Here is a 112203-nt window from a genome sequence, read left to right on the forward strand (position 1 = left end):
CTTGACCACTGAATGACCCGAAAACCATAATCAAAGGTGGGTCAGTTCTCGATGGAAAACCTGGGTCACTTCTGGGTGGAAATCAACATGTAGGTAGCTTTGAAAGCTACCTGTCTGCCCCTTACGCCGGGGAGGCGCTCCATCGCCCTGCGGGCAATTGCGCGGATGATATTCATCATCCTTGCGGCCGGCCATGCTGGCCCGGCCAGAAAAATAATATTTTAAAAAAAACTAATATTTTTCTATTCGAGAAATGTCTATTACTCAAAATGCGAGCTTACGTTTCTCCTTCGCCGCGCTACCGCGCGGGTTCGGGAACGAGCCCAATCCTCTTCCCTTCCTTCCCGAACGGGGCCCGGGGCGGAGCCCCGCTTATAAGTTTGGCCTACGCTCAGAACACGCGGGGCAAAGCGTCGATAGCGGGTTTCAGCATGGTCAGCGGCGTCCTGCTTCCGTAGCGTCTGTCCTCTTCTCCGGCCAGCGCGTGACCGAGCAGGTGGTGCCGTGTCACCTCCGGCAACCCTTGCTCGTATCGCAACTCGTTGGTTACGTAATGCCGGAATGAATGGAAGTTCTTGTCTTGTGCCGCCTGACCCAACTGCTTCTCCAAGGTCTTGCTCCAATGGTAGGCAATGCTGGCGCCCAGGCCAGCGCGTTTTGACTTGCGCTTCAATTCTGGGAATACAGGCCCATTCGCCAGGGCTTGGACGTGGGCGAGAAAGCCCATTTCGATGAGGTGTTCGTGGATTGGGACCTTGCGCCGTGACTGCTTGTTCTTGATCCGGCGAAGTCTATTGTTCTTGATGCTAAACGCCCACACCCCCTCTTCCTGAATGATCTCGTCACACAGAAGGCCTGCAATCTCCTCGCGGCGGGCGCCGGAATAAGCGGCAATAAGCGGGATCCAGAACAGGCCGTCGCGAACAATAATCTCCCCTGGCTTGGTTCGGCTGCTGGTGCTGGCGCTGCCGCGCCAGATTGCCCCATTGAAGATGGCGACAACGTCGTCCCGCGCGAATGGTGGGACTTTCTCCTGTTCGTCCTCTTCGTCAGTCTCCCGCAAGTCGCTGATGTCCAGCAAGGGGTCGAGAGCGATCCCTTCAGACCTCGCCTGCTTCAGCATCTGCCCGATGAAGCCGAGGTTCCTGTTCACTGTCGCCGGAGCAAGTCCGACCTCCGCCTCACGCGCGGAGGCTGCGGCGATAATCTCCGACAGTGGCATGTTCTTCTCTTTCGAGCTTTTGCGATATGTTGGCGGCAGTTGCGCCATGGTATCGCAAAAGCGAGCAAGGTCCGCCTGCCGCAGTCTGCGGATATCGCTGACCGCAGTTGCCTCGACAAGCAGAGCTGCCGTGTTTCTGATCTGATAGGCGGTCGTATCGGTTGCCTTGCCCCGCGCTTCCTTCTTTGAGGCCAACCGATCGGCGACAGCAGAAATCGCCGGGTCGTAGTCCGGCTCCTCCTCCGGCAGTGATTCACTGATCTGAGAGGCAGTCGGAGGCGCGCTGACAGTTTTCCCTGTGAGGGATTCGGCAAGATCGAGCGCCTCTGTCAGCTTGGGATCAGTTCGACGGCTGGCACTGAGATAGGCTGCCGCGCGTCCGCGGAGGTAGATCTGCCGCGAGTCCAGAAACTGATGGACGTTCAGCCCTGGGAGGCCTGCAAGCTCTGCAGCGGCGCGTCTGATCTTCGTCTCTACAGCCTCGCTCAGAGCTTCGCCTGCGGCTTGCTGGAGGTAGCTGTCAATCTTCGGCAGGTCCTGCGCCGGAACACCGTCAGCAACGATCTCCGCGCGTTCTACTTCGCCAAGATCGGCGCTGACCCCGTCTCGGGCGAGAAGTCGCAAGGCATGCCCCAGCGCACGATCTTCGGCTGCATTGGTTCGGGCATAGCCCGTCTCGCGGCTATCCGACTGCGCCCGATTGCGCCGGTCGATGCGCTCAAGCTCCTCCCGAACCACACGCTCAAGCCATTTCCTCGCGGCCTCCCGCGTCAATCCGTCCAGCGCCATCGCCTCGAAAACCTGATCACTTTCGAACGTCACGATGCCGCCAAGGCGTCGCGCTGTCCACGGGCAAGCCGTGCCGAGACTGATCTGAAGGTGAATTCCGTCGCATGGCACCCTGGCCGGAATTCTGCGTCGCCACGTGTAGATTGCGCCGCGTCGAAAGACGAAGTTGACGATGCCCACCTTTAAGCCCCCTTACGGTTGGGCGCAGCACCATTGATGGGCAATCATGGAGGACATGAGTCCCTTTGACTGCCTCGCGGCCTCTTCAGGTAAAGCTTTCAAGAACTTGGATGATGTTGGCTGGGGCGGTAGGATTCGAACCTACGGTACACGGTACCAAAAACCGATGCCTTACCACTTGGCCACGCCCCAACTGTGGGAGGGTGAATAGCCAAGCCTGCGCGGGGGTGCAAGCCGAAAAATACCAAAACTTGTCAGTATTCCAAACGGGCATTATGCCGCGCGGATGGAACAAGTTGACCTTCTCATCTTGGGCGCCGGAGCGGCGGGATTGTTCTGCGCAGGCTCGGCCCTTCGCCAAGGACGGCGCGTCCTGGTGCTGGATCATGCCGGAAATCCGGGCGAAAAGATCCGCATCTCGGGCGGCGGGCGGTGCAACTTCACCAATCTCGCCACCGCGCCGGACAGGTTCTTGTCCCGAAACCCGCGATTCTCTGCAAGCGCGCTGTCCCGCTATGGCGCCCGGGACTTCGTGCGGCTTGTCGACCAGGCCGGCATTTCCTGGCATGAAAAGACGCAAGGGCAGCTGTTCTGTGACGGAAAGGCGACGCAGATCACGAGGATGCTGCTGGACCGGATGCAAGGCGCCGAGCTGCGGATGCAAACCGCCCTGCATACCGTCAGCCACGACGGCATTGGCTTCATGGTCGAGACATCTGCAGGCACCGTCCGCGCCGCGCAACTGGTCGTGGCGACCGGCGGCAAATCCATCCCGAAGATCGGAGCCACGGGGTTCGCCTATGACATTGCCGCGCAATTCGGACTGCGCATGGTCGAGACCCGCGCGGCTCTTGTTCCACTGACCTTTGCCGAACAGGAACTGGCGCTTTGCCGCCCCCTGGCAGGCGTTTCGGTCGAGGCCGAGATTCGTCACGGCGGCGGCGGTTTCCGGGATGCGCTGCTGTTTACGCATCGCGGGCTCAGCGGGCCGGTGATCCTGCAGATTTCAAGCTTCTGGACGCCGGGCGAGACGCTGCGGGTCAACCTGGCCCCCGACCACGACATTGCGTCAGAATTGAAGGCAGGTCGCGGCCAGGCAGGGCGGGTCAGCGTCGCCTCGGCCCTCGGCCGCTTCCTTCCCGCCCGTCTGGCTGCCGCGATCTGCGAGGAAACGGGTCTGACGCAGGCGCGGCTGGCCGACCAGCCGAACAAGCGGCTGGAGGCGATCGGCGCGCGCGTCAACGGATGGCAGGTTCGCCCGGTAGGGACCGAAGGCTATCGCACGGCGGAAGTGACGCTTGGCGGCATCGACACGCGCGACCTGGACGCCCGCACCATGCAGGCACGCAAGATGCCGGGGCTGTTCTTCATCGGCGAATGTGTCGACGTCACGGGCTGGCTGGGCGGCTATAACTTCCAATGGGCATGGGCGTCCGCGGATGCGGCAGGACGCGCCTAGCCCATCACCGGGTCGGCCTTGGCCAGCCTGTCGAACGTCATCAACGATTCGACAAGGGCGGGCATCCGGTCCAGCGGGATCATGTTCGGCCCGTCCGAGGGCGCGCAATCGGGGTCCTCATGCGTTTCGATGAAGACGCCCGCCACACCCAGCGCCACGGCCGCGCGGGCCATCACGGGCGCGAACTCTCGCTGCCCGCCTGACGAGCCCCCCTGCCCGCCCGGCTGCTGCACGGAATGCGTCGCATCCATGATGACCGGATAGCCGGTGCGCGCCATGATCGGCAAGGACCGCATGTCAGCCACCAGCGTGTTGTAGCCGAAGCTGACGCCGCGTTCGGTCAGCAGGATGTTGTCGTTCCCGGTCGAGGCGACCTTGTCGGCGACATTCGCCATGTCCCAGGGGGCCAGGAACTGCCCCTTCTTGATATTGACCACCGCGCCGGTTTTCCCCGCGGCCAGCAACAGATCCGTCTGGCGCGACAGAAAGGCGGGGATCTGGATCACGTCCACCGCCTGCGCCGCAAGAACCGCTTGCCCGGCATCGTGAACGTCGGTCAGGACCGGGCAGCCAAGCCGGTCGCGCACCGTGGACAGGATGGTCAACCCTTCCTCGATCCCCACGCCGCGCCGTCCCTTCAGCGAAGTCCGGTTGGCCTTGTCGTAGCTGGCCTTGAAGACATAGCTTGCCCCGGCCTTCGCGCAGGCCTCGGCCATCCGCTCTCCGATCATCAGGGCATGGTCCAGGGTTTCAAGCTGGCAGGGACCGGCAATCACCGTCAGGGGCAGATCGTTGCCGCAGGAAAGGTTGCGGATGCGGATGTGCTTGGGCGGGGTCATGTGGATACCTGTTCGCGAAGGATCGAGGCTGTCAGCGACAGCATCAGATAGATACCCGAAAAGATCAGAAAGGCCACCAGCGTATTCTGGAATGCCTTGGGATAGGTCGCCTCGTCCGGCGGCACGGGCGCGACGGACAGCGACAGATAGCGGACCTGCTTGTTGGCCTCGATCCGTGCGGCTTCCATCTGCGCGGCGGCGGTGGCCAGCAGCTCCTGCCGGGTCAGAAGGTCGCTTTCCGCAATTCTCAGTTCGCCCGAGATGAGCGCAAGGGAATTGCGCCCGTCATTGCTTTCGGTCAGTTGCGTCCGCGTTTCCGCGATCATCTCCTCCAGCCGAGTGATGTCGCCCCGGACGGCGGTGACGCGACTTTCCAGCGGCTGCGGGTTCGACAGCAACTGTCCCAGTTCAAGGCGCTTCGTGGCCAGTTGCGTTTCAAGGGCCGAGATCTGGTTCATGATCACCGTGCCCTCGGCCGCCGGATCCAGGACGCCCAGCGTTTGCTGCAGTTCCTGCACCCGGCGCTGCGCCGCCAGCACCTTGGCCTCGGCATCCTCGTAGATCTGGATCGCGCCTTCCATCTGATCCTCGCGCAGGCGAGAGGTCATCTGGTCCACCTGTTCTTCCGCATAGGCGATCAGCGCCAGCGAAAAGTCGTGGCTTTGCTGGGGATCGGGGGCGATCACCTCCATGTCGATCATCCCCTCGGTCGGGTCGTAGCCGATCTTGACCGATTTCCGGTAAAGCTCGAACGTCTCCTCGTTCGTGGCATCTGCGGAAAGCCGCTTGACGGGATCGATGGCGGGGTTCTGGTAAGCCCCCCTGAAGCCCTTGTCCGCGTCCAGCCGCAGCATGGCATCGCGCGAGGTCAGGTAGCTTTGTACCGCCACCGAATCCGTGTTCGTGCCCATCAGCCCACCGGTCACGGCATCGCCCAGGCCGCCGGCCATGCCGCCCTGGCTTTGGGCGGACTGGATGCGGAACTGCGACACGGTCGCGTACAAGGGCGTGGCAAGCCGGAAGTAGTACCAGCCCGCCAGCGCGGTCGGAATGATCACGAACGCCAGCAACCGCAGCGTCAGCATGACCATCCGCCGCCGCCGGCGCAGCGCGATGTCGCGCTGGATGCGGTATATCTCGGCCGCGCGCTTTTCCTCGGTCAGCACCTCTCGCGAAGGCAGTTCGCTCCGGACGGGACCGACATCGGTGCCGGGCTTCACGGCGGGCGCCGCGGGACCCTTTCGCGGCATCACCACGGGCGTGTTTGCCGCAGGCTTGGCCTGCGCGCGAGTGCCTTCGCTGGACAGGATCTGCCCCAGGGCCGCGCGGTGCGACGGATCGATGCCACGCTGCCGCAAGCGCAGCACGGCCTCCTCGTCAGAGCCGACCTCGATCTGGTGCAGGGTCGCGATCCGGCGCGCGATCCGCAACTGGCGCTCTGACAGGTTCTCCTTGCGGATCAGGTCCAGTTGCGCGTCCAGTTCATCCTCGCTTGCGGGTTCGGGCACGTTGGTCGGCGGAACATGCCCCAGCCCGTCGTCGACGGGGTCGGTGCGCATGAAACGGGCACGCTCGTCCTCTGGCAAGGCGCCCGCCCCCCCGGCCTTCTTGCGGACCGAAATCCGGATGTTGGCGTCCGAGAACGGGCGTTCGGCCGCGTCGCCCGCTTGCGGCTGGGCTTGCGGGCGAACCGATTCGGCTGCCGAGGCGTGATAGCGGCGGGCCTTAGGCGGTGTAGTCATAATACTGTTTCGCCTCAGCAAGGGATTCGAATGAATAAAGCCGACCGTCGCGCAGGATGGCGGCCGACCGGCAGAATTTCTCGATGGTGGCGGGTTGGTGGGACACGATCACGACGGTCGCGGTTTTCAGCCGGTCATAAAGGACCGCGCCAGCCTTGCGGTTGAATTCGGCATCCGTCGTCTGCGGCATGCCTTCGTCGATCAGGTAGATGTCGAATTCAAGCGCGAGCAGCAGGGAAAAGGTAAATCGCTGCCTCATCCCGGCCGAATAGGTCCCGACGGGCATGTCGAAATATTCGTCGATATCCGTCAGCCAGCGCGTGAATGCGGAAACATAATCCGGATCCAGCCCGTAGATCCGGGCGATATAGCGCGCGTTCTCGTTGGCGGAATGCTTGCTGACGACGCCCCCCATGAAGCCCAGGGGAAAGGAAATGCGGCAGGTCCGGCGGATCGTGCCCTCATCGGGCTTTTCCAGCCCGCACATCATGTTGACCAGCGTGGTCTTGCCGGTCCCGTTCGGCGCAAGGATGCCCAGCGAATTGCCGAGTTCGACCCGGAAGGATGCCTGATCCAGGATCACCTTGCGCCGCGTTCCCGTCCAGAAGGACTTCGAGACATTGTCGAATTCCAGCATCGGTCATCCCTGCCGCCGCGCAGCTTCGCAATTCCGGACAGCCCGGCGCGGGCGACACTAGTATTGGGCGAGCGATGTGTCCAGTTTTCACCCTCCGTGATGCCCGAAGGCCCGCTTCTTGTCACCCCTACAAACACGCCGCATTTTCACTATCTGTTCCCCATGCCATCGCTTGAACACTCCATCACCGCCTGCCGCTTGTGCGCGCCGCGTTTCGCCGACACCGCCACGGCCCACGAGCCCCGGCCGGTCGTCTGGTTCAGGCCGGGCGCGCGCATCCTTGTTGTCGGGCAGGCGCCCGGAATGCGCGTGCATCGCAGCGGACGCCCTTTCACGGACAGGTCGGGCGACCGGCTGCGCGACTGGATGGGCGTGGACCAGTCGATCTTCTACGATCGCGACCGCATTGCCATCGTGCCGATGGCTTTCTGCTTTCCGGGCTATGACCTGCGCGGGTCCGACCTGCCGCCGCCGTCCCTCTGCGCGCAGACCTGGCGCCATCAGGTGTTGCAGCAGTTGCAGCCCCGGCTGACGCTTCTGGTGGGCGGATACGCCATCCGGTGGCACCTGGGGCAGCGGGACGTGACCGCCACGGTCGCGTCGTGGCGCGACCATGCGCCGGCGGTCTTCCCCCTGCCCCATCCGTCCTGGCGCAACACCGGCTGGCTGCGCCGCAACCCGTGGTTCGAGACAGACCTTCTGCCCGCCCTGCGGGGCGCCGTCCGCGCCGAGCTGACGCGCAACGACTGAACTTTCGTCGGGCGGCGCAAGCCATCGGTTGACAGGGTGACACTGGTCGGGCCATGCCGTTTCCATGACGACCGACATCCTGATCGCCCGCGCCGCCCGCAAGTTGCCCATCGCCGAGATCGCCGCCAGGCTGGGCCTGAGCGACAGCGACATCCTGCGGTATGGCCATGACAAGGCGAAGATTTCGCATCATGCCCTTGCCGGGCTGGCGGATCGGCCGCGCGGCCGCCTGGTGCTGGTGACGGCCATCAACCCCACCCCTGCGGGAGAGGGAAAGACGACAACGACCGTCGGCCTGGGCGACGCGCTGAACCGCATCGGCAAGCGCGCGACCGTCTGCATCCGCGAGGCGAGCCTTGGGCCGAACTTCGGCATGAAGGGCGGCGCGGCGGGCGGCGGCCATGCCCAGATCGTGCCGATGGAGGAGATGAACCTTCATTTCACCGGCGACTTCCACGCGATCACGGCCGCCCACAACCTGCTGGCCGCGATGATCGACAACCACATCTACTGGGGCAACGACCTGGACATCGACACGCGCCGGATCACCTGGCGCCGCGTGATGGACATGAACGACCGTGCCCTGCGCGACATCGTCGTGGGACTTGGCGGCGTGTCGAACGGGTTTTCCCGGCAGACAGGCTTTGACATCACCGTGGCGTCAGAGGTGATGGCGATCCTCTGCCTGGCCCGCGACCTGGACGACCTGCACGCGCGACTTGGGCGGATCGTCATCGGCTATACCCGCGACCGCCGTCCTGTGACCGCCCGCGACCTGAAGGCGGACGGGGCGATGACCGTCCTGCTGCGCGACGCGCTGCAGCCGAACCTGGTCCAGACGCTGGAAAACAACCCGGCCCTTGTCCATGGCGGTCCCTTCGCCAACATCGCGCATGGCTGCAACAGCGTCATCGCCACGGACACGGCCTTGCGCCTGTCCGACTATGTCGTGACCGAGGCAGGCTTCGGCGCCGACCTGGGGGCCGAGAAGTTCCTGGACATCAAGTGCCGCCTGGCCGGGCTTTCGCCCGATGCCGTCGTGCTGGTTGCGACCGTCCGGGCGCTGAAGATGAACGGCGGCGTCCCCAAGGAAGACCTCGCGTCCGAGAATGTCGCCGCCGTGGTCCGAGGCTGCGCCAACCTGGGCCGCCATATCGAGAACCTGCGCGGCTTCGGGCTGCCGCTGGTGGTCGCGGTCAACCATTTCGCCGGCGACACGCCGGCCGAGATCCGGGCGCTTCAGGACTACTGCGCCCATCACGGTGCCAAGGCCATCCTGTGCCAGCACTGGGCCAAGGGCGGCGCCGGAGCCGAGGATCTGGCCCGGCAGGTGGTGGCCCTGGTCGAGGGGGGCGAAGCGGATTTTCACACCCTCTATCCCGACTCCATGTCGCTGTGGCAGAAGATCGAGACGATCTGCACCCGCATCCACCGCGCCGCCCATGTCGAGGCCCTGCCCGGCGTGCGCGCCCAACTGGACCTGTGGGAGGAAGAGGGTCACGGCCACCTGCCCGTCTGCATCGCCAAGACGCAGTATTCGTTTTCGACCGATCCCGCGTTGCGCGGTGCACCCGAAGGCCATGTCATTCCGGTCCGAGAGGTCCGGCTGAACGCCGGTGCGGGCTTCGTTGTGGCGATCTGCGGCGAGATCATGACGATGCCCGGACTGCCGCGCCATCCTGCCGCCGAAGTCATCGGCCTCAACGACCTGGGCCAGATCGAGGGGCTGTTCTAGGCCGCGATCGGCAGGTTCGGCTGCGAGCCATGCCAGCGGCGGTAAATGGCCATGTGCAGCGCAACAAGCGCGGCCAGCGTCGGCCGCAAGGCGCTGTTGTCCTGATCGGCGGTCCCGAAGCCGATGCGCGCCGGGAATGATCCGTCGGGCCGCTGGCTGGAAATGATATCGGCCAGCATCGGGGCAACATCGTGATCCGGATCGATGAGGCAGAGGCAGTAGCACATCTGGGCCAACGGCATCAGCCGACCCTTCCGCTCGGCCCAGTTGGCAAAGCGCAGGCAGTTCGAGAAGGCATCGCCATAGGTGCGGGCGCTGGCAAAGCGCGGCCGCTCCATGCCGAAGCAATAGCACAGGGCCAGGACGCTGGCATAGGTATCAATGGCCTGATCAGTCAGCCGCTCCTCGGGAATCGGTGTGCGCAGCATCTCCTCGGCCTCGGCCAGCAGCGCCGCCTCCAACGGCCGGACCAAGGAAGCCCGGTCGGCGGGGAACATCGATGCGCCCGAGAGCGCCGGTGTCGGATCGACATCCGTGAGGCCCTTGAACAGCCTGGCGCTGCGCCAATCGGCCGAGCCGCTGCCCCGGCTGAAACCGGCCTTGGGATTCGGGATAATGCGAGATTTAAATCTATTCGAAATAAATTGTTGCAGGGGAACGGGCGTTCCCCGCAGGCCGGAGCATATATATGCAGCGACCGCGATTTCAGTTACATCATCGGCGAAATTGTCGCCGAGATCCGCAGCAACCGGCAATTGATCAATCCGGCTGCGCAGCCATTGCTGGCTGCGTGCGCCGATCAGCGTCAATAGCTGCCTATAGGCCGGATCATGAGTCACAGGCTTGCTCCTCCCGAATGGCGTTAAGAGATTAGAAACCTTGAATGAGGATTTGGCAATAATTTCGACATAACGACCAAAAAGAAGATGCTGAAAACTTTCATATAGACCTAGTGTTTTGAATCTGACGCTTGTTACCTGTTCCCGCAGATGCCATCGAGTGCGTCGAGCGCGCGTCGTTCACGGGTGAGGATGTCGTCGGCTGACTTGGTCCAAACAAAGGGCTTCGGCCGGATGTTGTGCTGCGCCAGGTAGTCGTAGATTGCGTCCTCCAAGTCGCTCACGCTGGTATAACTGCCTCTGCGAATACGCTTTGCAGTGATCTCTGCGAAGAAGCGCTCGACAAGGTTGAGCCAGGAGGCACTGGTTGGTGTGAAATGCAGCTTGAACCGCGGATGTTTCTCCAGCCAGGCCTGCACCTCGGGCGTCTTGTGGGTCGCGTAGTTGTCGAGCACGAGATGGATGTCACGTGGTTTGCGGACGACGCGGTCGATGCGGCGCAGGAAGGTCAGAAATTCCCGTGCCCGATGACGCGGCATGCAATCACCGATGACCAGACCGGATTTGACATCAAGCGCGGCGAACAGGGTGGTCGTGCCGTGGCGCTTGTAATCGTGGGTCATCGTGGCGGCGCGCCCCTTCTTGAGCGGCAAGCCAGGCTGGGTCCGATCCAAGGCCTGGATCTGTGATTTTTCATCAACACACAGCACGACAGCGCGGTCCGGCGGGTTCAGATACAGGCCGACGATCTCGGTGACTTTCTCCTCAAAAAGGGGGTCGTTCGACACCTTGAACCCGCGCGAGACATGCGGCTTCAATCCCGCCTCCGCCCAGATGCGTCCCACGCTCGAAGGAGAGATCCCCACCGCTTCGGCCATCATCGAGCGGCTCCAGTGGGTGGCGTTGGGAGGAGCCTCCTGCACGGTCTTCGCGATCACCATCAGCCGTGTCTCCCGGGGCAGCGGAGGCACCCGCGAAGGCCGGGTCTTGTCGCGCAGCAGCCCTGCCACACCCTCGTCGAGATAGCGGGATTGCCAACGCCAGACAGTGGGCTTCGAAATCCTTGCACGCCGCATGATCTCGTTGGTGCCGTAGCCATCGTCGGTAGCCAGAATGATCTCGGCCCGCCAGACCACCTTGCGTGGCGTGTTTCGGTCAGTGAGCACGGTTTCAAGCCGCGCTCGATCGGCAGGGCCAAGGTAAAGGCTGATGTCGTCTCGTCTCATCCGCCGAACATGCCAGACGCGACTACAAGAAGGAATCTTCCGTTAGGTGGTGAACACTAGGCAAATGAAAATGCTGTTTATAATGCGCAGGAACCGATGGTAGGCACGGTGCCATGGGACGGTGAAACGACTAACCAGGAATGTCTGGAAAGGTTCCTGTCTTTCCAGCGCCATGAAGCATCTCGCAGACCCTTGGTTTCGTCAAGATAGAGGGCCGCACGCCAGGCGACGTCAGGGGCATGGCCCCCTCTCGGCAGTTGCCGTCCAGGCGTGCCAGCGAACGGCTGAGGTTCCGATCGCACCACCCGATCATGCAATGGCAACAAGGGGTGTCGTCAGCGTGCCCCGGGTTCGGCAGCAAGTCGCGGCAGCGCCTGCAAGCCTTTCACGCTGATGGCAAGGGTTGCCGGGCGGCCGCCGTTCGCTCCGGCGGCCGCGCAGCCTGGAAGGCTTATCCCGCCAAGGCGCTTTCCACCGGCTGCACTGCAGCCTCGCGACGGTTGCGCAGTTCCTCGGCCACCAGGAAGGCCAGTTCCAGCGACTGGCTGGCGTTCAGGCGAGGGTCGCAGGCGGTGTGATAGCGGTCCGACAAATCCTCGTCAGTGACGGCGCGGACGCCGCCGGTGCATTCGGTCACGTCCTTGCCGGTCATCTCGAAATGCACGCCGCCGGGGATCGTGCCCTCGGCCTTGTGGACGGCGAAGAACTCGCGCACCTCGCGCAGGATCGAATCGAAGGCCCGCGTCTTGTACCCGGTCGAGGACTTGATGATGTTGCCGTGCATCGGGTCGCAGGACCAGACGACATTGGCGCCCTCGGCCTGGACCGTCTGGATCAGGCGCGGCAGGTGGTCGCCGACCTTGCCCGCGCCGAAGCGCGCGATCAGCGTCAGCCGGCCCGGCTCGTTCTCCGGGTTCAGCTTGGCCATCAGCACCTTTAGGTCCTCCGAGGAGGTGGTCGGGCCGCATTTCAGGCCGATGGGGTTCTGCACACCCCGGCAGAACTCCACATGCGCGCCGTCGATCTGGCGGGTGCGGTCGCCGATCCAGATCATGTGGCCCGATCCCGCGACCGGCAGGCCGGTGGTCGAATCGACGCGGGCCAGCGCTTCCTCGTATTCCAGCAGCAGCGCCTCGTGGCTGGTGTAGAAATCGACCTTCGACAACTGGTGCGCCGTGTCCGAGTTCACGCCCGCCGCCTGCATGAAGGCCATGGCGTCGCTGATGCGGTTCGCGATGTCACGATATTTCGCGGCCTCGGGACCGCCCACGAAATCGGCGATCCAGCTTTGGACGCGGTGCATGTCGGCAAAGCCGCCGGTCGAGAAGGCCCGGAGCAGATTCAGCGAGGCCGCAGCCTGCGTATAGGCCGCCAGCATCCGCTGGGGATCGGGAATCCGCGCATCGGCCGTGAAGTCGAAGCCGTTGATGATGTCGCCGCGATAGCTTGGCAGCTCGACCCCGTTGATCACCTCGGTTGGCGCGCTGCGGGGCTTGGCGAACTGGCCCGCCATGCGACCGACCTTGATGACGGGCATCTGGGCGCCCCAGGTCAGCACCACCGCCATCTGCAGCAGCAGCTTGAAGGTGTCGCGGATGTTGTCGGCGCTGAATTCGGCAAAGCTCTCGGCGCAGTCGCCGCCTTGCAGCAGGAAGGCGCGGCCTGCCGCGGCCTGCGCCAGTTCCGCCTTGAGGCGACGCGCCTCGCCCGCAAAGACCAGCGGCGGATATCGGCGCAACTGCGCCTCTACCGCCTGCAGCGCGGCAGGGTCCGTATAGTCCGGCATCTGGACGCGGGGATAGGCGCGCCAGCCGGCCTTGTCCCAAGACGGGGTGGCGGTCTTGCGGTTCTCCTGCGTCATGGCACGCACTCCTTGGAAAATGATCGTGACGGTATAAACGGGAATGGGGCAAAGGGGAAGGTGGCGCCTCGGCGCAGCGGACCCCTTGCGGCAACGGAAAATCCCTGCTGATGTCGTTCGACCACGCGCGAAGACAACCCCCATGCCATCCGACAAACCCCGCCGTTTCACGTTCCTGCTTCTGGACCGTTTCACCATGCTGCCCTTCACCGCCGCGATCGAGCCGCTGCGGCTGGCCAACCGTTCCGCAGGCGAGCAGCTTTACAGCTGGCGGCTGGTCGGGCCGGGCCAGGACCACGCCACCTGCTCGAACGGGGCAAGGGTCGCCCTGGATGCCTCGCTGGACGCCGAGGCGCCGGCCGAACGCGATGACGTCGTGATCGTCTGCGGCGGCACCGACATCGCGCGGGCCACGACAAGGCCCGTGCTGAACTGGCTGCGCAAGCAGGCGCGCAGCGGTGCCACCATGGGCGCGGTCTGCACCGGCGCCTGGGTTCTGGCCGAGGCGGGCCTGCTGGACGGGCGCAAGGCCACGATCCACTGGGAAAACCACGACGGCTTTGCCGAGGCCTTTCCCCAGGTCGACCTGTATCGGTCGATCTTCGTCAATGACGGCAACCGCCTGACGGCGGCGGGGGGCACGTCCTCGATCGACCTGATGCTGCACCTGATCGCCGAGGCGCATGGCGACGCCCTGGCAACCGAGGTCGCCGACCAGATGCTGCACACCGCGATCCGGACGGACCAGGATCGCCAGCGCCTGTCGATCCCGACCCGCATCGGCGTCCGCCACCCCCGGCTGGCCGCCGTGATCGCGCGCATGGAAGGCAATCTCGAAGATCCGATCAGTCCGGCCCAGCTCGCCGCCGATGCGGGCATGTCCACGCGGCAGCTGGAACGGCTGTTCCGGCGCTATCTGAACCGCAGCCCCAAGCGCTATTATATGGAAACGCGCCTGGCGCGCGCGCGCAACCTGCTGATGCAGACCGAGATGTCGATCATCGAGGTCGCCTTGGCATCGGGCTTTTCCAGCCCCTCGCACTTTTCCAAATGCTACCGGGCGCTTTACGGCAGCACGCCCTATCGGGAGCGCGGGACAGGCGCCGTCACGGCATGAAAAAACCCCGGTGCGGATCGCACCGGGGTCCATGACGCCAGACCGATCAGCTTGGAACGGTCGACTGGTTGGGGTCCAGCCCGATATGGGTGCCCAGGGCCGCCATATCCGCCAGCAGCTTGGCAGCGGCGGTCACGACATCGTCGCCCACCGTGTCCCGCTTGGCTTCCGCGTTGCGGCGCTTGCGATGCGCGTCGGCCATCATCTCGTTGAAGAGGCCTTGGGTCATCTCCTCGCGGGCGTGGCCGCGTTCCGCCAGAAGGCTGACGGAGTCGGGCCCGATCTCGACAAAGCCGCCGGTCACGGCAAAGTCCTTCTGCGACCCGTCGGCACCGATCAGCGTGACCAGCCCCGGCCGCAGCGTGACGATGGTGGGCGCGTGGCCGGGCATGGCGGTCAGGTCGCCGTCCGTGCCCGGCAGGCGCACCTCGCGCACGGGAACGGAGACAAGGCTCCGTTCCGGCGACACGAGGTCGAACTGCATGGTATCGGCCATCTCGCCCCCTTACGCGGCTTCTGCCGCGAGACGCTGGGCTTTCGCCTTCACCTCTTCGATGTCGCCGACCATGTAGAAGGCGGCCTCGGGCAGGTGGTCGTATTCACCGGCCACCACGGCCTTGAAGGACGCGATGGTCTTTTCCAGCGGCACCTGGACGCCGTCGGAGCCGGTGAAGACCTTGGCCACGTCGAAGGGCTGCGACAGGAAGCGCTGGATCTTCCGGGCGCGGGCCACGGTCAGCTTGTCCTCCTCGGACAGTTCGTCCATGCCCAGGATCGCGATGATGTCCTGCAGCGACTTGTATTTCTGCAGGATGCCCTGGACGTCGCGGGCCACCTTGTAGTGCTCCTCGCCCACGACGGCGGGGTCGAGGATGCGGCTGTTCGAGTCCAGCGGGTCCACGGCCGGGTAGATGCCGAGTTCCGAGATCGCGCGCGACAGCACGGTCGTGGCGTCCAGGTGGGCGAAGGTCGTGGCGGGCGCCGGGTCGGTCAGGTCATCGGCCGGAACGTAGACGGCCTGGATCGAGGTGATCGAGCCGTTCTTGGTCGAGGTGATGCGTTCCTGCATCGCGCCCATGTCGGTCGCCAGCGTCGGCTGGTAGCCCACGGCGGACGGGATGCGGCCCAGTAGCGCGGACACTTCCGAACCCGCCTGCGTGAAGCGGAAGATGTTGTCCACGAAGAACAAAACGTCGGTGCCGGTGGCATCGCGGAACTGCTCGGCCACGGTCAGGCCGGTCAGGGCGACGCGCATCCGGGCTCCCGGAGGCTCGTTCATCTGGCCGTAAACCAGGGCCACTTGGCTTTCGGACAGGTTGTCCGGCTTGATGACGCCCGATTCCACCATCTCGTGATAGAGGTCGTTGCCCTCGCGGGTCCGTTCGCCGACGCCCGCGAACACGGAATAGCCCGAGTGCACCTTGGCGATGTTGTTGATCAGTTCCATGATCAGAACGGTCTTGCCCACGCCAGCACCGCCGAACAGGCCGATCTTGCCGCCCTTGGAATAGGGGGCCAGCAGGTCGATGACCTTGATGCCCGTGACCAGGATCTCGGAACTGGTCGCCTGCTGCGCGAATTCCGGGGCGGGCTGGTGGATCGCGCGACGCTCGGTCGCGGTGATCGGGGCGCCTTCGTCAACGGGCTCGCCCACGACGTTCAGGATGCGGCCCAGGGTGACGTCGCCGACCGGAACGGTGATCGGGCCGCCGGTGTCGGTCACGCGCTCGCCGCGGACCAGACCTTCGGTCGAGTCCATGGCGATGGTGCGGACGGTGTTCTCGCCCAGGTGCTGGGCCACTTCCAGGACCAGCTTCTTGCCGTTGTTGGTGGTTTCCAGCGCGTTCAGGATCGCGGGCAGGTGATTGTCGAACTGCACGTCAACGACGGCGCCGATCACCTGCGTGATTTTACCAGTGGCCTCTGCCATGTGATTACCCCTACGTGTCAGAGCGCCTCGGCGCCCGAGATGATTTCGATGAGTTCCTTGGTGATCGCGGCCTGACGCGAGCGGTTGTACTCGGTCGTCAGACGGTCGATCATGTCGCCCGCGTTGCGCGTGGCGTTATCCATGGCCGTCATCCGCGCCCCCTGTTCGGAGGCCGCATTTTCCAGAAGCGCCGCAAAGATCTGCGTCGCGACCGAACGCGGCAGCAGGTCGGCCAGGATGGCCTCCTCGCCGGGTTCGTAATCGTAAAGCGCCGAAGCCCCGCCGGTCGATCCGCCTTCGGGCATTTCGGCCGGGATGATCTGGCGCGCGGTCGGAACCTGGCTGATCACCGACTCGAAGCGGTTGTAGAAGATCGTCGCCACGTCGAAGTCACCGGCCTCGAAGCGGTCCAGCACGTCGTCGGCAATGGCGCGGGCGTTGTCGTAACCCACGCGCTTGACCTCGGACATATCGACATGGCTGACGAACAGGCTGCCATAGTCGCGCTTGAGCTGCTCGCGGCCCTTCTTGCCGACGGTCAGGATCGCGACCTCTTTGCCCTCGCCGCGCAGCCGGTCGGCATGTTGCCGGGCCAGCTTGACGATGGTGCTGTTGAAGCCGCCGGCCAGACCGCGTTCCGAGGTCATGACGACCAGCAGATGCTTGCGGTCGGCGCCCGTCCCGGCCAGCAGGCGCGGCGCCGATGCCGAACCGGCCGCGTTCGCGGTCAGCCCGGCCATCACCGCGGCCATGCGGTCGGCATAGGGACGCGCGGCTTCCGCCGCGTCCTGCGCACGGCGCAGCTTCGCGGCGGCGACCATCTGCATCGCCTTGGTGATCTTCCGCGTGTTCTTGACGCTTCCGATCCGGTTCTTGAGATCCTTGAGACTGGGCATCTATTCCCCCTCTCAGGCGCGGGTCTTGTTGTATGCGTCCAGAGCCGCCTTGATCGCTTCTTCCAGATCGCCCGAGACCTTGCGGTCGTTGCGGGTCATGTCGTCCAGCAGGTCGGACTTCTGGTTGCGCAGGAACTGGATCAGCCCGTCTTCCCAAGCCACGACCTCGCGCACCGGCACGTTGTCGATATAGCCCTTGGTACCGGCATAGATGACGATCACGATTTCGGCGTTCGTCAGCGGGCGATACTGCGGCTGCTTCATCAGTTCCGTCAGGCGCGAGCCGCGGTTCAGCAGGCGCTGCGTCGCGGCGTCGAGGTCCGAGCCGAACTGCGCGAAGGCCGCCATCTCGCGATACTGGGCCAGTTCCAGCTTGACCGGACCGGCGACCGATTTCATCGCCTTGGTCTGGGCGGCGGACCCCACGCGGGACACGGAAAGACCCGTGTTCACGGCCGGACGGATGCCTTGGAAGAACAGTTCGGTTTCCAGGAAGATCTGGCCGTCGGTGATCGAGATCACGTTGGTCGGGATATAGGCCGACACGTCGCCCGCCTGCGTCTCGATGATCGGCAGGGCGGTCAGCGAACCTGCGCCATTGGCCTCGTTCAGCTTGGCCGAACGCTCCAGCAGGCGCGAGTGCAGATAGAACACGTCGCCCGGATAGGCTTCGCGCCCGGGCGGACGGCGCAGCAGCAGCGACATCTGGCGGTAGGCCACGGCCTGCTTGGACAGGTCGTCATAGATGATCAGCGCGTCCATGCCGTTGTCGCGGAAATATTCGCCGATCGCGGTGCCCGAATAGGGCGCCAGGAACTGCATCGGCGCGGGGTCCGAGGCAGTCGCGGCCACGATGGTCGTATAGGCCATGGCGCCGGTTTCTTCCAGCTTCTTGACCAGCTGGGCAACGGTCGAACGCTTCTGGCCCACGGCGACATAGACGCAGTGCAGCGTCTTCATGCCGTCGTCCTCGCGGCCGTTGTAGTTCAGCTGGTTCAGGATCGTGTCCAGCGCGATGGCGGTCTTGCCGGTCTGGCGGTCGCCGATGATCAGCTCGCGCTGGCCACGGCCGACCGGGATCATGGCGTCGACGGCCTTCAGGCCGGTCGCCATCGGCTCGTGCACCGACTTGCGCGGCATGATGCCAGGGGCCTTGACGTCGGCGATCCGACGCTCGGTCGCCTCGATCGGGCCCTTGCCGTCGATCGGGTTGCCCAGCGCGTCCACCACGCGGCCCAGCAGGCCCTTGCCGACCGGCACGTCCACGATCGAGCGGGTGCGCTTGACAGTATCGCCTTCCTTGATGTGGCGGTCGTCGCCGAAGATCACGATGCCGACGTTGTCGGTCTCGAGGTTCAGCACCATGCCCCGGACGCCGCCCGGGAATTCCACCATCTCGCCGGCCTGCACCTTGTCGAGGCCGTAGACGCGGGCGATGCCGTCACCGACGGACAGCACCTGGCCCACTTCGGCCACTTCGGCGTCCTGCCCGAAATTCCTGATCTGATCCTTGAGGATGGCCGAAATCTCGGCTGCCTGGATTCCCATTATCCGACCTCTTTCATAGCATTCTGGAGGGAAGCGAGCTTCGAGCGGATCGAACTGTCGATCATCTGCGAACCCAGCTTGACAATCATGCCGCCGATAAGAGCCTCATCGACGCGAGTGTTCAGTTTGACGGTCTTGCCCGATTTCCGGGCCAGCGTGTCGCGCAGGCGCTGCTGCTGGTCGTCGGTCAGCGCGACGGCGCTTGTCACGTCGGCCGTCACCTCGCCGCGTTCCTCGGCGATCAGCGCCTGAAGCTGGCGCACCAGCTGCGGCAGCACGAACAGGCGGCGGTTCCTGGCCATCAGTTGCAGCGTGTTCGCCAGCACCTGCGAGAAGCCCATGCGCTGGGACAGCGCGGCGATGGCGCGGGCCTGGTCGTCGCGGGTGTAGATCGGCGCGCTGATGAGATCGCGCAGGTCGGCACTGTCCTCCAGCGCGGCGCGGAGATCGTCGGCCTGCTGCGCCAGCGCATCCAGCCCCCCGTCATCCTTCACGATATCGAAGACGGCCTGTGCATAGCGCCCGGCGATGCTCTGGGACATGGAAACAGAGTTGGCCACGGTCATCCTTTACGGTTTGCGCAAACCCCGCTGGCGGGCCGGGCTTCTGTCCGGTCTGTCGCGGGGTGCGGGTCGCGTTCGCGCGGCTTATGGAGGGCCGCCCTGAAATCTGCGGCGTCTCTAGCAGGTGAAAACAACTCGGGCAACCTGCTAGAATACGGAAATGAGAAGGATTGCGACCTTTGGACCGCGGCAGGTTGCCCCATTGCCGGAACGGGCTTCGCCAAGGCGTCCTGGCCAGGTTTCAACCGGCGCGACGCAGGGCAAAACAACCCGGCATGAGGGTCATCCATGGGGACGACGCCTCATGCCGGGCATTACTGGCAACACGATACACAGGACGGGCAATTCCGCTAGGCGTCGTCAGGCTCGGCAAAGCGGAGGAACTTGTCACAGCAGGCTACTCAGTACGATACCCATATAGGACGAATTGCTGCGGTGCGGCAGTTCACCTTATGGACAGATTCAGGGCGATTCGCCTGACAAGAGCCGCGGGATTCTTGCGCATCGTGCAAGTTTTGTTCCAGATGCGGACGCGCCGGCCGGGGTCCCACCACGCCGTCCAGGATCTGCAGCGGGCTTGGAACATGCACCCTCAGATCCGGCCCGATGGGTGCGCGGACCTGCTTGGAAAGCTCGATCAGGACCACCCCTGCGATCAGCACCCGGCTGATCCGCATCCCGGTGCGTTCCCACATCTGCGCGCTGCCAAGCCAGAACCGCCGGTCCGACGGGGGAATATAGACCGCAGACCCGTGCCATTCCGGCACGAAGCCCGCCCGGCGCGCCTGCGTCTCGATCTGGCCCGTGGTGTAGCTGCGCCCGAGGCCGAAGGGCGTGCGGTCCGAGGCCGCCCACAACCCCGCGCGGTTGGGGACCATGACCACCATCCGCCCCCCGGGCCCAAGCACCCGCCACGCCTCGGCCAGCAGGGCCGCCGGGTCGTCGCTGGTTTCCAGGCCATGCAGGATCACCAGCCGGTCCACGCTGCCGGTTTCCAGCGGCCAGGCCGTCTCGTCGCACAGGACGCTGTGGTTGGGCATCCCGGCGGGCCAGGCCATCACGCCCTGCGGGCCGGGCATCAGCGCCGTGACGCGTCGCGCGGTCGCCAGGTAGGGCCGCAGCATGGGGGCGGCAAAGCCGAATCCCGCGACGTTCATCCCGGTGCACGCCCCGGGCTGCCACCGTGTCACCAGCCGGTCGCGCAGGATGCGCTGCACGACGCGGCCAAGCGCCCGCTGGTAATAGAAGCTGCGGAGATCCGCGATATCGTGGTGCATTGCGCCCCGGCCCGGCTTTTGACAGGCTCGACCTCATCACAGGAAAGGGACTTTGCCAATGCCGCTGGAACTGGTCACGCTGCGCTGCCTGAAGGACAACTATGCCTATCTGCTGCATGGCGACGAGGGCACGGTGCTGATCGACGCCCCCGACGCCGCGCCGATCCTGAGGGAACTGGAGGCCCGCGACTGGTCCCTTGCCGCGATCCTGCTGACCCATCACCACGCCGATCACACCGACGGCGTGGCCGAGATCGTCCGGGAAACCGGCGCCATGGTGATCGGGGCGGCAGCCGACGCCCACCGCCTGCCCCCGCTGGATCTGCGCGTCAGCCCCGGCGAGCCCCTGGAAGTGCTGGGAGAGCCGGTCGAGATCATCGACGTGTCCGGCCACACCGTCGGCCATGTGGCGTTCCACTTCCCCCGGTCCGGAATGGCCTTCACGGCGGACAGCCTCATGGCGCTGGGGTGCGGGCGCCTGTTCGAGGGAACGGCCGCCATGATGTGGGACAGCCTGTCGCGGCTGAACGCCCTGCCCGGAGACACGCTGATCTGCTCGGGCCACGACTACTGCGCAGGCAACGGCGCCTTCGCCCTGTCGGTGGACCCCGACAACCCCGCCCTGCATCGGCGGCTCAAGGCTGTCCAGGAGGCAAGAGAGCCCTGCGCGCCCGCGACGCTGGCCATGGAACACGAGACGAATCCCTTTCTGCGCGTGGACGCGCTTCGTGCCTCGCTTGGCATGGAGACAGCCCCTGACGCCGAGGTTTTCGCAAGGCTTCGGCAGATGAAGGACAGCTTCTGACGGGCAAGTGAAAACCGCCATACCCGGCAGCGTGCTTGAATTTCGCACGGACGCGCATCACATCTGCCTCAACCGTGGGAAAAACGTGGCATCCTTGTGAAAAAGCACTTGATGCCGACCGAATTCCACCAAATCTTAACTGTATCGTGACAGTCTGGGCCGGTGGGCACAACATATGCCCATACCGCCAGCCGACTGACAGGAGAAGACCGTGCCAAGTTTCTCGACCTCTCTGGAACAGGCCATTCACCAGGCGCTTGCGCTGGCGAACGAACATCGACACGAGCTTGCCACGCTCGAACACCTGCTGCTGGCCCTGACCGAGGAACCGGACGCGGTCAAGGTGATGCGGGCCTGCAATGTCGATCTGGACGAACTTCGCAAGCTGCTGATCGATTTTATCGAGGACGACCTGTCCACCCTCATCACGGATGTGGAAGGCTCGGAAGCCGTGCCGACCGCGGCGTTCCAGCGGGTGATTCAACGTGCCGCCATCCACGTCCAAAGCTCGGGCCGGCAGGAAGTGACGGGCGCCAACGTGCTTGTCGCGATCTTTGCCGAACGCGAATCCAACGCGGCCTTCTTCCTGCAGGAAATGGACATGACCCGTTACGACGCGGTCAACTTCATCGCGCATGGCGTGGCGAAGAACCCGTCCTTCAACGAGAACCGCAAGGTCGTGGGTTCCGACGAGCCCGAGCAGAAGCAGGCCGAGCCCGCGCAGGAAGCCAAGGACGAAACCGCGCTTGGCAAATACTGCGTGGACCTGAACGCCAAATCCAAGAAGGGCGACGTTGACCCGCTGATCGGCCGCGAGGCCGAGGTGGAACGCGCCATCCAGGTCCTCTGCCGCCGCCGCAAGAACAATCCGCTTCTGGTGGGCGATCCCGGCGTGGGCAAGACTGCCATCGCCGAAGGCCTTGCGCTGAAGATCACGCGCCGGGAAACCCCGGACGTGCTGGCGGGCGCCACGATCTTCTCGCTCGACATGGGCGCGCTGCTGGCGGGCACCCGCTATCGCGGCGACTTCGAGGAACGCCTGAAGGCCGTCGTGAAGGAGCTTGAGAACCATCCCGACGCGATCCTGTTCATCGACGAGATCCATACGGTGATCGGCGCGGGCGCGACCTCGGGCGGGGCGATGGATGCGTCGAACCTGCTGAAGCCCGCGCTGTCGGGCGGCAAGCTGCGCTGCATGGGATCGACCACCTACAAGGAGTTCCGGCAGCACTTCGAGAAGGACCGCGCGCTGAGCCGCCGATTCCAGAAGATCGACGTGAACGAGCCTTCGGTGGCCGACACCATCAAGATCCTGATGGGCCTCAAGCCGTCCTTCGAGAAGCACCACGACCTGCGCTATACCAACGAGGCGATCAAGTCGGCGGTGGAGCTGGCCAGTCGCTACATCAACGACCGCAAGCTGCCCGACAGCGCCATCGACGTGATCGACGAGGCGGGCGCGGCGCAGCACCTGGTCAGCGAAAGCAAGCGCCGCAAGACCATCAGCCCCAAGGAGATTGAGGCTGTGGTGGCCAAGATCGCCCGCATCCCGCCGAAGAACGTCAGCAAGGACGATGCCGAGGTTCTGCGCGACCTGGAAGCGACCCTGAAGCGTGTGGTCTTCGGGCAGGACGCGGCGATCACCGCGCTGTCCTCGGCCATCAAGCTGGCACGGGCCGGTCTGCGCGAACCCGAGAAGCCCATCGGCAACTACCTGTTCGCCGGGCCGACCGGGGTGGGCAAGACCGAGGTCGCCAAGCAGCTTGCCTCCAGTCTGGGGGTCGAACTGATCCGCTTCGACATGTCGGAATACATGGAGAAGCACGCGGTCAGCCGCCTGATCGGCGCGCCTCCGGGCTATGTGGGCTTTGATCAGGGCGGGATGCTGACCGACGGCGTGGACCAGCACCCGCATTGCGTGCTGCTGCTGGACGAGATCGAGAAGGCGCACCCGGATGTCTACAACATCCTGTTGCAGGTGATGGACCACGGCAAGCTGACCGACCACAACGGCCGGCAGGTGGATTTCCGCAACGTGATCCTGATCATGACCTCGAACGCGGGCGCGTCCGACATGCAGAAGGCCGCGATCGGCTTTGGCCGCGACAAGCGCGAGGGCGAGGATACCGCCGCCATCGAGCGGACCTTCACGCCCGAGTTCCGCAACCGCCTGGACGCGATCATCAGCTTTGCGGCGCTGTCGCGCGACGTGGTGGTCCACGTGGTCGAGAAGTTCGTGCTGCAACTGGAAGCGCAGCTCATGGACCGCAATGTCCATATCGAACTGACCCCGGAAGCCGCCGACTGGCTGGCCGAAAAGGGCTACGACGACAAGATGGGCGCCCGTCCCCTGGGCCGCGTGATCCAGGAGAATATCAAGAAGCCGCTGGCCGAGGAACTGCTGTTCGGCCGGCTGACCAAGGGCGGCGTGGTCCGCGTGAAGATCGAGGACGACAAGCCCGTCTTCGACATCACCGGCCCCGACGCCCCCCGCATCGGCAAGTCCAAGACGCCGCTGCTGACGGCGGACTGATCGCCGCACCTGACCTTGGAAACCCCGCCCGACCTTGTCGTGGCGGGGTTTTCCTTTTCGCGCGGCGCGGCGTGCCGATGGCACAGCGTTCCCGGCCCCCTCGATGGGGGTGGGAACGCTTCCCTGCTCAGCCGGGGCGGACCAGCCGGGCCGGGATCAGGCCGCGCAAGGCGTTGCCCATGAACAAATCCCCCGCCTCCAGATCGGCGGGCAGAAGCCGCGCTTCCTGGGCTTGGCCAGCTTCGATCAGCGACCGGCGCAGCACACCCGGCAGCAGTCCGCATTCCAGCGGCGGCGTCAGAAGCCGATCCCCCCGCCGCAGGAACAGGCTGGTGATGGTGCCCTCGCAAACCTCGCCGCGTTCGTTCAGCAGGATCGCCTCGTTCACGCCGTCCGGAAACGTGGTGCGAGCGCGGTCATAGACCGGGCGGTGCGACGTCTTGATCCTCAGCCAGGGGTCCGTGCTGTCCAGTCGCAGGGCTGAAATCATCACTTGCCAAAAGGGCGGGTTCGGCGGCAGCGGCTGATGCGAAACCCCGACTGCCCCCGCCGCATTGACCGCCAGCCGCCCGCGCAGGACCTGGCCCTTCGGCAATCCGTCCAAGGCAGCTTGCAGGGCCGCACGGTCCAGCGGAAAGCCCACCGCGGCGCAGCCTCGCTCCAGCCGCTCACGATGCAGCGGCCACAAGGCGATCCGCCCGTCGGCTTCGGCCCGCATCGTCTCGAAAACGGTCAGGCCTTCGGGGGCAGGTCCAAGAATGCGGCCTTGCACAATGCTTCCTCCCATTCCGATCCGGCGCGGCTGTCATGGGTAATACCGCCGCCGACATTCAGCCGAAGGCGGTCCGGCGCCTCCAGCACGGGTGTTCTGATCGCCACCGAAAAGCGCATCGGCCCGGCCGGATCGATCCAGCCGATCGCCCCGCAGTAAACCCCGCGCGGCGCTTGTTCCAGTTCCGCGATGATCTGCATCGCGCGGATCTTGGGCGCCCCGGTGATCGAGCCGCAGGGAAACAGCGCGGCCAAGATCGCCGCCAGCGCTACCCCTGGCCTCAACTGGCCCGTCACCGTCGAGACCATCTGGTGCAGCGTGGCATAGGTTTCGACATGGAACAGCAGCGGGACGCCGACGCTGCCCGGCAGGCAGATGCGCGACAGATCGTTGCGCAGCAGATCGACGATCATCAGGTTCTCGGCCCGGTCCTTTTCCGAGGCCGCCAAGGCCGCCGCATGTCCGGCATCCTCGGACGCATCCCTGCCGCGCGGCGCGGTGCCCTTCATCGGGCGCGTCTCGATGCGGCCCGCTGCATCCACGGCAAAGAACAGCTCGGGGCTGCGCGACAGGACGACCAGCCCGCCGAGATCGACAAACGCGCCCTCGCCCACCGGCTGCCGCGCCGCCAGCGCGGCATAGACGGCCAGCGGATCGCCCGAAACCTCGGCCTCCATCGGGAAGGTCAGGTTGACCTGATAGCAATCGCCCGCCGCGATGTAGTCGCGCACCGCCGCGATGGCTGCGTCATAGCGCACCCGCGACCACAAGGGCCGGGGACGGCCGATGACGGCATCCGCCGCATCGGGCAAAGCTGGGGCAGGACGGGGCTTGTCGAAGACGCCCATCAGGATCAGCGGGTGCCTGCGGGCGCGGGGCATGGACGGTGCAAGCTTCGTGGTCAGCGCATCGCCCAGTTCATAGGACAGGTAGCCCGCGATCCAGTGCCCCTGCGCCCGCGCGGCCTCGATGGCCGCAAGGGCCGGGCCTATGCCGGCGGCGGTGTCGGCGCGGATCACGGTGCGCGGAGCCGTGAACAGCGTGCCGCCGGGCAGCGGTCCCTGGTCGAACCGGACCTGACCGCTCACTTGGCGGCCTTGGCCTTGGCTGCCAGATCGCGCGCGACGGCGAAGGCGCCCTTGATGCGGTCGGCGTCGGTCTTCCAGTCGTTCGCCACGAAGATCTTGTTGTCGGTGATCTTCGCCTGCGCCCGATGCTCGTTCAGGAAATCGACAAGGCCGGCGGGGTTCGGGAACTTGTCCATGTGGAACTGGACCGTCGCGCCCTTCGGTCCGGCATCCAGGCGCGAGATGTTGGCCCGCTTGGCCATCGCCTTGATGCGGATGACCAGCAACAGGGTGTTCACCTCTCGCGGAAGCGCCCCGAAGCGGTCGATCAGTTCGGCGGCGAAGCCCTCAAGCTCGACCTTGGTGGTCAGGCCAGACAGGCGGCGATACAGGCCCAGCCGCACGTCCAGGTCGGGGATGTAGCTTTCCGGGATCGTGACCGGCACGCCCAAGTTCAGTTGCGGGGCCCATTCGTCCTCGGGCGTGCCCTCGATCTCGCCCGACTTCAGCTTGGCGATGGTTTCCTCCAGCATCTGCTGGTAAAGTTCGAAGCCGACCTCCTTGATATGACCCGACTGCTCCTCGCCCAGCAGGTTGCCCGCGCCGCGCAGGTCCAGGTCTTGGGACGCAAGGTTGAAGCCCGCGCCAAGCCCGTCGATGGACCCCAGGAACTTCAGCCGCCGCATGGCCTGCGGGGTCAGCGGCTGGCGCGGTTTCGTCGTCAGATAGCAATAGGCGCGCGTCTTGGACCGGCCCACCCGGCCCCGGATCTGGTAAAGCTGAGCCAGCCCGAACATGTCGGCGCGCCAGACGATCATGGTGTTGGCAGTCGGGATGTCGAGGCCAGACTCCACGATGGTCGTGGCCAGCAGCACGTCGTGGCTGCCGTCGTAGAAGGCGTTCATGCGCCCGTCCAGATCCCCCGCCGCAAGCTGGCCGTGGGCAACCAGATAGTTGATCTCCGGCATGTTTTCTTGAAGCCAGTGCTCGACCTCGGGCAGATCGGCCAGCCGCGGGACGACGAAGAAGCTTTGGCCGCCGCGATACTTCTCGCGCAGCAGGGCTTCCCGGATCGTCACGCTGTCGAATTCCGACACATAGGTGCGGATCGACAGGCGGTCCACCGGGGGCGTGCCGATCACCGACAGGTCGCGCACGCCGGTCAGCGACAGTTGCAGCGTGCGCGGGATCGGCGTCGCGGTCAGCGTCAGGACATGGATGTCGCTGCGCAGTTCCTTGAGCCGTTCCTTGTGGGCCACGCCGAAGTGCTGTTCCTCGTCGATGATCAGCAGGCCGAGGTTCTTGAAGCGCACCCCCTTGGCCAGCACCGCATGGGTGCCGACGACCACATCAACGGTGCCGTCCGACAGGCCTTCGCGCGTCTTGGCCGCGTCCTTGGCGCTGACGAAGCGCGACAACGGGCGCACGTTGATCGCCGTGCCCCGGAAGCGTTCGGCGAAGGTCTTGAAGTGCTGGCGCGCCAGCAGCGTGGTGGGCGCCACGACCGCGACCTGCATCCCCTGTGACGCGGCGATGAAGGCCGCGCGCATGGCGACCTCGGTCTTGCCGAAGCCCACGTCGCCGACGATCAGGCGGTCCATGGGGCGGCCCGCCCCCAGATCCTCCAGCACGTCGTCGATGGCGGAAAGCTGGTCCTCGGTCTCGCTGTAGGGGAAGCGGGCAGAGAAGGCCTGCCAATCGTGATCCTCGGGTTCCAAGACAGGGGCGGGGCGCAGCAGGCGTTCGGCGGCGACGCGCATCAGCTTGTCGGCGATCAGCTTGATGCGTTCCTTGAGGCGCGCCTTCCGCGCCTGCCAGGCACCGCCGCCAAGTCGGTCCAGCAGCCCTTCCTCGTGGCTATAGCGGGACAGCAGCTCGATGTTCTCGACCGGCAGATAAAGGCGATCCCCGCCCGCGTATTCCAGCGCCACGCAGTCGTGGGGCACGCCCATGGCCTTGATCGTCTCAAGCCCCGTATAGCGGCCGATGCCGTGTTCGACATGGACCACCAGATCGCCCGGCGTCAGGCTGGTCGTGTCGCGCAGGAAGTTGTCGGCCTTGCGCCGCTTCTTGGCGCCCCGGATCAGCCGGTCGCCCAGAACGTCCTGTTCGGAAATCACGGCCAGCTTGCCCAGCGCCTGCCCGTCGGCCACGAAGCCTTCGTCCAGCGGCCAGACGGCAAGGCCCACCGTGCCGGGCTTGTCGGACAGGTCGCGGATGTCGCCGATGGGCTTGGCGCCTGCCAGTCCCTCATCCGCCAGAAGCCCCGAGAGACGTTCCCGCGCCCCGTCCGAGAAGGAGGCGACAATGACCCGGTGGTCCTTGGAAAGAACCTTCACATGATCGGCCAAGGCCTTGAACAGGTTTATGCTTTCAGCCTGCCGCTCCGGCGCGAAGTTGCGCCCCACGCGCCCGCCCGCATCCAGCACCCCCGGCCCCGGTGGCTGCGGCAGCACCGACAGGCGCAGCACCCGGTGCGCAGCAAGCCATGTGGCCCACTCGGCCTCGGTCGGGAACATCGCGTCGGGCGGCACGGGTTTGTAGACCGTGTCGCTGCGGCCCTTGGCGGCCATCGCCGCCTTTCGCGCGCCGAACTGTTCGTCGATCATGCCGCGCCGGGCAAGGGTCACCTGCCCCACATGGTCGTCCAGCACGACCGCCGCGCCCGGCAGATAGTCGAACAGGCTTTCCATCCTGTCGTGGAACCAGGGCAGCCAATGCTCCATTCCTGCCGTCTTGCGGCCCGCGCTGACGCTTTCATACAGCGGGTCGTTGGTGCCGCCGCCGTATTCTGTGCGATAGTTCTGGCGGAACCGCGTGATCGCGTCTTCGTCCAGGATCACCTCGGACATGGGCGCGAGTTCGATGCGCGACAGCTTCTCGGTGGTACGCTGCGTTTCGGCGTCGAAGCGGCGGGCTCCGTCCAGCACGTCGCCGAACAGGTCCAGCCGGACGGGACCGGATTCGCCTGGCGGGAAGATGTCGATGATGCCGCCCCTCACGGCATAGTCGCCGGGTTCCGTCACGGTGGGCGATTGCGTGAAGCCCATGCGGACCAGGAAGTCGCGCAATGCGGCCTCGTCGATGCGGTCGCCCACGCGGGCCACGAAGCTGGCGCCCGCGACCAGATCGCGCGCGGGCACCCGCTGAAGCACGGCGTTCAGCGTGGTCAGCAGCACGAAGGGTCCCTTGACCGCCCCCTGCGCCAGACCCGCCAGCGTCGCCATCCGCGCCGCTTGGATGTCGGGCGAAGGCGAGACGCGGTCATAGGGCGTCGTGTCCCAGGCCGGAAAGTCCAGCACGGGCAGGTTCGGCGCCAGGAACGCCAGGGCCGCGCGCATGGCGGCCATGCGGCGGTCGTCGCGGGCGATGTGGATGACGGGGGAACCGCGCCCGGCTTCGCGCGCGATCAGCGCGGCGTCATAGCCTTCGGGCGCGCCGGAAAGGATCAGGTGTTCGGCCATGGGGCTGAGGTAAAGCGCCGCGCGGCGGAGTCAAGCTTAGAAGCCATAGGGATGGACCACCGACCACAGCGCCCCCAGCATCGCCGTCACCGCGACCGCGACCATTGACAGGACCGTCACCAGCCGCCGGTGGACGACCATGCGGCGCACGGCCTCGGCCGCGGCATCCGGGACGGGCGTGGCGCCGCGCTCGGCGGCCTCCAGCAAGGGTGCGAGGCGGCGGGCCAGGGCGATCCGCAGCCAGAACAGGATCGCCAGCGGCAGCAGCAGCAGGAACGCCGCGAGGGCCAGTTCCAGACCATAGCCGAAGCCCATGATCGCCAGCGAGGTCAGCACGAAGCCGGTCACCGCCAGGACGCACGCCCCCTCGCGCCGGCCAAGGTGCCAACGGGGCAGGACCAGCGACAGCCAGTCCAGCAGGTGCAGGACCAGCGGGGATTCCCCCTCGTTCGCCTGGATGGCCGTGCGAGCGCGGCTGACGATCTCGGCAGGGACGCCGATCACGCTGCGCCCGGTCAGCGACCAGGTGCCGAGCACCACCAGCCAATACCAGACCGTGCCAAAGGACCGGCTGTCCAGAAGGCCGATCAGGCTGTCGAATTGCGGCACGCGGGCTTCCTTGTCCTTGGGCGCCCGCGACCTTAGAACGGGTCAGGCCGAAGGAAAAGCCATCCGCTTGCCAGGAGTTTGCCATGCCCACGCCGATCATCGCCCCCTTCCCCGCCTCGCGCCTGCGCCGGCTGCGCCGTACCCCCGCGATCCGCGCCATGGTGTCGGAATGCGACGTGACGCCTGCCAACCTGATCTGGCCGATCTTCGTGACCGAGGTGGCCGGGGCCGAGGGCGAGATATCCTCGATGCCCGGCGTGGAGCGGCTGACGCTGGACGGGGTCAAACGGGCGGCGGAACGGGCGGCGCGGCTGAACATTCCGGCGATCTGCATCTTTCCCCATTCAGACCAGGACCTGAAGACGGAAACCTGCGAACGGGCCTGGGACCCCGACAACATCGGCAACCGCGCCATCCGCGCCGTCAAGGAAACCGTGCCGGATCTGGCCGTGATGACCGACATCGCGCTGGACCCCTATAACGCCAACGGACATGACGGCATCGTCGTGAACGGAGAGATCCTGAACGACGAAACGGTCGCGGCCCTGGTCCGCATGGCGCTGGTGCAGGCGGAAAGCGGCGCCGACATCCTGGGTCCCAGCGACATGATGGACGGACGCATCGGCGCGCTGCGGGGCGCGCTGGAGCAGGCGGGCCACAAGCATGTGGCGATCCTGTCCTATGCCGCCAAGTTCGCCTCCAGCTTCTATGGCCCGTTCCGGGACGCGGTCGGCGCCTCGGGGCGACTGGTGGGGGACAAGAAGACCTACCAGGTCAACCCCGCGAACCGGGGCGAGGCGATCCGCTGCGTGGCCCGCGACTTGGCCGAGGGCGCGGACATGGTGATGGTCAAGCCCGGCCTGCCCTATCTGGACATCTGCCGCGCCGTGAAGGACCAGTTCGGCGCGCCCACCTTCGCCTATCAGGTCAGCGGCGAATACGCGATGCTGGAAGGCGCGATCCGCAACGGCTGGCTGTCGCGGGACGCGATGTTCGAAAGCCTTTTGTGCTTCCGCCGGGCGGGCTGCGACGGCATCCTGACCTATTTCGCCCCCCTGGTTGCCGAGGCGATCGCCGCCCGGGCCTGACGCTCAGGCGGTCTGCCGCGCGCCCCGCGCGGGACGGGTGACAGGTCGCCGGAAATCTTCTAGCATCCGCCGCAAAAGGCCGGATCATCCGGCGCGACAAGGCGGGACACGTGATGAGCAGAGATTTCCAGGCCAAGGTTGGCCGTCGCATGGTGCTGAAGGGCGCGGCCGGCACCGCCGCGCTGGCTCTGGCGGGGTGCAGCAATGCGGTCGGCACCAATGCAGGCGCGCAACTGGACGCGCGCGTGGACGCGACGCACCAGTATCTGATCCAGAACTATCCGTCCGCGCAGGCCTTGGTGCAGAACGCCAAGGGCGTCCTCTACATGCCCCTGATGACCGAGGCCGCGCTTGGCATCGGCGGAGCCTATGGCCAGGGCGCGCTGCGGATCGGCGGGGCGACGGTGGACTATTATTCCGCCACCCGCGCCACGGTGGGCTTCCAGGCGGGCGCGCAGCAATATGCCCATGTGCTGATCTTCCAGACGGATGCGGCGCTGGCCTCGTTCCGGGCATCGCCCGGCTGGCTGGCGGGGGCCAACGCCTTCTACGCGATCCCGCAGGGGGGCATGGCGCTTGGCGCGGACACGATCACGGCGCAACTGCCGGTCGTGGCAATGATCTTCGGTCAGGCCGGGCTGATGGCCGGCGCCTCGATCGAGGGCACGAAATACACCCGCATCATCCCGTCCGAGATCCCGCAACTGGGCTTCGGCGGCATGGGCCTGCCGCAGATGGGCCGCTGAACCCCTAGCCCGAGGTCAGGTGACGCAGCCCATGCGTGACATCGGCGCGCACGGCCAGCCGCAGGGCGGGTTCGTCCCCCGCCCGCAGCGCGGCCAGGATCATGCGGTGGTGGCGCGGCGGCTCGTTCCGCTTCACCCGGCCATAGAGCGCACGCATGGTCGGCCCCAGTTGAAGCCAGATCGTTTCCAGCATCGCCAGCATCGCCGGGGCCTGCGCGCGCAAGTAAAGCATCCGGTGAAACTCAAGATTGCAGCGGATATAGCCCACCGCATCGTGGTTCTCGACCGCATCTGCAATCCGCGCGTTCATCTGCGCCAACCGGTCGATCAGCGCGAAATGCGCGCGTGGCAGGGCGCGGGCGGCCAGTTCCGGCTCGATCAGGGCGCGCAGCGCCGCCAGTTCCTCGATCCGGTCGTCCGACAGCGCGGGCGTGGTCACGCGGCCCGAGGCCGACAGGGTCAGCGCGCCTTCGGCCACCAGGCGGCGCACGGCCTCTCGCGCGGGGGTCATCGACAGGTGGTATTCGCGGGCGATGCCGCGCAGGGTCAGCGGCTTGCCGGGCGGCAGCTCGCCCAGCATGATCCGGCTGCGCAGGTTGCGATACAGCTTTTCATGGGCGGACGGATCGGTGGCTCGGGCGGGGGCGTTCATGGCCTGCATGTGATCACAAACCGCGCCTTCGTCAATCCCCCGCAGGGTCGCGGAACTGCCACGCCATCAGGTCCGACCCGTGCCGCCGCAGCCAGTCGCGTTGGGGCGCATAGTCGGGCATCAGCCCCGCGACGGCCGCCCAGAAACGCGGCGAATGATCCATGTGGCGCAGATGCGCGACCTCGTGGGCTGCGACATAGTCCAGCACCGCGGGCGGCGCCATCGCCAACCGCCAGGAAAACATCAGCCGTCCGTCGGATGTGCAACTGCCCCAGCGCGACCGCGTGTCGCGCAGCACGATCGCCCTGTAGCTGCGACCAAGCGCCCCCGCATGACGGTCGCAGGCCATCCGCAGCTGCTGCATGGCCAGATGCTTCAGATAGGCCTGCACCACCGGACCTGCGGGCCGGCCTGCGGGCACCAGCAGGGCGCCGCCCGCGGCCCCGGCCACGCGAATGGCGGCGGGGGTCAGCACCATCGCCTGGCCCGCGATCGGCACCGCGGCCCCGTGCCGGACGATGCTGGGCGCGGGCCGCCGTTCGGACGCCTGCAGCAGCCAGCGGGACTTCGCCTCGGCAAAGGCGGCGCCATCGGACAGCGCCACATGCGCGGGCAGCGTCAGCACCACCGGCCCCCCGTCGCGCGGCACCCGCAGCGTCATGCGCCGCGCCCTGGCCGAGCGCCGCCAGGTGATCCGCATCCCATTGCCGATGGTAAATGCCTCGGCCATCCGCCTGCCCTTGCCTTGCCCTGCGCTTGCTGCCAGAAAAGCCTTTGACACCCTCCGGCACCTGTGGCAGGGGGTCCACCGATTTCCTAAACGCGGCGGAAGGAGAATGCCATGCCCAAAGAGGAATGGGGCACGAAACGCCTGTGCCCGCACTGCGCGACGCGGTTCTATGACCTGCGCGCCAACCCGATGACCTGCCCCGCCTGCGGGAACACGTTCACGCTTGAAAGCCTGACCGACAGTCGCGGCAAGACGCTGGTCACCGAAAAGACCGCCGTCCGCGACGACGACGACCTGGTCGACGACGACGAGGATCTGGGCGACGATGCCGGCGATCTGGACGACGATCTGCTGGAGGAAGACGATGACGACGGCGACGTGTCGCTGGACGACATCGCCGACGTCGCCGACAACGACGAGGAATGACGCAAAGGCCGGTCGCAGGACCGGCCTTTTTCTTTTGCGGAACGGCTTCGCCCCGGTTTCAGGCCGCGTCCGGGGTTCTTCGTCCCCGATGGCGTGGGACGCCTAGTTGAAGGTATGCACCCTCAGCTTCAGGCTGCCGTCGTCCTGCTTTTCAAAGACATGGGTCGCCACCCCGCCCCACGGCTGTTCGGCGCCGCTGGCATCCTTGCCCGTGGCGGACCACTTGGCCGTGCCGACCAGCATGTCGTCATCGCCATGCGCTTCTATCAGTTCCAGCTTGTGACCCGTCACGCCCATGTCGAAAAGGCCGCCGAAGAACTTCTCGACCCCGTCCGGCCCCTTGATGACGTCATGCGTGGCGGGCAGAAAGATTGCATCCTGCCCGTAGAATGCGGCAACGGCCTTTGCATCACCCGCGTTGAAGGCTGCGTCCCACGCCGAATATGCGGCCTGGACGTCGTCTGCGGGATCGGCACCGGCACCAGTGGCTGCAGAAAGGCAAACACACAGCACCGCAGACATCAAGGTCAAAGACCTGACCATGACTCCCTCCTGCGTTTACGGGACGCGACACCCCGCGCCCCTGCAAATCATACACTTTTTCCGCAGTTTTGTAGAGAGCGCGAACCGGTCGCCGGATCGTGCCAGGCATGGATCGATGCCGCCGATGCACCGGAAGGGATGGCCGTGCCCGCAGAGGTCAGGCAGCCATGGACGGCTTGAAAACCGGCGCGCAGAACGGTGCCCCGCCTGCGCTGCCGGGTGTCAAAAGTCTCGATCAGCCCAGACGATAGTTCGGGCTCTCTCTTGTGATCTGGACGTCGTGGACGTGACTGCCACCACCAAATACCTACCGCCTTTCAGATACTTAGAAAACAACCGCATCAGTGCACATCAGCTGATTCGCGAAAAATCTCAGCTTTTGAACCAAAAAGCAGGCAAAAGTAACGCCGCACAAACGCGTAGTTCACCTCACCAGACAACGCCAAGATTGCCCAGCCGCCTCTGTTTTGTGCCCGAGCATCATGATTAAGATCTCTCGCTCTTCACTCGTGAGGCCTCGCTTGCCCCGCCGAGTGCTCATGGAGAGTAGGTCAAGGTATGGGGAAGGGAGAGCCGCTCGGTTGCTGGAGGTTCTCTTCGCAGTCTGCTTTTTCATGATGGGCCTTGTTGTTGGTTGCCCACGGAAAAAGGTATCGAGTGCCCGATTTGGGAAAACAAAGTTTGAATCGCTGTGTAGTTATGGAAGAGCGATTACCCGGTACAGCCGACAAACAATGTAAATATTTGAAACATATAGTGAAATTTACTAACATCACGGCCGACAGGTCGCCGACATTGGAAGTCACCTTCAGAGCCGCTTTTTGTGACTGCGCTGGATGCGCAGCAATGACCGCCAGTCTGAGTGGTGACGTTAAGTCCAGCTTTCATGCCTGTAGGTACAACAGCCCGGCCATTTAGTAGCGCGCGTCGGAACAGTCATTGCCCGATGCACACCATGCATCAGTAACGTTAGAAGACTATCTTTTTTTGCATCAGCAAAATCACTGATGCGTTGTCCAGTTCAGGGTATGTTCTGACCAGTTGTCACTTTGTTCTACCTAAAAGCGCCGAGGCGTTTTCTGCCTCGGCGCTTAAAATATCATTAAAATTTTATAGGTTATCCAAGTCTGTAGTTCGGGCTTTCCCGCGTGATCTGGACGTCGTGGACGTGGCTTTCCTTCAGCCCCGCGCCCGTGATGCGCACGAACTGGCAGTTCTTGCGCATTTCTTCGACGGTGGCGCAGCCGGTATAGCCCATGGCGGCGCGCAGCCCCCCCACAAGCTGATGGATCACCGTGCCGGCGGGGCCCTTGTAGGGCACCTGGCCCTCGATCCCCTCGGGCACCAGCTTGTCGGTCGCGGCGTCCTTCTGGAAGTAGCGGTCGGCCGACCCGCGCGCCATGGCGCCAAGCGAACCCATGCCGCGATAGGACTTGAACGACCGGCCCTGGTACAGGATCACCTCGCCCGGGGATTCGTCCGTGCCGGCGATGGCGCTGCCGACCATCGCGCAGCTTGCGCCCGCCGCGATGGCCTTGGCGAAATCGCCCGAGGACTTGATGCCCCCGTCCGCGATGATCGGCACGTCGCCCGCAGCCCCTGCCGCGTCCATGATCGCCGTCAGCTGCGGCACGCCCACGCCCGCCACGATCCGCGTGGTGCAGATCGAGCCCGGCCCGATGCCCACCTTCACCGCGTCAGCGCCCGCGTCGATCAGCGCGCGCGTGGCCTCGGCCGTGGCGACGTTGCCCGCCACCACCTGCACCTGGTTCGAGAACAGCTTGACCCGCTCCACCGCCTTGGCGACGCCCGCGGAATGGCCGTGCGCGGTGTCGATCACCACCATGTCCACGCCCGCCTCGATCAGCGCCTGGCTGCGCTCGAACCCCTCGTCGCCCACGGTGGACGCGGCGGCGACCCGCAGCCGGCCCAGGTCGTCCTTGCAGGCCAGCGGGTTCAGGACCGACTTCTCGGTGTCCTTCAGGGTCAGAAGGCCGGTCAGCTTGCCCTGGCCGTCGGTGATCAGCAGCTTCTCGATCCGGCGGGCCTTCATCAGGCTGATCGCCTCGGCCCGGTCGGCGGGCTCGCGCAGGATCGCCAGGTTCTCGGACGACATCATGGCCCTGACCGGCGTGCCATCGTCGCTGGCAAAGCGCATGTCGCGGTTGGTCACGATGCCGACCACGCGGCCATCCTCGTCCACGACGGGAAAGCCGGTGACGTTGTAGCGATCCTGGAAGGCCTTGGCGTCGGCCAGGGTCTGGTCGGGGCGCAGGGTGATGGGATTGTAGACGATCCCCGATTCGAACCGCTTGACGCGGCGGACCTCGTCGGCCTGCTGTTCGGCCGTCAGGTTGCGGTGGATCACGCCCATGCCGCCCGCCTGCGCCAGGGCGATGGCCATGCGGCTTTCCGTCACCGTGTCCATGGCGGATGACAGAAGCGGGATGTTCATCGCGATGTTTCGGGTCACGCGAGTCCTGACATCGGCGGTCGAGGGCATGACCGTGGATGCGGCGGGAACCAGAAGAACGTCGTCGAAGGTCAGAGCCTCACGAATCTGCATAGGGGGTGTCCTTGCGGCAATTTCGTTTGGCAGTTTCCCCTTTCACGCGTTGACGGCTTTGTCCAGTGGAAAGCCCGCGATTTCTTCGCCGCCACGGAAGGGCCGCGGATGGGCCGCCGGGATGGGATCACAACTGAAAGTTGCCGCAATGTCACTGGCCCCGCGCCCGAGGGCTCCGGACGCCGCGTCATATTGCGCCGCGAATTGATTCGTAGGACATCCGGCGTAAAGCTGATTTCAGCAGTCAATTGACTGCGAAGGGAGGAACTTATGAAAAAAATCCTGACCGGCGGCGCCGCATTGCTGATCTCGGCCTCGCCACTCGTCGCGGGGGGGATCGAACGTGCGCCGCAGTCCCTGTCGGTGCTGTTCGAGGAAGGAAACTACGCCGAGTTGAGCTTTGGCGGCGTCGACCCGACGGTCGAGGGAACGGATATCGCGGGCTTCGACACCGGCGACGTGGCGCAGGGCTATGGCTTCGTGGGGCTGGCCTACAAGCACCAGTTCACCGACAACCTGTCGGCTGCCGTCATCATGGAACAGCCGTTCGGCGCGGACATCCGCTATCCGCTGGCGCCCGCCGGATCGCCGGTCCTGGGCGGCACGCGGGTCGAGGTGAACTCGACCACCCTGACGGCCCTGGCGCGCTACAGGTTCGAGAACAACTTCTCGATCCATGGCGGCATCCGCGCGTCGAACGCGGATGGCGGTGTGACGCTGGATGGCGGCGGGTACCTGACGACCGCAGGCTACAACCTGGACATCGACGACGAATGGGGCGTCGGCTATGTCATCGGCGCGGCCTACGAGATCCCGGAAATCGCCGGCCGCGTCTCGCTGACCTACAACTCGCCGATCGAACATGACTTCAACATGACCGAATCCGGCGGCCCGCTGCCGATCGCGTTCAATGGCGACTATACCGTCAAGACGCCGCGCAGCTGGACCCTGGAAGGCCAGACCGGCATCGCGCCCGACACGCTTCTGTTCGGCTCGATCCGCTGGGTGAAGTGGTCCGAATTCGTGGTGGACAACTTCCTGTTCCCCATCGCCACCCCCGGCGGAGAGATCCCGCTGGTCGAGGTCGAGGATACCACCACCTACACCATCGGCCTGGGCCGCAAGTTCACAGAAAACTGGTCCGGCTCGGTCTCGTTCCTTTACGAGCCAAGCGAAGGCGAGACGGCCTCGCCGCTGGCGCCGACCAATGGCCGCAAGGCCGTCACGCTTGCCGCCATCTACACGATGGACAACATCAAGATCACCTCGGGCATCAGCTATGCCAAGCTGAGCGACGCCGACTTGGGGATCGGGGTCAGCGGCAACAAGACCACCGTTGCCACCATGGACGACGGCCACGCCTGGGGCGTCGGCGTCCGCGTGGGCTACAGCTTCTGAACCTGCCGCCATTCGAAACGGCAAGGCTCCGCCCCAAGGCGGGGCCTTTGCTTTCCGTGACCTGCGCATTACCTATGCCCGCGAAACGATGGGGCATCCGATGATCTATGGCAGCGGCAGCGAATGGTTGGGGACAGGCGCAAGGCGCGTCGTCCTGTTCGGGATGTCGGGCCTTGGCAAGACCTATCTGGCCAACATGCTGCGCGACGCGGGCGACTGGTTCCACTACTCGGTCGATTACCGGATCGGCACCCGCTACATGGGCGAATTCATCGCCGACAACTTCAAGCGCGAGGCGATGAAGGTTCCCTTCCTGCGCCAGTTGCTGCTGTCCGACAGCATCTATGTCGCCAGCAACATCACCTTCGACAACCTGGCGCCGCTTTCCACCTATCTGGGCAAGCCCGGCAGCCCGTCGCGCGGGGGCCTGCCCTTCGACGAATACTGCCTGCGCCAGAACCAGCACCGCCGGGCCGAGATCGCGTCCCTGCTGGACACGCGCCACTTCATGGATCGCGCCCGCGACATCTATGCCATCCCGCATTTCGTCTGCGACAGCGGCGGGTCCATCTGCGAGGTCGTGGACCCCGAAGACCCTGCCGACCCGGTGCTGTCCGCGCTTGAACGCGACCTGCTGATGGTGTGGATCAAGGGGTCGGACGCGCACACCGCCGAACTGGTGCGCCGCTTCGACAAGGCGCCGAAGCCCATGTATTACCAGCCCCAGTTCCTGGAAAAGGCCTGGATCGCCTATCGTGTCGAAAAGGGCCTGGAAGGGGACGAGGTCAACCCCGACGACTTCATCCGCTGGACCTATGCGCGCGCGCTGGCGCACCGCCAGCCGCGTTATCAGGCGATGGCGCGGCGCGGCGTCACCGTCCTGGCCGAAGAGGTCGCCGAAGTCCGCAGTCCGGCGGATTTCAACGCCCTGATCGCCCGCGCCATCGACCGCAAGGAATAAGCCATGCCCATCACGCTCAACGAGAACCTGCCCGCCTATCGCATCCTGTCGGACGAGGGCGTGATGGTCATGTCTCCGGGCCGGGCCGCGACGCAGGACATCCGGCCGTTGCGCATCGGGCTGCTGAACCTGATGCCCAAGAAGATCCAGACGGAAAACCAGTTCGCCCGGCTGATCGGCGCCACGCCCCTGCAGATCGACTTCCAACTGATCCGCATGTCCGACCACGAAAGCCGCAACACGGCCGCCGACCACATGGAAAGCTTCTATCGCCCCTTCCGCGAGGTCGAGGCGACGGGCGAGAAGTTCGACGGCCTCGTCATCACCGGCGCCCCGGTCGAATTGCTGCCCTTCGAGGAGGTGACCTACTGGGACGAACTGACCCGCGTCTTCGACTGGACGCAAAGCCATGTCCATTCGACCTTCGGCGTCTGCTGGGGCGGCATGGCGATGGCCTGGCATTTCCACCGGCTGGAAAAGCACCCGCTGGACCACAAGGCCTTCGGCTGCTTCCGCCACCACAACCACGCCCCCGCCTCGCCCTATCTGCGCGGGTTTTCCGACGACGTCCTGGTTCCGGTCAGCCGCTGGACGGAAATCCGCCAATCCGACGTGGACGCCCGCCCTGCCCTGCGCACGCTGCTGGCCAGCGATCAGTGCGGCCCCTGCCTGCTTGAAGATGCGGGGCATCGCGCGCTGTATATCTTCAACCACCTGGAATACGACAGCACGACGCTGAAGGAAGAATACGACCGCGACGTGGCCGCCGGAAAGCCGATCAACGTGCCCGCCAACTACTATCCCGACGACGATCCGTCGCGGGCGCCGTCGAACCGCTGGCGCAGCCATGCGCATCTGCTCTACGGTAACTGGATCAACGAGATCTACCAGACGACGGAATACGACCTGTCCCGCATCGGCGAAGGATAAGCTCATGGCGAAGACCCCGGACCTGCCCCTGGTCGGCAAGATCACCGAGGCGCTGAAGGCCGCCCCGTCCGAGATCCGCAAGGCGCTGAAGGGGGCGGGAAAGAACGACATCCTGGATCCGGGCTATCCCTACCGGCAGGAAATCGACTCGAAGACCTATGACGCGAAGATGGACCAGTTGCAGCTGCAACTGGTGCGTCTGATGCGCGACGTCGTCGCCACCAGGAAGCGCCTGGTCGTCCTGTTCGAGGGGCGCGATGCCGCCGGCAAGGGCAGCACCATCGAACGGCTGCGCGAGAACCTGAACCCGCGTTCCGCCAATATCGTGGCCCTTCCGACCCCCTCCAGCCGCGAGGCAAGCCAGTGGTATTTCCAGCGCTATGTGGACTGGCTTCCCGCCGCCGGGGAAATCGCGCTGTTCGACCGAAGCTGGTACAACCGCGGCGTGGTGGAACGCGTGTTCGGCTTTTCCACCGAACAGCAGCGCAACGCCTTCTTCCGCCAGTTGCCCAGCTTCGAACAGACCCTGGTCGATGACGGCATCATCCTGGTCAAGCTGTGGCTGAACGTCGGCCGGGCCGAGCAGATGCGCCGTTTCCTCGACCGGGAAAGCGACCCGCTGAAGCAGTGGAAGCTGTCCTCGATCGACGTTGACGGGCTGGCCAAGTGGGACGACTACACGGTGGCGATCCGCGACACGCTGAACCTGTCCCATTCGCCCATCGCCCCCTGGACCGTGATCCGGTCCGACGACAAGCGCCGCGCGCGGATTGCCGCGATCCAGACCGTGCTGAACGCGGTGGATTACGCGGGCAAGGACAGCGACGCCATCGGCAGTCCCGATCCCGCGATCACCGGCGGGCCGGAACTGCTGGACCGATAGGAGAGCGTCATGGAGCTGAAGAACAGCCGCGCCATCGTGACCGGAGGCGCATCGGGCCTGGGGGCGGCGACGGCGGCCTGGTTCCGCAAGCAGGGCGCGGCGGTCGTGGTCCTGGATCGAGAGCCGGGCGACGACCCGGATCATGTGCAGGCGGACGTGACATCGGCCGACAGCGCGGCGGCGGCGGTCGACCGTGCGGCGCGGATCATGGGCGGCATCGACATCTGCGTGAACTGCGCGGGCGTGGTGATCGGCGAAAAGACCGTGGGGCGGAACGGGCCGCACGACCTCGACGCCTTTCGCCGCGTGGTCGAGGTGAACCTGATCGGCAGCTTCAACGTGCTGCGGCTGGCGACGGTGGAAATGGCGAAGAACGGGCGGACGGAAAACGGCGTGATCGTCAACACGGCCTCGATCGCCGCCTTCGACGGGCAGAAGGGCCAGGCGGCCTATGCGGCATCGAAGGCCGGGATCGCGGGCATGACCCTGCCGCTCGCGCGCGATCTGGCGGGGCTGAACATCCGCGTCTGCGCCATCGCGCCCGGCATCTTCGCCACGCCGATGCTGCGCGGGTTGCCGCAGGATGTGCAGGACGGTCTGGCCGCCGACATCCCCTTCCCGTCCCGTCTGGGCGACCCGGGGGAATTCGCCCGCCTGGCCGCCCATATTGTCGAGAATGCCTATCTGAACGGCGAGGTGATCCGCCTGGACGGCGCGTTGCGGATGCGCTGATCAACGGTCCTTGACTGGCGCGCGATGCCCTTGCGCGGCGGTTTTCACGCCGCTAGCGTTCGGGACGAACCGCCCAACAGGAAGGCCCGATTTCATGCGCTTGCTGACCACCTCTGCCCTTGGCACCGCCCTCGCCTCTGCCATCGCCCTGCCTGCGCTTGCGGCGGACGGGGAGCTGACCGTCTTCGACTGGGCGGGGTTCGAGGAACCGTCGATCTTCCAGGGCTATATCGACAAGCACGGCGACAGCCCGACCTATGCCTTTTATGGTGACGACGACGAGGCCTTCCAGAAGATCGCCTCGGGCTTCAAGGCCGACGTGGCGCACCCGTGCAGCCAGATGGTCAGCAAATACCGCGACGCGGGCCTGATCGAGCCCTGGGACACGTCGAAGATCCCGAACTTCGACAAGATCGACCCCCAGTTCCTGGCCTCCGAGGTCTTCAAGGACGACGAGGGCGTCTGGTACATCCCGACCGACTGGGGCGCGACCGCCATCGCCTACAACCCCGAGACGGTCCCGGCCGAGGACGTGGCGACCCTGCAGGTCTTCACCGAACCGAAATACCAGGGCCGCACCTCGCTGCCGGATTCGTCGGACGATGTCTGGGCCTTGGCCTATCTGGCGACGGGTGTCACCGACTGGACCGACGTGACGGACGAGCAGTTCCAGGCCGCCGCCGACTGGCTGCGCAAGGCCCACGCGAACGTAGCGGCCTATTGGGCGGACCCGTCCGAGCAGGCGCAGTTGATGGCCTCGGGCGCGGTGGACATCGCCTGGTCGTGGAACGACGGCGTGGTTTACCTGCGGAACGACAACTATCCGGTGGCCTTCCAGCGCGCGCCGAAGGAAGGGTCGTCCACCTTCTTCTGCGGCTACATCAACCTGAAGGACGGGCCGGGCAACGAGGAGAAGGCCTATGACTTCATCAACGCCTGGCTGGAACCCTCGGCGGGCAAGGCGCTGCTGGACACGATCGGCTATGGCCACACCTCGACCGAGGCGATGGCGACCATTGCCGAGGAGCCTGCGGTGAAGGAGGGCCTGAGCGAGGTCGACGCCCCGATCCTGGCCCAGACCCCGAACGACCCGGCGCAGCGCGAAAAGCAGTTGGCCGAGTTCGAGAAGATCAAGGCCGGGTTCTGAAAGACGGGGGCCAGCCCCCGCACCCCCGGGATATTTAAGCCAAAGTGAAAGGGCGGGGCTTAAGCGGCCTCGTCCTTTTTGCGTGGCGTGTAGTTCAGGATGGGGGCCAGCCAGCGTTCGACCTCGGACAGGTCCATGCCCTTGCGGGCGGCGTAATCGCGGGCCTGGTCCTCCTCGATCTTCGCCACGCCGAAGTAGTAGCTGTCCGGGTGGCCGATATAGAGGCCCGACACCGATGACCCCGGCCACATCGCCATGCTTTCGGTCAGGCGCACGCCGGTGGCGGCTTCTGCGTCCAGCAGCCGGAACAGGGTCAGCTTTTCGGTATGGTCCGGCTGCGCGGGATAACCGGGCGCGGGCCGGATGCCCTTGTAGGGTTCGCCGATCAGATCCTGCGGGCCGAAGGTTTCGTCGGCGGCGTAGCCCCACAAGTCTTTGCGGACGCGTTCGTGCAGCATCTCGGCCATGGCCTCTGCGATGCGGTCGGCAAGGGCCTTGACCATGATCGCGGCGTAATCGTCATTCGCGCGTTCATAGCGGGCAGCGATTTCGGATTCCTCGGGGCCTGCGGTGACGACGAAGCCGCCGACATAGTCGGGCTGGCCTTCGGGCGCGACGAAGTCGGACAGCGCGACGTTCGGTCGGTCGCCGCGTTTCGTCACCTGCTGGCGCAGGGTGTGCAGGGTCGCCAAGGGTTCGGTGCGGTCTTCGCTTGTGAACAGGCGGATGTCGTCGCCCACGGCATTGGCGGGCCAGAAGCCCACCACGGCGCGGGGGTTGAACCACTTGCCGTCGATGATGCGGGCCAGCATCTCCTGCGCCTCATGGAACAGCGCGCGGGCGGCCTCCCCCTGCTTCTCGTCTTCGAGGATGCGGGGATAGACGCCCTTCAGCTCCCATGTCTGGAAAAACGGCGTCCAGTCGATGTAGCGGGCGATTTCCGCCAGATCCCAGTCGTCGATGATGCGGGTGCCGGTGAACTGCGGGGCTGTTGCCTGGAAGTCGGACCAGTCCACCTTCAAGGCATTGGCCCGCGCCGCTGCCAGCGGCAGGCGCTGCTTGGCGGCCTCGGCGCGTTCGTGGCGTTCGGCCACGTCCAGGTATTCCGCACGGATGCCGTCCACGTAATCCGCCTGCTGCGTCGGCGACAGCAGCGACGACACCACGCCAACCGCGCGGCTGGCATCGGTGACATAGACCGCCGGCCCCTTGTGATAGCGCGGGGCGATCTTGACCGCCGTGTGGATCTTGGACGTCGTGGCCCCGCCGATCAGCAGGGGCACATGGAAGCCCTCGCGCTCCATCTCGGACGCCACATGCACCATCTCGTCCAGGCTGGGGGTGATAAGGCCGGATAGCCCGATTACATCGACGTTCTGTTCGCGCGCGACCTCCAGGATCTTCTGCGCGGGCACCATCACGCCCAGGTCGATGACTTCGTAGTTGTTGCAGGCCAGAACGACGCCGACGATGTTCTTGCCGATGTCGTGGACATCGCCCTTGACCGTCGCCATCAGGATCTTGCCCGCCGCCTGCCGTTCGCCCCCGCCATTGGCGGCCTTCTCGGCCTCCATGTGGGGCAGCAGCACCGCCACGGCCTGCTTCATCACGCGGGCGGACTTTACCACCTGCGGCAGGAACATCTTGCCCGCGCCGAACAGGTCGCCCACCACGTTCATGCCGGCCATCAGCGGGCCTTCGATGACATGCAGCGGGCGTTCGGCGGCAAGCCGCGCTTCCTCCGTATCGGCCTCGATGAATTCGGTGATGCCGTTCACCAGCGCATGTTCCAGCCGCTTCTCGACCGTCCATTCGCGCCAGGACAGATCCTTCTCGCGCGCCTTGGCGCCGCCCTCGCCCTTGAAGCGCTCGGCGATCTCCAGCAGCCGCTCGGTCGCGTCGTCCCTGCGGTTCAGGACCACGTCCTCGCAGGCCTCGCGCAGATCGGCATCGATCTGGTCATAAACCGCCAACTGCCCCGCATTGACGATGCCCATGTCCATGCCCGCCTGGATGGCGTGGTACAGGAACACGGCGTGCATCGCCTCGCGCACGGGTTCGTTGCCGCGGAAGCTGAAGGACAGGTTCGACACCCCGCCCGAGACATGGGCGTGGGGCAGGTTCGCCCGGATCCAGCGCGTGGCCTCGATGAAGTCCACGCCGTAGTTGTTGTGCTCCTCGATCCCGGTCGCCACGGCGAAAATGTTGGGGTCGAAGATGATGTCCTCGGGCGGGAAGCCCACCTCGTCCACGAGGATGCGATAGGCGCGGGTGCAGATCTCGATCTTGCGGGCGCAGGTGTCGGCCTGGCCCTGTTCGTCGAAGGCCATGACCACGACCGCCGCGCCATAGGCGAGGCACAGGCGGGCCTGATGGCGGAACTGCTCCTCGCCCTCCTTCATGCTGATCGAGTTGACGACCGGCTTGCCCTGCACGCATTGCAGGCCCGCCTCGATCACCTCCCATTTGGAACTGTCGATCATCACCGGGACGCGGGCGATGTCGGGTTCGGCCGCCAACAGGTTCAGGAACTCGACCATCGCCGCGCGCGAGTCGATAAGCCCCTCGTCCATGTTGATGTCGATGATCTGCGCGCCGTTTTCCACCTGATCGCGCGCGACCTCCAGCGCGGTGGCGTAGTCGCGGTTGGTGATCAGCTTGCGGAAACGGGCGGACCCGGTGACGTTCGTGCGTTCGCCGATGTTCACAAAGGGAATGTCGGGCGTCAGCGTGAAGGGTTCCAGGCCCGACAGGCGCAGGTGGCGTTCAAGCATATTCGGGCACCTTTCGGGGGCTGTATTGCGCCACAGCCTCGGCAATGGCGCGGATATGGTCGGGCGTGGTGCCGCAGCAGCCGCCGACGACGTTCACCAGCCCCTCGCGGGCGAACTCGGCAACCTGGACAGCTGTGTCGTTAGGGCCTTCGTCATACTGCCCGAAGGCATTGGGCAGCCCAGCGTTTGGATAGGCGCAGATGTTCGTTTCCGCCACGCCTGACAGTTCCGCTAGGTGCGGGCGCATGGCCGACGCGCCAAGCGCGCAGTTCAGCCCCACCGACCAGGGCCGGGCATGACGCACCGAATACCAGAAGGCCGTCGGCGTCTGCCCCGACAGCGTGCGCCCCGAGGCATCGGTGATCGTCCCCGAGATCATCAGCGGCAGCGCCTGCCCATGCGCCTCCATCGCCTGGATGCAGGCGAAGATCGCGGCCTTGGCGTTCAGGGTGTCGAAGATCGTCTCGATCAGCAGGATGTCGGCGCCGCCTTCGATAAGGCCCTGCGCCTGTTGCAGGTAAGCCACCCGCAGGTCGTCAAAGGTGACTGCCCGGTAGCCGGGGTTGTTCACGTCCGGGCTGATGGATGCGGTGCGGTTCGTCGGCCCGATGGCGCCCGCGACGAAACGCGGCCGCCCGTCCTGCGCGGTGGCGCAGTCCAGCGCGCGGCGCACGATGCGCGCACCTTCCACGTTCAGGTCGTGGACGGCACCCTGCATCCCATAATCGGCCTGCGCGATGGTGGTGGCCGAAAAAGTGTTGGTTTCCACGATATCCGCGCCCGCCATGGCATAACGGTAGTGGATCTCCTCCACCGCCTCGGGCTGCGTCAGCACCAGCAGGTCGTTGTTGCCCTGCTGCGGATGGTCGGAATGATGGCGGCAGACGTGACCGGACCCGTGGCCGGTATAGTCGTCCTCGGCCAACCCAAGCTGCTGGATCTGCGTGCCCATGGCCCCGTCGAGGATCAGGATTCGCTCGGCCGCAGCAGCGTCAAGCGCCGCGAATGCAGGGGATCGGGAAAGTCTGCCGGTCATTGTTCCACCTTCGCCAGGAAGACGCAGCTATACCCGCGCCCCGCCGCGTCGGCAAATTCATAATCCTACAGATAATTATGAAGGACAGGCATGTTTGCCTTGGTTCAAATATCCCGGGGGTGCGGGGGCTGGCCCCCGCCTCACTCCGCGCTGTCGCGGGCATAGACATCCTCATAGCGGATGATGTCGTCCTCGCCCAGGTAACTGCCGGTCTGAACCTCGATCAGGACCATCGGCACCTTGCCGGGATTCTCCATCCGGTGAACCGCGCCAAGCGGCACATAGATGGACTGGTTTTCCGTCACCAGCGTCACCTTGTCATCCACCGTCACCTTCGCGGTGCCGCTGACCACGATCCAGTGTTCGGACCGATGGACATGGCTTTGCAGCGACAGGGCCGCGCCCGGCTTCACGACGATGCGCTTGACCTGGAAACGGTCGGCAAGCGCCAGCGTCTCGAACCAGCCCCAGGGGCGGTGGTCGCGGGGAAAGGCGGTGGCCTGCTTGCAGCCCTTGTTCTTCAGCGCGGTCACGGCATGGCGCACATCCTGCGCGCGGCTCTTGTCCGCCACCAGAACCGCGTCCGCCGTCGCCACGACCATCACGTCCGTCAGACCGATCCCCACCACCTGCAGGTCGTCGCTATCGGACCGCAGCAGCACGTCGTGACAGTCAATGGCGGTCGAGTTGCCGTCCACCACCACGCCGTCGTCCGTCGGCGCCTCGAGCAGCGCCTCGCGCCAGACGGCGTCCCAGCCGCCCAGGTCCGACCAGCGTTCCGAGAAACGCACCACGGTCAGGTTGTCGGCCTTTTCCATCACGGCATAGTCGATGGACTGGTCGGGCAGGCTGTCCCACGGGCCTTTCGCCAGCCGCAGGAAGCCGATGTCGTCCTTGGCCTCGTCCAAAGCCGCGAGGACGGGCGAAAGGTATTCGGGGGCATGGGCGCGGAACGCGTCGATCATCACGCTGGCCTTGAACAGGAAGATGCCCGCGTTCCACAGGAAATTGCCCTGCGCCAGCATCTGCGCCGCCGTGGCTGCCTCAGGCTTTTCGACAAAGCGCGCAAGCGGCTGCGGACCGTCGCCCTGCCCCGCCAGTTCCAGATAGCCATAGCCGGTTTCCGGCCGGTCGGGGGTGATGCCGAAGGTGACGATCCGGCCCTGGGTCGCGGGCTCGGTTCCCTGCCGCACGGCGCGGGCAAAGGCGGCCTCGTCGGGGATCACATGGTCCGAAGGGGCGACCAGCAGCAGCCCCTCGGGGTCTTTCGCGGCCACCATCAGGGCCGCGACCAGGATCGCGGGCGCGGTGTTGCGGCCCGAAGGCTCGATCACGATGGCGCCGGGGCGAATGCCGATCTGGTCCAGCTGCTCGGCCACGATGAAGCGGAAATCGGCATTGGTCATCACCACCGGATCGGCGAAGTCCGGGCCCGACAGCCTGCGGGCCGAGGCCTGGAACAGCGTCTGGTCCCCCACCAGGGGCGCGAACTGCTTGGGAAAACTTCTGCGGGACACGGGCCAAAGCCGGGTTCCCGATCCGCCTGCCATCAGAACGGGGGTGATCTTGGTCATGACGCTCTCCCTTCAACCTGGGTCCTTGCCGAAGGGATAGCCTGCCGGAGGCCGGCGGGAAAGCCCGGCCTGCGGTCAACCCCCGGTTTTCATGGGCTTGCCTGCCACGTAGGTCTGCCGAATGCTGCGGTCGTCGCCCATGATCTGCAGGATGAACAGCTCATGTTCCAGCGTTTCGGCGCGGTCCATGCGCAGGGCCATGGCGGGGGTGGCGCGGCTGTCCAGAACGACCAGATCCGCCATGCTGCCGGGGTCCAGCGTGCCGATCCGGTCGGCCATTCCCAGCGCCAGCGCATTGCCGCGCGTGATCCAGTGGAAGGCGGACAAGGGCGTCAGCTTTTGGCCCTGCAACTGCAGGATCTTGTAGCCCTCGTTCAGGGTCTGCAGCATCGAATAGCTGGTGCCGCCGCCCACGTCGGTGGCAATGCCGCTGGTGATCCCGGCCGCACGCAGCCCGCCCTCATCGAACAGGCCGGATCCCAGGAACAGGTTCGAGGTCGGGCAGAACACCGCCCGGCTGCCGGTTTCCGCCATGCGCGCGATCTCTCGCGGGCGCAGGTGGATGGAATGGCCCAGCAGCAGCTTGGGGGACAGAAGGCCGTAGGTTTCGTAGATGTCCAGGTAGTCGCGCGCCTGCGGGTAAAGCTGCAGCGTGAAGTCGATCTCGTCGGTGTTCTCGGACAGGTGCGTCTGGACGTGGCAATCGGGATGCTCGCGGGCAAGCGCGCCCGCCATCTCCATCTGCTCTGGCGTCGAGGTGATCGCGAAACGTGGCGTGATCGCGTAACGCTGGCGGCCAGTGCCGTGCCAGCGGTCGATCAGCGCCTTGCTGTCGTCATAGCCCTGTTGTGGCGTGTCCAGCACCTCGGGCGGGGCGTTGCGGTCCATCATCACCTTGCCCGCGATCATGGCCATGTTCCGGGCATGGGCTGCGCTGAACAGCGCCTCGGCGGATTCGGGATGGACCGAGCAGAAGGCCACGGCGGTCGTCGTGCCGTGCGCGGTCAGCAGGTTCAAAAAGGCATCCGCCATCGCGGGGGCATGGCCCTGCTGGTTGAAGCGCGATTCCTCGGGGAAGGTATAGGTGTTCAGCCAGTCCAGAAGCTGCGCACCCCAACTGGCGATGACCTGCACCTGGGGAAAATGGATATGCGTGTCGATGAAGCCCGGCATGATCAGGTGCGGGCGGTGGTCGATCTCGGGCAGGTCGGGGCGGGCAAGGGTCGCGTAGTCGTCCACGGCAAGGATGCGGCCATCCTCGACCAGGATCGCGCCGTCCTCGAGGTAGCGGTGGTTGTGTTGGGTATCTTGGGGGTCGGCATGGAAGCCGAGAACGCGGCCCCGGATCAGCTGTTGCATGGGTATTTCTTCAACGAAGAAGCTGCGGTCAGCCGCGCGATCAGTTCGGCGGCGGTGAAGGCGGCGATGACCGCCGGGCGCTTGTCATGGGTGAAGCCAGCGCCGATCGGGCAGACCAGCGGCGCGGGGTCGATGCCGCGTTCGCGGGCGAAGCGGGAAAACTGCGCGCGCTTGGTGGCGCTGCCGATCATGCCGACATAGGACAGATCGTTGCGCGCCAGCGCCTCGGCGGCCAGCAGGAAGTCGAGCGCATGGTCATGGGTCAGGATCACGGCGGCGCTGCCGGGGCGGGCGGCGCGGATCTCGGCTTCGGGCAGCGGGGTCAGGCAGATGGCGATCCCAGGGGTGGCCTGGGCCAGTTCCTCGGGCCGCTGGTCGATCAGGGTCGCGTTGACGGGCAGCGGCTGCAACGCCTGCGCCAAGGCTCGCCCGACATGGCCTGCGCCGAAGACCAGCACGTCGGGGTGATCCTCGGGCGTGGGTCCATGGCGGTCCAGATGCAGGACCACCCTGCCCCCGCAGCATTGCCCGATCTCGGGGCCGAGGGGGATGTCCATGCGCGCCTCGGCCTCGCCCGACGCCAGCATCTGGCGGGCGCGGTCGATGGCCATGTATTCAAGCTGGCCGCCGCCGATGGTGCCCTCCACGCGCGCGGGGCCCACGAACATCTCGGCCCCGGCGTCGCGCGGGGTGGACCCGCGGGCCGATATGACCCGGACGCGGATCATCCCCGCAGCTTCTCGATCGCCAGCAGCACGCGCTCGGGCGTGGCGGGGGCGTCGAGTCGGGGGTGTTCGCGGTAGCCGGAGAAGGAAGCCACGGCCATGTTGATCGCCTCGAACACGCTGATGCCCAGCATGAAGGGCGGCTCGCCCACGGCCTTGGACCGCTTGATGGTGCGCTCGGTCGCCTCGGACCAGTCCGCCAGCCTGACGTTGAAGACGCGCGGCCGGTCGGATGCCAGCGGCACCTTGTAGGTGGAGGGCGCGTGGGTGCGCAGCCGCCCCTTGTCGTCCCACCACAGTTCTTCCGTGGTCAGCCAGCCAGCGCCCTGGACAAAGGCGCCTTCGACCTGGCCCTTGTCGATGGCGGGGTTGAGGCTGCGACCGACATCGTGGATCACGTCCGTGCGGTCGATCACGTATTCGCCGGTCAGCGTGTCTACCGACACCTCGGACACCGCCGCCCCATAGGCGTAGTAGTAGAACGGCCGCCCCCGCCCCGTCGCACGGTCCCAGTGGATCTTGGGCGTCTTGTAGAAGCCCGCCGCCGACAGGTGGATTCGCGCCATGTAGGCCGCCGCGATCACCTCCCTGAAGGGGATCTCGTGGTCGCCCGCGCGGATATGGCCGGGAACGAAGCGCACCTCCTCCTTCGGCTGCTGCCAGCGTTCGGCCACGAAGTCCACCAGCCGGGCCTTGATCTGCTCGGCCGCGTCCAGCGCAGCCATGCCGTTCAGGTCCGTCCCCGAGGAGGCGGCGGTCGCCGAGGTGTTGGGCACCTTCTCGGTCGTGGTGCGGGTGATCTTGATGTTGCCGATGTCGCACTGAAACGCCTCGGCCACGACTTGGGCGACCTTGGTGTTCAGGCCCTGCCCCATCTCGCAGCCGCCATGGTTCAGCGCGATCGAGCCGTCGTTGTAGACATGGATCAGCGCCCCCGCCTGGTTGAACCAGGTCGCGGTGAAGCTGATGCCGAACTTGACCGGCGTGATGGCGATGCCCTTGCGGATCACGCCGCCCTTCGCGTTCCAGTCCAGCACCGCCTGTCTGCGGGAGTGATAGTCGCTGGAGACCTCAAGCTCCTCGAAGATGCGCGGCAGGATCTGGTCGTTGACCTCCTGGTGATAGGGGGTCAACTGGCCGTTTTCATACAGGTTGCGCTTGCGCACCTCCAGCGGATCGAGGCCCAGGGCATAGGCGATCTCCTCGACCATGCGCTCGGCCACGATCACGCCTTGCGGGCCGCCGAAGCCCCGGAAGGCGGTGTTGCTGACCGTGTGGGTCTTCATCGGATGGCTGGAAACCCGCACATCGGGGTAGAAGTAAGCGTTGTCGCAGTGGAACAGCGCGCGGTCCGTCACCGGGCCCGAAAGGTCTGCCGAAAAGCCGCATCGGGCATACCAGTCGCCCCGCACGGCGCGGATCTTGCCGGTGTCGTCGAAGCCGACCTCGTAATCCACCACGAAGTCATGGCGCTTGCCGGTGGCGGTCATGTCGTCGTCGCGGTCGGGGCGGATCTTCACCGCGCGGTTCCAGCGTTTCGCAGCAATGGCGGCCACGCAGGAAAACAGGTTCATCTGCGTTTCCTTGCCGCCGAAGCCGCCGCCCATGCGGCGCACGTTCACCACGACCGCGTTGTTCTGGCAGCCAAGCACATGGGCCACCATGTGCTGCACCTCGGACGGGTGCTGGGTCGAGACGTTGATCGTCACGTCCTCGTCCTCGCCCGGCACGGCCATGGCGATCTGACCCTCCAGATAGAAGTGGTCCTGCCCGCCGATGCTGAAGCGGCCCTTGATGACGTGGGGCGCGGCGGCCATGCCCGCGTCCGCGTCGCCGCGCTTCAGCGTCAGGGGGTCGGTGACATAGCCCATCCCGGCGTCGCGCGCGGCCAGAGGGTCCAGCGCGTGGGGCAGCACGTCATAGGTGATGCGCGCCTTGTGCGCCGCGCGGCGCGCCCCGTCGCGGGTTTCCGCGATTACGGCAAAGACCGGCTGGCCCCAGAACAGCACCTCACCGTCCGCGAAGATCGGGTCGTCGTCCTTGCCGTTGGGCGAGACATCGTTGACGCCGGGGATGTCCTTGGCGGTCAGCACGCCGACTACGCCCGGATGGGCCAGCGTTTCGGTGAAATCCATGCCCGTGATCAGACCATGGGCACATTGTGACAGACCCAGATAGGCGTGCAGCAGGCCGTATGGTTCCGCCAAGTCGTCGGTATAGTCGGCGCGGCCGGTGACATGCTTGATGGCGCTGTCATGGATGGTGTCCTGATGCACCTGGCCGCGGATGATGGTTTCGTCTTTCATGGCTCAGGCTCCCACGGCTTCGTGCAGGCGGACGGGCAGGCCGGTTTCCGTTTGTTCCAGCCAGAAGCGGCGGAACAGGTTGGCGGCCACGGTGCGGCGATAGTCGGCGCTGGCGCGCCAGTCCGACAGCGGCGTGAAGTCATCGGCCACGGCGCGGGCCGCGACCTCGAAGGTCTCGCGGGCGAAGGGCTGGCCTTGCAGCGCGGCCTCGGCCCCGGCGGCGCGCTTGGGGATGCCCGCCATGCCGCCAAACGCCACGCGGGCGCCAGAGATGATGCCATTTTCAACGGAAAGGCAAAAACCGGCGGCGACGGCGGTGATGTCGCTGTCGCGGCGCTTGCTGATCTTGTAGGCGGCGATCCTCGCCTGGGGACGGGTCGGGATGATCACCTCCTCGACGAACTCGCCCGGCGCGCGGTCCTGCTTGCCGTAGTCGATGAAGAAATCCTCCAGCGCGACCTCGCGCCACGCATTCCCCTTGCGCAGCACGATCCGCGCGCCCAGCGCGATCAGCAGCGGCGGCGTGTCGCCGATGGGAGAGCCGTTGGCGATGTTGGCGCCGATGGTGCCCATGTTGCGCACCTGCCAGCCGCCGATCCGCAGCCAGTAGTCGTAAGCGGCGGGCACATGCTGCCCGATCAGGGCGGCGGCTTCGGAATAGGTCACGCCCGCGCCCAGGCGGATCTCGCCGCCTTCCACGCGCTTGCCCTTCATCAGGTGGCCGATGAACACCGCCGGAAAGATGTCGCGCATGAATTTCGTGACCCACAGGCCCACATCGGTCGCGCCCGCGATGATCGTGGCCTTCGGCTCGTCCTCCAGCACGGCGGCCAGATCGTCCACATCGGCAGGGATGATCGCGCGTTCGCCACCCTTCGACAGCTCGACCCGCTCGCCCCGCATGTCGCGCAGTTTGGCCGCCACCAACTCGCGTTCGACCGCCAGCGCATCGGCGGCCTGCCCGCCCGCGCGGCCCGCCGCCAGCGCCGCCTTGACGATCGGCTCGTAGCCCGTGCAGCGGCAGATGTTGCCCTGCAAGGCGGTCTCGATATCAGTGGCCCCTGCATCGGGATTGCTCATCCACAGCCCATAAAGCGCCATCACGATGCCCGGCGTGCAGAAGCCGCACTGGCTGCCGTGATACTCCACCATCGCCGCCTGGATCGGGTGCAGCCCGCCGTCGGGGCCGCGCAGGTGTTCCACCGTCACGACATGGCAGCCGTGGCAGGACGCCAGAAAGCGGATGCAGGCGTTCACCGGCTCGTAGACCAGGCCGTCGTCGGTCAGCCGTCCCACCAGCACGGTGCAGGCGCCGCAGTCACCCTCGGCACAGCCTTCCTTGGTGCCGGTCAGGCGGCGGTCGATGCGCAGGAAATCCAGCAGCGTGTCGGACGCGCCGACGGCGGTCAGTTCGACCGGGCGACCGTTCAGCAGAAAGCGCAGGGCGGGTGTCATGGCGTTCCTTTTGTGGCTGTGGACCCGTCGGAAAAGGTAGGCGGAAAAAAACGGTTGCGAAATCGGTGCCGACCCGGAAGACTTTACACGATTCCTTGAAAACGGCCTATCACCCATGTCCTATCTTGAAAGCCTGCGCGTCTTCGTCCGGGTTGTCGAACTGGGTTCGATCACCGCAGGAGGGCGGGATCTGCGGCTTTCCCCGGCAGTTGCCTCGAATCGCATCAAGGATCTGGAGAACCGCTTCGGGGTGCGTCTGCTGAACCGCACCACCCGCAAGCTGACCCCGACCGAGATCGGCCGCGCCTTCTACGACAACGCCCGCCGCGTGATCGACACCCTGGACGAGGCAGAGGCCCTGGTCTCCAGCTTCTCGGGCCGTCCGCAGGGGGTGATCCGCCTGACCGCGCCGCTTGGCCTGGGTCGGCGGCTGATCGCGCCGCTGATCCCGCCCTTCTGCGCCGAAAATCCCGGCGTCGATTTCCGGCTGCGCCTGTCGGACCGCAACGTCAACATCGTCGAAGACGCCATCGACCTGGCGTTCTTCCTGGGCGAGCCTGCCGATTCGGCACTGAAATGGCGCAAGATCGCGGATTGCCCGCGCGTGCTGGTGGCCTCGCCCGACTACCTGGCCCGGCACGGCACCCCGAAGGTGCCCGACGACCTGGCTGGCCACAACTGCCTGCTGCTGCGCTATCCGCGCAGCCCGGAATACTTCTGGGTGCTGCAGACCGAGGACGGTCCCCACAAGATGATGGTCGGCGGTCGCTTCGATACGGATGACGGCGACGTGCTGACCGGCTGGGCGCTTGGCGGCGAAGGGATCGCGAACCGGCCGCTGTACGAGGTCGCGGCTGACCTCAAGGCCGGCCGCCTGATCGAGGTTCTGCCGCAGAACCGCCCCCTGCCCGCGCAGTTCGGCGCCCTGACGCCCCACCGGCGGTTGCAGGACCCCAAGGTGCGGATGTTCGCGGATTTCGCGGTGCGGGAACTGAAAAAGCACTTCTGAAACGAAAAGGCCCCTTGCGGGGCCAGGAACTCACATCCCTGCCAGACTGGCCCCGCCCGCCGCGCGGAACCAGCGTATGATCTGCTCGCGTTCCTGCGGTTCCATGTAGGTCACGTTGGCCGGCGGCATGGCGTCGGTCAGCCCGGCCTGGACATAGATCTCCTTCGCGTGCCTGGCGATGTCGGCAGGGGTTTCCAGGAAAACCCCCTTCGGCGCGTGGTATATGCCCTCGTATCCCGGCTCGCGCGCGTGGCACATGGAACAACGGCCCAGAACGGCATCGCTGACCTGCTGGAAGCCCTCGGCCTCGGCAAAGCGGGCTTCCACGGGGGTCAGCGGACGCGCCTCGGCCTGTTCCAGCGTGTCCTGGTTCAGACCGATGGACGACAGCCACATCACCATGATGAACAGGATCACCGTCACCGCCCAGGTCCACCACAACTCTCCCTTGCGGGCGTGCATGGTGTTGAAGAAGTGCCGGATGGTCACGCCCATCAGGAAGATCAGCGCCGCGATCAGCCAGTTGTACTGGCTGGCAAAGGCCAGCGGATAGTGGTTCGACAGCATCAGGAAGATGACCGGCAGCGTCAGATAGTTGTTGTGCGTGGACCGCAGCTTGGCGATCTTGCCGTATTTCGGATCGGGAGCCCGCCCCGCCTTCAGGTCCGCCACCACGATCCGCTGGTTCGGCATGATGATGAAGAACACGTTTGCCGTCATGATCGTCGCCGTGAAGGCGCCCAGGTGCAGCAGCGCGGCCCGGCCCGTGAAGACCTGCGTATAGCCCCAGCCCATCACCACCAGCGCCGCGAACAGCAGCAGCATCAGCACCGTCGGCGTCTCGCCCAGCTTCGACTTGCACAGCGTGTCATAGATCAGCCAGCCCAAGGCCAGCGAGCCGGCCGAGATCAGGATCGCCTGCCAGGTCGCCAGATCCGCCTTGGCCGTGTCGATCAGGTAAAGGTTCGCACCCGCCCAATACGTGACCATCAGCAGCGCCGCGCCGCTGATCCAGGTCATGTAGCTTTCCCATTTGAACCAGGTCAGATGCTCGGGCATCTGCTCGGGGGCGACCAGGTACTTGTTGATGTGGTAGAAGCCGCCGCCATGGACCTGCCATTCCTCGCCATGCGCGCCCTTCGGCAGGTGCGGCGCCTTCGTCAGCCCCAGGTCAAGCGCGACGAAGTAGAAGGACGATCCGATCCAGGCGATGGCGGTGATGACATGGGTCCAGCGGACCGCGAAGGCCAGCCATTCCCAGATGACGATGTGGTCGGGGATCAGGTGCATCATGGCGTCAGCTTCCGCGATAGGTGGAATAGCCGAAGGGCGAGACCAGCAGCGGCACGTGGTAATGATCGTCCCGCGACATGCCGAAGCGGATGGGGATCACGTCCAGGAAGCGCGGGCTCTCGGCCTCGACCCCCGTGGCGTCCATCCAGGCGCCCGCGTGGAACTCCAGCTCATACTGGCCTGTCGCGAACTCCGCCGCAGGCAGGATCTGGCGGTCGGTGCGGCCGTCGTGGTTCGTGGTCAGCCGCGCAAGTTCGGTCCGCCGGTCGCCGTCAAGACGGAACAGCACCACCTCCATCCCTTCGGCCGGGCGGCCGCGCGCCGTGTCCAGCACATGGGTGGTCAGGTATCCTGGCATCATCGCCTCCCCTTATTACCGCTGTTTTCTTGATAACCGATCTCCCTGCACCCGCACGAGGGGGACCATAAGCAAGGTAGTCTTAAGATTCCGTAGAAAATCAGGCCCAATGCCCTTTGCCTTGGAACAAATATCCTCGGGGGGAACGCGCGGAACGCGCGTGGGGGGCAGACGGCCCCCCGTCTACCCCGCCAATCGCGCAACGGCCTCTTTCGCGCGTGCGTTCAGCGCGTGCGGATCGGCGGTCAGCAGGCGGTGATCCGACACGACCGCCCTGCCCCCGACATACACCGCCTTGGGCCGGATCGGCGCGCAGAAGATCAGCGCCGCCACCGGGTCCCACTGGCCCGCGGCGGGCAGTTCGCTGACATCCCACAAGACCAGATCGGCCTGCATCCCCGGCTTCAGCGCGCCGATGTCGGACCGCCCCAGCACCCGCGCGCCGCCCAAGGTCGCGATCTCCAATGCCTCGCGCGCGCCCAAGGCGGCGGGGCCGTCCTTCAGCCGCGCGACCAGCATGGCCTGCCGCGCCTCCAGCCCCAGATGACTGCAATCGTTGGAGGCCGAGCCATCGACACCAAGGCCCACCGGCACCCCCGCATCCCGCATCGCCCGAACCGGCGCGATGCCGCTGGCAAGCCGAGCGTTGGAACAGGGGCAATGCGAGACCCCCGTGCCGGTGCGGGCGAACAGGTCGATCTCGGGCGGCGACAGCTTCACGCAATGGGCGTGCCAGACATCGTCCCCGGTCCAGCCCAGGCTTTCCGCATAATCACCCGGCAGCATGCCGAAATTGTCCAGCGAGTAGCGGATGTCCTCGTCGTTCTCAGCCAGATGGGTGTGCAGCCGCACGCCCTTCTCCCTCGCCAGGATCGCCGCGTCGCGCATCAGTTCCCGGCTGACCGAGAAGGGCGAACAGGGCGCAAGCCCCACCTGCACCATCCCGCCCTCGCCCGCGTCGTGGAAGGCATCCACCACGCGTTCACTGTCGGCCAAGATCGCGGTTTCGTCCTCGACTAGGGCGTCTGGCGGCAGGCCGCCCTTGCTTTCGCCGATGGACATGGCCCCGCGCGTGGCCGTGAAGCGGATGCCCACCTTCCGGGCCGCCTCGATGCTGTCGTCCAGGCGCGAGCCATTGGGGAACAGATACAGGTGGTCCGACGAGCAGGTGCAGCCCGACAGCGCCAATTCGGCCAGACCGACCTCGGCCGACAGGCGGATGTCGTCGGGCGTCATGCGCGACCAGATCGGATAAAGCGTGCGCAGCCAGCCGAACAGCGCCGCATCCTGCGCGGCAGGAACGGCGCGGGTCAGGGTCTGGAACAGGTGGTGGTGGGTGTTGACCAGCCCCGGCGTGATGACGCAGCCGCCCGCCTCCACGATCTCGGCGTCCGCGCGCGGCAGGTTCTCGCCCACGGCGACGATCTTTCCGTTTTCCACCAGGACGTCGCCGCCCCGGATCTCGCGCCGCGCGTCGTCCATGGTGACGACCACATCGGCGTTCCTGAACACTGTCTTGGCCATGATCCCTGATCCTTCGTTGAAAACGGCGACGGTGGGTGCCGTCGCCGCGTGAAGTCTGTCGGACTGTCAGCAGTCAGTGGTCCGCGACATGGCCAGCCGCCCGCAACTCTTCCTCGTCCACATGGGCAGCGCCGTTGTAGAACCAGTTCAGGATCACCGCCGTGATCGCCGCCAGCAGGATGCCGGAATGGATCAGCGGGTGGATCGCGTGGGGCATCCACTGGTTGAAGTTCGGCGCCACCAGCGGGATCATCCCCATCCCGACCGAGATCGCGACGATGAACAGGTTGTGCCGGTTCGTGGCGAAATCGACGCGCGCCAGGATCCGCACCCCGGTCGCCGCGACCATGCCGAACATCACAAGACCCGCGCCGCCCAGGACGGTCGTGGGCAGGCTTTCCACCAGCGCGCCCATCTTCGGGATCAACCCCAGCACGATCATGATCGCGCCCCCTGCCACGCAGACGAAGCGAGACCGGATGCCCGTAACGCCCACAAGGCCGACGTTCTGGCTGAAGGACGTATAGGGGAAGGTGTTGAAGATCCCCCCGATCATCGTGCCCAGGCCATCGGCGCGCAGGCCGGCGGCCAAGGCCTTCTGCTCCAGCGGCTTCTTGCAGATGTCGGACAGGGCCAGGAACATGCCGGTCGATTCGATCAGCGTGACCAGCATGACCAGGACCATCGTGGCGATCATGATCGGGTCGAAGGTCGGCATCCCGAAGTGGAACGGCTTGATGACGGCGAACCATTCAGCCGAGGCGACCTTGTCGAAGTTCATCATGCCCAGCATGGCGGCGACCAAGCCGCCCACGACGATGCCCACCAGCACGGCGATGTTCGACAGGAAGCCACGGGCGAACTTGGACACCAGCAGGATCGTGCCCAGCACAAGGACCGCGATCAGGATGTTCCGGCCTGCCGCATACAGCGGGTTCTGCACCGTCGGCGCCAGCGTCACGCTGGCGGGCACGTTGCCTGCCGCGCGGGCGGCCTCCAGCCAGGCGGCGGCTTCGGGGTCCACGATCTTGGGCGCGGTGGGGCCGACCTGCAGGCCGAAGATCCAGTTGATGCCGATGGGCATCAGGCTGATGCCGATGGTCAGGATCAGCGTGCCGGTGACGACCGGCGGAAAGAACCGCAGCATCTTGGAAATGAACGGCGCGATGAGGATGCCGATGATCCCCGCCGCGATGATGGCGCCGAACAGCGCCCGCGCGCCCTCATGCCCCGGCGTCGAACTGGCGACCGCCACCATCGGCCCGACAGACGCGAAGGTCACGCCCATCATCACCGGCAGCTTGATGCCGAACCACTGGGTCGCGCCCAGGCTCTGAATGATGGAGACGATGCCGCAGACGAACAGGTCGGCGGAAATCAGGAACGCCACCTCCTCCGGCGGCAGGTTCAGCGCGCGGCCCACGATCAGCGGGACGGCAATGGCGCCCGCATACATGACCAGCACATGCTGGAACCCAAGCGTCAGCAGCTTGGGGGCGGGCAGCACGTCATCCACCGGATGCGTGCTGCCCTGATAGGTTGCGTCAGACATTGCGGACCTCCCTTTCCACGGATGCCTCGTTTCGTTCAGATTTCGACTTCGATGGCCTTTCCCTGCTGTTTGGCCAGGTTGACCACGGCGGCCGCGACAGCCAGGTCCTGCAGGCCGACGCCCGTTCCGTCGAAGATGGTGACCTCCGCATCGCCGCGCCCTTCGTGCCTGCCGATGATGACCTGGCCTAGCGCGGTGATGTCGTCCGCCGATACGGTTTTCTGCGCCGCCGCGTGCTGGAATTCGCCGATGCCGACCGATTGGGCAACCTCGTCGGTGAACAGGCGCGCGCGGGCGACAAGGGCGGGGTCCAGTTCCTGCTTGCCCCTGGTGTCGGTGCCCATGGCCGCGATATGGGTCGGGCCCTTCACATGCGCGTTCATCAGCAGCGGCGCGAAGGCCGAGGTGATGGAGATGATCACGTCGGCCTCGGCGCCAAGCCGGGGCAGGTCCACCGCCTCGAACGGCAGGCCCAGTTCGGCGGCGGTGTCGGCCAGGCGGGTCAGCATGGCGGGATGCGGGTTCCAGCCGATGACACGCTCGAAGGCGCCGAAGCGGACGGCGGCGCGCATCTGGAAGGCGGACTGGTGGCCCGCCCCGATCATGCCCAGCACCCGCGCCCCTTGCGGCGCCAGGTACTTGCTGGACACCGCGCTGGCGGCCGCCGTGCGCAGGGCGGTCAGCAGGTTGCCGCCGACCGCCGCCGACACGCGGCCCGTGTCCGGGTCGAACAGGAACACGGTGGACTGGTGGTTGATCAGCCCGTGACCCGCGTTGTTGGGCCAGTATCCCCCGGCCTTGAGGCCCAGCGTCAGTCCCGCCCCGTCGAAGCCGCCCTTGAAGCCATAGAGCGCGTCCTCGTGCCCGATGGCCTCGCGCACGACGGGGAAGTTCCGGGCATCCCCGCGCGCCATGGCGGCGAAGACCGCCTCGACCGCGTCGAACGCGGCCTCCGGCGTCATCAGGCCTGCGATCTCGCCTTCAGGAACGACCCACATCAATAGGCCTTCCCGCGCGCCGAGACCGGCCACAGGGTTTCCACCTTGCCGTTCCGGACGCCCACATACCAGTCGTGAACGTTGCAGGTCGGGTCGCAATGGCCCGGCACCAGCCGCAGCTTGTCGTTGACCTTCAGCACGCCCTGCGGGTCCTCGACCACGCCATGCTCGTCGCTGCACTTGATGTATTTGACGTCGTCGCGGCCATAGACGAAGGGCAGCCCGCTGTCGACCGACTGCGCCTTCAGGCCCGCGTCCACCACCGCCAGGTGCGGCTTGGCGTGGGACATGACCGAGGTCAGGATGAACAGCGCGTTCTCCCATTCGCCCTGGTCGATGCGGCGGCCCGCCTTGTCGTGGATGCGGCCGTAATCCGCGTCCATGAAGGCATAGGAGCCGCACTGGAGTTCGTTGTAAACGCCCGAGTTGCTCTCGAAGTAGTAGCTGCCGGTGCCGCCGCCCGAGACCAGCTCCGGCTCCAGCCCGCAGGCCTTCAAGGCCTCCACGGCATCGGTGACCTGGGCGATGGCCGCGTCCAGCTTGGCCTTGCGGTCGTCATAGCTGTCCATGTGCTGCATCGCGCCCTGGTAGGCCTGGATGCCGGTGAAGCGCAGCCCCGGTGCCGCGTCGATGGCCCTGGCGATCTCCACCACCTCGGGCGTGGTCTTCACGCCGCAGCGGCCCGCGCCGCAGTCGATCTCGACGAAGCACTCGATGGTGGTGCCGTGCCTTTGCGCCGCCGCCGACAGGTCCGCCACGTTCGCCACGTCGTCCACGCAGACGATGATCCGGCTGCCCAGCTTGGGCAGGCGGGCCAGGCGGTCGATCTTCAGCGGGTCGCGCACCTGGTTGGAGACCAGCACGTCCTTGATGCCGCCGCGCACGAAGACCTCGGCCTCGGAGACCTTCTGGCAGCAGACGCCGATGGCCCCGCCCAGGTCCATCTGCAGCTTCAGCACGTCAACGGACTTGTGCATCTTGCCGTGTGCCCGGTGGCGCATCCCGTGCGCCTTGGCGTAATCGCCCATCTTCCGGATGTTGCGCTCCAGCGCATCCAGATCCAGGATCAGGCAGGGCGTCTGGATGTCCGCCTCGTCCATGCCCGGCAGGGCGGGCACGTCGAAGCCGACCTCCAGGGTGTCGAGGTTCACGCCATTCGACTTGATCGGTGCGTTCATGATGCCGTTCCTTGGGTCCAGGGCAGCCTGTCCAGATCGACATTGCCGCCGGTGATGATGATGCCGACGCGCTTGCCGGCGAATGCGTCGCGGTTCTTCAGGATGGTGGCCAGCGGCACGGCGCTGGAGGGCTCCATCACCACGCGCAGGTGCTTCCAGATCAGCTTCATCGCCTCGACGATCTCGGCGTCGGACGCCGTGTAGATCTCGGACACGTGGTTGCTGACGAAGTGCCAGGTCAGGTCCTTCAAGGGCACCAGCAGCCCGTCGGCGATGGTCCTGGGCGCGTCGTCGGCGATGATGTGGCCTGCCTTGAAGCTGCGATAGGCGTCGTCGGCCTGTTCCGGTTCCGCCGCGATCACCTGCACCTCGGGCGCCAGCGTCGAAAGCGTCAGGCAGGTGCCCGAGATCATCCCGCCGCCGCCGATCGGCGCCACGACCATCTCCAGCCCGTCGGTCTGCTCCATGAACTCGCGCGCGCAGGTGCCCTGCCCCGCGATCACCCGCGGGTCGTTGTAGGGATGGACGAAATCGCCCCCGGTGCGGGCCTGTACCTCGGCGAAGGCCGCCTCGCGCGAGGAGGTGGAGGGTTCGCATTCGGTGATGACGCCGCCATAGCGGCGCACGGTGTCCTTCTTGGCCTGCGGCGCGGTGCGCGGCATCACCACGTTGCAGGGAATGCCCCGCCGCATCGCCGCGTAGCTGAGGCAGGACGCGTGGTTGCCAGACGAGTGCGTCGCCACGCCCCGGGCGGCCTGCACGTCATCCAGGCCGAAGACCGCGTTGGCGGCGCCACGGACCTTGAAGGCCCCCGGCTCCTGGAAGTTCTCGCACTTGAAGAACAGCCGCGCGCCGGTCAGGTCGTTCAGATGGTCCGACACCCGCACCGGCGTCCGCCGGATGAAAGGCCGGATGCGATCATGCGCCGCCAGCATGTCCCCGTAGGTCGGAATGTCCATCGCCTCCCTCATCACGCAGCCTGCTGCATGGCGGTGGCGCTGTGGCGGTAATGGTCCTGCGCGGCCGCGACCCCGGAACCCAGCTTCACGGGCAGGCCGAGGTCGGCCATGACCATTTCCGCCGTGGCAATGCCCGACAGGGCCATCACGTCGGTCAGGCTGCCCAGGTGGCCGATGCGGAACACCTTGCCCGCGACATCGCCAAGCCCGGTCCCGAAGGCCACGCCATAGGCGTTCAGCGCGTGGCTGACGATCTTGCTGGCATCGAAGCCTTCCGGTGTGCGGATCGCGCTGACACTGTCGGAATAAAGCTCGGGCCGCCTGGCGCAAAGCTTCATTCCCCAGGCGGCGACGGCCTGGCGCACACCCTCGGCGATGCGGTGGTGGCGGGCAAAGACGTTCTCCAAGCCTTCATCCAGCAGCATGTCGCAGGCGACGTTCAGCCCGTTCAGCAGCCCGACCGGCGGCGTGTAGGGATAGCCGTTGGCGGCATAGCCGCGCGCCATGTCGCGGATGTCGAAGAAGGTGCGCGGCAATTTCGCCGTCTCGACCGCAGCCATCGCCTTGGGCGAGAAGCCCACGATGGCCAGGCCCGGGGGCAGCATGAAGCCCTTCTGGCTGCCGGTCACGGCGATATCGACGCCCCATTCGTCCATGCGGAAATCATAGCACGCAATCGAGGAAACGCCGTCCACGAACAGCAGCGCCGGATGGCCCGCGTTGTCCAGGGCGCGGCGGACGGCGGCGATGTCGCTGCGCACGCCGGTGGCGGTCTCGTTATGCGTCGCCAGCACGACCTTGATCTTGTGCGCCTTGTCGGCGGTCAGGATCTCCTCGAACCGATCCGCCGGAACGCCCTCGCCCCATTCCTGGGCGACGACCTGCACGTCGAGGCCATGGCGCTGGCACATGTCGATCCAGCGGTGGCTGAACATGCCGTTGCGGGTCGCCAGAACGGTGTCGCCCGGAGACAGCGTGTTGGTGATCGCCGTTTCCCAGCCGCCGGTCCCGGTCGAGGGGAAAACGAAGACCTGCCCCCGCGTGGTCTTCAGCACCTTCTTCACCCCCTCCAGCGCCGGGTGCAGGATGCGTCCGAAAACCGGGCTGCGATGGTCGATCGTGGGCATGTCCACGGCCTTGCGCAGCACCTCGGGGATATTGGTCGGGCCTGGAATGAACACGGGATTCTGGCTGGTCATGGCTCTTCCTCCTCTGATAGGCCCATGATACCCCCCGCGGCCAGATGTCGCAATTTTTCTGGAAAACATTTCCATTTTGGCGTTAAAATGCGAAATATCGCGCCTCATCATGCACTTGGCATTTTTCAGGCGTCGATCTGGATTATCGCCGTTACGGCAATGTATTCTTTAGGAAAGGGCGAAAATGTCTGAGCCAACCCGCCGTCGCGGCCGTCCGCGCACCGCCAAGGACACCGTCGGCACCGTGCAGGTGCTGGACCGGGCGCTGGACATGCTGGACCTGCTGGCCGCCCATCCCGGCCTGACGCTGAGCGAGGTGGCCGAGCGGATGGAGCAGTCGCCGTCGACGGCGCACCGCCTGCTGCATTCGCTGGCCGCGCGCGGCATGGTCGAAAGCGACCCCACGACCCAGGCCTGGAACATCGGACCCGCCGCCTTCCGCCTGGGCAGCGCCTTCATGCGCCGGTCGGGCATCGTCGAACGCGCCCGCCCGATCCTGCGCACGTTGATGGAGCACACGGGCGAGACGGCGAACCTCGGCATCCTCAATGGCGACGCGGTGCTGTTCATCAGCCAGGCCGAGACGCACGAGACGATCCGCGCCTTCTTCCCGCCCGGCACCCGGTCACCCCTGCACGCCTCGGGTATCGGCAAGGCGCTGCTGGCCTTTGGCCGGGCCGACATCCTTCGGGGATACCTGACCAGCCACGGCCTGACGCGCTTTACCGACAGGACGCTGGTCACGCCCGAATCGCTGGTTGCCGACATGGACCGCATCCGATCCCGCGGCTTTTCCTTCGACGATGAGGAGCGGACCCGGGGAATGCGCTGCATCGCCGCCCCGGTCTTCGACCTGACCGGCGAGGCCATCGCCGGGGTCAGCGTCAGCGGACCGACCCACCGCATCGGCCATGAGCACGTCAAGACGCTGGGCGCGGCGGTGGTGGCGGCCGCCGCGGACCTGAGCCAGGCGATGGGCGGGCCCGGCGCCGCGCCACTGTCATGAAGGCTTGAGCGAACCGTTACGCGGCTGACACAGACATCGGCAATGCCTGCGCGGAACTGCATTCAGAGGTATCCATGTCCGCTCGTCTTCTCGGCGCCGTTTCGGTCGCAGCCCTTCTGGCCTCGCCGGCGGTGGCCGACAGCTTCAACCGCATCGCCACCTTCCCCGTCACCGCCAACATGGCCACCGGAGAGGACACCGCGCGCCCATCATCGGCCGAGATCATCTCGGTTTCCCCCGACGGCATGACGCTGATCTATACCGACAGCCCCCTGGGCGTGCTGGGCCTGATCGACATCACCGATCCCAAGGCACCCAAGCCCCTGGGCAATGTCGCGATGAACGGAGAGCCGACGACCGCCCATATCCTGGGCAACCGCGCCTTCGTGGGCGTCAACACCTCGGAAAGCTTCACCGAACCCTCGGGGCGCATCGCCGTGGTCGATCTGGACAGCGCCGGCGAATTGGCCTCGTGCGATCTGGGCGGGCAGCCGGATTCGGTCGCCGTCGCGCCGGACGGCAGCTTCCTGGCCGTCGCGGTCGAGAACGAGCGTGACGAGGATGTCAGCGACGGCGCCCTGCCGCAGATGCCCGCTGGCTTTGTCGCGAAGCTGCCGGTTGCCGAAGGCGCGGTGGATTGCGACGCCCTGCAGAAGATCGAGCTGACCGGCCTTGCCGCCATTGGCGCCGAGGACCCCGAGCCCGAGTTCGTCGACATCAACGACGCGGGCGAGATCGTCGTCACGCTGCAGGAAAACAACCACATTGCGGTCATCGGCGCGGACGGAGCGGTCGCCTCGCATTTCCCGGCAGGCGAGGTGACGCTGGAAAACGTCGATACCACAAGCGACGGCACCCTGTCCTTCTCCGAGGCGGCCGACCCGACCCCGAGAGAGCCCGACGGCGTCAAATGGCTGGACAACGACCATTTCGCGACCGCGAACGAGGGCGACTGGAACGGCGGCAGCCGCGGCTTCACGATCTTCCGCAAGGACGGAACGGTCGTTTACGAGTCGGGCGCGTCGCTGGAACACGCCATCGCCGCCATCGGCCATTATCCCGAGAAGCGGTCCAAATCCAAGGGTGTCGAGATCGAGAGCATCGAGTTCGCCCGCTTCGGCGACACCCCCTTCCTGTTCGTCGTGTCGGAGCGCGCCTCGGTTGTGGCGGTCTATGACCTGACCGATCCCGCCGCCCCGAAGCTTGCGCAGATCCTGCCGTCGGGCGTCAGCCCGGAAGGCGCCGTCGCCATTCCCGCCCGCAACCTGCTGGTCACCGCCAACGAGGCCGACCTGGGCGAGGACGGCGGCGCGCGCGCCCATGTCATGCTGTTCGAACGGCAGGCCGCCGAGCCGGTCTATCCGATGCTGACGGCGGACGGGACCGACCCGCTTGTCGGCTGGGGCGCCCTTGGCGCGCTGACGGCGGGGGACCAGCCGGGCCAGTTGGTTGCCGCCTCGGACAGCGTTTACGGGCAGATGCCGTCGATTTACACGATCGACGCCACGCAGAAGCCCGCCCGCATCACCGGCCGGAAGGTCGTGACCCGCAACGGCAACGCGGCGCAGAAGCTGGACATCGAGGGGATCACCGGAGACGGCGAGGGCGGCTTCTGGCTGGCCAACGAAGGCGACGCCGCGAAGCTGGTCCCCCATGCGATCATCCATGTGGATGCGGACGGCGAGATCCAGGACGAGATCGCCCTGCCCGCCGAACTGCAGGCCCATCAGACCCGCTTCGGCGCCGAGGGCATCGCCCTTGTCGATGGCACCTTGTGGGTCGCCATGCAGCGCGAATGGGGCGACGACCCCGAGGGTCAGGTCAAGCTGCTGTCCTATGACCTCGAATCCGAGGAATGGGGCGCCGTCCGCTATCCGCTGGAAGCCAAGGGCGATGGCTGGATGGGCCTGTCGGAAATCGCGGTGAAGGGCGACCATGCCTATGTGGTCGAACGCGACAACCTTGTGGGCGATGCGGCGAAGGTGAAGAAGATCTTCCGCGTGGCGCTGTCCGACCTGAAGCCCGCGCCCTTGGACGGCGACCTGCCGGTTGTCGCCAAGGAGGAGGTCCGCGACCTGATCCCCGACCTGCGGTCACTGACGAACGGCTATGTCCTGGACAAGGTCGAGGGGCTGGCCTTCGACAACAACGGGGACGCCTGGATCGTCACCGACAACGACGGCGTGGACGACAGCTCGGGCGAGACGCTGTTGTGGAACGCGGGCGCGCTGAACTGATCGGCCACCGCCACGAAGACAGCCGCCGGTTTCCCCGGCGGCTGTGTCTTTTCCGGGCCGATCAGTGCCCGCCGAAGAAGGCAAACTTGATCACGAACAGCGCGGCCACGACCCAGGTGGCGGCATGGACATCGCGCGCCCGGCCGGTCAGCAGCTTGATGACGGCATAGCTGATGAAGCCGAAGGCCAGGCCGTTCGCGATGGAATAGGTGAAGGGCATCACCAGGGCCGTCAGCACGGCGGGCGCGGCCTCGGTCACGTCCTCCCAGGCGATCTCGGACAGTTCGCGGACCATCAGCGTCGCCACGTACAGCAGCGCGGGGGCGGTGGCATAGGCGGGCACAGACCCCGCCAGCGGGGCGAAGAACATCGCCAGCAGGAACAGCACCGCGACGACAAGCGCGGTCAGCCCCGTGCGCCCCCCCGCCTGCACGCCCGATGCGCTTTCCACATAGGCCGTGGTCGAGGACGTCCCCAGCATCGATCCGATGGTGATCGCGGTCGAGTCGGCCATCAGCGCCTTGCTGAGCCCGGGGTTCTGGTGGGCCGGTCCCTCGGTCAGCAGGCCCGCGCGTTTGGCGACCCCGATCAGGGTGCCGGTGGCGTCGAAGACCTCGACCAGGACCATGACCAGGATGACGTGGAAGATGCCATAGCCAAGCGCGCCCAGGATATCCAGTTGCAGCAGCGTCGGCGCGATGGACGGCGGCATGGACATGATCCCGCCGAACTGGCTGACGCCCAGCAGGATCGCCGCGACGGTGATCACCAGGATGCCGATCAGGATCGCCCCCGTCACGCGCAGCGCATCCAGCGCCACGATGATGAAGAAGCCCGCGATGGTCAGCAGCGTCCCCGGCGCGGTCAGGTCGCCCAGCGTGATCAGCGTGGCCGGGCTGTCGACCACGATGCCCGAGGATTGCAGCGCGATGATCCCCAGGAACATCCCGATGCCCGCCGCGACGCCGCTGCGCATCGACAAGGGGATGCCCGCCACCAGCCAGCGCCGGATGCCGGTCGCCGACAGGATCAGGAAGATGACGCCGCTGATGAACACCGCGCCCAACGCCTGCTGCCAGGTGAAGCCCATGGCGCCGACGACGGTGAACGCGAAAAAGGCGTTCAGCCCCATGCCGGGCGCCATGCCGATGGGCCAGTTGGCCCATAGCCCCATCACCGCCGAACCGATGGCGGCGGCCAGGCAGGTCGCGATGAAGACCGCGTTGCGGTCCATGCCGGTCGTTGACAGGATGTCGGGGTTGACGAAGATGATATAGGCCATGGTCAAGAAGGTGGTGATGCCTGCGATCACCTCGGTCCTGACCGTGCTGCCGTGCTGCGACAGCTTGAAGTAGCGTTCCATGAATTCCTCCGCGCGGCTTCCTCCGGCCGCCATCCGCGCAGCTTATGGGGGCCGTGAATGGCGCAACAATCAGCGCCATCCCGCAAGTCTTTCAACGGCTATTTGAAACCGGGCGCGATCTTTTCCGATTCCTTGATACAGAATTGTGTCCCCGCCCGCTTGCCGCGCAGGCGCTTGCGCGGTTTGCTGTGACCACGCTGCCACAGAAAGGACGTCTCATGCGCTACAGCCGCGATCTGCGAGGATATGGCGAAAACACCCCCGATCCGCAATGGCCCGGCGGCGCGAGGATCGCGGTGCAGATCGTCGTCAACTACGAGGAAGGCGGCGAGAACAGCATCGAGCATGGCGATGCCGCCTCCGAAGCCTTCCTGTCCGAGATCATCGGCGCGCAGCCTTGGCAGGGCCAACGCCACTGGAACATGGAATCGATCTACGACTACGGCGCGCGGTCGGGCTTCTGGCGGCTTTACCGGATGCTGCGCGACATTCCCGTGACCGTCTATGGCGTGGCCACCGCGCTGGAGCGCAGCCCCGAACAGGTCGCCGCGATGAAGGAGGCGGGGTGGGAGATCGCGACCCACGGGCTGAAGTGGATCGACTACAAGGACGTCCCGCGCGAAGTCGAGGCAGAGCACATCGCCCAAGCCATAGCCCTGCACACCGCCGTCACCGGCGAACGCCCGCGCGGCTTCTACCAGGGCCGCACCTCCATGAACACGGTGGCGCTGGGTTGCGAGGAAGGCGGCTTCGAATACCTGGCCGACACCATCGCCGACGACCTGCCCTATTGGCACGTCCACGACGGCAAGCCGCAGTTGATGGTGCCCTATACCATGGACGCCAACGACATGCGGTTCTCGTCCGGGCAGGGCTTCGGCACGGGGGTCGAGTTCTTCGACTATCTGCGCGACAGTTTCGACGTGCTCTATGCCGAAGGCCAGGCGGGCGCGCCCAAGATGATGTCGGTCGGCCTGCATTGCCGCCTGGCAGGGCGTCCGGGCCGGGCCATGGCGATCCAACGGTTCCTGGACCATTGCCGCAGCCAAGAGGGCGTCTGGTTCGCCTCGCGCCTCGACATCGCGCGGCATTGGGCGGAAACGCACCCGTTCCAGCCCCGCCAGCGCCCGTCCGAGATGACGCGCGAGGACTTCGTGGCCCGTTTCGGCAGCATCTACGAACACTCGCCCTTCATTGCCGAGCGGGTCTGGGACGCGGAAATGGGCGCGGTCCATGACAGTGCCACGGGCCTTGCCGCGCGCATGGCGCAGGTGTTCCGCAACGCGTCCGACGAAGAACGGCTGGGCGTCCTGAACGCGCACCCGGATCTGGCGGGCAAGTTGGCGCAGGCCAAGCGGCTGACGGCGGACAGCACCGCCGAACAGGCCAGCGCGGGGCTCGACAGCCTGACGGACGACGAACGCGCCACCTTCACGCGCATGAACGACGCCTATGTCGCCAAGCACGGCTTTCCCTTCATCATCGCCGTGCGCGACCACGACAAGCCCGGCATCATGCGCGCCATGCAGGCCCGCATCGACAACGACACCCCGACCGAACGCGCCGAGGCCGAACGCCAAGTCATGCGCATCGGCGAGCTTCGCTTGAAAGAGGCCTTGAAATGACCGACCTGTCCCCCGACCTTCCCCCCGCCGGCGCGCCCACGGGCGACGTCGCCCCGGTGCCTGCGCCACAGGTCAACCGCGTCCCCTATGCCGGTCCGGTGGCGGGCCTGCCGCCGCAGACCGGCATGACCACCGACACGGCGGTCTTCACCGACGCCTATGCGGTGATCCCCCGTACCGTGATGCGCGACATCGTGACCAGCTACCTGCCGGGCTGGACCGGAATGCGCATGTGGATGATCGCGCGTCCCTTGTCGGGTTTCGCGGAAACCTTCAGCCAGTACATCGTCGAACTGGCCGAAGGAGGCGGGTCCGACAATCCCGACGACGACCCCGAGGTCCAGCACGCCCTGTTCGTCACCGGCGGAGAGATGGCCGTGACCATCGACGGGTCCGAGCACCTGCTGAAACCGGGCGGCTTCGCCTATGTCCCGCCGGGCACCGCCTGGTCCGTGCGCAACACCACGCCCGGCAACACCGGCTTTCACTGGTGGCGCAAGCGCTGGCAGCCGGTCGAGGGCGTCAGCCGTCCCGACCCGATCGTCGCGCAGGAACAGGACATCGCGCCGTCGATGATGCCCGACACCGACGGGGCCTGGGGCACGACCCGCTTCATGGACCCGGCCGACCTGCGCCACGACATGCACATCACCGTCGTGACCTTCAAGCCCGGCGGCTCGATCCCCTTCGCCGAGACGCACGTCATGGAACACGGGCTGTTCGTGCTCGAGGGCAAGGCCGTCTACCGCCTGAACCGCGACTGGGTCGAGGTCGGCCCCGGCGACTACATGTGGCTGCGCGCCTTCTGCCCGCAGGCCTGCTACGCGGGCGGGCCGGGGCCGTTCCGCTACCTGCTCTACAAGGACGTGAACCGCCACGCGTCCTTGTGGCCGAACCGTTAGGCGAAACTCGCAGGGTGGGGTTTCACCCCACCCGTGGCCGACCCTACAGCCCGTAGATCTGCCCGAACTTCGCTTCCAGATAGTCCAGCAGCGGTTCGGGCGAGACGTCGCCGTCGGTCGCATCCTCGATCAGCGTGCGGGGGTGCTTCAACCCGCCATGACGCTGCACGTTCTCTCGCAGCCACTCGACAGCCGGGGCGGCGTCCCCCGCCGCCAGCGAGGCGTCAAGATCGGGCACGGCGTCGCCCATGGCCCGGTTCAGGCAGCCCGCGAAGACGTTGCCCAGGGCATAGGTCGGGAAATAGCCGAACAGGCCCACCGCCCAATGCACGTCCTGCAGGACGCCGTTCGCCGGACGGTCCACCATCACGCCGAAATCGCGCAGGAAGCGGGTGTTCCACGCCTCGGGCAGATCGTCTACGGCCAGCCGCCCTGCGATCAGGTCGCGCTCCAGGTCGAAGCGCATCATGATGTGCAGGTTGTATTGCACCTCGTCGGCCTCGGTACGGATGAAGCCGGGGGTGACGCGGTTCACGGTGGCATAGAAGGCGTCGGCATCGGCGATGTTCAGCCCGTCGAAGGCATCCGACATGCGGTGGAACAGCCAGCCGGCAAAGGCCCGGCCACGACCCATCTGGTTTTCATAGATGCGGCTCTGGCTTTCGTGGACGCCCATGGACACGCCCCGACCCAGCGGCGTGAAGGCGTAATCGGGGTCGATCCCCAGTTCGTAACTGGAATGGCCGACCTCGTGGATGGTCGAATAGATGCAGTTGAAGGGATCGGTTTCCACGACCCGCGTGGTGATGCGGCTGTCCTGCCAGCGGCCGCTGCTGAAGGGATGGACCGCGATGTCCATCCGCCCGCGCGTCCAGTCGTAACCAAAGGCGGTCGCGCAGGTCCGGGCCAGACGGATCTGGGTTTCCTGCGGGAAATGGCCGGTCAGCGGCTGCGGCTGATCCTCGGCACCAAGAACCTGTTCACGCAACGCGACCAGACGCGGGCGCATGGCGTCGAACAGTGCGGCGATCTCGGCCCCCGTCATGCCCTGTTCGTAGTCGTCCAGCAGCGTGTCATACAGGTCGCCGCCATCGGCGATGGCCGAGGCTTCCTCTCGCTTCAGCATCAGGACCTGGTCCAGCGTCGGCAGGAAATCCTCGGGTGCGTCATTGGCCCGCGCCTCGGCCCAGATGCCCTGCGCAAGCGAGGTCGTCCGCGCCAGTTCCTGCGCCAGCCTTGCAGGCACGCGACTGGCCCGGCTGAAGTCGCGCGCGATCAGCTGGACCGACCGCGCCTCGGCCTCGGAATGCGGCACCGCCACCGCCAGCCATTCGCCGATGCGCGGATCGGTGCGGCGTTCGTGCAGCACGGCCTCGATCGCGGCCATCTCCTCGGCCCGCTGCTCGACCGCGCCGCGGGGCATCACGGTTTCCTGGTCCCAGCCGAGGCGTTCCGCAACGGATGACAGCGCCTCGGTCTGGCGCTGGAAGGCAAGCAGGTCGTTGATGGCCGTCATCGGATGGTCCCCCTGACCGAAGTTTCATGCGGGTAACGCGCATGGTGCCGCCCCCGGATGATGAGCGAGAACAGCGCCACCGCGCCGATCTGATGCGCAAGCGCCAGGCCCAGCGGCGAGGCGTGGATCACGTTCATGATGCCCAGACCCACCTGCACCGCCACCGCCACGATCATGGCCGTGAAGGCGCCGCGCGTCACCGGATGGGGCGAGCGGCGGGCGCGCAGCCAGACCACCACGGCAAAGACCGCCAGCAGATAGCCCACCATGCGGTGGACGAACTGCACAAGGGCCGGGTTCTCGAACAGGTTGCGCCAGCCAAGCGCCGCATCCCAGATCAGCGAGGGAACCCATTCGCCGCCCATGGTGGGCCAGCCCGTATAGGTGCGGCCCGCGTCGATGCCCGCAACAAGCGCGCCGATCAGGATCTGGCAGAAGGCCAGGTGCATCAGGCCGGTGGACATGGAGAACAGCTTGGCTTCCCCGGCGCGGCGGGCGCGCAGCAGCTCGGCTTCGCTGCGCCCCAGCAGCAGCACATACCAGACGATCAGGCCCAGGATGACGAAGGCCAGCCCCAGATGCGTCGCCAGTCGGTACGAGGCCACGCGGGTCATCCCCTCGACCAGACCGGAACTGACCATCCACCAGCCGATCGCGCCCTGCAGCCCGCCAAGTGCGCCCAGGCCCAGCAGGCGTGGGGTCCAGCCGGTCGGGATGCGTTTCGTCGCGAGGAAGAAGACGAAGCCCGCCGCCCAGACAAGGCCCACCAGCCGGCCCAGCAGGCGGTGCGCCCATTCCCACCAGTAGATCTGCTTGAAGCCCGCCAGATCCATGTCGGGGTTGACCTCGACATATTGGGGGATCTGCTTGTAAGCCTCGAATTCCGCTTGCCATTCGGCGTCCGACATTGGCGGGACCGTGCCCGTGACGGGCGCCCATTCGGTGATGGACAGGCCCGATCCGGTCAGCCGGGTCGCGCCGCCAAGCGCGATCATGGCAAGGACCATCAAGAACAGGATCATCAGCCAGACACGGATCGCCCGGCGCGCGCCGCGCGGGGCGGCGTCGATCATGCCGGTGGTCGTGACGGGGCGGCTGGGGGCTGCCGGGTCAAGGACTTCCTCGAAAACGGGTCGCTTGGCCATCGCGTGCTCCTTCGGGTCGGGCGGAGGGTAGGTTGGGGTCAGCGCCGGGTCAACTGCCGCAGCATCCCGTGCAGGATGCGCACATCGCCGCGGGTCAGCGCCAGGCGCGACCACATGTTGCGCAGGTTCAGCCGCATGGACGCGGCCTTGGTTTCGGGAAAGAAGAAGCCCGCCTCGGCCAGCCGTTCCTCGAAGTGATCGCCCAGCTTCTCGATCTCCACCCGATCGGCGGGCTCAATCGCCTCGGGGCGGGCATGGTGCGGCGAGGGTTCGGGCGGCAGAATGTCGCGCCCGTATTCATAGCCCATCAGCAGCACGGCCTGCGCCAGGTTCAGCGAGGGGAAGTCGGGGTTCACCGGCACCGTCACGATAGCGTTGGCGCGGGCCACGTCGTCGTTTTCCAGCCCCGTGCGCTCGGGGCCGAAGATGATCGCGCAGCGGCCGGGGTGGGCGCGCGCCATCTCCATCGCGGTCGCGGGCGTGTGGACGGGCTTCGACAGTTCGCGCCCCCGTGCGGTGGTGGCGAAGGCGAAATCGATGCCTTCCATCGCTTCGGCAAGCGTCGGATAGATGCGGGCGCGGTCCAGCACCTGCCCCGCCGCGCCGGAAGCCATGGCCACGGCGCGCGGGTTGGGCCAGCCGTCGCGGGGCTCGACCAGCCGCATCTCGGTCAGGCCGAAATTCAGCATGGCGCGGGCGGCGGCGCCGATGTTCTCGCCCATCTGCGGGCGGACCAGGATGATGACGGGCAGGCGTTCGCTTTGCATGGGGGGCAGATAGTCCGTCTGGCGGCGGGCGGCAAGCTGCGCTATGGGCAGCCGAAAGGAGTTCGCCCATGTCCGACGCCACCCCTGACGCCCCGCAGCTTTACCTGATGACCCCCGCCGGGGCGCAGGCCTCGACCTTGGGGCCGCAGCTTGCGGCGGTGATGGACGCGTTTCCGGTCGCCTGCCTGCGCATCCGTGCGGGCGCCGAGGAGGACGAACTGGGCCGCCTGGCCGATCTGGCGCGCGAGATCGCCCACGCCCGCGACGTGGCGGTGGTGATCGACGACCATGTGGCGCTGGCGCAGCGGCATGGGTTGGACGGGGTCCACCTGACGGATGGCGCCAAGGCCGTCCGCTATGCCCGCAAGGAACTGGGCGCGGATGCCATCGTGGGCTGCTTCTGCGGCAATTCGCGCCACGAGGGGATGAACGCGGGCGAGGCAGGTGCGGATTACGTCAGCTTCGGCCCGGTGGGGCAGTCGGCGCTGTACCGGGGCGAGCCGGTCGAGCTGGAACTGTTCCAGTGGTGGTCGGAGATGATCGAGGTGCCGGTCGTGGCCGAAGGCGCGATCACCCGCGAGTTGCTGGAGCAATTGTCCCCGGTCAGCGACTTCATTGCCGTCGGCCCCGAGATCTGGTCGGCCGGCGATCCCGTGGCGGCGCTGACCGCGCTCTGGGGCTAGATGTCGAAGCGTTCGCGCTGGCCTGCGGCGAAGCGGCGCAGGATCAGCGGGTAAAGCTGATGTTCGCGTTGCAGGACGCGGGCTGCCAGCGTTTCCGGCGTGTCGCCGGGTTCCACGGGAACGCGCGCCTGGCCCAGGATCGGACCTGAGTCCAGGTCGGGCGTGACCTCGTGGACGGTGGCGCCTGCCTCGGAATCCCCCGACTCGATGGCGCGGGCATGGGTGTGCAGGCCTGGGTATTTGGGCAACAGAGAAGGATGGATGTTGATCATCCGCCCCTCGAAGCGGTCGATGAAGGCAGGGGTCAGGATGCGCATGAAGCCCGCCAGGCAGAGGATGTCGGGCCGCGCGTCCAGCAGCGGTTCCAGCAAGGCGGCCTCGAACGCGGCGCGGTCGCCCTTGAAGGCGCGGTGATCCACGGCGGCAGTCGGCACGCCCAGGGAGGCGGCCTTTGCCAGACCGGCCGCATTGGGATCGTTCGAGGCGACCAGGACCGGCTGGGCCGGGTGGTCGCCGGCCTGCATATCCTCGATCAGGCGGACCATGTTCGATCCGCCGCCGGAAATCAGGATGGCGACTCGCTTCACGCAAGCGTTCCGCTGTAGCGCACGCCCTGCCCCGCCGTGACGTGGCCCAAGCGGTGGACCGTCTCGCCCTGCGCGGAGAGCAGGTCGGCAAGCGCGTCGGCGCGATCGGCGGCAACCGACAGGATCATGCCGATGCCGCTGTTGAAGGTCTTGAGCATCTCGGACGGCGCGATCCCGCCCGCCTCGGCCAGCCAGCGGAAGACCGGCGGCAGGGTCCAGGCGGTCAGGTCGATGTCCGCGCCCAGGTCTTTCGGCAGCACGCGCGGCAGGTTCTCGGTGATGCCTCCGCCGGTGATATGGGCCAGCGCGTGAACGCCGCCCGCGCGGATCGCGGCCAGGGCAGGCTTCACATACAGACGGGTCGGGGTCAGCAGCGCCGCGCCCAAGGCGCCGTCGCCAAAGGGCGAGGCCGCGTCCCAGCCAAGCCCCGCGCGTTCCGCGACCTTGCGGACCAGCGAATAGCCGTTGGAATGCACGCCGTCCGAGGCAAGGCCCAGCAGCGCGTCGCCTTCCACCACGCCCGCGGGCAGGGCCGTGCCGCGTTGCATCGCACCGACGGCGAAACCGGCCAGGTCGAAGTCGCCGTCGTGATACATGCCCGGCATCTCGGCCGTCTCGCCGCCGATCAGGGCGCAGCCTGCGGCCTTGCAACCGCGCGCGATGCTTTCGACGACACGCGCGCCCTCATCGACCGACAGCTTGCCGGTGGCGAAATAATCCAGGAAGAACAGGGGCTCGGCGCCCTGGCAGACCAGGTCGTTCACGCACATCGCGACCAGGTCCTGGCCAATCCCGTCCAGATGGCCGGTGTCGATGGCGATGCGCAGCTTGGTGCCGACGCCGTCGGTCGCCGCCACCAGCACCGGGTCGTCATACCCAGCCGCGCGCGGATCGAACAGCGCGCCGAAGCCGCCAAGCGCGTCCATCACGCCGGGGCGCGCGGTTGCGGCGGCGGCGGGCTTGATGCGTTCCACAAGCGCGTTCCCCGCGTCGATGTCGACGCCCGCGTCGCGATAGCTGATCCCGTTCCTGGTCATGGCGGCCCCCGGCTGAATGATGGGCCCCCGATAGCGCAGGCGTCACACGGGGGCAACGGCGATCGGCGCTTGACCGAAGGCCGGCCTGCGATTAACCGGGATGCGCTGCATGGGCCTGTAGCTCAATGGTTAGAGCAGGGCGCTCATAACGCCTTGGTTGGGGGTTCGAGTCCCTCCGGGCCTACCACAGCAAGATCACGGCAAAATGCCCGCCGGGGTGAACCGACGGGCATCCGGGCTTCACGGAGCGGAAGCCGTTCCGGTGCTCAGGCGTCCAGCTTTTCGACCTTCGGCGCGGCCTTCGCGATCTCGATCCGGCGGGGCTTCAGGGCCTCGGGAATTTCGCGGACCAGGTCGATGTGCAGCATCCCGTCAACATGGCTTGCGCCATCGACGCGGACATGGTCGGCCAGGGTGAACTTGCGCTCGAACGCGCGGGTGGCGATGCCGCGATGCAGGTAGGTGCGGCCATCGTCCTCGTCGGTCTTGCGGGCCGAGACGATGACGGCGCCGTCGCGCACCTCGACATTCAGGTCGTCGGCGGCGAAGCCTGCCACGGCGATCGAGATGCGATAGGCATTCTCGCCCGTCTTCTCGATGTTGTAGGGCGGGTAGGTCGGGGCGGACACGTCGGCCGACAGGGCGCGGTCCATCACGTCGGCAAGCCGGTCGAAGCCGACCGAGGCACGATAAAGCGGGGTCAGGTCAAAATTGCGCATGGGTCACATCCTTCACAAGCGATGCAGTCTGCAGGCCCCCCGGTTGCCGGGCGGGCGGTCTTGCCGACGCCGGTATGGCCGTCGGTAGGCTGAATCTAGGAAGGGACCAACGGCCTTCAAGAGGATGTCGCGGCAAAAAATCGCCGTGCCCGCCGCAGGCCTGCGGCGGGCAGGCTTGCCCTCAGCCGCCGACGGAATGCGCGGCCAGCATCCGGGCGATTTCGTCCTTGAGCTGCGCGCGCTTGCGGCGAAGTTCCTTTTCAGCGGCCTCGCTGGTGGGCTTGATCAGCGATTCGGCCTGATTGACGGCGTCGTTCACCTGATCGTAGTCGTCCAGAAGTCGCGCGAAATGCGCGTCCTTTACCTTCAGGTCGTGAATGCGCGCGGAATCCTGCGGAAATTCCTCGTGAATGGCATGAGGGGCAGCCATGAAGTCCTCCAGATCTGCGCGTTCCACGGGTGCCAGACTAGGACCGCCGAACAGGGCTTTCAAGCCGGATCGGAGCACCCTACACCGGACGCATGGATATCCAGTTCGTGCTTCCCGCCCGCATTCCGCCGGCCGATCTTGCGGCCCTGACCCTGCTGTTCGCCGTCTGGTTCGGCATCGGCTGGTTCACGGAACGGCCGCCCGCCGGAAAGCCGTCGGTGTCGGTGCTGATGACGCGGTTCCGGCGCGAATGGATGCTGCATTTCATCACCCGCGACCCCCGGATCTTCGACGGCAACATCCTGGCCAGCCTGCGGGAGGGCACGGCCTTCTTCGCCTCGGCCTGCATGATCGCCACGGGGGGCATCCTGGCGCTGATCGGCAACACCGACCAGTTGCGCGGCCTGGCCGAGGAGTTGGCCCTGGAGGGCGGCAACATCCTGTGGGAACTGAAGCTGCTGGTGACGATGTTCTTCGTCGTCAACGCCTTCCTGAAATTCGTCTGGTCGCACCGGCTGTTCGGCTATTGCGCGATCATGATGGCGGCGGTTCCGAACGACCCCGAAGATGCCATGACGCGCGACCGCGCCATGCAGGCGGCGGACCTGAACATCACCGCCGCGCGCAGCTTCAACGCGGGGCTGCGCAGCGTCTACTTCGCGCTGGGGTCGCTGGGATGGCTGGCGGGACCCTGGGTGCTGATGCTGGGCACCGCCGTGGTGCTGTTCGTGACCTGGCGACGAGAGTTCGCCTCGACGTCCAGGCAGGTCATCATGCGCAGTCTGCCACCGCCCCGCTTGCCCGATCATGCCAGACCGCCATCGTCAAAACCAAGGCCCCCGCAGCGGTAAGCGCGATGCCGACATAGCCGCTGGAGGCCCAGCCCCAGCCCGCCGTCAGCGCCAGACCGGCCAGGAACGGCCCCAACGCGTTGGCGGCGTTGAAGGCCGCGTGGTTCATGGCGGCGGCCATGTTCTGCGCGCGGCCCGCGACATCCATCAGCCGCGTCTGCAACGGGATCACCAGCCCCGCCCCCGCCGCCAGCAGGAAGGATGACAGCACCATCATCTGCCAATTGCCGACCGCCAGCGAGGCAAAGCCCTGCGTCGCGGCCATCGCGGCCAGGCTGATGTAGGCCGCGCGGATCTGGCCCACACGCTCGGTCAGCCTGCCGGCGACCCAGGTGCCCAGGGTGCCGCCGACGCCAAAGACGCCAAGCGCCAGCGGGATCGCGTAGGCTGGGGCCTGGGTCGTGGCGATCATCGCGGCGGTCAGGAAGGCATAGACGGCGAAGAAGCCGCCGAAGCCCACGGCTCCCACGGCCAGCAGCCACAGGACGCGCGGGTTGCGCAGGGCCTGCAGTTCGTCCCAGGGGCGCGCATCCGGGTTGCCGCCGACGCGCGGGGCGACCTTCAGGATCAGCCAGGCCGACAGCAGCGCGATGAAGCCCGGCAGCGCGAAGCCCCATCGCCAGCCGACGCTCTGGCCCAGCCATCCTGCCAGCGGCACGCCGACGATGTTGGCGACGGTCAGGCCCATGATGACCTGCGCGGCGCCCCTTGCCCGGTGTTCGCGCGGCAGGGCGTCGGCGGCATAGAGCATCGCGACGCCCAAGAAGCCGCCATGCGGCAGGCCCGCCAGGAAGCGCATCGCGGTCAGCGCGGCCAGACCGGGCAGCACGGCGGCGGCGATGTTCATCACGCCATAGAAGGCCATCAGGGCGGCCAGATAGCGGCGGCGCGGCAGCCGCGCACCCATGATCGAGGTCAGCGGCGCGCCGATCACCACGCCCAGGGCATAGGCGCTGATGACATGGCCCGCCTGGGGTTCGGTGATGGCAAGGTCGCCGGCGAAATAGGGCAACAGCCCCATGGCCGCGAATTCCGACGTGCCGATGGCAAACGCGCCAAGGGCCAGTGCCAGAATGGCATAGCGGAGGTTACCGTTCTCAGACATGGCGCGCGCGTTCCTGTGGGTGGTTGCCCTAACATCCCGCTGCAGCGCAGCAGAAGCAAGCCACCGCGCAGTAGACCTGTCCTGCACGAAATGCAACTCTCAGAGATGGCCGCGGCGAAGCATGATCCAGACAACCGCCGCCGCAAGAACAAGCAGGCCGAACGCGACCGAGGCCGCAAAGCCGATTGCCCTGCCCTGCCAGCGCGACAACTCACCCAGGGGCTGAAGATGCGCGGTCAGGGCTTGATAAGCGCGCGACAGGCCGGCCAGATCCAGCTGGCGGGCGATCTTGGGCTGCGCGGACAGCTGGTCGGCCTGGGCCAGCGCAAGGGCTTGCCTGCGAAGGCGTCGCGGCAGGGCCCCGCCCCGGCGGCGCAGCATGACGTGCAGCGGCGGGCGTTCGCCGCGCCGGGCGCCGCCGAAGCGGGCGGCGAGGAGGCGGGACACCTCGTCGGCCATGTCGCGGATATCGTCGGGTCCGGTTGCGCTGCGGGTCATGGGGGCAGTGTAGCCGCACTGGCAGGCCCGCGCCAGACGCTCTAGGATCAACGGCATGAAACTGAATCACCAAAGCTTCGGGGACGGCGACGGCCTACCGGTTCTTCTGGTCCACGGCCTGTTCGGCCAGGGGCGCAACCTTGGCGCGCTGGCCCGCAGGCTGGCGGAACGGCGGCGCGTCGTGACCGTGGACATGCGCAACCATGGCGACAGCTTCCACGATCCCGACCACAGCTATCCGGCCCTGGCGGGCGATCTGGCCGAAACGGTCGCAGGCCTCGGCGGGTGTGTCGATCTGGTCGGGCATTCGATGGGCGGCAAGGCGGCGATGGTGCTGGCGCTGACCCATCCCGGCATCGTGCGCAAGCTGGCGGTTCTGGATATCGCGCCGGTCGCCTATGGCCATTCGCAGACGGCACTGATCGACGCGATGGAGTGGCTGGACCTAGGCGCCGTCGACCGCCGCAGCGCCGCCGATGCCGCCCTGGCGGATCAGGTCGAGGATTCCGGCACCCGCGCCTTCCTGCTGCAGTCGCTGGACCTGAAGGCGCAGCCGAAGACCTGGCGGCTGAACCTGCCTGCCTTGCGCGACCAGATGGACAACCTGGTCGGCTGGCCCGGGGGGCTGCCCAGGGGCGCCTTCGATGGCCCGGTCCTGGAGGTTGCCGGCGAGCGGTCGGATTACGTGACCGAGGCAGGCCAGGCTGCGCTGCGCGATCACTTTCCGCAGGCGCGGGTGGTGCGGGTCAAGGGTGCCGGTCACTGGCTTCATGCAGACGCACCCGAGGCGGTGGCGCAGATCCTCGTCAGCTACCTGGGCGACGGCTGAGGGTTCCCCAGCAGTCGAGATCGAAGGTCGCGACGCCGGGATCGCCGGGAACCCTGGTGGCGATGCTGTCGGGAATGACGGCGCAGCCGGTCGTCTGCGCCGCCGCCCGCACCATCAGCGCGTGGATCTGATGAGGCTCGGGCCGGGCGACAAAGCTTGTCCGCACCACCTCGGCCCGGTCGTCCTTGTGAAAGACCGCGAAGTCCATGCCGTGCAGGCGGATGTCATGGCGCACGGCCCCCATCATCCGTGGCGACGGGGTCGCACAGGCGCATAGAAGCAGAAGAAGGCCAAGGCTACGCATGGCCACCTTGATGCCATGCAAAACCTCAAGGCCCGGTTAACGCCCGCCCTGCTCTTCCAGACGGTCGGCCAGGGACTCGGCGCGCGCGGCCAGCTCGGCCATCGCTTCCTTCAGATCGGAGGGGATCACCGGAACCTCGACCCGCGTGGGATTGGCCTGCAGCCGGTTCAGGTGACGCTCGGCCTTTTCGGCACGCTCCTCCAGGGTGGCGACCCGGTCGGCCAGCATCAGCCCGGCCAGCAGCAGCAGCCGCGGCTCGGGCGTGCGGCCCGCTTGCGACAGGATCTGCTGGGCCTCGGTATCCAGAAGGGCGGCGGCGCGCTGCAGCAGCCGTTCCTCTCCGTCCTGGGCAGCGACACGGTATTCCTTGTGTCCGATGATGAAATCGACCTCGGCCATCTATCGTCCCCCTTCCTGCGCGTCGCCGTCGTAAGCATCCTCGGGAATGCCACCGGCATCGCCGGCGATCTCGGGCGTGGCGGCGCTGCCCTCGTTCTCGGCAAGCAGGCGCTCGACCTCGGCCAGCAGGGTGCTCAGCTGGGCAGCCTCGGCGGCGCGGGCGGCGCGAAGCGCCTCGATCTCGGCCTCAAGGGCAACGCTGACCGCCTCGACGCGATCGCTGTCGCCCGATGCCGCCTGGATCAGGGCGCGGTTCGCCGCCGCCAGTTCGTCATTGGCCGCAGCCAGGCGGGCCGCCTGCTCGGCCAGGGCGGGACCGTCCCCCTGCCTGGAAAGTTGTTCCGTCAGCGCCGCAATCTGCGCATGGGCCGCATCCAGTTCGGCCCGCAGGTCAGGCCCCGACGACGCGGCAGGAAAGCCGCCCCGCTCCAGCAGCCGGTCGATGCGGTCCAGGGCGGCACTGAGGCGGCGCTCGCTGACAGAGATGTCGCTCATCGGCGGTCCTTTCTTGGCGTTCCCCTGGTTGTGGCATTGCCTCCGCCTCGTGACAAGCCTGCGACTTGGCGTGTCGCACGCCGCATCCTATAAGGCGGGCGACGAAAGGACATCCCATGCGCGAAGCCACCATCACCCGCACCACTGCCGAGACGCAGATCGAGGTCGCCCTGAACCTCGACGGCACCGGCGTCTATGACAACCAGACGGGCGTTGGCTTCTTCGACCACATGCTGGACCAGTTGTCGCGCCATTCGCTGATCGACCTGACGATCCGCGCCAAGGGCGACCTGCATGTGGACGACCATCACACGGTCGAGGACACGGGCATCGCCATCGGCCAGGCGCTGGTCCGCGCGCTTGGGGACAAGAAGGGCATCCGCCGCTATGGCAGCTTTCTGCTGGCGATGGATGATTCGCTGGTGCGCGCGGCGCTGGACCTGTCGGCGCGGCCCTTCCTGGTGTGGAACGTCGATTTCCCGACCGAGAAGATCGGCACCTTCGACACCCAGTTGGTGCGCGAGTTCTTCCAGGCCCTGTCCACCCATGGCGGCATCACGCTGCATGTGGACCGCATCCACGGCATCAACAGCCACCACATCGCCGAGGCCGCCTTCAAGGCGGTGGCCCGTGCGCTGCGCGAGGCGGTCGAGCCCGATCCGCGCATGGCGGGCGTCCTGCCCTCGACCAAGGGGGCGCTGTGATGCGGGTCGCGTTGATCGACTATGACAGCGGAAACCTGCATTCGGCGGAAAAGGCGTTTCAGCTGGCGGGCCGCGATGCGGACGCCGATATCATCGTGACTCCGGACCCCGAGGTCGCGGCCAGGGCCGACCGGATCGTTCTGCCGGGCGACGGCGCCTTTCCCGCCTGCCGCACCGCCCTGGGCGAGGTGGACGGCATGGCCGAGGCCCTGCGCGAGGCGGTGCTGGCGCGGGGCGTCCCCTTCATGGGGATTTGCGTCGGGATGCAGATGCTTGCGACAACCGGGCACGAGTATCGCCAGACGGCGGGGCTCGACTGGATCGGAGGAGAGGTCAAGGCGATCGCTGCGCCGGGGCTGAAGGTGCCGCACATGGGCTGGAACGACCTGGTCATCGACCGCCCGCACCCGGTCCTTGACGGCATCGCCACGGGCGATCACGCGTATTTCGTCCACAGCTGGCAGTTCCAGGTGGCCGATCCGGCGCACCTGCTGGCGCATGTGGACTATGGCGGGCCGGTCACCGCGGTCGTGGGCCGGGACAACATCGTTGGGACCCAGTTCCACCCCGAGAAATCGCAGGCGGTCGGGCTGCGGCTGATTGCGAACTTCCTGCGCTGGAACCCGTGACGGGTTCGCGAGGCTGTTCATCATCCGTGAACGATCGTTAACACCTCGTTAACCTGATGCCGCTATCACATCGCCTGACGGCCGCGACGCCGGCCGTTCACAGCATGTGCGGGGCGAAGGCGTATGGATTACGAGTTCACGATGCTGACGGTCAGTCAGCGCATCACCACGGCCGGCACCGGTACCGAGGCCCCGACGCAGGCTCCGTGGACGAATGTGCCAACCGGGGGAGCCATCGCCATGCCGGGCGCCGTGCTGACGACGGTGAAGATCAGCGACGAGGACGGCGACAACAGTTTCCAGAGCGGCCGCTATGCCCCCGACCCGAGCGGGCAGACCCTGACAGAGCCGGTGATCTTCGGCAACAATTCCGCGCCCACGCCGGCAGGCACGCGGATGTCCTTCCACTCCGTCACCACGATCCAGAATGCGGTCCAGAACGCCGACGGCACCCGTGACAGCTTCCTGGCCCTGTTTCCCCGCACGCTGAAGGTCAATGAGACCGGCGACGAGTTGGGCGGACGCTATTCGGTCCTGCTGATGCCGGTGGCACGGTCGGACGGCAGCTATCCCGTCTTCAGCCTGTCGAACTCCTACACGTATAATGGCTACCAACCCGTCTCGCGCACCTACGACGCCGTTGCCTATGCCCCGCCCGCTGCAAGGGACGTGACCTGCTTCGCGGCGGGCACGATCATCCAGACCCCGGCCGGGCCACGTGCGGTGGAACATCTGCGGGCCGGCGATCCGGTCCTGACGCGGGACCACGGTGCTCAGCCGCTGCGCTGGCAGGGCAGCGCCCATGTCTCGCCCGAGGGGTTGGAACTGCGGCCGAACCTGCGCCCGATCCTGATCCGCAAGGACGCGCTTGGCGCGGGCAGTCCGGACCGCGATCTTCTGGTATCGCCGCAGCACAGGATTCTGGTCCGGTCGCGCATCGCGTACCGCCTGTTCCGGGACAATGAATTCCTGGTTGCCGCCAAGCATCTTGTCGGACTACCGGACATCGAGGTCATGTCCCCGCCCGACGGGATCACCTATTTCCACCTGCTGTTCGACCGTCACGAGATCGTCCTGTCGAACGGTGCTTGGTCCGAAAGCCTTTATACCGGTGCGCAGGCGCTGAAAGCCGTCAGCGAGGCCGCGCGCCGGGAGATCATGACGCTGTTCCCCGAACTGGCGCAGGGCACGCCCCCGGCGCCTGCCCGCCGCCTGCTGACCGGGCGCGAGGCGCGGCAACTCGCGGAACGCCAGCAGCGCAACATCGGAAAGCGCTGCCTGATCGAGGCGCTGTAAGGCGCGGGCCCCCGGCCGGACCGGGGGCCTCGTGATTCACTTGACAGTGATGCGGCCGTCGAGGGCGGGCTGATACGCCCTTTCCTGCGCGCCCAAATAGGCCGCCACAACCTCGGCCAGATCCGGCCCGAAGTCGTAGGCATTCTGCGCCTTGGTTTCGAACACGTCATAGCCGTCGCCGCCCGAGCGCATGTAGTTGTTCGACACGACGCCATAGGTGGCGGCCGGATCGATGGGCTTCCACTGGCCGTCCGCCATGACCATGACCTCGCTGATCCGCTGGCCCGCTTCGGCCTTGGGATCGACAGTGTACTTCAATCCGGCAACCTGCGCGAAACGGCCGGCGCCTTCCTCGTACTGGCTGGCTCCGTTCTCGAGCGCGGCAATGACGTCCGCGCCCTTCAACTGAAACGTCGCCAGCGTGTTCTGGAAGGGCAGGACGGTGTAAACCTCGCCCATGGAGACCGGCCCCTGGTCGATCGAGGCACGCAATCCACCCCCGTTGGCAATGGCGATGCTCATGCCCTGGTCCTTGACGCGATCCAGCATCGCCTCGGCCACGAGGTTGCCCATCTCGCATTCCCTGGCCCGGCAACTGGTGCGGTCGCCGTCAATCGGGGCGGCGGTTTCGGCAACGACCCTCTGGCGAAGCTCCTCGATAGGCGCGGCCATTTCGGTGACGCGGGCGGCGATGGCCTCGTCCTCGGGCACGGAATTGTCAAGCAGGATGGGCTGGCCTTCGGCCTTCGTCAGCTTGCCGTTGTCGTCAAAGGTCAACGTCAGGTGGCCCAGGTACTTGGAATAGGCATAGGCCGTGGCGATCGGCACCTCAGTCCCGTCAGGCCCGGCGACCATCGTGGGATAGGGCCCCTCGGCCTTTTCCATGTCGCCCAGAAGCGTGTGGGAATGCCCGCCGATGATCGCGTCGATCCCGGGGACCTCCTTGGCGAAATCCTGGTCACGCAGATAGCCGACATGGGTCAGGGCTATGATCTTGTTCACGCCCTGGTCGGTCAGCTCCTGCACATCGGCCTTGAGGCTTTCGATGTCGTCCTGGAAGATGACGCTCGGGCCGGGCGAGGCCGTCTCGGGCGTGTCCATGGCGAGGGCGGACACGATGCCGATCTTCTCGCCGCCGATATCCAGGGTGACGACATTCTCGACCTTGCCCTTGAGCACGTTGGACTGCGACAGGTCGAGGTTGCCCGACACGACCGGAAAACCGACCCCGTCGGCAAGCACGGCCAAGCCCTCGGGTCCGTCGTCGAACTCGTGGTTGCCGACCGCCATGGCGTCATAGCCGATGGCCGTCATGAACTCGACCACGTCCTTGCCCTTGTAGGTCATGTAGAACAGCGATCCCTGATACTGATCTCCGGCATCCAGAACGATGACGTTGCCGCCTTCCGCACGGATCTTGTCCCGCAGTTCCTTGACCTTCGCGGCCACGCGGGCAACGCCGCCGAAGCATTCGCCGGCGTCCTTGGCCTCCTGGTCGCAGGTGCTGTCGTATTCGTTGATCGCCTCGATCCGGCTGTGAAGGTCGTTGGTGTGAAGGACATGCAGCACCGTTTCGGCCTGTGCCGAGCCCGCGAACAGCGCCGCAGCAGAGACGGCTGTCAAAAGGCGGAATGCCATCGGTGATTCCTTTCTGGTCCAAGGGACTGATCGACGCCGAGAGTGGCGCAGCCCGCCCCAAGGGTCAAATGACGGAATCTTGGCAAGGGATGACTTGACCGGCTGCATCGGCCAAGGGCAAAAGCCGGGCCATGATGATCTACAAGGTTCTTCGCGCGGCCGAATGGGCGCAGCTTCAGGCGGACGGTCTGACCCAGGGTGCCCCGGTCGATCTGGCCGATGGCTTCGTGCATTTCTCGACGGCGGGGCAACTGGCGACAACCCTCTCCAGGCACTTCGCGGCCGAGAAGGATTTGACGCTGCTGGCCTGCGATGCCGCGCGCCTTGGCGATGACCTTCGGTGGGAGCCGTCGCGCGGTGGCGACCTGTTTCCGCATCTCTATCGTCCGCTGAGGCTGGATGACATCGCATGGTCGCGCGACATCGCCCGGGACGATCATGGCCATCAGACGGGACCGCTGGAATGAAGCTTTTGGAAAAGATGGGCTTGGCGGGATTGCACAGGCTTGACCCGGAAACGGCCCATGACCTGTCGATCCGCGCCTTGTCCTTGGGCCTTGTGCCCCTGCCTGGGCTGCCGGTCACGTCGGACAGGCTTCGTACCACGCTTGCAGGACTGGAACTGCCGAATCCGGTGGGGCTGGCTGCCGGCTATGACAAGAACGCAAGGGCTGTCGCGCCCCTGATGCGGGCCGGCTTCGGCTTTGTCGAACTGGGTGCCGCAACCCCTCGCCCGCAGCCCGGCAATCCCAAACCGCGCCTGTTCCGCCTGACCGAGGATCAGGCGATCATCAACCGGTTCGGCTTCAACAACGAAGGCGCGCATATCATCGCATCCCGGATGGCCGCACGACCTGCGGGTATCCCGGTCGGCCTGAACATCGGCGCAAACAAGGACAGCGATGATCGCGCCGCCGACTTCGCAGCCGTTGTCGACATAGCCGGAGCCTCGGCGGATTTCCTGACGGTCAACGTCTCCTCGCCCAACACCGAGCGGCTGCGCGATCTTCAAGGTGCGGAGGCCCTGGCCGCGCTTCTGCAAGGCGTGCTTCAGGCGCGCGACCGGCTGCCCCGGCGACGGCCGGTCTTCCTGAAGATCGCCCCCGACCTGAACGACAGCGAGATCGCCGACATTGCCGCAGTCGCGGCCGATTGCCGCGTTGATGGCATCATCGCGACCAACACCACCCTGTCGCGGGATGGCCTGTCCAGCCCCCACGCAGCCCAGACGGGCGGCCTGTCGGGCCGTCCGCTGTTCGAACGTGCGACCAGAGTTCTCGCCCGGCTGTATCAGGCAACAGGCGGCACCATCCCCCTGATCGGGGTGGGCGGCATAGCCTCGGCCGATGATGCGTGGCAAAAGATCCGGGCTGGCGCCAGCGCGGTGCAGATCTATTCGGCCCTCATCTACCAGGGCTTTTCGCTTGCATCACGGATCGCAACGGACCTGGACAACCGCCTGGACGCCGAGAACACGACGCTGGGGCAGTTGCGCGGCAGCGGCGCGGCCGATTGGGCTCAGAGGTAGTCCTCGCCCAATCCCAGCAACTGATTCATGCTGTGCGAGGGTTCGGAACATCCCGCGTCACCGATCACCCGCGCAGGCACGCCTGCCACGGTCTTGCAGGACGGAACCTCGTGCAGGACCACCGACCCGGCGGCAATGCGCGAATGGTGGCCGATGCGGATGTTGCCCAGCACCTTGGCCCCCGCCCCGATCAGAACCCCGTCGCCGATCTTGGGATGCCGGTCGCCATCTTCCTTGCCGGTACCGCCAAGCGTCACCGAATGCAGCATGGACACGTCGTTGCCGACGACGGCGGTCTCGCCGATCACGATGGAATGGGCGTGGTCGATCATCACGCCCGTCCCGATCACCGCCGCCGGATGGATGTCCACACCGAAACATTCCGAGCAGCGCATCTGCACGAAATAAGCCATGTCGCGGCGCCCCTGCTGCCAAAGCCAATGCGCCATGCGATAGGCCTGCAGCGCCTGGAACCCCTTGTAGAACAGGACCGGCTGCAACAGCCGATGGGTTGCCGGATCGCGGTCATAAACCGCCATCAGATCGGCGCGGGCAGCGTCGCCCAGTTCGGGCGAGGTCCGATAGGCCTGATCGGCGATCTCGCGCAGGATCTGTTCGCTCATCTCGCCGCTGGCGAGCTTCAGCGAAAAGCGATAGGCCAATGCCCCTTCCAGGCTGGGATGATGCAGCAGCCCGGCATGGATCAGCGCGCCAAGCAGCGGCTCGTCCCGAACCGCCGCTCGTGCTTCGTCGCCCAGCTGCGACCAGATCGCATCGCGATCAAGCCCCAGGTTCTGTTTGGTGCCTTGCATGGTCATGTCAGGTTCCGCGCCAGTCTTGCACCCTTCTTAGCGCGAAGCGGCGGCGGGGGAAAGCGCGGGGCGTCAGTCCGGCAGGCGCAATTCCATCCAGTGGACCGCCAGCTTCAGCTTTCCAGCCGCAAACGTGCCGCCCTCGCCCGTCATGATCAGGTTCGCGCCGGAATAATAGGCCATGGGCGCACCCAGCATTCCCCGCGCCCATGACCCTGCGCCCTTGCCCAGACCCTGGCCAAACCGGTTGTCCGCGCCGGCGGTGCCAAGGCGCCAGGTCTGCAAGGTCCCGGTGATGGTCTGGGTCACCCGCGCGACCGCCCCGATGACCATGACGCCTGCCGGAATGGCGATGCCAGTGTCGAACACCGTCCCTGCCGAAACTGTCACCTCGCCCTCGGTCATGCCGAAGGCCAAGCCCGATCCCATGAGGCCGAGGGTCGCCACGCCGCCAAACCACGCCTGACCATCGAAGACCGCCTCGACGCCCTTGTCGGCGACAAAGGCGCGCATTCCGCGATACGGCGTGGCAAACACCCAGCCGCCATTCGCGCCGACAGCGATGCGCCCTGCCTGCCCCGCCCACGCACCGGACGCGCCCTGCGGGACGCCCCAACACTGCCCATCGATCACCGTTGCCGACGGCGTCGGAACCGAGACGCTTTCCAGAACGGCATTGGCCAGGCCATCCAGCCGCATCAGCGCCTCGTTGAGGGTGACATGCTTCTGGGCCTGGGCGGCCTGCAGCAACGGCAATTGCAGGCGCATGGTTTCATTCGACATTGAAGATCCTCTTGGCATAGGGGCCTGCGCCGAACTGATCAGACAGCTGGGCCACGGCCACGGTGAAAGCACCGCCCTGATGGGCAGCGCTCCAGACCTGTTCGGGGATGGAATACTCGGCCATGCCCACATCGGCCTCGTGCAGGACAGCACCACCCTGCACGAGCCGAATTCGGTAGCGTTCGCGAACCTCGCCCAGCGGGATGTCCGCGCCCTCCCACCCGTCGCCATCGACACGGCTGCGGCGGAACCAGGTCACGGTCCGTCCTTCGACACGCAAATGACACGGAGCGTAAGGCCGCAGCCCGATGCCGCGTGCCTCGGTAGCCTGGCCGCGATAGCTCGGATCGTCGAAGGGCCGCCGCGCAGGTCCGATGCGCCAGAACCGTTCCTGCCCGCGGGCCGAAGGCGGAAGGCTTACCTGCCGGGGCGCGCCGTCCAGCAGCACGGCGATGCTTCCCTTGGGCCAGACCTCAGGCATGATGCCGTCAGTGCCGGCCTGTCCGCGCAGTCTTTCACCGATCTCCCACAGGTCCTTCTCGACCGGCACCGCCCTGGCAAACTGGATGATCTCCCAGTTCTCCATCGAGCCGTCGCCGATCGCCAGGACATTCGAGCCGGCAAGCAGAGCCTTCATTCCGACCGATCTCAGCGACGCATCCTTGATGCGGATGCGCAGCGGGGCGCCCCGGTCGATGACGCCCGGCCTTGCGCGATGCAACGGTGTCTCGGTCCGACCGATGAACGCCCGCTTCGTCAGCGTCGTGTTCAACTCGAACCCGCCGTCGCTCTCGACCGAGGAATAGGCGACCACCAAGCCGGGCCAGGGCTTTGCCGTCGCGGCCAGCCAAGGTGCGTGCGGCTGCTCGTCCCCCTTCAGCAGCGGAAGGTCCATGAACAATGACCAGACCGGCAGCGTCGGGGTATAGCGGCTGATGATCCCGTCGTCCTCGTTCGTGACTGCGGGAAGATAGATGCCAGGCTCGACACGCACCGCATCCACGGTGATCGCGCCCGCACGCTCGACCCGGTCGATGCGCCAGCGCTTCGGCTCGGCGCGACCGTCATCCATGCGGATCACGTCCCCCGGACCCAGATCGGTGGCCGAGGGCGGCAGCGCGAACCGCGCGGTATCGCGCGAAACGACCGCCTCCGCCAGCCACCGTTCCGCCATGGCCCGGCCTTCCGCCCGTGTCAGCGACATCGCGAATTCGCTGTCGCTGACCGTGTTGCCGTCGCTGTCGGCTAAGCTGGCCTCGGCTGTGGCGGTCGTGTAGTCGCCTCCCGCCTCGACATGGGTCAGACGCAGGCGCCCCGACAGCTCCGCCTGTGCCTGCCGGACGGTTTCAAAACCGCCGACCTCCTCAGCCACCGCCAGATGCTCGGGTCCCAACTCGCGCTTGATCCGGCCATCGCGCGGCAGGAACCGCAGGCAGCCGTCGCGCTCGACCGCGTCGATGCCATGGGCCAGCAGAAGCGGCTGCAAGGCGGCACGCCCCGTTTCTCCGCCGCTGACATGGAAGCCGCGAACGACGCCCGTCACCTGGCTGGTGTCGAATGTGCCCACGCCAGCCTCGCGGCAGATGTCGCCGATGACCGAGGCCAGCATCACCGATCCGGCGCGGCCGTTCAGCCAATGCCCCCGCTGCCAGGCAGGACCGTCCGACCACAGGTCCGGCCGTCCGGGAAAGGCCGGATAAGGTCGCGCGTCCCAGCACCAGACATGCGCGCGGTCCAGATCCAGCATCCGCCGCCCGTCCGCCATTGCAGGATTGTTGGCAGGCTTCGACCAATAGCTTGTGACCGCCTGAACATAGGCCGCCTGGATCGCGTCGTCGCGCTGCGCATTCGAATAATGGGGCAGCGTGCTTTCCGAACTCATCGCGTCCAGGAACTTGTTCGGCTGGTTGGTCGCCTTGTCCAGGGCCGCACAACCGTATTCCGTGAACCAGATCGGCTTCGACCCCGGCACCCAGGCGGTCGCCTGCCGTGACCGCACCCCGTCAGGCCGGTCGTAATGCAGGTTCTGCCACCAGCTTTTCAGGTCCTTGTATTTCCAGACCCACGCCTCGTCATAGGTGCCGTCCGTGATCGGCGTGCGGACCTGCGCATCGCGGTCGGCATCGCTGGCATAATACCAGTCGAAGCCCTCGCCCCCGCAGACATTGGCTTCCAGATAGGCGGGGTTGCCGATGCGGCCCCAATGGGCGTCCAGGTGATCGTCGCCATCCCGCCAGTCGGACAGCGGCATGTAGTTGTCGATGCCGATGAAGTCGATGTCGGGATGCGCCCACAATGGGTCCAGGTGGAAGAACAGCTCTCCGCCACCGGGATGATGGCCGAAATACTCCGACCAGTCGGACGCATAGCCGATCTTGACCGACGGACCCAGGATCTGGCGCACATCCTGGGCCAGGCGGCACAGCTGCTGCACGGCAGGATAGCTGTTCCCCGCGCCGCGGATCTGGGTCATGCCCACCATCTCGGACCCGATCAGGAAGGCATCGATCCCGCCCGCTGCCGCGCATAGATGGGCGTAATGCAGGATGAACCGGCGATAGGACCATTCGTCCGGCCCGTTGTAGCGCACGGTGTCGCCGTCGCGCACGAAATCGCTCAATGCGGCGGCGCCGAAGAACGCGGCGACTTCCACGGCAGCCGCGGCGGTTCCATCGACCGACCCGGCCCTTCCCGGCGCGACCGAGGTCGTGACCCGGCCGCGCCACGGCATGACCGGCTGTTCATCCGCGCCATGGGGATCGGGCAGCTTGTTGCCCGCAAGCTGCTCCATTAGGATGAAGGGATAGAAGATCGCCTTCCGGCCCGATGCCGCGATGGCCCGCAACCCCTCGACCACCGCCTGATCGGCGGGCGTGCCGCCATAGATCGGACGGTCGTTGACCCGCGCCACCTGAACCGCCGCTTCACGACCGACGCCCGCCACGGACCAGGGCATCTCGGCACCGTCGATCTCGCGTTGCTCTACCTTGGGCTGCACGGTGCAGCGGTTGATGCGCAGGTCGCTGCCGAACCAGGACACGACCATGGACACCGAGCCGACATTCGGCAGTTCGCGCCCAAGGATGTTCATCGAGGCCGTGAAGTCCGTCCCGCCCATCGGCGTGTTCACATTGGTCGAGCGCAACTCGCCCAGGCCCAGATCCTGATTGACCGGGGTGGTTGCCAGCGAATACTCTCCCGTTCCGGGGATCAGCGCCACCGCCCGCACGTCGCGGCACAAGCCGCTGCCATCCTGCGCGGGGGCCGTCACCTCGAAGCTAAGCTGGGGCATCCGGTTGCCCCAGGGTTCCAGGTTCAGGTCCTCAAGCACCACATAGGCCAGGCCGCGATAGGCGGGCGCCAGATCCCCCTCGTGCGCGGCGATGGCGGGATCGGGCTGCTGCGCCTCGTCGCCGTGATAGACGCGCATGTTCAGGTCGTCGGCCGCGATCTCCTCGCCATCCGCCCAGACCCGCCCGACGCCGAGGATGCGCCCCTCGCACAGGGCAAGCGCGACCGACAGGCGATAGCTGATCTGCGTGACCTTCGACCGGGGCGAGCCCTTGCTGCCGCCCGCATCCTCGGATCGCGCGATCTCCTCCAGCGGAGAGGCCCAGATGACATGGCCCGGCAGCCGCATCTGCCCCCAGACGCGCGGGATCGGTGCGCCCTCGCCCGCCGTCTGCAGGCGCAGGCGGTCGATCCTGCCGGTTTCCACCGCCCGCGATCCGCTGCCCAGCAGCTTCTGGTCGATGACGCGGCCAACCGTCGCCCCGACCGCACGACCGATGACCGCGCCCGACAGGCCAAGAACCGCGCCGCCGAAGCTTCCGCCAATCGACGCCCCTACGGCGGACAGCACGATGGTCGCCATGATGGCCTCCTATGTCTGGATTTAGGGAAAGCGGAACCGGGCAGCGATCCGGTTCAGCCAAGGGGTCGTCAACGGGCTGTCGATGACGCCATGGGCGTTATAGGCATGGATGAAGCGCGGCGCGCCGCCGTCGCGCGACAGGATGCCCAGGTGCTTGGCGACCGCACCGGCCCGCATTCGGAACAGCAGGACATCGCCTGGCTGCATCGCGGCGCCCCGGTCCACCGGCACAAGATGGCGAAGCGCGGCGGCTAGCAGCATCTCCTGCCCGCCGCCCTCTCCCCAATCCGCCGTGTAGGGGGGCGGTGCTTCCGGCTCGCTGGCATAACGCTCGCGCCAGACGCCGCGGATCAGCCCCAGGCAATCGCAGGCAACGCCCTTGACGCTGGCCTGGTGCTGGTAAGGCGTGCCGATCCAGGCCGTGGCAATGGCGACAACGTCCTCAGCCATGGCGCCCTCCGGCTTGCGGGGCCATGATCCAGTCCTCGGACGGCAGATGGGGAAAGCCGCGGAAATTGACCAGGTTCCTGAACTTGTCGCGGCAGGTCAGCGCCCGCTTGTCGCAGCCCGCCGTCAGCCTGATCTGGTCGCCCGGCAGGGGCGATATGCCCAAGCCCTGCCAAAGTTCGATCTTGCGACCGCCACCGGGCAGCGCGGTGTCATTCTTGACGGTCCCGCCCAAAGCCTCTGCCCCGCCCGTCAGGACCAGCAGGCTGCCCCGTTCGAACCACCCGGCTTCATAGGCTGGAAAGCCCGCAAAATGCAGGATGCGCTCCTCTTCGATCCCGGCCAGGACGGCTTCGGTCCTGAACGTCTCGTTCGCCAGCGCCAGCTTGCAGGAACCATCCCCCAACCGTGCGGAGCAGCGGGGGTGGAATACCCGGCCCCTGGCGGCGTTCAGGGGTTCCGACAACCCGCGAAGCTCGGTGCGGAAGGCGCCTTGCGACCGCGCGATCTCGCCAAGGCTGCCTGCGAATACAAGCCGCCTGGCGGACAGGTCGGTCCAGTCCACCTCCCACATCTTGACGTCGGCGCCATCCCAGCGGCCCGCCAGCACGTCCATTTCCGTGATGGCATCGTCGGAAAGCGCGCCCTCGGCTTCCGAGTTGTCCACCGACAGCCCCGTTGCCTGCACCAGTGCCCGCGCGGACATGCCATGATCCGGCCGGAACCGAATACCCTCGAAACTCAGCACGGCATCATGGTCGGTAAAGCCCAGCACCATCCCGTCCGCGCGCCGAACCATCCAGGCGCGAGCGATCGTCGTCGCCGTCATACCCGCACCTCGATCACCGGAATGGCAGGCATCTCGCCCGCCTGGAAGGACGCGACGGAAACGGCGATGCGATCGGTATCGAACCGCACCGGCACGTCGAACTCGAAACCCGCTGTGACCTCGGCTCCCGGCTCGGGCGCGTCCACGAAGGCGATCACGCCCCATGCGTGATCGACCGTGTAATGCGTGCCGGGAAACACCTCGTTCCCGCCGATACCCGCCCGCACGGAATCCCTGACCGGCTTGCTGATCGGCCGCGCATAGCTGCCCGGACCCGAGGAATAGGCCTTGGTCAAATGGAAAACCTTCGTCACGCCGTCCCCCGACGCGATCACCTGATCGTCGAAGGAAGGCGCGCGCGAGGGCAGGCAGCTTTTATAGTCCGACCAGTCCTTCCAGCGGAACCCGTGCAACTGCCCGGCCCGCGCCTCGAAGAACGCGACCAGGGCCGACAGGTCGTCCAGCGACCGCAAGCCCATCCCCGCGTCATAGCGGCGGCGGGCGTGCGCCCAGGGGGTGTTGCGTTCCTCGAACCCGCTGGCCAAGGCCACGATCTCGGTCCGCCGCTCAGGCCCGCCGACGGACCCGAAGGACAGGTTCGCCGGAAATCTTACCTCGTGAAATGCCATGACCGGTCCTCTCAGCTATTGCGTTCGCCGCGCGCCAGCACGCGGCCAAGCTGCGCGGCGATCTGCGACTGGCTGCGCTGGAATCCCGCGACATCCGGGGTGGAGACGTTGATCGTGACGTTCGTCGGGCGCGACCCGCCCCCGGCCGCCGCAACGCCAAGCCTGCCATCGGCACCGCGCCGCAGCGGCATGATCGCCTCGGGGCCGGCCTCGCCCATGAGGCCGGTGGCGCCGCGCATGGGAAAATGCACGGGCTGGCTGACGACGCCGCCCTTGGCAAAGGGCATCACGCGGCCCTGCACGAAAGCCCCGCCATTGGCAAAGGGCATCGCGCCTGCCATCACACCACCGATGCCCTGCGCCAGCGATCCGGCCAAGGCATTTTCGACCGGCTTCATCGCCATCGAGAAAACCGTGTCCGCGATCGACCGGCCGATGCCCTTCAGCGCCTCGGACAGTTTCTCGCCGTCGAAGACCAGCCCGTCGAAGGCGCGCCGCAGCCCGCCCTCGATGCCGCTGCTCAGCGAGCCCACCTCGCGCGCGGTCATCATCACCGATTGCCGCAACCGCTCCAACTCCGCCTCGAAGGCGGCGGTCATGCGGCTGGTGCTGCTGAAGCCCTCGTCAAGATCGTCCAGCGTCGAACTGAACCCGTCCTTGTTGGCCATCGCCCCTCGCCCCTTGTCCAGATATTTCCCTTGGCCGGTCGGGATAGCGCGCGGCCAGTTCGGCCAACCGGCCCCTCGTCATGGCGGGCGGACCCGCCTCGATGCCCAGCATCAGCGCCAGTTCGGCGGGCGTCAGCGCCCAGAACTGATCCGGGCGCAGCCCCAGGCCGCGCATCCCGGCCCGCATCAGGCCCGGCCAGTCCAGGCCGCCGCTCATGCGGCGATCCGGAACGCCCGCGCCAGAAGCTCGGCGGCGGCGCGACCCGCGGCAACCGGCCCGCCGCCGATTTCGACCGTCAGCAGATCGGCCGCCGTGCCGCGCCAACCGCCGCCACGCAGGCCCGCCACCAGCACCGCCAGCACGTCGCGGCTGCTGAAGCGGCCCGCCTCGAACCGCGCGGCAATCGCCATCAGGCTGTCTTCGCCCAGGTCATGCTCCAGCTCGGCCAGGGCGCCCAGCGTCAGCCGGGCGACATGCGCCGTGCCGTCCAGCACCACCTCGACCTCTCCGCGCAGCGGGTTCGTCATGGCAGCGCCACGAAGGTCAGCGCACCGGCCGAAGCCATCGTCACCTCATAGGTTGCCTCGCCGTTATAGCTGCCCGCATATTCCAGCGCGGTGATCTGGAACGGGCCTTCGACCGTGCCGAAATCCGGGATCACCACCTGGAACCGGGGCACCTCTCCGTCAAAGAAGATCTGCCGCGCCCGCCCGTCGGTGTTCGCATCCCGAAACACCCCCGACCCGGAAATCGAGGCGCTGCGCACGCCCGCCCCGCCCAGCAGCTCGCGCCAGCCGCCCTCGCTTTCCAGACTGGTCACATCGACCGTCTCGGCGTTGAACGACAGGCGGGATGCGCGAAGACCCGCAATGGTCTCGAAGGCCCCGTCCCCGGTCATGTCCATCTTGATCAGCAGATCGCGTCCATTCTGTGCCGCCATTGGCCCTACTCCTCAGCCCAGATCAATCCGCGCGCGAAAGGTCAGGTCGACCCGCCGCGCGGCACCGTTTTCCACCCGACGCGCCCGTGCGCGCAGGAACCACAGGGCGGTCAGCCGCCCCTTGCTCAAGCTCAGCTGCGCCTGGTCCAGCGCCTCGGCGACGGCGGCGGCAGCGGTCTTGACCGCCGCGAAGCCCCCGCCCTGCCCTGCGCCCGACAGAACCGACACGACAAAATCATGCCGCGAACCCGCCGCCGTCATGTCGCCCGCATCCCGAACCTCCTCGGGACCAAGCGAGACGTAGACCCCCGCGGGCGACTCGACCGGCATGGCGTCGAAGATCGCATCGCCCACCAGATCCAGCAGCGCACCGTCGGCGCGCAGATGCTGATAGACCGCCCCCTGCAGGGCGACGCTTGCCACATAGCTCATGCCTGTTCCTCCTCTCGGGCAAAGCAGGTCAGCCACAGCCCGGACGCATCACGCTCGGCCACCGCCTCGATGGCAAACAGCCGCGAACCCATCCGCAGCCTTTGTCCCGCCGCCGGTCGCCTGGGGTCGCCGGCCCTGGCCCCCCGCACGGTGATCCGCCAGGACACGACACTTTCGGGACCGACCTCGGCGCCCCGCTCCTGTCCCGCCTGCGCCTTCATCTCGGCCCAAAGCCGGCCGATCCGCTGCCAGACCACGCGATACCCGCCCATCCCGTCGTCCTGCCGGGCCGAGCCTTCCAGCTCCAGCGGGACATTCAAGCGCGGCACGCTCATCGCCGTGCCTCGCGCGCACCGCGTCCTGCCAGGGTGCGGACCTGCCGCCATCGCTCGATCAGGGCGCTGACGCCGAAGGGCATGGCGCCCCTGGCGCTGTCCTGGCCGCGATCCTCATAGTATCGCGCCGCCAGCATCAGGACCGCTTGCGCCAGATCGGCGGGCACCGCTGTCCAGGTCTCGCCGAAGCCTGCCGTGAAGGTGACGTTGACCAGCCCCAGGCGCGGCACATGCGGCAGGATCACCCCCGCCGGCAGGATCATCGGCCGCTGCCCATGCGGCAAAAGCCGCCAGTTCTCGGGCGGGATCTCGGTCACCGTCCCCATGCCGTCGTCGATCTCGATCTTGTCGACCCGCGTGACCGGCGCCAAGGGCAGGGTCTGGCCCAGCCTGTCGCGCCAATCGTCCAGTTGCATCCGGAACCGCCGCGTCAGCAGCACCTTGCCGGTGCGCGCCTCGATCGTCGCGATCGCGGCGCGCAGAAAGCCCGCCAGGGCCGCGTCTTCGGCAGTGTCGTCCGCAATCTCGAAACCCGTTCCAAGCCGCAAATGCTCGCGCAGCGCCGCGACAGGCAGCGCCTCGGCCGCAGGCGCCGTTTCCTCGATCAGCATCATCTCGCGAACCTCCCGTCTTGCTGTCCGCTCGTCATCATCGGGGCAAGGCCCGCCCGTGCCGGGCCTTGTCGTTGCATCAAGACGGGAAAGACCGCGCCCCCGCGCCAGCCATCAGCACGCGCGGACAGTTGCAAAGCCAGAATGGCCAGAGCCCGTGCGCGGTCTTTCCCTCACCCGATCCCGTGTTCCGGGATCAGGCGAACTGCAGCAGCTTGACGGCGCGGAAGTCGGTCACGCCGCCGCCCACGCGCTTGGTCGCATAGAACAGCACATGGGGCTTGGCGCTGAACGGATCGCGCAGCACGCGCAGGTCGGGGCGCTCGACGATGGTATAGGCGGCGCGGAAATCGCCAAAGGCGACGGCCAGCGCGTCGGTGCCGATATCGGGCATGTCCTCGCTGATCAGCACCGGATAGCCCAGCAGCTGCGGGGTCTGTCCGGCGGCCAGCGCGTCGGTCCACAGGAAACGGCCATCGCTGTCCTTCATCTTGCGGATGACCGCCGCCGTCTTCGAGTTCATGACGAAGCTCGCATTGACGCGGTATTCCGCGCCCAGCGCATAGATCAGGTCGATCAGCGCATCCGCCGGAGCCGTCGGCTTGAACCCGCCCGAGGCGCCCGTCTCGACCACGCCGATGGTGTTGGCGCCCGCCGTGGCGTTCAGCGCGGTCGGATAGGACAGGATGCCCTTGGGCTTGGCCACCCCGTCGCCGATGATGAAGGCCGCCGCCTCGGACCGGGCGAACTTGTCGGCGATGCGCTCGGCCAGCCAAGCCTCGACATCGAAGGCCGCGTCGTCCAGCAGGCGCTGGCTGGCCTTGGGCATGGCCGACAGCTCGTGCAGCGGGATCGAGATGCGCTCGATCTGGCTCGGCGCCATCTCGGCGACGGCGGCTTCCGTGGCCCAGCCCGCGCCCATCTCGTTCTTCTCGACCAGCACCTCGTAGCTGGCGGATTCGATGGCCACCACATTGGCCAGCCTGCGCAGCGACGCGCCGGACCGCAGCACGTTCTGCACCGTCTCGGCCACCTGAGGCGCGGCCAGGAAGCCGCCGTCGCTGGCGACCGTCAGGCCCTTCTCCTCGATCACCAGGCCGCGCAGGCCGTCGTCGTCGCCGCTGCGCAGATAGGCGTTGAACGCCTTCTGGTGCGGCACCTCGACCTCGGCGGCGGCGGACAGCGGGGTGCGGCCACGAATGGCGGTCTTGCGATCAAGCATGGTCATGCGCTCTTCCTGTGCAGTGAACTTCTTCTGAATGTCGTCCCGAAAGCCCTTGAGTTCGCTGACGAACCCCATCATGGCCCCTTTCAGGTCGGCGGCCGTGCCGCCACCCTCCGCGGCTTTCACCTCGGTCATGGTCTTTCTCCTCATCGCGATGATCGGGGATGCCGCCTGTCCTGGCCGCCCCTGTTTCGAACCGCCGAAGCGATCCAAACCCGTAGGATGGGGTTCCACCCCACCGCTGAACCTCAAACCCGCAAGGCTTCCGCCGCCGCCGTGAACAGCGCGGCCACCTCGCGCAGGTCGTCCGCCTCCTTGCGGCCCACCTTCGCCTCGGGCAGCATCGGGAAGGTCACAAGCGACACCTCCCACAGCTCCACTTCGGCCAGCACGCGGCGGCCCTGCTTGTCGCGTTCGGCGCGGATGGTGCGATAGCCGATCGACAGCCCGTCGATGGCACCCGCCGCTATCAGCGCCGCAGCTTCGCGGGCCTGCGCCACCTCGGGCAGCAGGCGCCCCTTGACCCACAGGCCCTTGTCGTCCTCGCGGATCTCGTCCCAGACGCCGATGGGCCTGGCCGGATCGTGCTGCCACAGCATCCGCACCTTGTCGCCCTTGGCCGCCAGCCGCGCCAGCGACGCCGCAAAGGCCCCCGGCGCCACCGCATCGCCGCCTTGATCGATCAGGCCGAACAGGCTGGCATAGCCTTCGATCACCTGTCCGTCGGACAGCACCGGCGCCCCGCCCGCGAATTTCACCTCAAGTCCCGGAACCATCCGTCAGCCTCCTTTCGGCGCGAATTCCAAAATGCCCTGCACCGCCTGGGTCAGGATCACCGCGACGACGCCATAGACGGTCATCCACAACCGCCTCTCCAGGCCCTCGATCAGCGCCTCGATCCGCTCCAGCCGCTTCTCCATGGTGCCGAACTGCAGCGCCATGATCCGTTCCTGGGCCTCGAAACGCTGATCGTGCCAGCCGAAGGCATCCTTCACGAAGCGCGACCCCTCCATGGGATCACGCCCCCGCCAGAGGCGGCAGGCCCAGCAAGGCCCGCTTTTCCGCATCCGTCAGGAACAGCGCCTCGCCGATCCGCTTCCATTGCTGGTCGCGCTCCTCGGCCAGGGCGGGGATGCGGTCGGGGTCAGGGCGCAACTCGACCTCGGCGCCCAGATGCTCGGACAGCCACCAGGCGACCGACGCCGCGACCCGCGTGGCCAGCGGCAGCACCGTCAGCCGATAAAAGGCCCGATGCGCCTCGGCATAATTCGCATAGGTCGCGTCACCGGGGATCCCCAGCAGCATCGGTGGCACGCCAAAGGCCAGCGCGATCTCGCGTGCCGCCGCCATCTTCGTTTCATGGAACTCCATGTCGGACGGCGAGAACCCCATCGGCTTCCAGTCGAGGCCCCCTTCCAGCAGCATCGGCCGCCCCGCATTGCGCGCGCCCTGGTGGTTCATCTCGATCTCGCCCACCAGCCGGTCGTATTGCTCGGGCGACAGAACCCCCTGCCCGTCCACGCCCTTGTAGACGATGGCACCCGAAGGCCGCGCCGCATTGTCCAGCAGCGCCTTCGACCAGGCCGAGGCGCTGTTGTGCACATCCAGCGCCACTGCCGCCGCCTGCATGGGCGACAACCCGTAATGGTCGTCCTGCGGGTGGAACGACTTGACGTGGCAGATCGGATCGGGGCTGCCCGTCATGTCGAAGCGATGCTTGTGCCCCCCGACCGAGTAATCATAAGCCACAGGCCAGCCATCCGCCCCCGGAACGATGCTCATCCGGTCCGACCGCAGCACGTGCAATTCCTCGGGCAGGCCCTGCGCCCCGACACCGGCAGCCTCGACATAGCCATTGCCCGACAGCAGCATCTGCCCGAACAACGCCTCGAACAATTCCGCCCGGCCCTGCCCCGGATTGGGCCGCCGCAGCAGGTCCAGGATCGGATGGATATCGTAACGCCGTTCCCGATCCTCGCAGACCAGCGGCACCGCCGCCGCCGCCTCGGCGATCAACTTGACGCAGCGAAAGCCCACCGGATTGCCGACAAAACCCCCACGCGTCAGGCTGACCGTGTCGCGCGACGACCAGACCGCCCGGCCCGCACCGCTGGCAAAGGCCACGACCCGGCCCGTCGCACTGGCCTTCCTTTCCGGCGCGGGGGCCTGCTTCTCCTCCCGCGAAAACAATCGAAACGCCATCTCTCGCCTCCTTGCCAACGAAAAAGGGCCGCCAAACGGCAGCCCTTTCATCTTGGTCCAAATATCCTGGGGGTCCGGGGGTGAAACCCCCGGCCTACAACCGCCGCATCTGCGGCCGCCGCCAGCTTGCCCCCGGCTCAATCACCAGTTCGTGGACCGCCCAGACCAGAGCATCCAGCCGGTCGGGCGAACCCCGCCCCTCGAAGCCGCGCACCGTCATCTGGCACATCTGGTCCTCCAGCGCGCCAAGCCCGCGCAGGTGCTTGACCCGCCCTTGCTCATACAGCGCCGCCACGGGTTCCGCCCGCAGCCCCTTGCCCCGCCCGGCGCGCAACGCCCGGAACGGCACCAAGGGGTCCACCTGCCGGATCACGCTTTCCACCAGATCGCCGCCCTGGTTCACCTCTGCCACCAGACGCTCGGCGCCATGCCGATCCATCGCGGCAATCGCCGCCCGCGCCCAGTCCAGCGGCCCGCCCTTGATGGTGGCGTCCTCCAGCACATAGGTCCGCCAATCGCCCGGCTCGCCCTCGGCCACGACGCCCGCGACCACGATCCCGCATTCGTCGCTGGCCTTGCCCGCCGTTACCGCCGGATCGACGGCCACGACCACGCGCGACAGCTTCGGCGCCCGCTCCACCCGGCAGCCTTCCAGCATTGCCGTGGTCCACAGCGCGCCCTCCACGTCGTCCAGCAGAACACCGTCCAGTTCCTGCCGTCCCAGCCGAGTCCCCCCGTATCGCGACGCCACCTCCGCCAGGAAACTCTCCGCCAGATAGGCGCGGTTCGCGTCCGTCGGCGCGTGCGTCGTGACCGTCGAGGCATTCCCCAGGATCCGCTTCAGCACCCCCACGTTACGCGGCGTCGTCGTGACCACCTGCTGCGGATGCTCGCCCAGGCGCAGCGCGAATTGCAGCATGTCCCAGACATCCTCGGACTTCTTCCACTTCGCCAGTTCGTCCGCCCAGGCCGCGTCGAACTGCGGCCCGCGCAGTGCCTCGGGCTCGTGCGCGGAATAGACGGTGGCCGTCGCACCGTTGGCCCAGACCAGCCGCTTGCGCCCGGCTTCCCAGACGGGCCGCCGGTCGGGGGGCGAGCAGGCCAGAATGCCCGACTCGCCGAACACCATCACCGCGCGCACCTGGTCGAAGGTTTCGCCCACCAGCGCCACGCGGTGACAGCGCCCGGGCGCGGCGGCGGTCGGTCCCTCGACCATCCGCCGCACCCATTCGGACCCGGCGCGGGTCTTGCCCGCGCCGCGCCCACCCATGATCACCCAGGTCTTCCAATCGCCTTCGGGGGGCAACTGGTGGTCCAGGGCCCAGAACTCGAACAGCCAGGGCAGCGCCATCAGCGCGTTCTCCGACAGCCCGCCCAGGAATGCGTCAACTTCCTCCGGCGCGGCGGAGGCAAGCCAGGCGGCGCCCGATTTCATCTCGTGCCGCGTCAAGGTCGAGGCCTCCGCCCCCGACCGCCCCGGCGATATCCTTGCGTAACTTGTCAACCCTGTTCCTTTCCGCCATCAGAAGGCCGACCGCCTCGCGGACGACCTTCGCGGTTTGCATGGCTTCCTTCAGTTCGGCGGGATCGACGGCCCCGCTCTGCCGGGCCTCCAACGCGGCCTCGTGACGCTTGAGATCCTTGACATAGGACCAGAACAACCCTTCGGCGACGGCGACGGCCTCATCGGGGTCCATCGCTGCCTCCGCACTCGCAACCGGCTTCACGCGCGTCCGCACCGGGTTTTCCCCGGCCACGAACGGTCCTTCAGGATCACCGATCCCGCGCCATTCCATATCGTTCATGCAAACTGTCCCGCCTCGTGTCCTGTCCGCACGAGCCGAAAAACGAAAAAGCGGCCGTTGGGGTCGCCCCCGGCCGCTTGCCCATTTCTCCCAGCATGTGAAAGTTCTACCTCAGGGCGTTCGGTAAGTCAATCTCTCAACCTTAAAGCGTGCACCTGACAGATATTTCATACGCAGTATCAGGTCATTAAGGTGCGCAACACCCCCCTGCAACACCCCCTCCGGCTGAGACACCCTCCCCGGCGGATACAACCTGAGGCACGGGCGGGATTCGCGTCACACGGTCTTCGTGCCGCTGTCCTTGCTCTTGTCCTTGCCACGGGCTTCGGTCGCGGCGGCGATGGCATTGGCGGCCTCGTCCTGCATCTTCTGCGCGAATCCCACCATCTGCGCGGCATAGGCTTCGGCCCATTCCGGGAAATGCCCCGACTTCGTGGCTTGGGCGCGCATCTCCTCACCCTTTTCGCGCATCTTCTGGAACTGGTCCTCCCAGGCGGTCTGCATGACCTGCCACTGGTTGCGGACATTCTCGCCCGCTTCCTCGAAATAGCCCCGGATCTGGCGGTTCATCTCGTCCTGGCGCTGCATGGCTGTTTCCTGCCACTTGCGCGCGCTGGCCATCATCTCGTCGTTGCGCGCGGTCATCTCGTCCTGCCACTCGGCCACGCGCTTCTCGTAGGTGCGGGCGTTGTCGGCGAGGGTGGAAAACATATCGGACAGTCTCATGGCACATCCTCCAGGAAGGCGACGGCCCGGCGCGGATCACGCCATGGAAAAAGCCCGCCCCTTGCCCATCAGCCTGCGCAAGGGAACGGGCTTTGTCAAACCCCTTGAAAGGCTTGGGCCCCCTATCCGTCGCCCTGCACCGGGCTTGTCGGATCGCCGCCCTGCTGGCGCTCGATCTCGCGCCAGCGGGCAACGGCGGCATTGTGTTCCTGCAGCGTCCGGGAAAAGGCGTGCCCCCCCGTCCCGTCCGCCACGAAGAACAGATACTCCGTGCTATCGGGGTTCAACGCCGCGCGGATCGCCTCGCGGCCCGGATTGGCGATCGGCGTGGGCGGCAGCCCGTCGACCCGATATGTGTTGTAGGGCGTCGGCGCAGCCAGTTCCGACCGCCGCAGCCCCCGGTCCAGAACGCCCTGCCCATTGGTGATGCCATAGATCACCGTCGGGTCCGTCTCCAGCCGCATCCCCTGCTCCAGCCGGTTGACGAAGACGCTGGCGACCTGGGGCCGCTCCTCCGGCACCCCCGTCTCCTTTTCCACGATCGAGGCCATGATCAACGCCTCTTCCGGCGTCTCGTAGGGCAGGCCAAAGGGCCGCGCTTCCCATTCGGCGGCCAGGATCGCGGACTGCCGCTGCGCCATCTCGGCCAGCAGCGCCGTGCGGCTGCTGCCCTTCTCGACCTCATAGGTGTCGGGGGCAAGGCTGCCCTCGGCCGGGACATCCTCGACCTCGCCCGTCAGGAACGTCGCGGCCTTCAGCGCCTCGACCACCTGCCAGCTGGTCACGCCCTCGGCCATGGTGACGCGCAACCGCGCGCCCGGCTTCTCGACCGCGGCCGTGATGGCCTCGGGCGCCGTCTCGGTCGCGGGGTTGAAGCGCGCCATCTCCTCGAAGGCGCCGGTGTCGGGGTTCATGTCGCGCAACAGCACGGTGTTCTCGCGCACGCCCACGCGAACCAGAACCTCGGTCCCGCAGGTCGAAGGGCCGCCTGCGGTGATCACCTCGACGATCTGCGCCATGCTGGCGTGGGGCGGCACCAGATAGCTGCCGAACTTCAGATCCCGCGCCTTGTCCAGGTAGTCCGTCCCGGCCCGGAAGACATAGGAGTTGCTGATCGCCCCCTGTTCCGCCAGTTGCTGGCTGACCGCGTTCAGGCTGGCGCCCGGCGCGACCTGCACGCATTGCGCCACCGCGCTTAGCCCCGGCCCGCTGAACTGGTGCTTTGCCCAGGCCACCGCCGCCGCAGCGGCGATCAGCATGACGATCAGCAGCGTCAGGAAGTTCGACGCGATGTTGCGCCAGATCATTCCTTGACCGCCCCCATGACCAGGCTGGCATTCGTGCCGCCGAAGCCGAAGCTGTTGGACAGCACCACCTCCACCTTGCGCCGAACGGCCGCATTGGCCGCCAGGTCAAGGCGGGACTCGACCGCCGGGTTGTCCAGGTTGATCGTCGGCGGACAGATCTGGTCCCGAATCGCCAGCACGCAGAAGATAGCCTCCACTGCCCCGGCCGCCCCCAGCAGGTGCCCGATGCTCGACTTGGTGGACGACATCACCACGTTCGGCGCATGATCCCCCAGCAGCCGCTCGACCGCGCCCAGTTCGATGGTGTCGGCCATGGTGCTGGTGCCATGCGCGTTGATGTAGTCGATGGCCCCAGGCTCCAGCCCCGCCGACCGTAGCGCGTTCCGCATCGCCCGGAACCCGCCATCGCCATCCTCGGAGGGCGCGGTGATGTGATAGGCATCGCCCGACAACCCGTATCCCAGCACCTCGGCATAGATCCTGGCCCCGCGCGCCTTGGCGTGCTCGTATTCCTCCAGCACCACGCAGCCCGCGCCCTCGCCCATGACGAAGCCGTCGCGGTCCACGTCATAGGGGCGGCTTGCCGCCTGAGGATCGTTGTCGCGCTTGGTGGACAGCGCCTTGCAGGCGTTGAAGCCCGCGATCCCGATCTCGCTGATGGGGCTTTCGGCGCCGCCCGCGACCATCACGTCGGCATCGCCCAGCATGATCAGCCGCGCCGCGTCCCCGATGGCGTGCGCGCCGGTGGAACAGGCGGTCACGACCGCATGGTTCGGCCCCTTGAAGCCGAAGCGGATCGACACCTGCCCCGACACCAGGTTGATCAGCGCGCCCGGAATGAAGAAGGGCGAGACCCGCTTCGGCCCGCGCTCCTTGATCAGCACCGCCGTTTCCGCGATGCTTGTCAGCCCGCCGATGCCCGACCCGATCATCACGCCGGTCCGCTCGCGCTCCTCGTCCGTCGCAGGCTCCCAGCCGGAATCCTTGACCGCCTGTTCGGCCGCCGCCATGCCGTACAGGATGAAGTCATCGACCTTGCGTCGGTCCTTCGGCTCCATCCAGTCGTCGGGGTTGAAGCTGCCGTCGCTGCCGTCGCCGAAGGGGATCTCGCAGGCGTATTTCGTCACCACGTCCTTGGGATCGAACCGCGTGATCCGCCCGGCGCCGGACTGCCCGGCCAGCAGACGCTCCCACGTCGCCTCGACGCCGCAGGCCAGCGGCGTGACCATGCCCAATCCGGTGACAACAACCCTGCGCATCCGATGTCCTTCTAGCTGATCCTGGATTTCGGCCCTGATACACGCGGCGCACGAGCCACGCAACGCCGCCGCCTTTCACCGGCGGCTTTCATCTTGGTCCAAATATCCCACAGGGGGCCTGGGGGACGTGAAGTCCCCCAGCCATCGCGGGACGCAAAAATCAGATCAGCCCCTCGGCCCGAAAATCCGCCCGCAGGTCCCGCTCAGGACGCGGCCCGACATGCCCGATCACCTCTGCCGCAGCGATGCAGCCCATCCGGCCCGCCACCGCCAAGGGGGCACCCGTTGCCAGCCCATAGATCAGCCCCGCCGCGAACTGGTCGCCCGCCCCCGTCGCATCGACCGGCACGATGCGGTGGACCGGCGCCGTCACCCGCTCGCCCTCGCGGATCAGGATGGCATCGTCGCCCGACCGGGTGCAGATCACCGTCCCGCAGTCCGCGCTGGCCAGCCGCAACGCCTCCTCCAGATCCGCGACCTGGTACAACGAGGTCCATTCGTGGACATTGCCGATGACATAGTCCATCGGCCCGGCGACCAGGCGCCTGAAATCCTCGCGGTGCCGGTCCACGCAGAACGGGTCGGACAGCGCGATGCCCGCCTGCCCGCCCGCCTCGTGGCAGGATTTCGCAGCCTTCAGGAAAGCCTCCTTCCCCTTGGGCTTGTCGAACAGATACCCTTCGAGGAACAACCACCCAGCCCCTTGAAACACTGAAGGATTCACATCATCCGGTCCCAAGTCGGCCGAGATTCCCAGATAGGTGTTCATCGACCGCTCGCCGTCCGGCGTCACCAGGATGATGCTGCGCGAGGTCGGCAACTGCTCCCCCGCCACCGGCGGGTTGACGAAGACCGTCCCCGCCGCCTCGGTCTGCTCGGCATAGGACAGGCCCAGCGGATCGTCCGCCACCCGGCCGATGAAGGCGGTGCGCAACCCCAGCATCCCGATCCCCGCCAGCGTGTTCGCGACCGATCCGCCCGGCACCAGCTTCGACTGCGCGCGCCCGGGTCCATGGTCGTCGGCCTGCGCGGCCATCAGGTATTCCGACCGCTCGCGCTCGATCAGCTGCATGATGCCCTTCTGCACCCCCAGCGCGTCCAGCCTTTCGTCGCCCACGGGCGAGATCACGTCCATGACCGCATTGCCAATGCCGATCACATAGGGGGTGGTCATGCGGTCTTCTCCTCATAGGGGCACAGATCGTAGATGGGGCAGACCGCGCAGCGCGGGCGGCGGGCCTGGCAGATGTAGCGGCCGTGCAGGATCAGCCAGTGATGGGCATTCTGCTGGAACCGGGCCGGCACGTTGTCCTCGATGGCGCGCTCGACCTCGTCCACGTCGCGGCCGGGCGCCACGCGGGTGCGGTTGCCGACCCGGAAGATATGCGTGTCGACCGCCTGGGCCGGAAAATGGAAGGCGGTGTTCAGCACCACGTTCGCGGTCTTGCGCCCGACTCCCGGCAAGCCGGTCAGCGCGGCGCGGCTGTCGGGAACCTCGCCGCCGTAATCCTCGACAAGAATGCGCGACAAGGCCATGACATTCTTCGCCTTCTGCCGGTAAAGGCCGATCGTCCTGATATGCTCGGTCACGCCCTCCAGCCCCAGATCCAGCATCTTCCGCGGCGTGTCGGCCACCGCGAACAGGCCCTTCGTCGCCTTGTTCACCCCCACATCCGTGGCCTGCGCCGACAAGGCGACCGCCACGACCAGCGTGAAGGGATTCGTGAACTCCAGCTCGGTCTGGGGCGTCGGGTTGGCTTCGGCCAGGCGCGAGAAGATCGCGACCTGCTGGGCAAAGGACAGTGGCTGTGGCAGGCGGATCTGGACCATGGCCCTCTGCTTTTGACCGTCCCCGCCCCCCATTGCAAGCCCGCCCCTGCCGGCGGTGATTTTTCTGCCGATCCAACGACTTCCACGCAGCCGTGACTTTCCTTCCGCCCGGAACTGGGCCAGCGTGTCGGCGTTGACCGGCGGTTGCAGAATCGTCACCGCCATCGAGGGAGGGGGCCGCAGGCCGCCGCAGGACCGGAAAGGACATCCCATGAACCTTCGCGTAACCACCATTCTTGCCGCCACGGGCCTTGTCGCGCTTGGCGCCTGCGCGCCCACGACCGGCATGGACGGCACCACCACCGGCATGAGCCGCACGCAGCAGGGCGCCCTGGCCGGTGCCGCCGTCGGCGCGGTCATCGCAGGGACGCGCGACAGCGACAGCAACAACCAGGGCCGGGACGCCGCGCGCGGCGCGATCCTGGGCGCGGCGGCGGGCGCCATCGCGGGCAACATCCTCGACCGGCAGGCGCAGGCGCTGCAGCAGTCGGTCAGCAGCAACGTCCAGGTCGTGAACCGCGGCGACCACCTGCAGGTCATCCTGCCGGAAGGCATCCTGTTCGCCACCAACTCGGCCGCCGTCACCGGACAGGCGCAAAGCGACCTTTATGCCGTGGCGCGCAACCTCAACCAGTACCCCAACAGCCGCGTGCAGGTCGTGGGCCATACCGACAACACCGGCTCGCAGGCCTACAACATGGACCTGTCGCAGCGCCGCGCGCAGTCCGTCAGCAGCATCCTGACCGCCGCGGGCGTGGCGCCGGGCCGCCTGGTCGCGACCGGCCAGGGCATGAACCAGCCCATCGCCTCGAACGACACCGCGCAAGGCCGCGCCCAGAACCGCCGGGTCGAGATCCTGATCTACCCGACCCGCTGATCGCCGGTCCCGACAAGACAAAACCCCCGGTCCTCCGACCGGGGGTTTTTTATCACTGTCCGTTTTTTATCGTCAGTTCAGCCGACGCGCCACGTCTTCGATGGCGTCGTCGATCCCGGCAGACCGCTGCCCGGCGCTCACCTGCTGCGCCAGCAGGGTCGAGGCCGCAGCCACCGCCGCCTGCACCGCCCGGTCGCGCACCGCGCGCACGGCATCGTTTTCGGCGCTGGCGATCTGGTCCTCGGCCGCCTTCAGGCGACGCTCGATCGAGGTCTTCAGGTCGGCCTTCGACTTCGCGGCCGCAGCCTCGGCTTCGCGCCGGGTATTGGCCACGATCTGCTCGGCCTGGCCCGCCACTTCGCGCTGGCGGCGTTCGTAGCTGGCATAGATCTCCTGCGCTTCCTCGCGCAGGCGCTTGGCCTCGTCCAGGTCGCGGCGGATGCCCTCGGCCCGGGTGTCCAGCAAGGCCCCGATCTTCGCGGGAACCTTGAAGTAGACCAGCACGCCCACAAACACCAGAAAGGCGATCAGCACGATGAAGTTCGTGTTCCGCAACGAGAAGAACGGACCCGTCGCGGCAAGGGCCGGGCTGGCGACCAGGATCGCAGCAACGCTGGCAACAAGCTTCTTCATTGCAGGGCTCCCCTCATGCGGTTGTCGACCGCCTGGTCCACCGCCGCCTGATCGACCGTGCCGCCAAAGGCGCGGACCAGTTCGGCGGTCACGTCGCGGGCAACCTCGCAGGCGTCGTTGTCGGCCGAGTCGCGGATCTCGCGGATGCGCTGCTCCGACCCGGCGACGCGCGCGGCGATCTCGGCATCGGCATGGGCGATGGCGGCATCCAGTTCCTTCTGGATCTCGGCGCGGTTGGCGGCAACGATCTTGCCGGCTTCCGCACGGGCATCGGCCAGTGCCTTGTCATAGGCAGCCTCGGCCTCGCGGGCCTTCAGCTTGAATTCCTCGGCAGCCATGAGGTCGCCGGTGATGGCGCCCTGGCGGTCGGACAGGACGGCGCCGATGCGCGGCAGCGCGACCTTGGCGACGATCCAGTAGAGAACGACCAAGGCGACGACCAGCCAGAAGATCTGGTTCCCGAAGGAGGTCATGTCCAGCTGGGGCAGGCCCGTGGCTGTCTCGGTCTCACCATGCGCGACCGAGCTGGCCACGCTTTCGGTATGTTCGGCCGCGGTATGGGCGGCCTCTTGCAACAGGCTGATCATGTCCAAACCCCTTGGCCTTGAAGGTCACGAAGGGGCGGAGCGTGATGCCCCACCCCGCCGCAAGGATGGCGTTGGATCAGACTGCGAACATCAGCAGAAGCGCGACGAGGAACGAAAAGATCCCCAGGGCTTCCGCGAAGGCCATGCCGATGAACAGCGTGGCGGTCTGGCCGGCCGCGGCCGACGGGTTGCGCAGGGCGCCTGCCAGGAAGTTGCCGGCGACGTTGCCCACACCCAGAGCGGCGAAGCCCATGCCGAACGCGGTCAGGCCGACGCCGATGTACTGGCCCAGTTCTCCGATATTGCCTTCCATGATCATTCTCCTTGCGGTTGGAAGTTGGGAATTCGGGTTGAAAGACGGCGGCGCAGGAAGGCACCGCCACAGGCTGCGCGCCGTCCTAGTGGGACGGATGCAGCGCATCCTTGAGGTAGACGCAGGTCAGGATGGTGAACACATAGGCCTGCACGAAGGCCACCAGCACCTCGAAGGCATACATGCCGACCACCGCGACAACCGCGACCGGGGCGACGGCGGCGATGGCCGCGAAGCCCGCGAAGACCTTGATCACGGCATGGCCGGCGATCATGTTGCCCGCAAGTCGGATGGACAGGCTCAGCGGGCGGACGAAATAGCTGATGACCTCGATCACGGCCAGGATCGGGCGGACGGCCAGCGGCGCCGAGCGGATCCAGAACAGGTCAAGGAAATGCACGCCGTTCTTGACAAAGCCGATCACCGTCACGCCGACGATCACGGCCAGGGCCAGCACGCCCGTCACGGCGATGTGCGACGTCACCGTGAAGGCCATGGGCAGCAGGCCCAGCAGGTTGGCGAAGACGATGAACATGAACAGCGTCATGATGTAGGGGAAGTACTTCAGGCCGTCCTTGCCCGCGATGTCCGCGATCATCTTGTGGACCATGCCATAGGCCATTTCCGCGACCGACTGGCCGCGCGTCGGAACGATGGCCCGCCCGCGCGAGCCCATCACCAGCAGGGCCAGGGTGGCCAGCACGATCACGAACATCCACAGCGTCACGTTGGTGGGCGTGTACCAGTGAACCTCGCCGTCGCTGAACAGCGGGCGCACGATGAACTGATCCATCGGGTGGAAAGACAGGCCGGTTGCCTCGCCA

Annotated in this window: 107 protein-coding genes and 2 tRNA genes (1 of these 109 only partly in view); 30 read left to right on the forward strand and 79 right to left on the reverse strand. The window is 66.6% G+C overall.

What is annotated here, in order from left to right; translation table 11 throughout:
* Positions 1 to 391 precede the first annotated feature (391 nt).
* Complete coding sequence (locus J0F76_RS03085) at positions 392 to 2191, reverse strand: DUF6538 domain-containing protein (protein WP_207465607.1); 1800 nt, start codon at positions 2189 to 2191, stop codon at positions 392 to 394.
* A 117-nt stretch (positions 2192 to 2308) separates the two neighbouring features.
* Positions 2309 to 2383 (reverse strand) — tRNA-Gln (locus J0F76_RS03090).
* Between the two features lie 94 nt (positions 2384 to 2477).
* Between J0F76_RS03090 and J0F76_RS03095 the strand changes: the two genes are divergently transcribed.
* Positions 2478 to 3650 carry a BaiN/RdsA family NAD(P)/FAD-dependent oxidoreductase gene (locus tag J0F76_RS03095; protein ID WP_207465610.1) on the forward strand — a complete coding sequence of 391 codons (1173 nt, stop codon included), beginning with the start codon at positions 2478 to 2480 and terminating at the stop codon, positions 3648 to 3650.
* Here J0F76_RS03095 and kdsA read toward each other — a convergent pair.
* From kdsA to J0F76_RS03110, 3 genes are read right to left on the reverse strand one after another with little or no spacing between them, the layout of a single operon-like run.
* Entirely contained in the window at positions 3647 to 4489 is an 843-nt protein-coding gene (gene kdsA, locus J0F76_RS03100) for a 3-deoxy-8-phosphooctulonate synthase (RefSeq protein ID WP_207465613.1), read from the reverse strand. The two genes, J0F76_RS03095 and kdsA, sit on opposite strands and share 4 nt — an antisense overlap.
* Positions 4486 to 6231 carry a KpsE/RkpR family capsule polysaccharide export protein gene (locus J0F76_RS03105; protein ID WP_207465615.1) on the reverse strand — a complete coding sequence of 582 codons (1746 nt, stop codon included), beginning with the start codon at positions 6229 to 6231 and terminating at the stop codon, positions 4486 to 4488. The genes kdsA and J0F76_RS03105 overlap by 4 nt, the downstream gene beginning before the upstream one ends.
* Positions 6215 to 6868: an ABC transporter ATP-binding protein gene (locus J0F76_RS03110; RefSeq protein WP_207465616.1), complete on the reverse strand. Its 654-nt coding sequence runs from the start codon at positions 6866 to 6868 to the stop codon at positions 6215 to 6217. Before J0F76_RS03110 ends, J0F76_RS03105 begins: the two co-directional genes overlap by 17 nt.
* A gap of 162 nt (positions 6869 to 7030) precedes the next feature.
* Between J0F76_RS03110 and J0F76_RS03115 the strand changes: the two genes are divergently transcribed.
* Together J0F76_RS03115 and J0F76_RS03120 are read left to right on the forward strand one after the other, a co-directional pair.
* Complete coding sequence (locus J0F76_RS03115) at positions 7031 to 7618, forward strand: uracil-DNA glycosylase family protein (RefSeq protein ID WP_207465617.1); 588 nt, start codon at positions 7031 to 7033, stop codon at positions 7616 to 7618.
* 64 nt (positions 7619 to 7682) lie between these two features.
* Positions 7683 to 9353 carry a formate--tetrahydrofolate ligase gene (locus J0F76_RS03120; protein WP_207465618.1) on the forward strand — a complete coding sequence of 557 codons (1671 nt, stop codon included), beginning with the start codon at positions 7683 to 7685 and terminating at the stop codon, positions 9351 to 9353.
* Here J0F76_RS03120 and J0F76_RS03125 read toward each other — a convergent pair.
* The 3 genes from J0F76_RS03125 to J0F76_RS03135 form a co-directional block, all read right to left on the reverse strand.
* Complete coding sequence (locus J0F76_RS03125) at positions 9350 to 10192, reverse strand: hypothetical protein (protein WP_207465619.1); 843 nt, start codon at positions 10190 to 10192, stop codon at positions 9350 to 9352. The two genes, J0F76_RS03120 and J0F76_RS03125, sit on opposite strands and share 4 nt — an antisense overlap.
* A gap of 134 nt (positions 10193 to 10326) precedes the next feature.
* Positions 10327 to 11418 (reverse strand): IS630 family transposase, encoded by a 1092-nt coding sequence (locus tag J0F76_RS03130; protein WP_207465620.1) that lies wholly within the window; start codon positions 11416 to 11418, stop codon positions 10327 to 10329.
* Positions 11419 to 11869: 451 nt separating this feature from the next.
* Positions 11870 to 13279 carry a class II 3-deoxy-7-phosphoheptulonate synthase gene (locus tag J0F76_RS03135; RefSeq protein ID WP_207465621.1) on the reverse strand — a complete coding sequence of 470 codons (1410 nt, stop codon included), beginning with the start codon at positions 13277 to 13279 and terminating at the stop codon, positions 11870 to 11872.
* Between the two features lie 142 nt (positions 13280 to 13421).
* Between J0F76_RS03135 and J0F76_RS03140 the strand changes: the two genes are divergently transcribed.
* On the forward strand, positions 13422 to 14396 hold the full coding sequence (locus J0F76_RS03140; protein WP_207465622.1) for a GlxA family transcriptional regulator: 975 nt from the start codon (positions 13422 to 13424) through the stop codon (positions 14394 to 14396).
* Between the two features lie 46 nt (positions 14397 to 14442).
* Here J0F76_RS03140 and J0F76_RS03145 read toward each other — a convergent pair whose 3' ends face one another.
* The 6 genes from J0F76_RS03145 to J0F76_RS03170 form a co-directional block, all read right to left on the reverse strand.
* The gene (locus J0F76_RS03145) at positions 14443 to 14892 is read right to left on the reverse strand and encodes a F0F1 ATP synthase subunit epsilon (protein ID WP_207465623.1); all 450 of its coding nucleotides are present in this window, start codon (positions 14890 to 14892) and stop codon (positions 14443 to 14445) included.
* Between the two features lie 9 nt (positions 14893 to 14901).
* Positions 14902 to 16326, reverse strand: coding sequence for a F0F1 ATP synthase subunit beta (atpD, locus tag J0F76_RS03150; protein ID WP_207465625.1), 1425 nt, complete (start codon positions 16324 to 16326; stop codon positions 14902 to 14904).
* 17 nt (positions 16327 to 16343) lie between these two features.
* Positions 16344 to 17222 (reverse strand): F0F1 ATP synthase subunit gamma, encoded by an 879-nt coding sequence (locus tag J0F76_RS03155; protein ID WP_207465627.1) that lies wholly within the window; start codon positions 17220 to 17222, stop codon positions 16344 to 16346.
* Between the two features lie 12 nt (positions 17223 to 17234).
* Complete coding sequence (gene atpA, locus J0F76_RS03160) at positions 17235 to 18770, reverse strand: F0F1 ATP synthase subunit alpha (protein ID WP_207465629.1); 1536 nt, start codon at positions 18768 to 18770, stop codon at positions 17235 to 17237.
* Positions 18770 to 19330, reverse strand: coding sequence for a F0F1 ATP synthase subunit delta (locus tag J0F76_RS03165; RefSeq protein ID WP_207465632.1), 561 nt, complete (start codon positions 19328 to 19330; stop codon positions 18770 to 18772). Before J0F76_RS03165 ends, atpA begins: the two co-directional genes overlap by 1 nt.
* A 404-nt stretch (positions 19331 to 19734) precedes the next feature.
* Positions 19735 to 20610 (reverse strand): methyltransferase domain-containing protein, encoded by an 876-nt coding sequence (locus J0F76_RS03170; protein ID WP_207465634.1) that lies wholly within the window; start codon positions 20608 to 20610, stop codon positions 19735 to 19737.
* Positions 20611 to 20668: 58 nt separating this feature from the next.
* Here J0F76_RS03170 and gloB point away from each other — a divergent pair, with 58 nt between their 5' ends.
* Both gloB and clpA read left to right on the forward strand, forming a co-directional pair.
* Positions 20669 to 21415, forward strand: coding sequence for a hydroxyacylglutathione hydrolase (gene gloB, locus J0F76_RS03175; RefSeq protein WP_207465636.1), 747 nt, complete (start codon positions 20669 to 20671; stop codon positions 21413 to 21415).
* Positions 21416 to 21626: 211 nt separating this feature from the next.
* Complete coding sequence (clpA, locus tag J0F76_RS03180) at positions 21627 to 23948, forward strand: ATP-dependent Clp protease ATP-binding subunit ClpA (RefSeq protein WP_207465638.1); 2322 nt, start codon at positions 21627 to 21629, stop codon at positions 23946 to 23948.
* 127 nt (positions 23949 to 24075) lie between these two features.
* Here the strand turns inward: clpA and J0F76_RS03185 are convergent, their stop codons facing one another.
* From J0F76_RS03185 to J0F76_RS03200, 4 genes are read right to left on the reverse strand one after another with little or no spacing between them, the layout of a single operon-like run.
* Positions 24076 to 24720: an aminotransferase class IV gene (locus tag J0F76_RS03185; RefSeq protein ID WP_207465640.1), complete on the reverse strand. Its 645-nt coding sequence runs from the start codon at positions 24718 to 24720 to the stop codon at positions 24076 to 24078.
* Positions 24681 to 25808, reverse strand: a complete 1128-nt coding sequence (locus tag J0F76_RS03190; RefSeq protein WP_207465642.1) for an aminodeoxychorismate synthase component I — start codon at positions 25806 to 25808, stop codon at positions 24681 to 24683. Before J0F76_RS03190 ends, J0F76_RS03185 begins: the two co-directional genes overlap by 40 nt.
* The gene (gene mfd, locus J0F76_RS03195) at positions 25805 to 29251 is read right to left on the reverse strand and encodes a transcription-repair coupling factor (RefSeq protein WP_207465644.1); all 3447 of its coding nucleotides are present in this window, start codon (positions 29249 to 29251) and stop codon (positions 25805 to 25807) included. The genes J0F76_RS03190 and mfd overlap by 4 nt, the downstream gene beginning before the upstream one ends.
* A gap of 36 nt (positions 29252 to 29287) precedes the next feature.
* Positions 29288 to 29860: a hypothetical protein gene (locus tag J0F76_RS03200; RefSeq protein ID WP_207465646.1), complete on the reverse strand. Its 573-nt coding sequence runs from the start codon at positions 29858 to 29860 to the stop codon at positions 29288 to 29290.
* A gap of 83 nt (positions 29861 to 29943) precedes the next feature.
* Here J0F76_RS03200 and hemB point away from each other — a divergent pair, with 83 nt between their 5' ends.
* Positions 29944 to 30948, forward strand: a complete 1005-nt coding sequence (gene hemB, locus J0F76_RS03205) for a porphobilinogen synthase (protein ID WP_207465648.1) — start codon at positions 29944 to 29946, stop codon at positions 30946 to 30948.
* A 113-nt stretch (positions 30949 to 31061) separates the two neighbouring features.
* The gene (locus J0F76_RS03210) at positions 31062 to 31694 is read left to right on the forward strand and encodes a lipid-binding SYLF domain-containing protein (RefSeq protein WP_207465650.1); all 633 of its coding nucleotides are present in this window, start codon (positions 31062 to 31064) and stop codon (positions 31692 to 31694) included.
* 4 nt (positions 31695 to 31698) lie between these two features.
* Here J0F76_RS03210 and J0F76_RS03215 read toward each other — a convergent pair whose 3' ends face one another.
* Both J0F76_RS03215 and J0F76_RS03220 read right to left on the reverse strand, forming a co-directional pair.
* Positions 31699 to 32346: a GntR family transcriptional regulator gene (locus J0F76_RS03215; protein WP_207465652.1), complete on the reverse strand. Its 648-nt coding sequence runs from the start codon at positions 32344 to 32346 to the stop codon at positions 31699 to 31701.
* Between the two features lie 31 nt (positions 32347 to 32377).
* On the reverse strand, positions 32378 to 33076 hold the full coding sequence (locus J0F76_RS03220; RefSeq protein ID WP_207465654.1) for a M48 family metallopeptidase: 699 nt from the start codon (positions 33074 to 33076) through the stop codon (positions 32378 to 32380).
* Positions 33077 to 33187: 111 nt separating this feature from the next.
* Between J0F76_RS03220 and J0F76_RS03225 the strand changes: the two genes are divergently transcribed.
* Entirely contained in the window at positions 33188 to 33502 is a 315-nt protein-coding gene (locus tag J0F76_RS03225; RefSeq protein ID WP_207465656.1) for an FYDLN acid domain-containing protein, read from the forward strand.
* 102 nt (positions 33503 to 33604) lie between these two features.
* Here the strand turns inward: J0F76_RS03225 and J0F76_RS03230 are convergent, their stop codons facing one another.
* On the reverse strand, positions 33605 to 34045 hold the full coding sequence (locus tag J0F76_RS03230; protein WP_207465658.1) for a YybH family protein: 441 nt from the start codon (positions 34043 to 34045) through the stop codon (positions 33605 to 33607).
* A 1117-nt stretch (positions 34046 to 35162) separates the two neighbouring features.
* Complete coding sequence (guaB, locus tag J0F76_RS03235; RefSeq protein WP_207465660.1) at positions 35163 to 36611, reverse strand: IMP dehydrogenase; 1449 nt, start codon at positions 36609 to 36611, stop codon at positions 35163 to 35165.
* Between the two features lie 270 nt (positions 36612 to 36881).
* Here guaB and J0F76_RS03240 point away from each other — a divergent pair, with 270 nt between their 5' ends.
* The 6 genes from J0F76_RS03240 (at position 36882) to J0F76_RS03265 (ending at position 42662) form a co-directional block, all read left to right on the forward strand.
* Positions 36882 to 38009: an OmpP1/FadL family transporter gene (locus J0F76_RS03240; protein WP_207465669.1), complete on the forward strand. Its 1128-nt coding sequence runs from the start codon at positions 36882 to 36884 to the stop codon at positions 38007 to 38009.
* 100 nt (positions 38010 to 38109) lie between these two features.
* Positions 38110 to 38970: an ATPase gene (locus tag J0F76_RS03245; RefSeq protein WP_207465814.1), complete on the forward strand. Its 861-nt coding sequence runs from the start codon at positions 38110 to 38112 to the stop codon at positions 38968 to 38970.
* 3 nt (positions 38971 to 38973) lie between these two features.
* On the forward strand, positions 38974 to 39900 hold the full coding sequence (locus J0F76_RS03250) for a homoserine O-succinyltransferase (RefSeq protein WP_207465671.1): 927 nt from the start codon (positions 38974 to 38976) through the stop codon (positions 39898 to 39900).
* Positions 39901 to 39904: 4 nt separating this feature from the next.
* Complete coding sequence (gene ppk2 / locus J0F76_RS03255; protein WP_207465673.1) at positions 39905 to 40783, forward strand: polyphosphate kinase 2; 879 nt, start codon at positions 39905 to 39907, stop codon at positions 40781 to 40783.
* 9 nt (positions 40784 to 40792) lie between these two features.
* The gene (locus tag J0F76_RS03260) at positions 40793 to 41515 is read left to right on the forward strand and encodes an SDR family NAD(P)-dependent oxidoreductase (protein WP_207465675.1); all 723 of its coding nucleotides are present in this window, start codon (positions 40793 to 40795) and stop codon (positions 41513 to 41515) included.
* A gap of 94 nt (positions 41516 to 41609) precedes the next feature.
* On the forward strand, positions 41610 to 42662 hold the full coding sequence (locus J0F76_RS03265; RefSeq protein ID WP_207465677.1) for an ABC transporter substrate-binding protein: 1053 nt from the start codon (positions 41610 to 41612) through the stop codon (positions 42660 to 42662).
* A 59-nt stretch (positions 42663 to 42721) separates the two neighbouring features.
* Here J0F76_RS03265 and metH read toward each other — a convergent pair whose 3' ends face one another.
* The 7 genes from metH to xdhA form a co-directional block, all read right to left on the reverse strand.
* Positions 42722 to 45436: a methionine synthase gene (gene metH, locus J0F76_RS03270; RefSeq protein WP_207465679.1), complete on the reverse strand. Its 2715-nt coding sequence runs from the start codon at positions 45434 to 45436 to the stop codon at positions 42722 to 42724.
* Positions 45429 to 46472 (reverse strand): homocysteine S-methyltransferase family protein, encoded by a 1044-nt coding sequence (locus J0F76_RS03275; protein ID WP_207465681.1) that lies wholly within the window; start codon positions 46470 to 46472, stop codon positions 45429 to 45431. Before J0F76_RS03275 ends, metH begins: the two co-directional genes overlap by 8 nt.
* 140 nt (positions 46473 to 46612) lie before the next feature.
* A complete protein-coding gene (locus tag J0F76_RS03280; RefSeq protein ID WP_207465683.1) occupies positions 46613 to 48046 on the reverse strand; it encodes a mannose-1-phosphate guanylyltransferase/mannose-6-phosphate isomerase in 1434 nt (477 codons plus the stop codon).
* A gap of 75 nt (positions 48047 to 48121) precedes the next feature.
* Positions 48122 to 49405, reverse strand: coding sequence for a guanine deaminase (gene guaD / locus J0F76_RS03285; protein WP_207465686.1), 1284 nt, complete (start codon positions 49403 to 49405; stop codon positions 48122 to 48124).
* Complete coding sequence (xdhC, locus tag J0F76_RS03290; RefSeq protein WP_207465687.1) at positions 49393 to 50133, reverse strand: xanthine dehydrogenase accessory protein XdhC; 741 nt, start codon at positions 50131 to 50133, stop codon at positions 49393 to 49395. Before xdhC ends, guaD begins: the two co-directional genes overlap by 13 nt.
* Positions 50130 to 52436, reverse strand: coding sequence for a xanthine dehydrogenase molybdopterin binding subunit (gene xdhB, locus J0F76_RS03295; RefSeq protein WP_207465690.1), 2307 nt, complete (start codon positions 52434 to 52436; stop codon positions 50130 to 50132). Before xdhB ends, xdhC begins: the two co-directional genes overlap by 4 nt.
* Before the next feature lie 3 nt (positions 52437 to 52439).
* Positions 52440 to 53891, reverse strand: a complete 1452-nt coding sequence (gene xdhA / locus J0F76_RS03300) for a xanthine dehydrogenase small subunit (RefSeq protein ID WP_207465691.1) — start codon at positions 53889 to 53891, stop codon at positions 52440 to 52442.
* Positions 53892 to 54006: 115 nt separating this feature from the next.
* Here xdhA and J0F76_RS03305 point away from each other — a divergent pair, with 115 nt between their 5' ends.
* Entirely contained in the window at positions 54007 to 54900 is an 894-nt protein-coding gene (locus J0F76_RS03305) for a LysR family transcriptional regulator (RefSeq protein WP_207465693.1), read from the forward strand.
* A 30-nt stretch (positions 54901 to 54930) separates the two neighbouring features.
* On the opposite strand, the gene J0F76_RS03310 is transcribed toward J0F76_RS03305, so the two are convergent.
* The 8 genes from J0F76_RS03310 to bhcA form a co-directional block, all read right to left on the reverse strand.
* The gene (locus J0F76_RS03310; protein WP_377707134.1) at positions 54931 to 56193 is read right to left on the reverse strand and encodes a urate hydroxylase PuuD; all 1263 of its coding nucleotides are present in this window, start codon (positions 56191 to 56193) and stop codon (positions 54931 to 54933) included.
* Between the two features lie 4 nt (positions 56194 to 56197).
* Entirely contained in the window at positions 56198 to 56551 is a 354-nt protein-coding gene (gene uraH / locus J0F76_RS03315; RefSeq protein WP_207465824.1) for a hydroxyisourate hydrolase, read from the reverse strand.
* Positions 56552 to 56734: 183 nt separating this feature from the next.
* Positions 56735 to 58075 carry an 8-oxoguanine deaminase gene (locus J0F76_RS03320; protein ID WP_207465695.1) on the reverse strand — a complete coding sequence of 447 codons (1341 nt, stop codon included), beginning with the start codon at positions 58073 to 58075 and terminating at the stop codon, positions 56735 to 56737.
* Positions 58076 to 58148: 73 nt separating this feature from the next.
* A complete protein-coding gene (locus J0F76_RS03325) occupies positions 58149 to 59627 on the reverse strand; it encodes a nucleobase:cation symporter-2 family protein (RefSeq protein WP_207465697.1) in 1479 nt (492 codons plus the stop codon).
* A gap of 35 nt (positions 59628 to 59662) precedes the next feature.
* On the reverse strand, positions 59663 to 60625 hold the full coding sequence (gene bhcD, locus J0F76_RS03330) for an iminosuccinate reductase BhcD (protein WP_207465699.1): 963 nt from the start codon (positions 60623 to 60625) through the stop codon (positions 59663 to 59665).
* Positions 60625 to 61803 carry a 3-hydroxy-D-aspartate aldolase BhcC gene (gene bhcC, locus J0F76_RS03335; RefSeq protein ID WP_207465701.1) on the reverse strand — a complete coding sequence of 393 codons (1179 nt, stop codon included), beginning with the start codon at positions 61801 to 61803 and terminating at the stop codon, positions 60625 to 60627. Before bhcC ends, bhcD begins: the two co-directional genes overlap by 1 nt.
* Positions 61800 to 62762: a beta-hydroxyaspartate dehydratase BhcB gene (gene bhcB, locus J0F76_RS03340; protein WP_242689958.1), complete on the reverse strand. Its 963-nt coding sequence runs from the start codon at positions 62760 to 62762 to the stop codon at positions 61800 to 61802. Before bhcB ends, bhcC begins: the two co-directional genes overlap by 4 nt.
* Before the next feature lie 11 nt (positions 62763 to 62773).
* Positions 62774 to 63961: an L-aspartate--glyoxylate aminotransferase BhcA gene (gene bhcA / locus J0F76_RS03345; protein ID WP_207465705.1), complete on the reverse strand. Its 1188-nt coding sequence runs from the start codon at positions 63959 to 63961 to the stop codon at positions 62774 to 62776.
* A gap of 184 nt (positions 63962 to 64145) precedes the next feature.
* Between bhcA and bhcR the strand changes: the two genes are divergently transcribed.
* Both bhcR and J0F76_RS03355 read left to right on the forward strand, forming a co-directional pair.
* Positions 64146 to 64967: an HTH-type transcriptional regulator BhcR gene (bhcR, locus tag J0F76_RS03350; RefSeq protein WP_207465707.1), complete on the forward strand. Its 822-nt coding sequence runs from the start codon at positions 64146 to 64148 to the stop codon at positions 64965 to 64967.
* Between the two features lie 74 nt (positions 64968 to 65041).
* Positions 65042 to 67204: an esterase-like activity of phytase family protein gene (locus tag J0F76_RS03355; RefSeq protein WP_207465709.1), complete on the forward strand. Its 2163-nt coding sequence runs from the start codon at positions 65042 to 65044 to the stop codon at positions 67202 to 67204.
* Between the two features lie 61 nt (positions 67205 to 67265).
* Here the strand turns inward: J0F76_RS03355 and J0F76_RS03360 are convergent, their stop codons facing one another.
* The gene (locus J0F76_RS03360) at positions 67266 to 68567 is read right to left on the reverse strand and encodes an NCS2 family permease (protein WP_242689959.1); all 1302 of its coding nucleotides are present in this window, start codon (positions 68565 to 68567) and stop codon (positions 67266 to 67268) included.
* Positions 68568 to 68785: 218 nt separating this feature from the next.
* Here J0F76_RS03360 and puuE point away from each other — a divergent pair, with 218 nt between their 5' ends.
* Positions 68786 to 70192 carry an allantoinase PuuE gene (gene puuE, locus J0F76_RS03365; protein WP_207465714.1) on the forward strand — a complete coding sequence of 469 codons (1407 nt, stop codon included), beginning with the start codon at positions 68786 to 68788 and terminating at the stop codon, positions 70190 to 70192.
* Positions 70189 to 71094, forward strand: coding sequence for a bifunctional allantoicase/(S)-ureidoglycine aminohydrolase (locus J0F76_RS03370; RefSeq protein ID WP_207465716.1), 906 nt, complete (start codon positions 70189 to 70191; stop codon positions 71092 to 71094). The genes puuE and J0F76_RS03370 overlap by 4 nt, the downstream gene beginning before the upstream one ends.
* A gap of 43 nt (positions 71095 to 71137) precedes the next feature.
* Here the strand turns inward: J0F76_RS03370 and J0F76_RS03375 are convergent, their stop codons facing one another.
* Genes J0F76_RS03375 through J0F76_RS03385 form a run of 3 tightly spaced genes read right to left on the reverse strand, consistent with a single transcriptional unit; the run spans position 71138 to position 74522 of the window.
* Positions 71138 to 72610 carry a carboxypeptidase M32 gene (locus J0F76_RS03375; RefSeq protein WP_207465718.1) on the reverse strand — a complete coding sequence of 491 codons (1473 nt, stop codon included), beginning with the start codon at positions 72608 to 72610 and terminating at the stop codon, positions 71138 to 71140.
* Positions 72607 to 73755, reverse strand: coding sequence for a heme A synthase (gene ctaA, locus J0F76_RS03380; RefSeq protein ID WP_207465720.1), 1149 nt, complete (start codon positions 73753 to 73755; stop codon positions 72607 to 72609). Before ctaA ends, J0F76_RS03375 begins: the two co-directional genes overlap by 4 nt.
* A 38-nt stretch (positions 73756 to 73793) precedes the next feature.
* Complete coding sequence (locus J0F76_RS03385) at positions 73794 to 74522, reverse strand: RNA methyltransferase (RefSeq protein ID WP_207465722.1); 729 nt, start codon at positions 74520 to 74522, stop codon at positions 73794 to 73796.
* Positions 74523 to 74590: 68 nt separating this feature from the next.
* Between J0F76_RS03385 and J0F76_RS03390 the strand changes: the two genes are divergently transcribed.
* Complete coding sequence (locus J0F76_RS03390; RefSeq protein WP_207465724.1) at positions 74591 to 75205, forward strand: thiamine phosphate synthase; 615 nt, start codon at positions 74591 to 74593, stop codon at positions 75203 to 75205.
* Here the strand turns inward: J0F76_RS03390 and purN are convergent.
* Positions 75202 to 75792, reverse strand: a complete 591-nt coding sequence (purN, locus tag J0F76_RS03395) for a phosphoribosylglycinamide formyltransferase (protein ID WP_207465726.1) — start codon at positions 75790 to 75792, stop codon at positions 75202 to 75204. The genes J0F76_RS03390 and purN overlap by 4 nt on opposite strands.
* Complete coding sequence (purM, locus tag J0F76_RS03400; protein WP_207465728.1) at positions 75789 to 76829, reverse strand: phosphoribosylformylglycinamidine cyclo-ligase; 1041 nt, start codon at positions 76827 to 76829, stop codon at positions 75789 to 75791. Before purM ends, purN begins: the two co-directional genes overlap by 4 nt.
* Before the next feature lie 111 nt (positions 76830 to 76940).
* Between purM and J0F76_RS03405 the strand changes: the two genes are divergently transcribed.
* Positions 76941 to 77016: transfer RNA gene (locus J0F76_RS03405), tRNA-Ile, on the forward strand.
* Positions 77017 to 77095: 79 nt separating this feature from the next.
* Here J0F76_RS03405 and J0F76_RS03410 read toward each other — a convergent pair.
* Both J0F76_RS03410 and J0F76_RS03415 read right to left on the reverse strand, forming a co-directional pair.
* The gene (locus tag J0F76_RS03410) at positions 77096 to 77548 is read right to left on the reverse strand and encodes an Hsp20 family protein (RefSeq protein ID WP_207465730.1); all 453 of its coding nucleotides are present in this window, start codon (positions 77546 to 77548) and stop codon (positions 77096 to 77098) included.
* A 181-nt stretch (positions 77549 to 77729) separates the two neighbouring features.
* Positions 77730 to 78005 carry an HP1242/YdcH family protein gene (locus J0F76_RS03415; RefSeq protein ID WP_423227358.1) on the reverse strand — a complete coding sequence of 92 codons (276 nt, stop codon included), beginning with the start codon at positions 78003 to 78005 and terminating at the stop codon, positions 77730 to 77732.
* A gap of 65 nt (positions 78006 to 78070) precedes the next feature.
* Between J0F76_RS03415 and J0F76_RS03420 the strand changes: the two genes are divergently transcribed.
* Complete coding sequence (locus J0F76_RS03420) at positions 78071 to 78829, forward strand: DUF599 domain-containing protein (RefSeq protein ID WP_207465732.1); 759 nt, start codon at positions 78071 to 78073, stop codon at positions 78827 to 78829.
* On the opposite strand, the gene J0F76_RS03425 is transcribed toward J0F76_RS03420, so the two are convergent.
* Positions 78750 to 79934 carry an MFS transporter gene (locus J0F76_RS03425; protein ID WP_207465734.1) on the reverse strand — a complete coding sequence of 395 codons (1185 nt, stop codon included), beginning with the start codon at positions 79932 to 79934 and terminating at the stop codon, positions 78750 to 78752. The genes J0F76_RS03420 and J0F76_RS03425 overlap by 80 nt on opposite strands.
* 99 nt (positions 79935 to 80033) lie before the next feature.
* Positions 80034 to 80432 (reverse strand): hypothetical protein, encoded by a 399-nt coding sequence (locus tag J0F76_RS03430; protein ID WP_207465736.1) that lies wholly within the window; start codon positions 80430 to 80432, stop codon positions 80034 to 80036.
* Positions 80433 to 80487: 55 nt separating this feature from the next.
* Here J0F76_RS03430 and J0F76_RS03435 point away from each other — a divergent pair, with 55 nt between their 5' ends.
* Positions 80488 to 81261 (forward strand): alpha/beta fold hydrolase, encoded by a 774-nt coding sequence (locus J0F76_RS03435; protein WP_207465738.1) that lies wholly within the window; start codon positions 80488 to 80490, stop codon positions 81259 to 81261.
* On the opposite strand, the gene J0F76_RS03440 is transcribed toward J0F76_RS03435, so the two are convergent.
* The 3 genes from J0F76_RS03440 to J0F76_RS03450 form a co-directional block, all read right to left on the reverse strand.
* A complete protein-coding gene (locus J0F76_RS03440; RefSeq protein WP_242689960.1) occupies positions 81239 to 81496 on the reverse strand; it encodes a hypothetical protein in 258 nt (85 codons plus the stop codon). The genes J0F76_RS03435 and J0F76_RS03440 overlap by 23 nt on opposite strands.
* Before the next feature lie 105 nt (positions 81497 to 81601).
* On the reverse strand, positions 81602 to 81964 hold the full coding sequence (gene zapA, locus J0F76_RS03445) for a cell division protein ZapA (RefSeq protein WP_207465742.1): 363 nt from the start codon (positions 81962 to 81964) through the stop codon (positions 81602 to 81604).
* Positions 81965 to 82459, reverse strand: a complete 495-nt coding sequence (locus J0F76_RS03450) for a hypothetical protein (protein WP_207465744.1) — start codon at positions 82457 to 82459, stop codon at positions 81965 to 81967.
* A 116-nt stretch (positions 82460 to 82575) separates the two neighbouring features.
* Between J0F76_RS03450 and hisB the strand changes: the two genes are divergently transcribed.
* From hisB to J0F76_RS20825, 3 genes are all read left to right on the forward strand, one after another.
* Positions 82576 to 83163 (forward strand): imidazoleglycerol-phosphate dehydratase HisB, encoded by a 588-nt coding sequence (gene hisB, locus J0F76_RS03455; protein ID WP_207465746.1) that lies wholly within the window; start codon positions 82576 to 82578, stop codon positions 83161 to 83163.
* Positions 83163 to 83792 (forward strand): imidazole glycerol phosphate synthase subunit HisH, encoded by a 630-nt coding sequence (gene hisH, locus J0F76_RS03460; protein ID WP_207465747.1) that lies wholly within the window; start codon positions 83163 to 83165, stop codon positions 83790 to 83792. Before hisB ends, hisH begins: the two co-directional genes overlap by 1 nt.
* A 123-nt stretch (positions 83793 to 83915) precedes the next feature.
* Complete coding sequence (locus J0F76_RS20825) at positions 83916 to 85088, forward strand: Hint domain-containing protein (RefSeq protein WP_242689961.1); 1173 nt, start codon at positions 83916 to 83918, stop codon at positions 85086 to 85088.
* A 36-nt stretch (positions 85089 to 85124) separates the two neighbouring features.
* Here J0F76_RS20825 and J0F76_RS03470 read toward each other — a convergent pair whose 3' ends face one another.
* A complete protein-coding gene (locus tag J0F76_RS03470) occupies positions 85125 to 86726 on the reverse strand; it encodes a bifunctional metallophosphatase/5'-nucleotidase (protein WP_207465749.1) in 1602 nt (533 codons plus the stop codon).
* A 131-nt stretch (positions 86727 to 86857) separates the two neighbouring features.
* Between J0F76_RS03470 and J0F76_RS03475 the strand changes: the two genes are divergently transcribed.
* Together J0F76_RS03475 and J0F76_RS03480 are read left to right on the forward strand one after the other, a co-directional pair.
* Positions 86858 to 87193, forward strand: a complete 336-nt coding sequence (locus J0F76_RS03475; protein WP_207465751.1) for a DUF952 domain-containing protein — start codon at positions 86858 to 86860, stop codon at positions 87191 to 87193.
* The gene (locus tag J0F76_RS03480; protein WP_207465753.1) at positions 87190 to 88254 is read left to right on the forward strand and encodes a quinone-dependent dihydroorotate dehydrogenase; all 1065 of its coding nucleotides are present in this window, start codon (positions 87190 to 87192) and stop codon (positions 88252 to 88254) included. The genes J0F76_RS03475 and J0F76_RS03480 overlap by 4 nt, the downstream gene beginning before the upstream one ends.
* Here J0F76_RS03480 and cysE read toward each other — a convergent pair.
* The 24 genes from cysE to nth form a co-directional block, all read right to left on the reverse strand.
* Positions 88245 to 89066 carry a serine O-acetyltransferase gene (cysE, locus tag J0F76_RS03485; RefSeq protein WP_207465755.1) on the reverse strand — a complete coding sequence of 274 codons (822 nt, stop codon included), beginning with the start codon at positions 89064 to 89066 and terminating at the stop codon, positions 88245 to 88247. The genes J0F76_RS03480 and cysE overlap by 10 nt on opposite strands.
* Before the next feature lie 72 nt (positions 89067 to 89138).
* Positions 89139 to 89849 carry a DUF2793 domain-containing protein gene (locus J0F76_RS03490; protein WP_207465757.1) on the reverse strand — a complete coding sequence of 237 codons (711 nt, stop codon included), beginning with the start codon at positions 89847 to 89849 and terminating at the stop codon, positions 89139 to 89141.
* On the reverse strand, positions 89839 to 93723 hold the full coding sequence (locus J0F76_RS03495) for a baseplate multidomain protein megatron (protein WP_207465759.1): 3885 nt from the start codon (positions 93721 to 93723) through the stop codon (positions 89839 to 89841). The genes J0F76_RS03490 and J0F76_RS03495 overlap by 11 nt, the downstream gene beginning before the upstream one ends.
* Positions 93724 to 93744: 21 nt before the next feature.
* Positions 93745 to 94173 carry an NlpC/P60 family protein gene (locus J0F76_RS03500; RefSeq protein WP_207465761.1) on the reverse strand — a complete coding sequence of 143 codons (429 nt, stop codon included), beginning with the start codon at positions 94171 to 94173 and terminating at the stop codon, positions 93745 to 93747.
* Positions 94166 to 94999, reverse strand: a complete 834-nt coding sequence (locus tag J0F76_RS03505) for a DUF2163 domain-containing protein (RefSeq protein WP_207465763.1) — start codon at positions 94997 to 94999, stop codon at positions 94166 to 94168. The genes J0F76_RS03500 and J0F76_RS03505 overlap by 8 nt, the downstream gene beginning before the upstream one ends.
* The gene (locus J0F76_RS03510) at positions 94996 to 95628 is read right to left on the reverse strand and encodes a DUF2460 domain-containing protein (protein WP_207465766.1); all 633 of its coding nucleotides are present in this window, start codon (positions 95626 to 95628) and stop codon (positions 94996 to 94998) included. The genes J0F76_RS03505 and J0F76_RS03510 overlap by 4 nt, the downstream gene beginning before the upstream one ends.
* A gap of 11 nt (positions 95629 to 95639) precedes the next feature.
* Complete coding sequence (locus J0F76_RS03515; RefSeq protein WP_207465768.1) at positions 95640 to 96296, reverse strand: phage tail tape measure protein; 657 nt, start codon at positions 96294 to 96296, stop codon at positions 95640 to 95642.
* The gene (locus J0F76_RS03520; RefSeq protein WP_207465770.1) at positions 96253 to 96513 is read right to left on the reverse strand and encodes a rcc01693 family protein; all 261 of its coding nucleotides are present in this window, start codon (positions 96511 to 96513) and stop codon (positions 96253 to 96255) included. Before J0F76_RS03520 ends, J0F76_RS03515 begins: the two co-directional genes overlap by 44 nt.
* The gene (locus J0F76_RS03525) at positions 96510 to 96824 is read right to left on the reverse strand and encodes a gene transfer agent family protein (protein ID WP_207465773.1); all 315 of its coding nucleotides are present in this window, start codon (positions 96822 to 96824) and stop codon (positions 96510 to 96512) included. The genes J0F76_RS03520 and J0F76_RS03525 overlap by 4 nt, the downstream gene beginning before the upstream one ends.
* Positions 96821 to 97237, reverse strand: a complete 417-nt coding sequence (locus J0F76_RS03530; RefSeq protein ID WP_207465775.1) for a phage major tail protein, TP901-1 family — start codon at positions 97235 to 97237, stop codon at positions 96821 to 96823. The genes J0F76_RS03525 and J0F76_RS03530 overlap by 4 nt, the downstream gene beginning before the upstream one ends.
* A gap of 12 nt (positions 97238 to 97249) precedes the next feature.
* Positions 97250 to 97669, reverse strand: coding sequence for a DUF3168 domain-containing protein (locus J0F76_RS03535; RefSeq protein ID WP_207465777.1), 420 nt, complete (start codon positions 97667 to 97669; stop codon positions 97250 to 97252).
* Complete coding sequence (locus tag J0F76_RS03540) at positions 97666 to 98004, reverse strand: head-tail adaptor protein (protein WP_207465779.1); 339 nt, start codon at positions 98002 to 98004, stop codon at positions 97666 to 97668. The genes J0F76_RS03535 and J0F76_RS03540 overlap by 4 nt, the downstream gene beginning before the upstream one ends.
* Positions 98001 to 98618 (reverse strand): head-tail connector protein, encoded by a 618-nt coding sequence (locus tag J0F76_RS03545; protein ID WP_207465781.1) that lies wholly within the window; start codon positions 98616 to 98618, stop codon positions 98001 to 98003. The genes J0F76_RS03540 and J0F76_RS03545 overlap by 4 nt, the downstream gene beginning before the upstream one ends.
* Positions 98619 to 98811: 193 nt before the next feature.
* Positions 98812 to 99975 carry a phage major capsid protein gene (locus J0F76_RS03550; RefSeq protein ID WP_207465783.1) on the reverse strand — a complete coding sequence of 388 codons (1164 nt, stop codon included), beginning with the start codon at positions 99973 to 99975 and terminating at the stop codon, positions 98812 to 98814.
* Positions 99976 to 100088: 113 nt separating this feature from the next.
* Positions 100089 to 100616, reverse strand: a complete 528-nt coding sequence (locus J0F76_RS03555; protein WP_207465785.1) for an HK97 family phage prohead protease — start codon at positions 100614 to 100616, stop codon at positions 100089 to 100091.
* Positions 100617 to 100619: 3 nt separating this feature from the next.
* Entirely contained in the window at positions 100620 to 100853 is a 234-nt protein-coding gene (locus J0F76_RS03560; RefSeq protein ID WP_207465787.1) for a GTA head formation protein, RCAP_rcc01685 family, read from the reverse strand.
* A 4-nt stretch (positions 100854 to 100857) separates the two neighbouring features.
* A complete protein-coding gene (locus J0F76_RS03565) occupies positions 100858 to 102042 on the reverse strand; it encodes a phage portal protein (RefSeq protein ID WP_207465789.1) in 1185 nt (394 codons plus the stop codon).
* 94 nt (positions 102043 to 102136) lie between these two features.
* On the reverse strand, positions 102137 to 103477 hold the full coding sequence (locus tag J0F76_RS03570) for a DNA-packaging protein (protein ID WP_207465791.1): 1341 nt from the start codon (positions 103475 to 103477) through the stop codon (positions 102137 to 102139).
* Complete coding sequence (locus tag J0F76_RS03575) at positions 103428 to 103847, reverse strand: permease (protein WP_242689962.1); 420 nt, start codon at positions 103845 to 103847, stop codon at positions 103428 to 103430. Before J0F76_RS03575 ends, J0F76_RS03570 begins: the two co-directional genes overlap by 50 nt.
* 276 nt (positions 103848 to 104123) lie before the next feature.
* Positions 104124 to 104573: a hypothetical protein gene (locus J0F76_RS03580; RefSeq protein WP_207465793.1), complete on the reverse strand. Its 450-nt coding sequence runs from the start codon at positions 104571 to 104573 to the stop codon at positions 104124 to 104126.
* Positions 104574 to 104695: 122 nt separating this feature from the next.
* Positions 104696 to 105880 carry an endolytic transglycosylase MltG gene (mltG, locus tag J0F76_RS03585; RefSeq protein ID WP_207465795.1) on the reverse strand — a complete coding sequence of 395 codons (1185 nt, stop codon included), beginning with the start codon at positions 105878 to 105880 and terminating at the stop codon, positions 104696 to 104698.
* Positions 105877 to 107139, reverse strand: coding sequence for a beta-ketoacyl-ACP synthase II (fabF, locus tag J0F76_RS03590; RefSeq protein WP_207465797.1), 1263 nt, complete (start codon positions 107137 to 107139; stop codon positions 105877 to 105879). Before fabF ends, mltG begins: the two co-directional genes overlap by 4 nt.
* Before the next feature lie 160 nt (positions 107140 to 107299).
* On the reverse strand, positions 107300 to 108313 hold the full coding sequence (locus tag J0F76_RS03595; RefSeq protein WP_207465799.1) for an adenosine kinase: 1014 nt from the start codon (positions 108311 to 108313) through the stop codon (positions 107300 to 107302).
* Positions 108310 to 108969 (reverse strand): endonuclease III, encoded by a 660-nt coding sequence (nth, locus tag J0F76_RS03600; RefSeq protein ID WP_207465801.1) that lies wholly within the window; start codon positions 108967 to 108969, stop codon positions 108310 to 108312. The genes J0F76_RS03595 and nth overlap by 4 nt, the downstream gene beginning before the upstream one ends.
* Before the next feature lie 211 nt (positions 108970 to 109180).
* Between nth and J0F76_RS03605 the strand changes: the two genes are divergently transcribed.
* Positions 109181 to 109846 (forward strand): YiaD family glycine zipper/OmpA-like lipoprotein, encoded by a 666-nt coding sequence (locus J0F76_RS03605; protein WP_207465802.1) that lies wholly within the window; start codon positions 109181 to 109183, stop codon positions 109844 to 109846.
* A 72-nt stretch (positions 109847 to 109918) separates the two neighbouring features.
* Here J0F76_RS03605 and J0F76_RS03610 read toward each other — a convergent pair whose 3' ends face one another.
* The 4 genes from J0F76_RS03610 to J0F76_RS03625 all read right to left on the reverse strand — a co-directional run.
* Positions 109919 to 110479, reverse strand: a complete 561-nt coding sequence (locus J0F76_RS03610; protein ID WP_207465804.1) for a F0F1 ATP synthase subunit B — start codon at positions 110477 to 110479, stop codon at positions 109919 to 109921.
* Positions 110476 to 111066 (reverse strand): F0F1 ATP synthase subunit B', encoded by a 591-nt coding sequence (locus J0F76_RS03615; RefSeq protein WP_207465806.1) that lies wholly within the window; start codon positions 111064 to 111066, stop codon positions 110476 to 110478. The genes J0F76_RS03610 and J0F76_RS03615 overlap by 4 nt, the downstream gene beginning before the upstream one ends.
* Positions 111067 to 111142: 76 nt before the next feature.
* Positions 111143 to 111379 (reverse strand): F0F1 ATP synthase subunit C, encoded by a 237-nt coding sequence (locus J0F76_RS03620; protein ID WP_207465832.1) that lies wholly within the window; start codon positions 111377 to 111379, stop codon positions 111143 to 111145.
* 85 nt (positions 111380 to 111464) lie between these two features.
* A protein-coding gene (locus J0F76_RS03625) for a F0F1 ATP synthase subunit A (protein ID WP_207465808.1) crosses the window boundary here: on the reverse strand, positions 111465 to 112203 show its 3' portion. 17 nt of this gene lie beyond the right edge of the window; the window shows 739 of its 756 coding nt (coding positions 18-756); its start codon lies off the right edge, out of view — the gene reads right to left on this strand; the stop codon is at positions 111465 to 111467.

Origin of the sequence: Paracoccus fontiphilus (assembly GCF_017356265.1) — a bacterium.
Lineage (GTDB): Bacteria > Pseudomonadota > Alphaproteobacteria > Rhodobacterales > Rhodobacteraceae > Paracoccus > Paracoccus fontiphilus.

Coding starts and splice junctions, on each gene's coding strand:
- J0F76_RS03095 (WP_207465610.1), top strand. CDS start 2,478: ATGGAACAAGTTGACCTTCTCATCTTGGGCGCCGGAGCGGCGGGATTG.
- kdsA (WP_207465613.1), bottom strand. CDS start 4,489: ATGACCCCGCCCAAGCACATCCGCATCCGCAACCTTTCCTGCGGCAAC.
- J0F76_RS03105 (WP_207465615.1), bottom strand. CDS start 6,231: ATGACTACACCGCCTAAGGCCCGCCGCTATCACGCCTCGGCAGCCGAA.
- J0F76_RS03110 (WP_207465616.1), bottom strand. CDS start 6,868: ATGCTGGAATTCGACAATGTCTCGAAGTCCTTCTGGACGGGAACGCGG.
- J0F76_RS03115 (WP_207465617.1), top strand. CDS start 7,031: ATGCCATCGCTTGAACACTCCATCACCGCCTGCCGCTTGTGCGCGCCG.
- J0F76_RS03120 (WP_207465618.1), top strand. CDS start 7,683: ATGACGACCGACATCCTGATCGCCCGCGCCGCCCGCAAGTTGCCCATC.
- J0F76_RS03130 (WP_207465620.1), bottom strand. CDS start 11,418: ATGAGACGAGACGACATCAGCCTTTACCTTGGCCCTGCCGATCGAGCG.
- J0F76_RS03135 (WP_207465621.1), bottom strand. CDS start 13,279: ATGACGCAGGAGAACCGCAAGACCGCCACCCCGTCTTGGGACAAGGCC.
- J0F76_RS03140 (WP_207465622.1), top strand. CDS start 13,422: ATGCCATCCGACAAACCCCGCCGTTTCACGTTCCTGCTTCTGGACCGT.
- J0F76_RS03145 (WP_207465623.1), bottom strand. CDS start 14,892: ATGGCCGATACCATGCAGTTCGACCTCGTGTCGCCGGAACGGAGCCTT.
- atpD (WP_207465625.1), bottom strand. CDS start 16,326: ATGGCAGAGGCCACTGGTAAAATCACGCAGGTGATCGGCGCCGTCGTT.
- J0F76_RS03155 (WP_207465627.1), bottom strand. CDS start 17,222: ATGCCCAGTCTCAAGGATCTCAAGAACCGGATCGGAAGCGTCAAGAAC.
- atpA (WP_207465629.1), bottom strand. CDS start 18,770: ATGGGAATCCAGGCAGCCGAGATTTCGGCCATCCTCAAGGATCAGATC.
- J0F76_RS03170 (WP_207465634.1), bottom strand. CDS start 20,610: ATGCACCACGATATCGCGGATCTCCGCAGCTTCTATTACCAGCGGGCG.
- gloB (WP_207465636.1), top strand. CDS start 20,669: ATGCCGCTGGAACTGGTCACGCTGCGCTGCCTGAAGGACAACTATGCC.
- mfd (WP_207465644.1), bottom strand. CDS start 29,251: ATGGCCGAACACCTGATCCTTTCCGGCGCGCCCGAAGGCTATGACGCC.
- hemB (WP_207465648.1), top strand. CDS start 29,944: ATGCCCACGCCGATCATCGCCCCCTTCCCCGCCTCGCGCCTGCGCCGG.
- J0F76_RS03210 (WP_207465650.1), top strand. CDS start 31,062: ATGAGCAGAGATTTCCAGGCCAAGGTTGGCCGTCGCATGGTGCTGAAG.
- J0F76_RS03215 (WP_207465652.1), bottom strand. CDS start 32,346: ATGAACGCCCCCGCCCGAGCCACCGATCCGTCCGCCCATGAAAAGCTG.
- J0F76_RS03220 (WP_207465654.1), bottom strand. CDS start 33,076: ATGGCCGAGGCATTTACCATCGGCAATGGGATGCGGATCACCTGGCGG.
- J0F76_RS03225 (WP_207465656.1), top strand. CDS start 33,188: ATGCCCAAAGAGGAATGGGGCACGAAACGCCTGTGCCCGCACTGCGCG.
- J0F76_RS03230 (WP_207465658.1), bottom strand. CDS start 34,045: ATGGTCAGGTCTTTGACCTTGATGTCTGCGGTGCTGTGTGTTTGCCTT.
- guaB (WP_207465660.1), bottom strand. CDS start 36,611: ATGCAGATTCGTGAGGCTCTGACCTTCGACGACGTTCTTCTGGTTCCC.
- J0F76_RS03240 (WP_207465669.1), top strand. CDS start 36,882: ATGAAAAAAATCCTGACCGGCGGCGCCGCATTGCTGATCTCGGCCTCG.
- J0F76_RS03245 (WP_207465814.1), top strand. CDS start 38,110: ATGATCTATGGCAGCGGCAGCGAATGGTTGGGGACAGGCGCAAGGCGC.
- J0F76_RS03250 (WP_207465671.1), top strand. CDS start 38,974: ATGCCCATCACGCTCAACGAGAACCTGCCCGCCTATCGCATCCTGTCG.
- ppk2 (WP_207465673.1), top strand. CDS start 39,905: ATGGCGAAGACCCCGGACCTGCCCCTGGTCGGCAAGATCACCGAGGCG.
- J0F76_RS03260 (WP_207465675.1), top strand. CDS start 40,793: ATGGAGCTGAAGAACAGCCGCGCCATCGTGACCGGAGGCGCATCGGGC.
- J0F76_RS03265 (WP_207465677.1), top strand. CDS start 41,610: ATGCGCTTGCTGACCACCTCTGCCCTTGGCACCGCCCTCGCCTCTGCC.
- metH (WP_207465679.1), bottom strand. CDS start 45,436: ATGCTTGAACGCCACCTGCGCCTGTCGGGCCTGGAACCCTTCACGCTG.
- J0F76_RS03275 (WP_207465681.1), bottom strand. CDS start 46,472: ATGACCGGCAGACTTTCCCGATCCCCTGCATTCGCGGCGCTTGACGCT.
- J0F76_RS03280 (WP_207465683.1), bottom strand. CDS start 48,046: ATGACCAAGATCACCCCCGTTCTGATGGCAGGCGGATCGGGAACCCGG.
- guaD (WP_207465686.1), bottom strand. CDS start 49,405: ATGCAACAGCTGATCCGGGGCCGCGTTCTCGGCTTCCATGCCGACCCC.
- xdhC (WP_207465687.1), bottom strand. CDS start 50,133: ATGATCCGCGTCCGGGTCATATCGGCCCGCGGGTCCACCCCGCGCGAC.
- xdhB (WP_207465690.1), bottom strand. CDS start 52,436: ATGAAAGACGAAACCATCATCCGCGGCCAGGTGCATCAGGACACCATC.
- xdhA (WP_207465691.1), bottom strand. CDS start 53,891: ATGACACCCGCCCTGCGCTTTCTGCTGAACGGTCGCCCGGTCGAACTG.
- J0F76_RS03305 (WP_207465693.1), top strand. CDS start 54,007: ATGTCCTATCTTGAAAGCCTGCGCGTCTTCGTCCGGGTTGTCGAACTG.
- J0F76_RS03310 (WP_377707134.1), bottom strand. CDS start 56,193: ATGATGCACCTGATCCCCGACCACATCGTCATCTGGGAATGGCTGGCC.
- uraH (WP_207465824.1), bottom strand. CDS start 56,551: ATGCCAGGATACCTGACCACCCATGTGCTGGACACGGCGCGCGGCCGC.
- J0F76_RS03320 (WP_207465695.1), bottom strand. CDS start 58,075: ATGGCCAAGACAGTGTTCAGGAACGCCGATGTGGTCGTCACCATGGAC.
- J0F76_RS03325 (WP_207465697.1), bottom strand. CDS start 59,627: ATGTCTGACGCAACCTATCAGGGCAGCACGCATCCGGTGGATGACGTG.
- bhcD (WP_207465699.1), bottom strand. CDS start 60,625: ATGTGGGTCGTTCCTGAAGGCGAGATCGCAGGCCTGATGACGCCGGAG.
- bhcC (WP_207465701.1), bottom strand. CDS start 61,803: ATGAACGCACCGATCAAGTCGAATGGCGTGAACCTCGACACCCTGGAG.
- bhcB (WP_242689958.1), bottom strand. CDS start 62,762: ATGGACATTCCGACCTACGGGGACATGCTGGCGGCGCATGATCGCATC.
- bhcA (WP_207465705.1), bottom strand. CDS start 63,961: ATGACCAGCCAGAATCCCGTGTTCATTCCAGGCCCGACCAATATCCCC.
- bhcR (WP_207465707.1), top strand. CDS start 64,146: ATGTCTGAGCCAACCCGCCGTCGCGGCCGTCCGCGCACCGCCAAGGAC.
- J0F76_RS03355 (WP_207465709.1), top strand. CDS start 65,042: ATGTCCGCTCGTCTTCTCGGCGCCGTTTCGGTCGCAGCCCTTCTGGCC.
- J0F76_RS03360 (WP_242689959.1), bottom strand. CDS start 68,567: ATGGAACGCTACTTCAAGCTGTCGCAGCACGGCAGCACGGTCAGGACC.
- puuE (WP_207465714.1), top strand. CDS start 68,786: ATGCGCTACAGCCGCGATCTGCGAGGATATGGCGAAAACACCCCCGAT.
- J0F76_RS03370 (WP_207465716.1), top strand. CDS start 70,189: ATGACCGACCTGTCCCCCGACCTTCCCCCCGCCGGCGCGCCCACGGGC.
- J0F76_RS03375 (WP_207465718.1), bottom strand. CDS start 72,610: ATGACGGCCATCAACGACCTGCTTGCCTTCCAGCGCCAGACCGAGGCG.
- ctaA (WP_207465720.1), bottom strand. CDS start 73,755: ATGGCCAAGCGACCCGTTTTCGAGGAAGTCCTTGACCCGGCAGCCCCC.
- J0F76_RS03385 (WP_207465722.1), bottom strand. CDS start 74,522: ATGCAAAGCGAACGCCTGCCCGTCATCATCCTGGTCCGCCCGCAGATG.
- J0F76_RS03390 (WP_207465724.1), top strand. CDS start 74,591: ATGTCCGACGCCACCCCTGACGCCCCGCAGCTTTACCTGATGACCCCC.
- purM (WP_207465728.1), bottom strand. CDS start 76,829: ATGACCAGGAACGGGATCAGCTATCGCGACGCGGGCGTCGACATCGAC.
- J0F76_RS03410 (WP_207465730.1), bottom strand. CDS start 77,548: ATGCGCAATTTTGACCTGACCCCGCTTTATCGTGCCTCGGTCGGCTTC.
- J0F76_RS03420 (WP_207465732.1), top strand. CDS start 78,071: ATGGATATCCAGTTCGTGCTTCCCGCCCGCATTCCGCCGGCCGATCTT.
- J0F76_RS03425 (WP_207465734.1), bottom strand. CDS start 79,934: ATGTCTGAGAACGGTAACCTCCGCTATGCCATTCTGGCACTGGCCCTT.
- J0F76_RS03430 (WP_207465736.1), bottom strand. CDS start 80,432: ATGACCCGCAGCGCAACCGGACCCGACGATATCCGCGACATGGCCGAC.
- J0F76_RS03435 (WP_207465738.1), top strand. CDS start 80,488: ATGAAACTGAATCACCAAAGCTTCGGGGACGGCGACGGCCTACCGGTT.
- zapA (WP_207465742.1), bottom strand. CDS start 81,964: ATGGCCGAGGTCGATTTCATCATCGGACACAAGGAATACCGTGTCGCT.
- J0F76_RS03450 (WP_207465744.1), bottom strand. CDS start 82,459: ATGAGCGACATCTCTGTCAGCGAGCGCCGCCTCAGTGCCGCCCTGGAC.
- hisB (WP_207465746.1), top strand. CDS start 82,576: ATGCGCGAAGCCACCATCACCCGCACCACTGCCGAGACGCAGATCGAG.
- hisH (WP_207465747.1), top strand. CDS start 83,163: ATGCGGGTCGCGTTGATCGACTATGACAGCGGAAACCTGCATTCGGCG.
- J0F76_RS20825 (WP_242689961.1), top strand. CDS start 83,916: ATGGATTACGAGTTCACGATGCTGACGGTCAGTCAGCGCATCACCACG.
- J0F76_RS03470 (WP_207465749.1), bottom strand. CDS start 86,726: ATGGCATTCCGCCTTTTGACAGCCGTCTCTGCTGCGGCGCTGTTCGCG.
- J0F76_RS03475 (WP_207465751.1), top strand. CDS start 86,858: ATGATGATCTACAAGGTTCTTCGCGCGGCCGAATGGGCGCAGCTTCAG.
- J0F76_RS03480 (WP_207465753.1), top strand. CDS start 87,190: ATGAAGCTTTTGGAAAAGATGGGCTTGGCGGGATTGCACAGGCTTGAC.
- cysE (WP_207465755.1), bottom strand. CDS start 89,066: ATGCAAGGCACCAAACAGAACCTGGGGCTTGATCGCGATGCGATCTGG.
- J0F76_RS03490 (WP_207465757.1), bottom strand. CDS start 89,849: ATGTCGAATGAAACCATGCGCCTGCAATTGCCGTTGCTGCAGGCCGCC.
- J0F76_RS03495 (WP_207465759.1), bottom strand. CDS start 93,723: ATGGCGACCATCGTGCTGTCCGCCGTAGGGGCGTCGATTGGCGGAAGC.
- J0F76_RS03500 (WP_207465761.1), bottom strand. CDS start 94,173: ATGGCTGAGGACGTTGTCGCCATTGCCACGGCCTGGATCGGCACGCCT.
- J0F76_RS03505 (WP_207465763.1), bottom strand. CDS start 94,999: ATGACGGCGACGACGATCGCTCGCGCCTGGATGGTTCGGCGCGCGGAC.
- J0F76_RS03510 (WP_207465766.1), bottom strand. CDS start 95,628: ATGGCATTTCACGAGGTAAGATTTCCGGCGAACCTGTCCTTCGGGTCC.
- J0F76_RS03515 (WP_207465768.1), bottom strand. CDS start 96,296: ATGGCCAACAAGGACGGGTTCAGTTCGACGCTGGACGATCTTGACGAG.
- J0F76_RS03520 (WP_207465770.1), bottom strand. CDS start 96,513: ATGAGCGGCGGCCTGGACTGGCCGGGCCTGATGCGGGCCGGGATGCGC.
- J0F76_RS03525 (WP_207465773.1), bottom strand. CDS start 96,824: ATGACGAACCCGCTGCGCGGAGAGGTCGAGGTGGTGCTGGACGGCACG.
- J0F76_RS03530 (WP_207465775.1), bottom strand. CDS start 97,237: ATGGCGGCACAGAATGGACGCGATCTGCTGATCAAGATGGACATGACC.
- J0F76_RS03535 (WP_207465777.1), bottom strand. CDS start 97,669: ATGAGCTATGTGGCAAGCGTCGCCCTGCAGGGGGCGGTCTATCAGCAT.
- J0F76_RS03540 (WP_207465779.1), bottom strand. CDS start 98,004: ATGAGCGTGCCGCGCTTGAATGTCCCGCTGGAGCTGGAAGGCTCGGCC.
- J0F76_RS03545 (WP_207465781.1), bottom strand. CDS start 98,618: ATGATGCTGATCGAGGAAACGGCGCCTGCGGCCGAGGCGCTGCCTGTC.
- J0F76_RS03550 (WP_207465783.1), bottom strand. CDS start 99,975: ATGACCGAGGTGAAAGCCGCGGAGGGTGGCGGCACGGCCGCCGACCTG.
- J0F76_RS03555 (WP_207465785.1), bottom strand. CDS start 100,616: ATGGTTCCGGGACTTGAGGTGAAATTCGCGGGCGGGGCGCCGGTGCTG.
- J0F76_RS03560 (WP_207465787.1), bottom strand. CDS start 100,853: ATGGAGGGGTCGCGCTTCGTGAAGGATGCCTTCGGCTGGCACGATCAG.
- J0F76_RS03565 (WP_207465789.1), bottom strand. CDS start 102,042: ATGGCGTTTCGATTGTTTTCGCGGGAGGAGAAGCAGGCCCCCGCGCCG.
- J0F76_RS03570 (WP_207465791.1), bottom strand. CDS start 103,477: ATGAAATCGGGCGCCGCCTGGCTTGCCTCCGCCGCGCCGGAGGAAGTT.
- J0F76_RS03575 (WP_242689962.1), bottom strand. CDS start 103,847: ATGAACGATATGGAATGGCGCGGGATCGGTGATCCTGAAGGACCGTTC.
- J0F76_RS03580 (WP_207465793.1), bottom strand. CDS start 104,573: ATGAGACTGTCCGATATGTTTTCCACCCTCGCCGACAACGCCCGCACC.
- mltG (WP_207465795.1), bottom strand. CDS start 105,880: ATGATCTGGCGCAACATCGCGTCGAACTTCCTGACGCTGCTGATCGTC.
- fabF (WP_207465797.1), bottom strand. CDS start 107,139: ATGCGCAGGGTTGTTGTCACCGGATTGGGCATGGTCACGCCGCTGGCC.
- J0F76_RS03595 (WP_207465799.1), bottom strand. CDS start 108,313: ATGACCACCCCCTATGTGATCGGCATTGGCAATGCGGTCATGGACGTG.
- nth (WP_207465801.1), bottom strand. CDS start 108,969: ATGGTCCAGATCCGCCTGCCACAGCCACTGTCCTTTGCCCAGCAGGTC.
- J0F76_RS03605 (WP_207465802.1), top strand. CDS start 109,181: ATGAACCTTCGCGTAACCACCATTCTTGCCGCCACGGGCCTTGTCGCG.
- J0F76_RS03610 (WP_207465804.1), bottom strand. CDS start 110,479: ATGAAGAAGCTTGTTGCCAGCGTTGCTGCGATCCTGGTCGCCAGCCCG.
- J0F76_RS03615 (WP_207465806.1), bottom strand. CDS start 111,066: ATGATCAGCCTGTTGCAAGAGGCCGCCCATACCGCGGCCGAACATACC.
- J0F76_RS03620 (WP_207465832.1), bottom strand. CDS start 111,379: ATGGAAGGCAATATCGGAGAACTGGGCCAGTACATCGGCGTCGGCCTG.